106 protein-coding genes, 1 tRNA gene and 1 riboswitch (1 of these 108 running past the window's edge) are annotated in these 110,873 nt (G+C 72.9%); of the genes, 51 read left to right on the forward strand and 56 right to left on the reverse strand.

What is annotated here, in order from left to right; genetic code table 11:
* Nucleotide 1 precedes the first annotated feature (1 nt).
* On the reverse strand, nt 2–976 hold the full coding sequence (locus tag M5362_RS27180; RefSeq protein WP_260230420.1) for a DMT family transporter: 975 nt from the start codon (nt 974–976) through the stop codon (nt 2–4).
* A 142-nt stretch (nt 977–1,118) separates the two neighbouring features.
* On the opposite strand from M5362_RS27180, the gene M5362_RS27185 reads away from it, so the two are divergent.
* Complete coding sequence (locus M5362_RS27185) at nt 1,119–1,973, forward strand: LysR family transcriptional regulator (RefSeq protein WP_260230421.1); 855 nt, start codon at nt 1,119–1,121, stop codon at nt 1,971–1,973.
* On the opposite strand, the gene M5362_RS27190 is transcribed toward M5362_RS27185, so the two are convergent.
* Nucleotides 1,970–2,563: an MBL fold metallo-hydrolase gene (locus M5362_RS27190; RefSeq protein ID WP_260230422.1), complete on the reverse strand. Its 594-nt coding sequence runs from the start codon at nt 2,561–2,563 to the stop codon at nt 1,970–1,972. The two genes, M5362_RS27185 and M5362_RS27190, sit on opposite strands and share 4 nt — an antisense overlap.
* 115 nt (nt 2,564–2,678) lie before the next feature.
* Between M5362_RS27190 and M5362_RS27195 the strand changes: the two genes are divergently transcribed.
* Nucleotides 2,679–3,662: a GlxA family transcriptional regulator gene (locus tag M5362_RS27195; protein ID WP_260230423.1), complete on the forward strand. Its 984-nt coding sequence runs from the start codon at nt 2,679–2,681 to the stop codon at nt 3,660–3,662.
* A gap of 25 nt (nt 3,663–3,687) precedes the next feature.
* Here the strand turns inward: M5362_RS27195 and M5362_RS27200 are convergent, their stop codons facing one another.
* Genes M5362_RS27200 through M5362_RS27210 form a run of 3 tightly spaced genes read right to left on the reverse strand, consistent with a single transcriptional unit; the run spans nt 3,688 to nt 7,768 of the window.
* Nucleotides 3,688–4,275, reverse strand: coding sequence for a DUF2867 domain-containing protein (locus M5362_RS27200; RefSeq protein WP_260230424.1), 588 nt, complete (start codon nt 4,273–4,275; stop codon nt 3,688–3,690).
* Entirely contained in the window at nt 4,214–4,957 is a 744-nt protein-coding gene (locus M5362_RS27205; protein WP_260230425.1) for a TetR/AcrR family transcriptional regulator, read from the reverse strand. The genes M5362_RS27200 and M5362_RS27205 overlap by 62 nt, the downstream gene beginning before the upstream one ends.
* 9 nt (nt 4,958–4,966) lie before the next feature.
* Complete coding sequence (locus M5362_RS27210) at nt 4,967–7,768, reverse strand: FAD-binding and (Fe-S)-binding domain-containing protein (protein WP_260230427.1); 2,802 nt, start codon at nt 7,766–7,768, stop codon at nt 4,967–4,969.
* Nucleotides 7,769–7,817: 49 nt separating this feature from the next.
* On the opposite strand from M5362_RS27210, the gene serC reads away from it, so the two are divergent.
* Nucleotides 7,818–8,936 carry a phosphoserine transaminase gene (gene serC / locus M5362_RS27215; protein WP_260230429.1) on the forward strand — a complete coding sequence of 373 codons (1,119 nt, stop codon included), beginning with the start codon at nt 7,818–7,820 and terminating at the stop codon, nt 8,934–8,936.
* Nucleotides 8,937–8,994: 58 nt separating this feature from the next.
* On the opposite strand, the gene M5362_RS27220 is transcribed toward serC, so the two are convergent.
* Entirely contained in the window at nt 8,995–9,864 is an 870-nt protein-coding gene (locus M5362_RS27220) for an ABC transporter permease (RefSeq protein WP_374214534.1), read from the reverse strand.
* Complete coding sequence (locus M5362_RS27225; protein WP_260230430.1) at nt 9,861–10,868, reverse strand: ATP-binding cassette domain-containing protein; 1,008 nt, start codon at nt 10,866–10,868, stop codon at nt 9,861–9,863. Before M5362_RS27225 ends, M5362_RS27220 begins: the two co-directional genes overlap by 4 nt.
* 87 nt (nt 10,869–10,955) lie before the next feature.
* Between M5362_RS27225 and M5362_RS27230 the strand changes: the two genes are divergently transcribed.
* Nucleotides 10,956–11,702, forward strand: a complete 747-nt coding sequence (locus M5362_RS27230) for a TetR/AcrR family transcriptional regulator (protein WP_260230431.1) — start codon at nt 10,956–10,958, stop codon at nt 11,700–11,702.
* Here the strand turns inward: M5362_RS27230 and M5362_RS27235 are convergent.
* Nucleotides 11,668–12,657 (reverse strand): WD40 repeat domain-containing protein, encoded by a 990-nt coding sequence (locus M5362_RS27235; protein ID WP_260230432.1) that lies wholly within the window; start codon nt 12,655–12,657, stop codon nt 11,668–11,670. The genes M5362_RS27230 and M5362_RS27235 overlap by 35 nt on opposite strands.
* A gap of 128 nt (nt 12,658–12,785) precedes the next feature.
* Between M5362_RS27235 and M5362_RS27240 the strand changes: the two genes are divergently transcribed.
* From M5362_RS27240 to M5362_RS27250, 3 genes are all read left to right on the forward strand, one after another.
* Entirely contained in the window at nt 12,786–13,250 is a 465-nt protein-coding gene (locus tag M5362_RS27240; RefSeq protein WP_260230433.1) for a pyridoxamine 5'-phosphate oxidase family protein, read from the forward strand.
* Between the two features lie 63 nt (nt 13,251–13,313).
* Nucleotides 13,314–14,009: a GDSL-type esterase/lipase family protein gene (locus M5362_RS27245; protein ID WP_260230434.1), complete on the forward strand. Its 696-nt coding sequence runs from the start codon at nt 13,314–13,316 to the stop codon at nt 14,007–14,009.
* 127 nt (nt 14,010–14,136) lie between these two features.
* Nucleotides 14,137–14,655, forward strand: a complete 519-nt coding sequence (locus M5362_RS27250) for a hypothetical protein (RefSeq protein ID WP_260230435.1) — start codon at nt 14,137–14,139, stop codon at nt 14,653–14,655.
* Between the two features lie 10 nt (nt 14,656–14,665).
* Here the strand turns inward: M5362_RS27250 and M5362_RS27255 are convergent, their stop codons facing one another.
* A complete protein-coding gene (locus tag M5362_RS27255; RefSeq protein ID WP_260230436.1) occupies nt 14,666–15,172 on the reverse strand; it encodes a carboxymuconolactone decarboxylase family protein in 507 nt (168 codons plus the stop codon).
* On the opposite strand from M5362_RS27255, the gene M5362_RS27260 reads away from it, so the two are divergent.
* A complete protein-coding gene (locus tag M5362_RS27260; protein WP_260230437.1) occupies nt 15,171–15,704 on the forward strand; it encodes a MarR family winged helix-turn-helix transcriptional regulator in 534 nt (177 codons plus the stop codon). The genes M5362_RS27255 and M5362_RS27260 overlap by 2 nt on opposite strands.
* A gap of 155 nt (nt 15,705–15,859) precedes the next feature.
* Complete coding sequence (locus tag M5362_RS27265) at nt 15,860–16,852, forward strand: aldo/keto reductase (protein WP_260230438.1); 993 nt, start codon at nt 15,860–15,862, stop codon at nt 16,850–16,852.
* Nucleotides 16,853–16,985: 133 nt separating this feature from the next.
* On the opposite strand, the gene thpR is transcribed toward M5362_RS27265, so the two are convergent.
* Nucleotides 16,986–17,555, reverse strand: coding sequence for an RNA 2',3'-cyclic phosphodiesterase (gene thpR, locus M5362_RS27270; RefSeq protein WP_260230439.1), 570 nt, complete (start codon nt 17,553–17,555; stop codon nt 16,986–16,988).
* 33 nt (nt 17,556–17,588) lie between these two features.
* Between thpR and M5362_RS27275 the strand changes: the two genes are divergently transcribed.
* Complete coding sequence (locus tag M5362_RS27275; RefSeq protein WP_260230440.1) at nt 17,589–18,095, forward strand: GNAT family N-acetyltransferase; 507 nt, start codon at nt 17,589–17,591, stop codon at nt 18,093–18,095.
* Nucleotides 18,096–18,203: 108 nt separating this feature from the next.
* Here M5362_RS27275 and M5362_RS27280 read toward each other — a convergent pair whose 3' ends face one another.
* Both M5362_RS27280 and M5362_RS27285 read right to left on the reverse strand, forming a co-directional pair.
* Nucleotides 18,204–19,550: an MFS transporter gene (locus M5362_RS27280; protein ID WP_260230442.1), complete on the reverse strand. Its 1,347-nt coding sequence runs from the start codon at nt 19,548–19,550 to the stop codon at nt 18,204–18,206.
* An 83-nt stretch (nt 19,551–19,633) separates the two neighbouring features.
* Complete coding sequence (locus M5362_RS27285; RefSeq protein WP_260230443.1) at nt 19,634–20,077, reverse strand: MarR family winged helix-turn-helix transcriptional regulator; 444 nt, start codon at nt 20,075–20,077, stop codon at nt 19,634–19,636.
* 132 nt (nt 20,078–20,209) lie between these two features.
* Here M5362_RS27285 and M5362_RS27290 point away from each other — a divergent pair, with 132 nt between their 5' ends.
* Nucleotides 20,210–20,446 (forward strand): BrnA antitoxin family protein, encoded by a 237-nt coding sequence (locus M5362_RS27290; RefSeq protein WP_260230444.1) that lies wholly within the window; start codon nt 20,210–20,212, stop codon nt 20,444–20,446.
* Here the strand turns inward: M5362_RS27290 and M5362_RS27295 are convergent.
* Nucleotides 20,439–21,887 (reverse strand): NCS2 family permease, encoded by a 1,449-nt coding sequence (locus tag M5362_RS27295; RefSeq protein WP_374214535.1) that lies wholly within the window; start codon nt 21,885–21,887, stop codon nt 20,439–20,441. The genes M5362_RS27290 and M5362_RS27295 overlap by 8 nt on opposite strands.
* A 156-nt stretch (nt 21,888–22,043) precedes the next feature.
* Between M5362_RS27295 and M5362_RS27300 the strand changes: the two genes are divergently transcribed.
* From M5362_RS27300 to M5362_RS27310, 3 genes are all read left to right on the forward strand, one after another.
* Entirely contained in the window at nt 22,044–22,322 is a 279-nt protein-coding gene (locus M5362_RS27300) for a DUF2530 domain-containing protein (protein ID WP_260230445.1), read from the forward strand.
* 192 nt (nt 22,323–22,514) lie between these two features.
* Nucleotides 22,515–24,923, forward strand: a complete 2,409-nt coding sequence (locus tag M5362_RS27305) for a cation-translocating P-type ATPase (protein ID WP_260230447.1) — start codon at nt 22,515–22,517, stop codon at nt 24,921–24,923.
* A gap of 68 nt (nt 24,924–24,991) precedes the next feature.
* Nucleotides 24,992–27,541 carry a hypothetical protein gene (locus M5362_RS27310; protein ID WP_260230448.1) on the forward strand — a complete coding sequence of 850 codons (2,550 nt, stop codon included), beginning with the start codon at nt 24,992–24,994 and terminating at the stop codon, nt 27,539–27,541.
* Between the two features lie 74 nt (nt 27,542–27,615).
* Here M5362_RS27310 and M5362_RS27315 read toward each other — a convergent pair whose 3' ends face one another.
* The 3 genes from M5362_RS27315 to M5362_RS27325 all read right to left on the reverse strand — a co-directional run bounded on the left by M5362_RS27315 (nt 27,616) and on the right by M5362_RS27325 (nt 33,358).
* Nucleotides 27,616–28,953, reverse strand: a complete 1,338-nt coding sequence (locus tag M5362_RS27315) for a glycosyltransferase 87 family protein (protein WP_374214536.1) — start codon at nt 28,951–28,953, stop codon at nt 27,616–27,618.
* 124 nt (nt 28,954–29,077) lie between these two features.
* Nucleotides 29,078–32,233, reverse strand: a complete 3,156-nt coding sequence (locus M5362_RS27320; RefSeq protein WP_260230449.1) for a sacsin N-terminal ATP-binding-like domain-containing protein — start codon at nt 32,231–32,233, stop codon at nt 29,078–29,080.
* Nucleotides 32,234–32,437: 204 nt separating this feature from the next.
* Nucleotides 32,438–33,358, reverse strand: coding sequence for a DUF3027 domain-containing protein (locus M5362_RS27325; RefSeq protein ID WP_260230450.1), 921 nt, complete (start codon nt 33,356–33,358; stop codon nt 32,438–32,440).
* 326 nt (nt 33,359–33,684) lie between these two features.
* Here M5362_RS27325 and M5362_RS27330 point away from each other — a divergent pair, with 326 nt between their 5' ends.
* From M5362_RS27330 to M5362_RS27345, 4 genes are all read left to right on the forward strand, one after another.
* Nucleotides 33,685–35,049 carry an MFS transporter gene (locus M5362_RS27330; protein ID WP_260230451.1) on the forward strand — a complete coding sequence of 455 codons (1,365 nt, stop codon included), beginning with the start codon at nt 33,685–33,687 and terminating at the stop codon, nt 35,047–35,049.
* A 164-nt stretch (nt 35,050–35,213) separates the two neighbouring features.
* On the forward strand, nt 35,214–35,693 hold the full coding sequence (locus M5362_RS27335; RefSeq protein WP_260230452.1) for a DUF2771 domain-containing protein: 480 nt from the start codon (nt 35,214–35,216) through the stop codon (nt 35,691–35,693).
* Between the two features lie 7 nt (nt 35,694–35,700).
* A complete protein-coding gene (locus tag M5362_RS27340) occupies nt 35,701–36,426 on the forward strand; it encodes a futalosine hydrolase (protein WP_260230453.1) in 726 nt (241 codons plus the stop codon).
* Nucleotides 36,423–37,274, forward strand: a complete 852-nt coding sequence (locus tag M5362_RS27345; protein WP_260230454.1) for a 1,4-dihydroxy-6-naphthoate synthase — start codon at nt 36,423–36,425, stop codon at nt 37,272–37,274. The genes M5362_RS27340 and M5362_RS27345 overlap by 4 nt, the downstream gene beginning before the upstream one ends.
* Nucleotides 37,275–37,344: 70 nt before the next feature.
* Here the strand turns inward: M5362_RS27345 and M5362_RS33230 are convergent, their stop codons facing one another.
* A complete protein-coding gene (locus M5362_RS33230; protein WP_308354918.1) occupies nt 37,345–37,728 on the reverse strand; it encodes a cold-shock protein in 384 nt (127 codons plus the stop codon).
* A gap of 152 nt (nt 37,729–37,880) precedes the next feature.
* Between M5362_RS33230 and M5362_RS27355 the strand changes: the two genes are divergently transcribed.
* Entirely contained in the window at nt 37,881–38,150 is a 270-nt protein-coding gene (locus tag M5362_RS27355) for a hypothetical protein (RefSeq protein WP_260230455.1), read from the forward strand.
* Here the strand turns inward: M5362_RS27355 and M5362_RS27360 are convergent.
* Entirely contained in the window at nt 38,138–38,776 is a 639-nt protein-coding gene (locus M5362_RS27360) for an HAD family hydrolase (RefSeq protein ID WP_260230456.1), read from the reverse strand. The genes M5362_RS27355 and M5362_RS27360 overlap by 13 nt on opposite strands.
* Before the next feature lie 173 nt (nt 38,777–38,949).
* The gene (locus M5362_RS27365) at nt 38,950–40,041 is read right to left on the reverse strand and encodes a hypothetical protein (RefSeq protein ID WP_260230457.1); all 1,092 of its coding nucleotides are present in this window, start codon (nt 40,039–40,041) and stop codon (nt 38,950–38,952) included.
* A gap of 62 nt (nt 40,042–40,103) precedes the next feature.
* Between M5362_RS27365 and M5362_RS27370 the strand changes: the two genes are divergently transcribed.
* Together M5362_RS27370 and M5362_RS27375 are read left to right on the forward strand one after the other, a co-directional pair.
* Complete coding sequence (locus M5362_RS27370) at nt 40,104–42,881, forward strand: helicase C-terminal domain-containing protein (protein WP_260230458.1); 2,778 nt, start codon at nt 40,104–40,106, stop codon at nt 42,879–42,881.
* 65 nt (nt 42,882–42,946) lie between these two features.
* Nucleotides 42,947–44,605 carry a DNA repair helicase XPB gene (locus M5362_RS27375; protein ID WP_260230459.1) on the forward strand — a complete coding sequence of 553 codons (1,659 nt, stop codon included), beginning with the start codon at nt 42,947–42,949 and terminating at the stop codon, nt 44,603–44,605.
* A gap of 144 nt (nt 44,606–44,749) precedes the next feature.
* Here the strand turns inward: M5362_RS27375 and M5362_RS27380 are convergent, their stop codons facing one another.
* Both M5362_RS27380 and M5362_RS27385 read right to left on the reverse strand, forming a co-directional pair.
* The gene (locus M5362_RS27380; protein WP_260230460.1) at nt 44,750–45,064 is read right to left on the reverse strand and encodes a hypothetical protein; all 315 of its coding nucleotides are present in this window, start codon (nt 45,062–45,064) and stop codon (nt 44,750–44,752) included.
* A 47-nt stretch (nt 45,065–45,111) separates the two neighbouring features.
* The gene (locus M5362_RS27385) at nt 45,112–45,291 is read right to left on the reverse strand and encodes a hypothetical protein (RefSeq protein ID WP_260230461.1); all 180 of its coding nucleotides are present in this window, start codon (nt 45,289–45,291) and stop codon (nt 45,112–45,114) included.
* Between the two features lie 295 nt (nt 45,292–45,586).
* Between M5362_RS27385 and M5362_RS27390 the strand changes: the two genes are divergently transcribed.
* Nucleotides 45,587–47,614 (forward strand): ATP-binding domain-containing protein, encoded by a 2,028-nt coding sequence (locus M5362_RS27390; protein ID WP_260230462.1) that lies wholly within the window; start codon nt 45,587–45,589, stop codon nt 47,612–47,614.
* Nucleotides 47,615–47,630: 16 nt separating this feature from the next.
* Here M5362_RS27390 and M5362_RS27395 read toward each other — a convergent pair whose 3' ends face one another.
* The gene (locus tag M5362_RS27395; RefSeq protein ID WP_260230463.1) at nt 47,631–48,323 is read right to left on the reverse strand and encodes a triacylglycerol lipase; all 693 of its coding nucleotides are present in this window, start codon (nt 48,321–48,323) and stop codon (nt 47,631–47,633) included.
* 114 nt (nt 48,324–48,437) lie between these two features.
* On the reverse strand, nt 48,438–49,307 hold the full coding sequence (locus M5362_RS27400) for an aminoglycoside phosphotransferase family protein (protein WP_260230464.1): 870 nt from the start codon (nt 49,305–49,307) through the stop codon (nt 48,438–48,440).
* An 83-nt stretch (nt 49,308–49,390) separates the two neighbouring features.
* Between M5362_RS27400 and M5362_RS27405 the strand changes: the two genes are divergently transcribed.
* Nucleotides 49,391–50,128, forward strand: a complete 738-nt coding sequence (locus tag M5362_RS27405; protein ID WP_260230465.1) for an SDR family oxidoreductase — start codon at nt 49,391–49,393, stop codon at nt 50,126–50,128.
* Between the two features lie 86 nt (nt 50,129–50,214).
* Here M5362_RS27405 and M5362_RS27410 read toward each other — a convergent pair whose 3' ends face one another.
* Both M5362_RS27410 and M5362_RS27415 read right to left on the reverse strand, forming a co-directional pair.
* Nucleotides 50,215–50,904: a copper homeostasis protein CutC gene (locus tag M5362_RS27410; protein WP_260230466.1), complete on the reverse strand. Its 690-nt coding sequence runs from the start codon at nt 50,902–50,904 to the stop codon at nt 50,215–50,217.
* A 51-nt stretch (nt 50,905–50,955) separates the two neighbouring features.
* Nucleotides 50,956–51,915, reverse strand: a complete 960-nt coding sequence (locus tag M5362_RS27415) for a hypothetical protein (RefSeq protein WP_260230467.1) — start codon at nt 51,913–51,915, stop codon at nt 50,956–50,958.
* A gap of 179 nt (nt 51,916–52,094) precedes the next feature.
* On the opposite strand from M5362_RS27415, the gene M5362_RS27420 reads away from it, so the two are divergent.
* The 3 genes from M5362_RS27420 (at nt 52,095) to M5362_RS27430 (ending at nt 55,225) form a co-directional block, all read left to right on the forward strand.
* The gene (locus M5362_RS27420; RefSeq protein WP_260230468.1) at nt 52,095–52,382 is read left to right on the forward strand and encodes a heavy-metal-associated domain-containing protein; all 288 of its coding nucleotides are present in this window, start codon (nt 52,095–52,097) and stop codon (nt 52,380–52,382) included.
* A 148-nt stretch (nt 52,383–52,530) separates the two neighbouring features.
* Entirely contained in the window at nt 52,531–54,801 is a 2,271-nt protein-coding gene (locus tag M5362_RS27425; protein WP_260230469.1) for a cation-translocating P-type ATPase, read from the forward strand.
* Nucleotides 54,802–54,919: 118 nt separating this feature from the next.
* Nucleotides 54,920–55,225 (forward strand): hypothetical protein, encoded by a 306-nt coding sequence (locus tag M5362_RS27430; RefSeq protein WP_260230470.1) that lies wholly within the window; start codon nt 54,920–54,922, stop codon nt 55,223–55,225.
* Nucleotides 55,226–55,282: 57 nt separating this feature from the next.
* Here the strand turns inward: M5362_RS27430 and M5362_RS27435 are convergent, their stop codons facing one another.
* From M5362_RS27435 to M5362_RS27450, 4 genes are all read right to left on the reverse strand, one after another.
* Nucleotides 55,283–55,822: a GNAT family N-acetyltransferase gene (locus M5362_RS27435; RefSeq protein ID WP_260230471.1), complete on the reverse strand. Its 540-nt coding sequence runs from the start codon at nt 55,820–55,822 to the stop codon at nt 55,283–55,285.
* Nucleotides 55,823–55,869: 47 nt separating this feature from the next.
* Nucleotides 55,870–56,514 (reverse strand): LysE family transporter, encoded by a 645-nt coding sequence (locus M5362_RS27440; RefSeq protein WP_260230472.1) that lies wholly within the window; start codon nt 56,512–56,514, stop codon nt 55,870–55,872.
* A complete protein-coding gene (locus M5362_RS27445) occupies nt 56,511–56,846 on the reverse strand; it encodes a DUF2087 domain-containing protein (RefSeq protein WP_260230474.1) in 336 nt (111 codons plus the stop codon). Before M5362_RS27445 ends, M5362_RS27440 begins: the two co-directional genes overlap by 4 nt.
* A gap of 125 nt (nt 56,847–56,971) precedes the next feature.
* A complete protein-coding gene (locus M5362_RS27450) occupies nt 56,972–57,247 on the reverse strand; it encodes a hypothetical protein (RefSeq protein ID WP_260230475.1) in 276 nt (91 codons plus the stop codon).
* Nucleotides 57,248–57,393: 146 nt separating this feature from the next.
* Between M5362_RS27450 and M5362_RS27455 the strand changes: the two genes are divergently transcribed.
* Both M5362_RS27455 and M5362_RS27460 read left to right on the forward strand, forming a co-directional pair.
* Entirely contained in the window at nt 57,394–58,053 is a 660-nt protein-coding gene (locus M5362_RS27455) for a hypothetical protein (protein ID WP_260230476.1), read from the forward strand.
* 163 nt (nt 58,054–58,216) lie between these two features.
* The gene (locus M5362_RS27460) at nt 58,217–59,434 is read left to right on the forward strand and encodes a Cmx/CmrA family chloramphenicol efflux MFS transporter (RefSeq protein WP_260230615.1); all 1,218 of its coding nucleotides are present in this window, start codon (nt 58,217–58,219) and stop codon (nt 59,432–59,434) included.
* A 109-nt stretch (nt 59,435–59,543) separates the two neighbouring features.
* Here the strand turns inward: M5362_RS27460 and M5362_RS27465 are convergent, their stop codons facing one another.
* Both M5362_RS27465 and M5362_RS27470 read right to left on the reverse strand, forming a co-directional pair.
* Nucleotides 59,544–59,813 (reverse strand): DUF4031 domain-containing protein, encoded by a 270-nt coding sequence (locus M5362_RS27465; protein WP_260230477.1) that lies wholly within the window; start codon nt 59,811–59,813, stop codon nt 59,544–59,546.
* A complete protein-coding gene (locus M5362_RS27470) occupies nt 59,810–60,166 on the reverse strand; it encodes a hypothetical protein (RefSeq protein WP_260230478.1) in 357 nt (118 codons plus the stop codon). The genes M5362_RS27465 and M5362_RS27470 overlap by 4 nt, the downstream gene beginning before the upstream one ends.
* 121 nt (nt 60,167–60,287) lie before the next feature.
* Between M5362_RS27470 and M5362_RS27475 the strand changes: the two genes are divergently transcribed.
* From M5362_RS27475 to M5362_RS27485, 3 genes are read left to right on the forward strand one after another with little or no spacing between them, the layout of a single operon-like run.
* Entirely contained in the window at nt 60,288–61,226 is a 939-nt protein-coding gene (locus M5362_RS27475; RefSeq protein ID WP_260230479.1) for a MurR/RpiR family transcriptional regulator, read from the forward strand.
* A gap of 28 nt (nt 61,227–61,254) precedes the next feature.
* The gene (gene murQ, locus M5362_RS27480; protein ID WP_260230480.1) at nt 61,255–62,190 is read left to right on the forward strand and encodes an N-acetylmuramic acid 6-phosphate etherase; all 936 of its coding nucleotides are present in this window, start codon (nt 61,255–61,257) and stop codon (nt 62,188–62,190) included.
* A gap of 38 nt (nt 62,191–62,228) precedes the next feature.
* On the forward strand, nt 62,229–63,731 hold the full coding sequence (locus M5362_RS27485; RefSeq protein WP_260230481.1) for a PTS transporter subunit EIIC: 1,503 nt from the start codon (nt 62,229–62,231) through the stop codon (nt 63,729–63,731).
* A gap of 61 nt (nt 63,732–63,792) precedes the next feature.
* Here the strand turns inward: M5362_RS27485 and M5362_RS27490 are convergent, their stop codons facing one another.
* The 4 genes from M5362_RS27490 to M5362_RS27505 form a co-directional block, all read right to left on the reverse strand.
* Nucleotides 63,793–64,995 (reverse strand): hypothetical protein, encoded by a 1,203-nt coding sequence (locus tag M5362_RS27490; RefSeq protein ID WP_260230482.1) that lies wholly within the window; start codon nt 64,993–64,995, stop codon nt 63,793–63,795.
* Between the two features lie 47 nt (nt 64,996–65,042).
* Nucleotides 65,043–66,581, reverse strand: coding sequence for an alpha/beta hydrolase (locus tag M5362_RS27495; protein WP_260230484.1), 1,539 nt, complete (start codon nt 66,579–66,581; stop codon nt 65,043–65,045).
* A gap of 92 nt (nt 66,582–66,673) precedes the next feature.
* The gene (locus M5362_RS27500; RefSeq protein ID WP_260230485.1) at nt 66,674–67,768 is read right to left on the reverse strand and encodes a calcium-binding protein; all 1,095 of its coding nucleotides are present in this window, start codon (nt 67,766–67,768) and stop codon (nt 66,674–66,676) included.
* Nucleotides 67,769–68,058: 290 nt separating this feature from the next.
* Nucleotides 68,059–68,664, reverse strand: a complete 606-nt coding sequence (locus M5362_RS27505; RefSeq protein WP_260230486.1) for an isochorismatase family protein — start codon at nt 68,662–68,664, stop codon at nt 68,059–68,061.
* A 105-nt stretch (nt 68,665–68,769) separates the two neighbouring features.
* Here M5362_RS27505 and M5362_RS27510 point away from each other — a divergent pair, with 105 nt between their 5' ends.
* Nucleotides 68,770–69,804 (forward strand): GlxA family transcriptional regulator, encoded by a 1,035-nt coding sequence (locus M5362_RS27510; RefSeq protein WP_260230487.1) that lies wholly within the window; start codon nt 68,770–68,772, stop codon nt 69,802–69,804.
* Here M5362_RS27510 and M5362_RS27515 read toward each other — a convergent pair.
* Complete coding sequence (locus M5362_RS27515; protein ID WP_260230488.1) at nt 69,779–70,267, reverse strand: DUF2000 domain-containing protein; 489 nt, start codon at nt 70,265–70,267, stop codon at nt 69,779–69,781. The genes M5362_RS27510 and M5362_RS27515 overlap by 26 nt on opposite strands.
* A 49-nt stretch (nt 70,268–70,316) precedes the next feature.
* Between M5362_RS27515 and M5362_RS27520 the strand changes: the two genes are divergently transcribed.
* The gene (locus M5362_RS27520; protein ID WP_260230489.1) at nt 70,317–71,153 is read left to right on the forward strand and encodes an AraC family transcriptional regulator; all 837 of its coding nucleotides are present in this window, start codon (nt 70,317–70,319) and stop codon (nt 71,151–71,153) included.
* Nucleotides 71,154–71,232: 79 nt separating this feature from the next.
* Here M5362_RS27520 and M5362_RS27525 read toward each other — a convergent pair whose 3' ends face one another.
* From M5362_RS27525 to thrC, 6 genes are all read right to left on the reverse strand, one after another.
* A complete protein-coding gene (locus M5362_RS27525; RefSeq protein WP_260230490.1) occupies nt 71,233–71,796 on the reverse strand; it encodes a GNAT family N-acetyltransferase in 564 nt (187 codons plus the stop codon).
* The gene (locus tag M5362_RS27530) at nt 71,793–72,260 is read right to left on the reverse strand and encodes an SRPBCC family protein (RefSeq protein WP_260230491.1); all 468 of its coding nucleotides are present in this window, start codon (nt 72,258–72,260) and stop codon (nt 71,793–71,795) included. The genes M5362_RS27525 and M5362_RS27530 overlap by 4 nt, the downstream gene beginning before the upstream one ends.
* A 150-nt stretch (nt 72,261–72,410) precedes the next feature.
* Complete coding sequence (gene groL, locus M5362_RS27535; RefSeq protein WP_260230492.1) at nt 72,411–74,039, reverse strand: chaperonin GroEL; 1,629 nt, start codon at nt 74,037–74,039, stop codon at nt 72,411–72,413.
* 379 nt (nt 74,040–74,418) lie between these two features.
* A complete protein-coding gene (locus M5362_RS27540) occupies nt 74,419–74,622 on the reverse strand; it encodes a cold-shock protein (protein ID WP_005315736.1) in 204 nt (67 codons plus the stop codon).
* Nucleotides 74,623–75,039: 417 nt separating this feature from the next.
* Nucleotides 75,040–75,318 carry a MoaD/ThiS family protein gene (locus tag M5362_RS27545; RefSeq protein WP_260230493.1) on the reverse strand — a complete coding sequence of 93 codons (279 nt, stop codon included), beginning with the start codon at nt 75,316–75,318 and terminating at the stop codon, nt 75,040–75,042.
* A 28-nt stretch (nt 75,319–75,346) separates the two neighbouring features.
* Nucleotides 75,347–76,657, reverse strand: a complete 1,311-nt coding sequence (gene thrC / locus M5362_RS27550) for a threonine synthase (protein WP_260230616.1) — start codon at nt 76,655–76,657, stop codon at nt 75,347–75,349.
* Nucleotides 76,651–76,804: riboswitch (SAM riboswitch) on the reverse strand. It overlaps the preceding gene by 7 nt.
* A 133-nt stretch (nt 76,805–76,937) precedes the next feature.
* Here thrC and M5362_RS27555 point away from each other — a divergent pair.
* The 3 genes from M5362_RS27555 (at nt 76,938) to M5362_RS27565 (ending at nt 81,132) form a co-directional block, all read left to right on the forward strand.
* Nucleotides 76,938–77,879, forward strand: coding sequence for a glucosyl-3-phosphoglycerate synthase (locus tag M5362_RS27555; RefSeq protein WP_260230494.1), 942 nt, complete (start codon nt 76,938–76,940; stop codon nt 77,877–77,879).
* 38 nt (nt 77,880–77,917) lie between these two features.
* On the forward strand, nt 77,918–79,615 hold the full coding sequence (locus M5362_RS27560; protein ID WP_260230495.1) for a DUF11 domain-containing protein: 1,698 nt from the start codon (nt 77,918–77,920) through the stop codon (nt 79,613–79,615).
* Between the two features lie 65 nt (nt 79,616–79,680).
* The gene (locus tag M5362_RS27565; protein WP_260230496.1) at nt 79,681–81,132 is read left to right on the forward strand and encodes a trehalose-6-phosphate synthase; all 1,452 of its coding nucleotides are present in this window, start codon (nt 79,681–79,683) and stop codon (nt 81,130–81,132) included.
* A gap of 63 nt (nt 81,133–81,195) precedes the next feature.
* Here M5362_RS27565 and otsB read toward each other — a convergent pair whose 3' ends face one another.
* The 3 genes from otsB to M5362_RS27580 all read right to left on the reverse strand — a co-directional run bounded on the left by otsB (nt 81,196) and on the right by M5362_RS27580 (nt 83,699).
* On the reverse strand, nt 81,196–82,041 hold the full coding sequence (gene otsB / locus M5362_RS27570; protein WP_260230497.1) for a trehalose-phosphatase: 846 nt from the start codon (nt 82,039–82,041) through the stop codon (nt 81,196–81,198).
* Nucleotides 82,042–82,118: 77 nt separating this feature from the next.
* Nucleotides 82,119–82,415, reverse strand: a complete 297-nt coding sequence (locus M5362_RS27575) for a DUF3263 domain-containing protein (protein WP_260230498.1) — start codon at nt 82,413–82,415, stop codon at nt 82,119–82,121.
* A gap of 12 nt (nt 82,416–82,427) precedes the next feature.
* Nucleotides 82,428–83,699, reverse strand: a complete 1,272-nt coding sequence (locus M5362_RS27580) for an extracellular solute-binding protein (RefSeq protein WP_260230499.1) — start codon at nt 83,697–83,699, stop codon at nt 82,428–82,430.
* A gap of 219 nt (nt 83,700–83,918) precedes the next feature.
* Here M5362_RS27580 and M5362_RS27585 point away from each other — a divergent pair, with 219 nt between their 5' ends.
* The 3 genes from M5362_RS27585 to M5362_RS27595 all read left to right on the forward strand — a co-directional run bounded on the left by M5362_RS27585 (nt 83,919) and on the right by M5362_RS27595 (nt 87,052).
* Nucleotides 83,919–84,857, forward strand: coding sequence for an ROK family protein (locus tag M5362_RS27585; protein ID WP_260230500.1), 939 nt, complete (start codon nt 83,919–83,921; stop codon nt 84,855–84,857).
* The gene (nagA, locus tag M5362_RS27590) at nt 84,857–86,002 is read left to right on the forward strand and encodes an N-acetylglucosamine-6-phosphate deacetylase (protein WP_260230501.1); all 1,146 of its coding nucleotides are present in this window, start codon (nt 84,857–84,859) and stop codon (nt 86,000–86,002) included. The genes M5362_RS27585 and nagA overlap by 1 nt, the downstream gene beginning before the upstream one ends.
* 123 nt (nt 86,003–86,125) lie before the next feature.
* On the forward strand, nt 86,126–87,052 hold the full coding sequence (locus M5362_RS27595; protein ID WP_260230502.1) for a 1-phosphofructokinase family hexose kinase: 927 nt from the start codon (nt 86,126–86,128) through the stop codon (nt 87,050–87,052).
* A gap of 93 nt (nt 87,053–87,145) precedes the next feature.
* On the opposite strand, the gene M5362_RS27600 is transcribed toward M5362_RS27595, so the two are convergent.
* Both M5362_RS27600 and cdgB read right to left on the reverse strand, forming a co-directional pair.
* Nucleotides 87,146–88,114 (reverse strand): CBM35 domain-containing protein, encoded by a 969-nt coding sequence (locus M5362_RS27600; protein ID WP_260230503.1) that lies wholly within the window; start codon nt 88,112–88,114, stop codon nt 87,146–87,148.
* A gap of 106 nt (nt 88,115–88,220) precedes the next feature.
* A complete protein-coding gene (cdgB, locus tag M5362_RS27605; RefSeq protein ID WP_260230504.1) occupies nt 88,221–89,876 on the reverse strand; it encodes a diguanylate cyclase CdgB in 1,656 nt (551 codons plus the stop codon).
* A gap of 338 nt (nt 89,877–90,214) precedes the next feature.
* Between cdgB and M5362_RS27610 the strand changes: the two genes are divergently transcribed.
* The gene (locus M5362_RS27610; protein ID WP_260230505.1) at nt 90,215–90,778 is read left to right on the forward strand and encodes a flavin reductase family protein; all 564 of its coding nucleotides are present in this window, start codon (nt 90,215–90,217) and stop codon (nt 90,776–90,778) included.
* A 55-nt stretch (nt 90,779–90,833) separates the two neighbouring features.
* Here the strand turns inward: M5362_RS27610 and arfB are convergent, their stop codons facing one another.
* A complete protein-coding gene (gene arfB, locus M5362_RS27615; protein ID WP_260230506.1) occupies nt 90,834–91,271 on the reverse strand; it encodes an alternative ribosome rescue aminoacyl-tRNA hydrolase ArfB in 438 nt (145 codons plus the stop codon).
* Between the two features lie 127 nt (nt 91,272–91,398).
* On the opposite strand from arfB, the gene M5362_RS27620 reads away from it, so the two are divergent.
* A complete protein-coding gene (locus M5362_RS27620; RefSeq protein ID WP_260230507.1) occupies nt 91,399–91,974 on the forward strand; it encodes a TerD family protein in 576 nt (191 codons plus the stop codon).
* 125 nt (nt 91,975–92,099) lie between these two features.
* Here M5362_RS27620 and M5362_RS27625 read toward each other — a convergent pair whose 3' ends face one another.
* A complete protein-coding gene (locus M5362_RS27625) occupies nt 92,100–93,527 on the reverse strand; it encodes a M1 family metallopeptidase (protein ID WP_260230508.1) in 1,428 nt (475 codons plus the stop codon).
* Nucleotides 93,528–93,672: 145 nt separating this feature from the next.
* Nucleotides 93,673–94,215, reverse strand: coding sequence for a heme-binding protein (locus M5362_RS27630; RefSeq protein ID WP_260230509.1), 543 nt, complete (start codon nt 94,213–94,215; stop codon nt 93,673–93,675).
* Nucleotides 94,216–94,593: 378 nt separating this feature from the next.
* Here M5362_RS27630 and M5362_RS27635 point away from each other — a divergent pair, with 378 nt between their 5' ends.
* The 4 genes from M5362_RS27635 to M5362_RS27650 all read left to right on the forward strand — a co-directional run bounded on the left by M5362_RS27635 (nt 94,594) and on the right by M5362_RS27650 (nt 98,267).
* The gene (locus M5362_RS27635) at nt 94,594–95,724 is read left to right on the forward strand and encodes a sensor histidine kinase (RefSeq protein ID WP_260230617.1); all 1,131 of its coding nucleotides are present in this window, start codon (nt 94,594–94,596) and stop codon (nt 95,722–95,724) included.
* Nucleotides 95,721–96,347: a response regulator transcription factor gene (locus M5362_RS27640; RefSeq protein WP_260230510.1), complete on the forward strand. Its 627-nt coding sequence runs from the start codon at nt 95,721–95,723 to the stop codon at nt 96,345–96,347. Before M5362_RS27635 ends, M5362_RS27640 begins: the two co-directional genes overlap by 4 nt.
* Before the next feature lie 69 nt (nt 96,348–96,416).
* Complete coding sequence (locus tag M5362_RS27645) at nt 96,417–97,628, forward strand: FAD-dependent monooxygenase (protein WP_260230618.1); 1,212 nt, start codon at nt 96,417–96,419, stop codon at nt 97,626–97,628.
* Nucleotides 97,629–97,766: 138 nt separating this feature from the next.
* Nucleotides 97,767–98,267, forward strand: a complete 501-nt coding sequence (locus M5362_RS27650) for a hypothetical protein (protein ID WP_260230511.1) — start codon at nt 97,767–97,769, stop codon at nt 98,265–98,267.
* Between the two features lie 47 nt (nt 98,268–98,314).
* On the opposite strand, the gene M5362_RS27655 is transcribed toward M5362_RS27650, so the two are convergent.
* Nucleotides 98,315–99,016, reverse strand: a complete 702-nt coding sequence (locus M5362_RS27655) for a pentapeptide repeat-containing protein (RefSeq protein ID WP_260230512.1) — start codon at nt 99,014–99,016, stop codon at nt 98,315–98,317.
* A gap of 97 nt (nt 99,017–99,113) precedes the next feature.
* Between M5362_RS27655 and M5362_RS27660 the strand changes: the two genes are divergently transcribed.
* Nucleotides 99,114–100,301, forward strand: coding sequence for an NAD(P)-binding protein (locus M5362_RS27660; RefSeq protein ID WP_260230513.1), 1,188 nt, complete (start codon nt 99,114–99,116; stop codon nt 100,299–100,301).
* A 59-nt stretch (nt 100,302–100,360) separates the two neighbouring features.
* The gene (locus tag M5362_RS27665) at nt 100,361–101,359 is read left to right on the forward strand and encodes a zinc-binding dehydrogenase (RefSeq protein ID WP_260230514.1); all 999 of its coding nucleotides are present in this window, start codon (nt 100,361–100,363) and stop codon (nt 101,357–101,359) included.
* A gap of 19 nt (nt 101,360–101,378) precedes the next feature.
* On the opposite strand, the gene M5362_RS27670 is transcribed toward M5362_RS27665, so the two are convergent.
* Together M5362_RS27670 and M5362_RS27675 are read right to left on the reverse strand one after the other, a co-directional pair.
* On the reverse strand, nt 101,379–101,888 hold the full coding sequence (locus tag M5362_RS27670) for a GNAT family N-acetyltransferase (RefSeq protein WP_260230515.1): 510 nt from the start codon (nt 101,886–101,888) through the stop codon (nt 101,379–101,381).
* A gap of 19 nt (nt 101,889–101,907) precedes the next feature.
* The gene (locus tag M5362_RS27675) at nt 101,908–102,807 is read right to left on the reverse strand and encodes an aminoglycoside phosphotransferase family protein (protein WP_260230516.1); all 900 of its coding nucleotides are present in this window, start codon (nt 102,805–102,807) and stop codon (nt 101,908–101,910) included.
* A gap of 177 nt (nt 102,808–102,984) precedes the next feature.
* Here M5362_RS27675 and M5362_RS27680 point away from each other — a divergent pair, with 177 nt between their 5' ends.
* A complete protein-coding gene (locus M5362_RS27680; RefSeq protein WP_260230517.1) occupies nt 102,985–104,385 on the forward strand; it encodes an FAD-binding oxidoreductase in 1,401 nt (466 codons plus the stop codon).
* Nucleotides 104,386–104,459: 74 nt separating this feature from the next.
* Here M5362_RS27680 and M5362_RS27685 read toward each other — a convergent pair whose 3' ends face one another.
* Together M5362_RS27685 and M5362_RS27690 are read right to left on the reverse strand one after the other, a co-directional pair.
* The gene (locus M5362_RS27685) at nt 104,460–106,547 is read right to left on the reverse strand and encodes a restriction endonuclease (protein ID WP_260230518.1); all 2,088 of its coding nucleotides are present in this window, start codon (nt 106,545–106,547) and stop codon (nt 104,460–104,462) included.
* A gap of 91 nt (nt 106,548–106,638) precedes the next feature.
* Nucleotides 106,639–106,716: transfer RNA gene (locus tag M5362_RS27690), tRNA-Thr, on the reverse strand.
* Nucleotides 106,717–106,923: 207 nt separating this feature from the next.
* Here M5362_RS27690 and M5362_RS27695 point away from each other — a divergent pair.
* From M5362_RS27695 to M5362_RS27705, 3 genes are all read left to right on the forward strand, one after another.
* Entirely contained in the window at nt 106,924–108,021 is a 1,098-nt protein-coding gene (locus M5362_RS27695; RefSeq protein ID WP_260230519.1) for an ABC transporter ATP-binding protein, read from the forward strand.
* 203 nt (nt 108,022–108,224) lie between these two features.
* Complete coding sequence (locus M5362_RS27700; RefSeq protein ID WP_260230520.1) at nt 108,225–108,638, forward strand: hypothetical protein; 414 nt, start codon at nt 108,225–108,227, stop codon at nt 108,636–108,638.
* 72 nt (nt 108,639–108,710) lie between these two features.
* Nucleotides 108,711–109,427, forward strand: coding sequence for a nucleotidyltransferase family protein (locus M5362_RS27705; RefSeq protein ID WP_260230521.1), 717 nt, complete (start codon nt 108,711–108,713; stop codon nt 109,425–109,427).
* Between the two features lie 124 nt (nt 109,428–109,551).
* Here M5362_RS27705 and M5362_RS27710 read toward each other — a convergent pair whose 3' ends face one another.
* A protein-coding gene (locus tag M5362_RS27710) for a DoxX family protein (RefSeq protein WP_260230522.1) crosses the window boundary here: on the reverse strand, nt 109,552–110,873 show its 3' portion. Its footprint extends 259 nt past the window's final position; only the last 1,322 of its 1,581 coding nucleotides appear in the window; its start codon lies off the right edge, out of view; it ends in the stop codon at nt 109,552–109,554.

Genomic DNA, 110,873 nt, shown 5'->3' on the forward strand with positions numbered 1-110,873 from the left:
CCTAGACCTGCGGTGGCAGGGCGGCGGCGCGCTTCATCTGGGTGCGGACCGCGCCCATGCTCGCCGCGATGACCAGGGCGATCGCGAGCGCGTCCGTCAGGGCCAGCGCCTGGCTCAGGACGAGGAAGCCGGCGCCCGCCGCGATGGCCGGTTCCAGGCTCATCAGGATCGCGAAGGTGGGGGCGGGGAGGCGGCGCAGGGCGATGAGTTCGAGGGTGTACGGGAGGACGGAGGACATCAGCGCGACGGCGAGACCGAGGCCGATCGTCGACGGGACGAGGAGCTTGTCGCCCGCCTCGACGACGCCGAACGGCAGGCTGAGCAGCGCGCCGAACGCCATCGCGAGCGCCAGCCCGTCCGCCTGCGGGAAGCGCCGGCCGGTCCGGGCGCTGAAGACGATGTACGTCGCCCACATCGCGCCCGCCCCGAGCGCGAAGGCCGCACCGACCGGGTCCAGGCGGTCGAAGCCCCCGCCGCTGAGCAGGACGACGCCGCCGAGGGCGAGCCCGGCCCACAGCAGGTTCATCAGCCGGCGCGAGGCGATCACGGAGAGGACGAGCGGGCCGAGGACCTCCAGGGTCACGGCGGCGCCGAGCGGGATCCGGTCCGCGGCCTGGTAGAAGAGGATGTTCATACCCGCCATGGCGGTACCGAAGGCGACGACGGTGCCCCAGTCGGCGCGGCCGTAGCCGCGGACCTTGGGGCGGCAGACGATCAGCAGGACGGCGGCGGCCAGCACGAGCCGCAGCGTGACGACGCCGAGCGCGCCGGCGCGGGGCATGAGCAGCACGGCGACGGCGGACCCGAACTGCACGGACAGACCGCCGGCGACGACGAGCGCGACGGGCCCGAGGCGGGCGGCGCGCGCGGCGCGGGCCGTGACCGCGGCGCCCGCCGGGCTCGCGGCGGTCCGCGTGGCGTCCGGGCTCGCGGCGGGCGACGCTCCGGCGGCGATGTCCTTGACCGGGCTGTCCACGGACTCACTCCCCTGCATGGTTCATCAGATTGGACTTTGAAGTCCAGAATAGTGGACTCGTCAAGTGGGTTCCAACCTTCACGCTACGAGCCACCGCGCGGCGCGTGAAATGCCGATTGGGCTGCGGTTATGCTCCGAACGCATGAGCATCGAGCTGCGTCATCTCCGCTGCTTCCTCGCCATCGCGGAGGAGGGCAACGTAACCAGGGCCGCAGCCCGGCTCCACCTCACCCAGCCCGCGGTCTCCCGCACGCTCGCCGCCCTGGAGAAACACCTCGGGGTCCGGCTCGTCGACCGCTCCACGCACCACCTCGCGCTCACCGCCGAGGGCCGGGCCTTCCACGACCGGGCGGCGGCGGCCGTCGCCGCCTTCGACACGGCCCTGGACCCGGCCCGGCTGCGCCACCGGCCGCTGCGGCTGGGCCACGCGTGGTCGGCGTTCGGCCCGTACACCACCCCGCTGCTACGGCGCTGGCAGCGGGAGCACCCCGAGACCCCGCTGGAACTCCTCCGTATCGACGACCGCACGGCGGGCCTGGTCCGGGGCGAGGTGGACGCGGCGTTGCTGCGGGGGCCGGTGGACGCGCCGGGGCTGGCGACGGAGGAACTGGCGACGGAGAGCCGGGTGGCCGCCGTGGCGACGGACAGCGCGCTCGCGTCCCGTACGTCCCTGACGCTGGCGGACCTCGCGGGCGAGACGGTCGTCCTCAACACGGTCTCCGGCACGACGACCCCCGCCCTCTGGCCCGCGCGGCACCGCCCGGCCGCCACCCTGACGGTCGGCAACACGGACGACTGGCTCACGGCGATCGCGGCGGGCCGCGGTGTCGGCGTCTCATCGGCGTCGACGGCCGCGATGCACCCCCACCCGGGCGTCACCTACCGCCCCCTCCCGGACGCCCCACCGGTCCACGTCCTCCTCGCCTGGCGCGACGCAACCCCCCACCCGGCGACCCACCTACTGGTGACCCTGGCGAAGGAGATCACCCGAACCTAGAGCACCGCCTCGTCACCGGCCGGGAACGGGCCCCCGTGGCCCGGGACGATCACGTCGGACGACTTCAGGACCCGCAGGCGCGAGGTGCGGAGCTGGTCGCGGTCGGGGGCCACCGGGTCCTCCGCCGGGCCGTCCGGGCGCCACCAGAGATCGCCCACGAAGGCGACGACGCCCTCGGCGGTGCCCGCGAGGAGCGTGATGTCCTCGGGGCTGTGGCCCGGCGTGCGGATCAGGCGCAGGGAGGGGGTCAGTTCATGGCCCTCGGCGTCCCGGTCGGTCCACTGGTCGTTCAGGTACTCGGCCTTGTGGTCGTGGACGCGCGCCCTGCCGAACAGGCCGACGTTCATCGTGTTGTCGGGGTGGTGGTGGCTGAGCACGACGTCCGTGATGTCGTCCGGCCCCAGGCCCAGTCCGGCCAGCGGGCCGAGGATCCGGTCGCGGCTCGCCACCATTCCGGGGTCGACGATCACATGGCGGTCGCCGTCGGTCACGTACGAGACGGTGGCGGCGACGCCCGGCCCCGTGGAGAGGGTGTAACCGGTGGTCAGAACGGTGTAGGTGGCGCTGTTTCCGCGCGGCTGGTCTGTCATGCCCCCAGCTTCGCCGGACGCGAGCGCGCCGACGAGTGGCCGTACTGCCACCCATCGCGGGTTTTCTGCCAGACCCCTTCGCGCGCCGAACGCCGCGCGTGCCACACTCCCCCGCATGCCGCCGTTCCTGAACGTCGCCGCCTACACCCCGCCCCGCGTCGGCATGCTCGCCGTCGGCCTCGTCTCCGAGGTCTTCGCCGCCCCGCCCGCGGGGCTCCCGCGCTTCGACTTCGCGCTCTGCGCCGACCGGCCGGGGCAGGTCCCCACCGACCTCGGCGTGCCGCTCGCCGTCGACCACGGGCTCGACCGGCTCGCCTCCGCCGATCTCGTACTCACCCTCCCCTGGGCCGACTTCCGCACCCCGCCGCCCGCCCCCGTGCTCGACGCGCTCCGCGCCGCCCACGCGCGCGGCGCGCTCGTCGGGTCGCACTGCGTCGGCGCGTTCGCGCTCGCCGCGGCCGGGCTGCTCGACGGACTGCGGGCCACCACCCACTGGCGGTTCGCCGACCTGCTCGCGCAGCGCCATCCGACCGTCACCGTCGAACGGGACGCCCTGTACGTCGACGAGGGCCGGATCCTCACGGGCGCGGGCGCCGCCGCCGGATTCGACCTCTGTCTGCACCTGATGCGCCGCGAGTACGGGGCCGCGGCGGCGAACGCGGTCGCCCGTGACCTCGTCCTGCCGCCGCACCGCGACGGCGGACAGGCGCAGTACGTCACCGCCCCCGTCCCCGAGGACTGCGAGGACGAACGGCTGGGCGGCGTCCTCGCCTGGGCCCGCGAGAACCTCCACGAACCGCTGCCCGTGGCCGAACTGGCCCGCCGCGCCCTGATGAGCCGCCGCTCCTTCGCGCGCCGGTTCACCGCGGCGACCGGGACCACCCCGCACGCCTGGGTCCTCGGCCAGCGGCTCGGCCGGGCGGAGGAACTCCTGGAGACGACCGACCTCCCGGTCGAGGAGATCGCCCGCCTCGTCGGCTACGGCAGCGCGGCGGTCCTGCGCGAACAGTTCGTCCGCCGCCGCGGCGTACCGCCCCGCACCTACCGCCGTACGTTCACCAGGACGGAAGCGGTCGACGTACAGGCCCAGCGGGCCTAGGGCGCGCCCGCCACCCCTCGCCCCGTCACCCCCACGCCCCCGTCGCGCGCCACTCGCGGCCTATGTCGCGCATCAGCGGCGGGTACACGATCAGGTGCCGGAACGGAGCGATCGCCGCCATGTAGGCCTTGCCGAACAGGCCGTTGGGCTTCACCAGCACGGCCATCTGACCCCGGTGGCCGCCCGAGCCGTCGGGGACCCAGCTCAGGTGCAGCACCCCGTGCATGGTCCGGTTGGCCATCTCCGCCGCCCACTCGTCGTCCCTCAGGTAGACGGACGTGAAGGGCAGCAGCTCGAACTCCGGTCCCGCCGGTCCGTCGCGGAGATCCTCCGGCAGCCGGTCGCGCAGGGTCGGCACCCGGGAGCCGAGGCCCTCATCCTTGTCGTCCCAGCCGAACAGCCTGCCGAGCTTCCAGCGGATCGCGAAGAGCCGGCGGGCGACCCAGGAGGAGTTGTCGCCGGTGTCGCCCCCGGCGAAGTTCCGCACCAGGCGCGGGAAGTCGTCGGGGCCGCCGGGCGTCGGCAGCGCCCAGACGTCGTAGAGCCGGAAGTCAGGCGTCAGCTCGTGGATCCGCCACGGGCGGGACGTGTGCGCGGACTTGGGAAGTTCCATGGCGTGCCTCCTGCGGTTCGTTCCGTGGCTCGTGCCGTACAGAGGAGTGCGTGGTCCGGGGGTCGAGCCCGAGGGCCCCCGAGACGGCGGCGACGACGAGTGACGCGTCGTCGGGCACGCGGCCCGCCAGGGCGATCGAGGTGCCTTCGAGCGCGCCGACGTAGGCGAGCGCGACGTCCCCGGCCGGCGGGCCGGCGGGGATGGCTCCCGCCGCGCGCCCGGCCTCGACACGGCCGGTGCAGAGGTCGACGAGGGCGCGGTAGCCCGCCTCCACCTGGTGTCCGATCGGATGGTCCTGGCCGGAGAACTCCAGGCGCAGCGCCACCGCCACCCGTGCGATGTCCCGCCGGCAGAAGGCGGTGTGGGCGCGGGCGAGCGTGAGCAGTGCCGCGAGCGGATCCGGCTCCCGCTCGACGTGGTGCCCGACCTCCCGGTCCCAGGCCTCGAAGACCCACTCGGAGACCGCCAGGGCCAGGTCCTGCTTGTCCTTGAACTGGTGGTAGAGCGCGCCGCGCGTGTAGCCGGCGTCCCTCGCCACCTGCTCCAGCACGAGGTTGCTGTAGCCGTGCCGGGACAGCCCCCGGGCCGCCGACTCCAGGAGCGCGGCCCGCGTGCGCTCCCGCCGCTCGGCCTGCGTGGACCGGCGGGGACCCGGTGAGCCGGAGTGCTCACGTACATTCATGTATGTATGTTACTGCGGCCGGATCGCCTCCGCCAGGACCTCCGCGATGTGACGGGCCCGGCGGCCCGCCAGGTCGTCGAGCTGGGTACGGCAGGAGAAGCCGTCCGCCAGGAGCACCGCGTTGTCGTCCGCCGCTCGGACCGCCGGCAGCAGCTGGTCCTCGGCGCAGGCCACCGAGACCTCGTAATGGCCCGGCTCGAAGCCGAAGTTGCCCGCCAGGCCGCAGCAGCCCCCACTCAACTCACCCTCCAGACCCATACGCTCGCGGAGCCTGCGGTCCGGCCCGTCCCCCAGGACTGCGTGCTGGTGGCAGTGGGTCTGACCGGCCACCGGGTGGTCGAGGCGCGGCGGCTCCCACTCCGGCGCGAACTCCTCCAGGGCCTCGGCGAAGGTCCGCACGGAGGAGGCCAGCGTCCGCGCACGCGGGTCGTCCGGGAGCAGCTCCGGGAGGTCGGTCCGCAGGGTCGCCGCGCAGGAGGGTTCGAGGACGACCACGGGATGACCGAGCCTGGGCTCCATCACGTCGAGCGTGCGGCCCATCGTCCGCCGCGCCCGGTCCAGCTGCCCCGTCGACACGTACGTCAGCCCGCAGCACACCCGGCCCGGCGGCAGCCCCACCCGTACCCCCGCCTCCTCCAGGACGCGCACGGCCGACCGGCCGACCTGCGGTGCCAGGTGATTGGTGAAGGTGTCCGGCCACAGCCACACGTCGGAGACCGTCTCCAGACGCGTACCGAACCAGGAGACGAAGGTCCGCGACGCCACCCTCGGCAGCTCCCGCTCCGGCGCGACGCCCGCCAGCCGGGAGGGAAACATCCGGGCCAGGTTCAGCGCCGGGCCGAAGAGCCGCAGCCACTCCGGCAGCCGGCCCATCGTGACGTGCGACCACGGCCGCCGCCGGCCCGCGTAGTGCCGGTCCAGGAAGTGCGCCTTGTAGGCGGCCATGTCCACGCCCACGGGGCAGTCGCTCCGGCACCCCTTGCACGACAGACACAGGTCGAGCGCCTCCGCGACCTCCTCCGAGCGCCAGCCGTCCGTGATCACCTCGCCGAGCGCCATCTCGTGCAGCAGCCGCGCCCGGCCCCGCGTCGAGTGCATCTCCTCCCCCGTCGCACGGTACGAAGGGCACATCACCTCCGGCCCCGACGTCGGCCCCGCCACCCGGCACTTGGCGACCCCGACGCAGCGCGCCACCTCCCGTGCCATCACCGGCAGTGCCGTGAAGCGCAGGCCCTCGTCCAGCGGCAGCGGCCGCACCAGCATCCCCGGGTTCAGCCCGCCGTCCGGGTCCCAGACGTCCTTGACCCGGCCGAACAGCGAGACCAGTTCGGAGCCGTACATCTTCGGCAGCAGCTCCGCCCGCGCCTGCCCGTCGCCGTGCTCCCCCGACAGCGAGCCCCCATGTGCGACCACCAGCTCCGCCACGGCCTCCGAGAACTCCCGGAACCGGCCGACCCCCGCCGCCGAGTAGAGGTCGAAGTCGATACGGACGTGGATGCAGCCGTCACCGAAGTGGCCGTACGGGGTGCCGCGAAGCCCGTGCTCGGCGAGCAGTGCGCGGAACTCCCGCAGATACGCCCCGAGCCGGGCGGGCGGCACCGCACAGTCCTCCCACCCGGGCCACGCCTCGACGCCACCGCCTCCCGGGCCTCCGCTCCCCTCCGGGCCTCCCCCGGGCCCCGAGCCCCCGGGCCCCGCAGGCGAGGCGCCGCCCGGCATCCGGGTCGCCGTGCCCGCCGCGTCCTCCCGGATCCGCCACAGCGCCCGCTGCCCGGCCGGGTCCGTGACCAGCGAGGAATCCAGCGCGTCCGCCGCCCGGATCAGCTCCCGCGCCGCGTCCTCCCCGTCCACCTCCACGAACAGCCAGGCCCCGCCGCGCGGCAGCCCGGAAGCGCCGCGCACCAGATCGGCCGCCATGCCCTCCACCGTCAGCGGTCGGTACGGCAGGAGCCCCGCCGCCGCGTCGGCCGCCGCGCTCTCGTCCGCGTACCCGAGGACCGCAAGGACGGGCGCGGCGGGCAGCGGAACCAGCCGTACGGTCGCCTCCGTCACCACCCCCAGCGTCCCCTCGCTCCCGCAGAGCAGCCGGGCCACGTCCCCACCCCGCTCCGGCAGCAGCGCGTCGAGCGCGTAGCCGGAGATCCGGCGCGGCAGCCCCTCCGGGTATCCCGTCCGCAGCAGCGCCAGGTTCCCGTCCACCAGCTCCCGCAGCCCCGCCGGCGCCCCCTGCCAGTCCCGCCCGAGGCGCAGCCCCTCGCCTCCGTACGTACGGACGTCGAGCGAGAGCACGTTGTCGGCGGTCGTGCCCCAGGCCACCGAGTGGGCGCCGCACGCGTTGTTGCCGATCATCCCGCCGAGGGTGCAGCGGCTGTGCGTGGACGGATCGGGGCCGAAGGTCAGCCCGTACGGGCGTACCGCGTCGCGGAGCCGGTCCAGGACAAGCCCGGGCTGGACGACGGCCGTCCGCGCCCGCTGGTCGACGGACACGACCGACCGCATGTGGCGTGTGAGGTCGAGCACGACGCCCGTGCCGGTCGCCTGGCCCGCGATCGACGTGCCGCCGCCGCGGGCGACGACCGGTACCCCGCGCTCCCGGCAGGCCGAGAGCACCGCCGCCACGTCGGCGGCGTCCCTGGGTGCGACCACACCCACCGGCACCCGGCGGTAGTTGGACGCGTCCATCGTCATCAGGGCCCTCGCCGTGGTGCCGAAGTCGACGTCTCCTGCCACGGCCGCGCGCAGCGCCGCCTCCAGCTCCGACCGTTCGTGGTGTTTTCGCACGAGGTCAGGATGTCTCACCTCTCGTCTCATCCGGCGGACATCGTCGGCCGTGTGCGGCCCGACCCGATACGCTCCGCCCGTGGCTGAGATCCAGATTCCCGCTGACATCAAGCCCGCCGACGGCCGTTTCGGCGCGGGCCCCTCCAAGGTGCGTACGGAGGCGCTGGACGCCCTGGCCGCCACCGGCACCTCCCTCCTCGGCACGTCCCACCGCCAGGCTCCGGTCAAGAACCTGGTCGGCGAGGTACGTGCCGGCGTGCGTGACCTCTTCTCGCTGCCCGAGGGTTACGAGGTGATCCTGGGCAACGGCGGCTCCACCGCCTTCTGGGACATCGCGACCCACGGGCTGATCGAGTCGAAGTCGCAGCACCTCACCTTCGGCGAGTTCTCCTCCAAGTTCGCGAAGGCCGCGAAACTGGCCCCCTGGCTGGCCGAGCCGACCGTGATCTCCTCCGACCCGGGCACCCACCCGGAGCCGCGGGCCGAGGCGGGCGTCGACGTGTACGCGTACACGCACAACGAGACCTCCACCGGTGTCGCGGCCCCGGTGAAGCGGGTCGCGGGTGCCGACGAGGGCGCGCTCGTCCTGGTCGACGCGACCTCCGGCGCGGGCGGCCTCCCGGTCGACATCACCGAGTCGGACGTCTACTACTTCGCCCCGCAGAAGTCCTTCGCCGCCGACGGCGGCCTGTGGCTGGCCGCCTTCTCGCCGGCCGCCCTGGAGCGCGCGGCCCGCATCCACGCGTCCGGCCGTCACATCCCGGAGTTCTTCTCCCTGCCGACCGCGATCGACAACTCGCTGAAGAACCAGACGTACAACACCCCGGCGCTGTCGACCCTCTTCCTGCTCAACGAGCAGCTGAAGTGGATCAACGGCCAGGGCGGTCTGGACTGGGCCGTGGCCCGGACGAAGGAGTCCTCGCAGGCGCTGTACGGCTGGGCCGAGGAGTCCAAGTACGCGTCGCCGTTCGTCACCGACGCGGCGAAGCGCTCGCAGGTCATCGGCACGATCGACTTCTCCGAGGACGTCGACGCGGCGGCGGTCGCCAAGGTGCTGCGCGCCAACGGCATCGTGGACACCGAGCCGTACCGCAAGCTGGGCCGCAACCAGCTGCGGATCGCGATGTTCCCGGCGGTCGACCCGGCGGACGTGCGGGCCCTGACGGCCTGCATCGACTACGTGATCGAGAAGCTGTAACCCCTGGGTGTACGGAGGGCCCGGCATCGGACATGGTCGATGCCGGGCCCTCGTGCGTTCAGCGGCTGAGGCGCTGGAAGCGGCGCACCGCCAGCGGGAGGAAGACGGCCGTGATGGCGAGGGGCCAGACGAAGGCCATGAGGACGGCGTTCTGCTCCACCCAGCCGCCGCCGCCGGCCCCGGGGTTGCCGAAGAGGGCGCGGGTCGCGGTGACGGTCGAGGAGATCGGGTTCCAGGCGGCGACCGGCGCCAGCCACGAGGGCATCAGGGCCGGGGCCACGTAGACGCTGGAGACCATCGTGAGCGGGAAGATCACCGCGTACAGCGCGCCCGCGGCCTCGGCGTTGGGCAGGACGAGCCCGGCCCACACGCCCACCCAGATCAGGGCGAAGCGCAGGAGCAGCAGCAGCCCGAAGGCGAGCGCCGTCGCCGCGAAGCCGCCGTCGGAGGTCCAGCCGATCGCGAGCGCCGTCGTGGCGAGGATGGCGAGTTCGGCGCAGGCGACGAGGAGGTCGGCGACGCCCCGGCCGGTGGTGACGGCGGAGGGGGCCATCGGCATGGACCGGAAGCGGTCGACGACACCCTTGCCCACGTCGGTGACGACGGTGGTGGCGGTGTTCATGAAGCCGAAGGCCATGGTCGTGGCGAACATGCCGGGCATCAGGAACTCGCGGTAGTCGCCGTCGCCCGGGACGCGCATGGCGCTGCCGAAGACGAATCCGTAGAGCAGGACGGAGACGATGGGGAAGCCGAGCACCCAGAGGATCGCGGCGGGCTGACGGCGGTAGTTGAGCAGGGTGCGCCGGACGACGTTCCCGCAGTCCACGACGGCCCAGTAGGCGCGTCCATGACGGGTGTCGAGGGTCAGGTCGACGGGGGCGGCCGTGGGAGGCGTGCGGTGCGTGGGGGTGCGGGCGGTGGTGGTCACGCGGCTGCTCCGTCCGTGCGGTTCCGGTTGTCGTCCGTGTCCGTGCCGTGGCCGGTGAGGGTGAGGAACACGTCGTCGAGGCTGGGGCGGCGCAGGCCGATGTCCTCCACGGCGATCCGTTCGTCCTGAAGGCTCCTGGCGACCTCGGTCAGGGCGGTGACCCGGTCGGTGACGGGGGCGTGGACGCGCCGTTCGCCGGTGTCGACGACCGGAGGGCCGGCGGAGCGGCGGGCGACGATCGCGCGGACGGCGGCGAGGTCGGCGGCCTCGGCGGTGACGACCTCGATCCGGTCGCCGCCCACGCGGTTCTTGAGGCCGTCGGGGGTGTCGTCGGCGATGGCCCGGCCGCGGTCCATGACGGTGATCCGGGAGGCGAGCCGGTCGGCCTCGTCGAGGTACTGCGTGGTGAGCAGGACCGTCGTGCCGCCCTCGACCAGGGTCCGGACGGCGCCCCAGACCTCGCCCCGGCCGCGCGGGTCGAGGCCGGTGGTCGGCTCGTCGAGGAAGAGGACGCGCGGGGCGAGGATCATCGAGGCGGCCAGGTCGAGGCGGCGGCGCATGCCCCCGCTGTACTTCCCGGCTCCCTTGTCGGCGGCCGCGGTGAGGTCGAAGCGGTCGAGGAGTTCGGCGGCCCGGGCGCGTGCGCGGCGGGCGCCGAGGTGGAAGAGGCGGCCGAAGAGCTCCAGGTTCTGCCGGCCGGTGAGGCCCTCGTCGACGGCGGCGTACTGGCCGGCCAGGCCGATCCGGGCGCGGGCGGCGCGGGGGTCGCGGGCCACGTCGAGCCCGGCGACCTCGGCCCGGCCGCCGTCGTGCCGCAGGAGCGTCGCGAGGACGCGTACGGCGGTGGTCTTGCCGGCGCCGTTGGGTCCGAGGAGTCCGTGGACGGTGCCGGGGGCGACGGCGAGGTCGAAGCCGTCGAGGGCGTGGGTGGTGCCGTTCCTCCTGTCGCCGTACCGCTTGCGCAGCCCTTCGGCGCGTACCGCGTGCTCGTGCGGGGTCGGCATGGTCAGCCCTCCGTTCGGCGTCCTCCAGCAAACTGAGTACACCGTACCCCATTACGCGTACGCCGTACTCAGTTTTAAGGTGAGGCCATGACGACGAGCAGCCTCGAACTCCTGTGGGGCAGGGGCGAGCGCCCCAGCCGCGGCCCCAAGCCGGGCCTCACCCTCGACCGGATCGTCACGGCGGCGGTCGGGGTCGCCGACGCGGAGGGGCTGGACGCGGTGTCGATGCGGCGCGTCTCGGCCGAACTCGGCGTCGGGACGATGTCGCTGTACCGGTACGTCCCCGGCAAGACCGAGCTGCTCGACCTGATGATCGACCGTGTCCAGGGCGAGTCCCTCGAAGGCGAACCGGAGCCGCCCACCCACTGGCGGGACACCGTCGAGAAGCTGGCCCGCGGCCATCTCGACCTCTTCCGGGCACACCCCTGGCTGCTCCGGGTCAACCAGGCCCGCTCGGTCCTCGGCCCCGGCGCGCTGCGCGGCCTCGAACTCTGCCTGACCGGACTGAAGGGCCCGCACGGGATGGGTCTGAGCGACCACGAGACGATCGGGGTGATCATCGCCGTGCAGAGCTATGTGACCGGTATCGCCCGCATGGAGATCGACACCGTCGAGGCGGTGAAGGACACCGGGGTGAGCGACGAGGACTTCTGGGCGGGGCAGAGCCCGTACCTGGAGCGGGCGATGGCCTCGGGCGACTACCCCCGCATGGCGGAGCTGGCCGACGACACCTTCTCCAAGGAGTTCGACCACTTCGCCTTCGGGCTCGAACGCCTCCTCGACGGTTTCGAGGTGCTCGTCAGCCGCGCCGCAGGAGGCGCTTCCCGCCGATGACCAGGGCGGTCGCGACGCCGAGGACGATCACGCCGACGGTGAAGTTGCCGCGCTCCTCGGCGGCGGTGGGCGCGTCGGGGTCGCCCTTGCCCGGGTTCTTGGGCGACGCGCCGGAGGAATCCTCCGAGGGTCCCTCCGCCCGGGGCGGTTCCACGCGGAGGACCTTGCTCTTCGCGCCCTCCGAGCCGATCATCAGCGCCGAGCCGTCCTTCGTGTACGTCACGGACTCCGACTGCCCCTGGAAGGGCACGCCCACGTCTGTGCCCTCGTCGGCGAGGCGGCCGTCCTTCCAGACGTACTCCTTCGCGCTGAAGTAGCCGCGCAGCATGAGCCGCCCGCCGTCCGGCGAGAAGGCGCCATCGGTCACCCACGGCACGTCGCCGACGCGCCGGAAGACGTTCGTGCCCGCGGACGAGAGCCGCTCGGGGCCCGCGTACAGCCCGCCGGTCTCCTGGTTCTTGCTGGCGATGTAGACCCGGCCGGTCTTCGGGTGGACCATCAGGGCCTCGGCGTTGCGCGGCCCGTCGGCGTACTTCACGTCGTACTGCTTCGCCGTCACCGCCTGGTCCCCGAGCCGCTTCGGCTCGGGGAAGCGGTAGATCCAGACGTGGTCCCAGGTGCCGTCGCGGTTGTCGCCGATGTCGCCGACGTAGATGTCACCGTCCGGGCCGACGGAGATCGCCTCCATGTCGCGGGGCGTGCCGACGCCCTTCATGGTGAGCGTCGCGACGGTCTCGCCGGTACGGGAGTCGACGCCGTAGATCAGCGGGGCGTCCTGGTCGTTGTGCGTCCAGTAGACGCCGGGGTGGGCGCGGCTGGCGGCGAGACCGCTGGACTCGGTGATCCGGGGGTCGGTGATCGTGAAGTCCTGGTCCGCGTCGGCGGCAGCGGCGGGGGCGGCCGCCGCGGCCAGGACCAGCGCGGAGGCGCCGAGGAGACCCAGGAGTGATCGCATGCTCTCCAGCCTGCCACGGCTCCGCAGGATCCGACCGCCGGGCCAGCGGCACAGGCGGCCGGCGGAGACCCGCCGACGCTGCCCCCGAACCGTGGAATGTCCTGCGCCGTACCGGAGTTGGGCAGGACATGACCGAAGGACCCGCACCCCGTCCCCTGTCCGACGACGCGCTCTCCGACCTGCTCGGCACGCAGCGGTTCGGCACGCTGGCCACCAACAAGCGCAGCGGCCACCCCCACCTCACGACGATGCTCTACAGCTGGGACCCCCGGGCACGCACCGTGCGGTTCTCCACCACCGCCGACCGGGTCAAGCTCAAGCACCTCCGCCGCGACCCCCGCGCGGCGGTGCACGTCCAGGGCGGTGACGTCTGGTCGTTCGCCGTGGCCGAGGGCGAGGCCGAGGTCTCCGAAGCCACGACCACACCGGGCGACGAGGTCGGCCGGGAACTGCTGTCGATGATCCCGGAACCGTCCCGGCCCCGGGGCCCGGAGGAGGACGCGTTCCTGGAACAGCAGGTGGCGGAGGGCCGCGTCGTCATCCGCCTGAAGGTGAACCGGCTCTACGGGACGGCGCTCGACATCGAGGGCTGAGACGCCCGGCGGGTGGCCGGGATCACGTCGCAGCGGCCGGGCGGGCTCCGCGATGATATGACCATGCGTTTCATGTTCGTCGGCGACAGCTGCACCATCGGACAGGCCGGCGACCACACCTGGCGCTACCGGATGTGGCAGCACCTCGAAGCCGTGCTGCCCGGACGGTACGAGATCGTCGGCCCGCGCACCGGGCTGTACGACTCCGCCGCCGACGCGCCCCTCTCGCACGCCTACGCCGATCCGGCCTTCCCCGCGTCCGCCCGCCGTCATCTGGCGGGCTGGGGCGAGGGGTGGCTGCACATGGCGCCGCTCATCGGCGAGACGGTGACCGCGACCGGGGCGGACGTCCTGCTGGTCTCCCTCGGCCTGATCGACCTCGGTTTCTACACCAACAGCGACCAGACGACGGAGAACGTGCGCGCCTTCGTCGACGCCGCTCGCGTGGCGAACCCGCACGTCAGGTCCGTCGTCATGCCGGTCATACCGAACATCCGCGCCACGTACGACGCGCCCTTCGCGGCCGAGTGCGCGCGCTTCAACGAGCTCCTCGCCAAGACCGTCGCCGACCTGGACACGGCCGCGTCGCCACTGCTGCTCGCGACGGTGCCGGAGACGTACGAGCTCGGCACGGACACCTACGACGGCACCCACCCGGGCCCGTCCGGCGAGCACAAGCTGGCGGCCTCCTTCGCCTCGGCGATGCACCAGGCGTGGGGGCTCGGCTCCCCGTACTCCGGTGGTGTCGCGGCCCGCTGACAGACCGCCAGGAGCGCTGACAGACCCACCGACAGGCTGTCAGGGAACGGTCCGCGTGGCGTCAACGCGGGTCGGCATCGTCTTCCCCATCAGGAACGACGACACCGATCACAGGAGTTGAACCCCGATGAACGCCGACCTCGCCGCCGCCATGCAGCTGCTCGTCGCCCTTGCCTTCGTCAGCATCCCGCTCGTCCGCCACCGCTTCGGACCGGCCGCCACGACGGCCGCGGAGGCCGAGCTCTCCCGCCAGGGCATACGGCCCGGCGTCCTCGCCGAGAACGGCCTGCGGTTCGACGCGAGCGGCCACGAGACGTGGGCCCCGGTCTCCGTCGCCGCGATCATGACCGGCGTCGCCGCGCTCAACCTCGCGGGGAACGACTGGGGCCGGCCGCTGACCTGGATCTTCCAGTCGCTGGTCGTCATCGGCAACGCCCTGATCCTCCACAGCAACCTGACCGCCGTCTCGTCCGTCCGGACCGCCTTCCGGCGCAAGGGCGACCCGGAGCTGGCCCGCGTCGACGTCCCCGCCTTCCTCGACGCCGCGGAGAACGCCTTCCCCGGCTGGGTCCGGGCCCAGCAGAACATCCGGCACGTCCTCGTCTTCGGCGGCTCCGCCCTGGCGCTCGTCGCGGTCTCCCTCTGACCCGTCGGGCTCACGCCGAGCGGGTCAGCCGGTTCGCCAGCGTCGACAGCGTGTACGCGCCGATACCGAGCACCACCTCCAGCGCGTTGCGGCGGGTGTGCCCGGCTCCGAGAAAGCGCTCCAGCTCCTCGTCGCTCACGGCTCCGGAGGCGGCGAGGACCTGGTGCGTGAACCGCCGCACGGCTTCCAGGCGTACGGGATCCTCCGCCGGGCCAAGCCCGGCCAGCTTCGCCTCGTGGATACCGATGCACAGGTGGCACTGGTTCCGTTCGGCAACGGTCAGGACGACGGTCTCGCGCGAGTGCGGGTCGAGGGTCGTGGCCTCGAACATCGCGCTCAGCCTCAGGAAGCCCTCCAGCGCGTGCGGGGACTCCGCCATGCGGGCCACAGCCTGCGGGAGGTGGCCCCAGGCGGCGGCCACGCTCTCCATGGAGCGGCGAGAGGCGGCGGGCGCGGTCTCTACGGTGTGGTCGGTGAACAAGGCGACTCCCGGGAAGACGAGTAGGATCGACAACATGGTTGACCATGTGGATGCGAGAAACGTAAACCAGGTTGTCGATAGCGGCAAGGGGGAATCCGTCCCCGGGTTCGAGCTGCCCCTGCTCCTCTTCGCCGGCTTCCGCACCCTCATCGACCGGCTCCACGACCGGCTCGCCCACGAGGGCCACCCCGACCTCCGCCCCGCCCACGGCTTCGCCCTGCAGGCCATCGCCGCGGGAGGCCCCCGCGGGGCCACCGCGAGCGACATCGGCCGCCACCTCGGCGTCTCCAAGCAGGCCGCCGGCAAGACCGTCGACCGCCTCCTCGCCGTGGGCTACGCCGAGCGCGCCGACGACCCCGCCGACGCCCGCCGCAAGCTCGTCCGCCTCACACTCCGCGGCCTCGACGCCCTCACCCGCTCGGCCGCGATCTTCGACGAACTGCGCACGGAGTGGTCCGCGACCCTCGGCCCCGAACGCGTACGGGACATGGAGACCGCGCTCCGCCGGGTCGTCCCGCCGGAGACCACGTTCCGCCTCGACGCCACGAGCTGGCTCGGCGGCGCGTGAACACCCGGCGGCCCGGGCACACCCTGCGGCCGGGGCACGCCCTACGGCCGGGCGCGGCACGCCCGCCCAACCCGCCACGACGGCGCGTGCACCCAACGGCCGCGCGGCGGAGCCCCCTTGCCTGAAGCGCGCTCGAAGGCGTTGGCTTGGGGACCATGAAGTACACGCAGCTCGGACGCACGGGACTCAAGGTCAGCCGACTCGTCCTCGGCACGATGAACTTCGGCCCGCAGACCGACGAGGCCGACAGCCACGCGATCATGGACGCCGCGCTGGACGCGGGCATCAACTACGTCGACACCGCCAACGTCTACGGCTGGGGCGAGAACAAGGGCCGCACCGAGGAGATCGTCGGCAGCTGGTTCGCCCGCGGCGGCGGCCGCCGGGACCGGACGGTCCTCGCCACCAAGGTGTACGGGAACATGTCCGCCGACGGCGGGCCCGTCTGGCCCAACCACGACAAGCTCTCGGCGCTGAACATCCGCCGGGCCGTCGAGGCCTCCCTCAAGCGGCTCGGCACCGACTACATCGACATCTACCAGTTCCACCACATCGACCGCCTGACCCCCTTCGAGGAGATCTGGCAGGCGATCGACGTCCTGATCCAGCAGGGCAAGATCCTCTACGCGGGATCCTCCAACTTCCCCGGCTACAAGATCGCCCAGGCCAACGAGACCGCGGCCCGCCGCGGCGGCGTCGGACTCGTCAGCGAGCAGTGCCTCTACAACCTCTTCGAGCGCCGCGCCGAGATGGAGGTCATCCCGGCGGCCCAGGAGTACGGCCTCGGAGTCATCCCCTGGTCCCCGCTGCACGGCGGCCTGCTCGGCGGCGTGATCAAGAAGCAGGTCGAGGGCGGCCGGCGCGCGAGCGGCCGGGCGGCGGACAGCCTCGCCGACACGTCCGTACGCGCCAGGATCCAGGCGTACGAGGACCTGCTCGACAAGCACGGCGTCGAACCCGGCGAGGCGGCACTGGCGTGGCTGCTCACCCGCCCGGGCGTCACCGGCCCGATCGTCGGGCCGCGCACGGCGGAGCAGCTGGAGAGCGCGCTGCGCGCGGTCGAGCTGGAGCTCTCGGAGGAGCTGCTGGCCGGGCTCGACGAGGTCTTCCCCGGCCCCGGGCCGTCGCCGGAGGCCTTCGCCTGGTGAGCCGTGTCGGGTGCTCGGGCGGTCGCCCGGGCGGCTACTGGCCGAGCACCGACGACACCGCGACGATCGCGAACATCAGTACGAGCACGCCGGCCATGATCCGGTTTCGGGTCTTCGGGTCCACCCCTTGAGGTTAACCCGCGCCTCCCAGGGGCCATGCGCCGACCGTCTCGTACCGGGGCTGCTCGCCCGGCACACCGCCGGCCGGGAGGTTGCTGCGGACGAGCGCCAGCTCCGGGACCTGCCAGCGGGTGCCCTCGAAGGAGGCGAGCGCCTCGACGAAGGGGCCCAGGTCGAGGTCGGTGCGGGAGCGGGCGATCGTGAGGTGGGCCTGGTAGCGGCGGTGCTCGTCCATCGGGATGCCCGCCCGGCGGGCGGCGGCGTCGGCGCGCTCGGCGAGCAGGCGCATGTCGTCGAGGTCCCCGGCCGCCCCCGTCCACAGCACCGCCCGGCCGAAGTGCCCGCCGCCGTGCAGGCGCAGGCCGAACGGCGGGGTGCGGTGGGCGGCGCGGGCGAGCCGCTCGCGGAGGTCGGGGAGCAGCTCGTCGTCGACCTCGCCCATGAAGGCGAGCGTGAAGTGCCAGCCGGGCCGGGAGGTCCAGCGCAGCCGCTCGGCGCCGGGCACGTGGCCCAGGCGGTCGACGACGCGGGCGAGTTCGGTCAGCTGCTCCCGGGGCGGCAGTACGGCAGCGAAAAGCCTCATGCGCAGAGTCTGGCAGTGGCTAGCCTGTGCCGGATGGAGATCACGATCAGGAAGGGCGGGGCGGACGACGTTCCCGCCATAGTCGCGATGCTCGACAGCGCCGTGGTCTGGCTGAACGCCAAGGGGATCACCGACCAGTGGGGCACCGAGCCGTGGTCGGCGCGCGCGAAGGCGGTGAGCCGGGTCGAGGAGATCGTGGCCGAGGGCACCCCGTGGATCGCGGAGATCGACGGCGTACCGGCCGGGACGGTGACCCTGACCCCGCACCCGGCGCCGTACGTCGCACCGGCCGGCGAGCCGGAGGTGTACGTCCACATCCTGGCGACCGACGGCCGCTTCCACGGCCGGGGCGTGGGCGCGGCGCTGCTCGCGCACGCGGTGGAGGAGACCCGTCGCCAGGGCCTGTCGCTCCTGCGGGTGGACTGCTTCGCGGGCGGCGAGGGGCGCCTGGTGGAGTACTACGAGCGCCAGGGCTTCACGAGGACGGAGCCCTTCACGGTGGGCGACTGGCCGGGCCAGGTGCTGGAAGTGCGGGTCTGAGCCCGCTCCCGGGGCACGGCTCCGGGACGCGGGCGGGCGACTCACGGCCCGGGGCGCCGATCGGGGGCGCGGGCGGCGGTTCATGGTCCGCCGCCGCCCGCTCCAGGGCTACGCGGCTGTCGCCAGCCGCTCCCGCTCGACGAACCTCACCCGCGGATGCCCGTGGTGCCAGCCGAAGGCCATCTTCAGGCCGCCGACCCGCGCCAGGATCAGGCCGATCGTGCCGGCCGCCACGAGCGAGACCAGGCCGCCCGTCGCGAAGCCGACCCGCGGTCCGTACGTGTCCGTGATCCAGCCGAGCAGCGGGGCGCCGATCGGCGTACCGCCCGCGAAGACCATCATGTAGAGGCTCATGACCCGGCCCCGCATGGCCGGGTCGGTCGCGAGCTGGACGGCCGAGTTGGCGGTGATGTTGACCGTGAGGCCGACCATGCCGATCGGGACGAGCAGCAGCGCGAAGAGCCAGAACGACGGTGAGAGCGCCGCCGCGATCTCCAGCACGCCGAAGACCACCGCCGCGACCACCAGCATCCGCAGCCGCGTGGAGCCGCGCCGCGCCGCGAGGAGCGCGCCGGCGAGCGAGCCGGCCGCCATGAGGGTGTTCAGGAAGCCGTACGTCCCCGCGCCCACGTGGAAGATGTCGGAGGAGAAGGCGGTGAGCCAGATCGGGAAGTTGAAGCCGAAGGTGCCGACGAAGCCCACGAGGACGATCGGCCAGATCAGCTCCGGTCGCCCGGCGACGTACCGCAGCCCCTCGCGCAGCTGGCCCTTGCCGCGCGGTGCGCGCTCCACCTTGTGGAACTCGGCGGGGCGCATCATCAGCAGTCCGGCGAGCGGGGCGAGGAAGAACAGGCCGTTGAGCAGGAACGCCCAGCCGCTGCCGATCGTGGCGATGAGCAGACCGGCGACGGCGGGGCCGACGAGCCGGGCGGACTGGAAGTTCGCGGAGTTCAGGGAGACGGCGTTGCGCAGCTGCTCGGGGCCGACCATCTCGGAGACGAAGGACTGCCGGGTCGGGTTGTCGACGACGGTGACCATGCCGAGCAGGAAGGCGACCAGGTAGACGTGCCAGACCTGGATGTGGCCGGAGAGCGTCAGGGCGGCGAGCGCGAGTCCGCAGAGGCCGAGGGCTGCCTGGCTGATCAGGAGGAGCTGTCGCTTCGGACAGCGGTCGGCTATGACACCGCCGTAGAGGCCGAAGAGCAGCATCGGGAGGAACTGGAGCGCCGTGGTGACGCCGACCGCGGCGGCGGATCCGGTGAGGCTCAGGACCAGCCAGTCCTGGGTGATACGGGCCATCCAGGTGCCGGTGTTGGAGACGATGGCACCGGTGAAGAACAGCCGGTAGTTCCGGATCCTGAGGGAGGAGAACGTTCCGCCGTTCTTCTTGCCCCCGGGGGTGTGGGTGTCGGGTTTGTGGACGGGTGCGGAGTCTGCTCCGGGTCCCGTACTCAAAGTGCGTCGCCTCCTCGGCGTAGGGGTGGAGGGGGTGTCTTGTGGATCACGCCGCGAGCCCGGCGTGATCCACAAGACACCCCCTACAGGTGGGCGAGCTTCTCCAGGACGGGGGCGGCCGCGCGCAGCTTGGCCCAGTCGTCCTCGTCCAGACCTTCGGCGAGGGAGGCCAGCCAGGCGTTCCGCTTGCGGCGGGACTCCTCGAGCATGGCCTCGGCCCGCTCGGTCTGGCTGACGACCTTCTGCCTGCGGTCGTCGGGGTGAGGCTCCAGCCGGACCAGTCCCTTGGCTTCGAGCAGCGCGACGATGCGGGTCATCGACGGCGGCTGGACGTGCTCCTTGCGGGCCAGCTCACCGGGGGTGGCCGAGCCGCAGAGCGCCAGAGTGCCGAGGACCGACATCTCGGTCGGGCTCAGCGACTCGTCGACGCGCTGGTGCTTGAGGCGTCGGCTCAGTCGCATGACGGCGGAGCGGAGCGCGTTCACGGCGGCGGCGTCGTCGGCGGTGCCGTGGGACAGGTCAGGCATGTTCGTTAGCATAACTCATTAGCCGCGCTAAATACCACTCGGAATGCCCATGCTCGAATCTGTCACCCAAACGAGTGAGATGCATCCGGAAAGTGACGCACCGGGACCGTCCGTGCCGCGACCCTGACTGCCATGGGATCGACCGTGCTCAGCCTGCGCATCGACGGTGAGCTGCTCGACCGTCTCAAGGGACACGCCGCCAAACGCGGAATGAGCGTCCAGGACTATGTGGTCCGGACGCTCATCCGCGATGACTTCGACGAACGCTTCAAGAGCGCCGTCGACGAGACAGAGAAGTTCTACGGGCCGGAGAAGCCGGCGGACACCACCGGCGCCCCCGCGGCTCCCACCGCCACCACCGCTACGTGAGACCGAGCGCCGGCATCGCGTAGTAGAAGACGAAGACCGCCGACACGACGTACATCGCCGCCGGGACCTCCCGGCCCCGGCCGGCCGCGAGCCGCAGCACGCTGAAGGCGATGAAGCCGATGCCGATGCCGTTCGTGATCGAGTACGTGAACGGCATCATCACCATCGCCAGGAACGCCGGCACCGCGATGGTGAAGTCGCTCCAGTCGATCTCCTTGACGGAACCGGCCAGGATCAGGAAGCCGACCGCGAGCAGCGCGGGCGTCGCCGCCTGGGACGGGACCATCGTGGCGAGCGGCGTGAGGAACAGCGCCACCGAGAACAGACCGCCGGTGACCACCGAGGCGAGGCCCGTACGGGCTCCCTCGCCGACGCCCGCCGTGGACTCCACGAAGCAGGTGGTGGCCGAGGACGAGGTCGCGCCGCCGGAGGCGACGGCCAGGCCGTCCACCAGCAGGACCTTGTTGATGCCCGGGAAGTTGCCGTCCTTGTCCATCAGCTTCGCCTCGTCGCCGACGCCGAGGATCGTGCCCATCGCGTCGAAGAAGCAGGACAGCAGCACGGTGAAGACGAAGAGGACGCCGGTCAGCATCCCGACCTTCTCGAACCCGCCGAACAGGCTCACCTCGCCGACCAGCCCGAAGTCGGGCGAGGCCACCGGGTTGCCCGGCCAGGTCGGGGTCGTCAGACCCCAGGACGGGACGGTGGCGACCGCGTTGATCACCATCGCCACGACCGTCATCACGACGATGGAGATGAGGATGGCGCCCGGCACCTTGCGGATGATCAGCGCGAGGGTGAGCAGCGTGCCGAGGACGAAGACCAGGACCGGCCAGCCGGTGAGGTGGCCGTCGCCGCCGAGCTGGAGCGGGACGGTGGTGTGCGCGGCGTCGGGGATCCGGGAGACGAAGCCCGAGTCGACGAGGCCGATGAGCATGATGAAGAGACCGATGCCGATCGCGATGCCCTTGCGCAGCCCGACCGGGACCGCGTTCATCACGCGCTCGCGCAGTCCGGTCGCGACGAGCAGCATCACGACGAGGCCGGCGAGGACGACCATGCCCATGGCGTCGGGCCAGGACATCCTGGGCGCGAGCTGGAGGGCGACGACCGTGTTGACGCCGAGGCCGGCCGCGAGGGCGATCGGGACGTTGCCGATGACACCCATGAGGAGCGTCGAGAAGGCGGCGGTGACCACGGTCGCGGTGACCAGCTGGCCGCCGTCGAGCTGGTGCCCGTACATGTCCTTGGCGCTGCCGAGGATGATCGGGTTCAGCACGATGATGTAGGCCATCGCGAAGAAGGTGGCGAAACCGCCGCGGACCTCCCGGGCGACGGTGGAGCCGCGCTCGGAGATCTTGAAGAAGCGGTCGAGGCCGGACGTCGGAGTGCCGCCCTCCGGAGCCGGGGGCATGGCCTTGGCGGTGGCCGTGGTGCTCATGGGGGTTCCTCGTGGGGTGGTTTTGGCGGTTCATACGAAGGAAACCCGCCATAGGCAAACCGTTTCAGTATGAACACATGAACGAGGGGGCGTCCATCTCCGCGCGTAGACACACCGGGGACCAGGGCGGACGGGCCGGCCGCCTAGACTGACCGCATGGCGAAGTGGACCCCCAGGCACGAGGCACCCGAGCCCCTTGAGGGGCCCGTCGTCGCCACCATCACCGGCGGCACGATCCTCTGGTTCGTCCTCTTCCTCGTCCAGGTCCCCTTCTACAGCTGGTTCGCCGACCGGGACCTCACCTGGTGGGTGTGGACGTGCCTGGCGGGCGCCGGTCTCGGCCTGATCGGCATCTGGTACGTACGGAAGCGCGACGCGGCGATCAAGCGGGACGCCGCGAACAAGGCGGCCGAGGGCGCCCCCCACAGCTCCTGACGGGCGCTCCCGACGCCTCGCGGCCCCGCGCCCCGCGGCTCCTCGCCGGCGCTCCCGACGGCTCGCGGCCCCGCGCCCCGTAGTCCCTTCGGACATCCCCGTCGTACCGCGGGACGATTTCGCTCCTACCGCGGTCTGATGTTCGTCCTTCTCGGCGGGTGAACGGCCGCTTCCGGTCGTACCGTCGGAAACATGACTCAGCGGGCGAAGATCGACACGGACGGCAGTGAGAACGCGGCGGACCAGCCTCCCGTCGTCCACCGTGTCGGCGGACTGACCTCCGCGGAGGTCGCCGAACGCGTCGCCCGCGGCGAGGTCAACGACGTACCCGTCCGCAGCTCCCGCTCCACCGTCGACATCGTCCGCGGCAACGTGTTCACCCGCTTCAACGCCATCATCGGCGTGCTCTGGGTGATCATGCTCTTCGTCGCGCCGATCCAGGACAGCCTCTTCGGCTTCGTGATCATCGCCAACACGGGCATCGGCATCATCCAGGAGCTGCGCGCCAAGAAGACCCTCGACGGGCTCGCCGTCATCGGCGAGGCCAGACCCACCGTCCGCCGCGACGGGGCCGCCGGCGAGGTCTCCACCTCCGGGATCGTCCTCGGAGACCTGATCGAACTCGGCCCCGGCGACAAGGTCGTCGTCGACGGCGAGGTCGCGGAGGCCGACAGCCTGGAGATCGACGAGTCGCTGCTCACCGGCGAGGCCGACCCCGTCGTCAAGAAGCCCGGCGACCGGATGATGTCGGGCTCGTTCGTGGTCGCGGGCGGCGGCGCGTTCACCGCCACCAAGGTCGGGCGCGAGGCGTACGCCGCCCAGCTCGCCGAGGAGGCCTCCCGCTTCACCCTCGTCCACTCCGAACTGCGCTCCGGCATCTCCACGATCCTCAAGTACGTGACGTGGATGATGGTCCCGACCGCGATCGGGCTCATCATCAGCCAGCTCGTCGTCAAGGACACCGACTTCAAGGACTCCATCGCCCGGACCGTCGGCGGCATCGTCCCGATGATCCCCGAGGGACTCGTCCTCCTCACCTCCGTCGCCTTCGCGATCGGGGTGATCCGCCTCGGCCGCAAGCAGTGCCTCGTGCAGGAGCTGCCGGCCATCGAGGGCCTGGCGCGGGTCGACGTCGTCTGCCTCGACAAGACGGGCACGCTGACCGAGGGCGGCATGGACGTCACGAAACTGCACCCGCTGAACGGCAGCGACGAGACGTACGTACGGAAGGTTCTCGGCGCCCTCGGCGAGTCCGACCCACGCCCCAACGCCTCCCTCCAGGCCATCATCGACGCCTACCCCGACTCCGAGGACTGGCGCTGCACCGAGTCGCTGCCCTTCTCCTCCGCCCGCAAGTACAGCGGCGCCGCCTTCAGCGAGGGCGACGGGGACGCGTCCTCCTGGCTGCTCGGCGCGCCCGACGTGCTCCTGAAGGCCGACGACCCCACCCTCGCCGAGATCGACCACCTCAACGAGCAGGGCCTGCGCGTCCTGCTCCTCGCCCGCACCACCCGCGAACTCGACTCCCCCCAGGTCGCCGACGACGCCCACCCCGCCGCCCTCGTCGTCCTCGAACAGCGGCTGCGGCCCGACGCCGCCGACACCCTCGCCTACTTCGCCGACCAGAACGTCGCCGCCAAGGTCATCTCCGGCGACAACGCGGTGTCCGTCGGCGCGGTGGCGGGCAAGCTGGGCCTGCCCGGCGCCGAGAACACCGTCGACGCCCGCCGCCTGCCGACCGACCGTGCCGCGATGGCCGACGAACTCGACCGGAACGCCGTCTTCGGGCGGGTCACCCCGCAGCAGAAGCGGGACATGGTCGGCGCGCTCCAGTCCCACGGCCACACGGTCGCGATGACCGGCGACGGCGTCAACGACGTCCTGGCGCTCAAGGACGCCGACATCGGCGTCTCCATGGGCTCGGGCTCCGAGGCCACCCGGGCGGTCGCCCAGATCGTCCTGCTGAACAACTCCTTCGCGACGCTGCCGTCGGTGGTCGCGGAGGGCCGCCGGGTCATCGGCAACATCACCCGGGTGGCGACCCTCTTCCTGACGAAGACGGTCTACTCCGTCCTCCTCGCGATCCTGGTGGTCTGCAGCCAGGTCGAGTACCCGTTCCTGCCCCGGCACCTGACCCTGTTGTCGACGCTCACGATCGGCGTCCCGGCCTTCTTCCTGGCGCTGGCACCCAACAAGGAGCGCGCGAAGCCGCACTTCGTGAAACGCGTGATGCGGTACGCGATCCCCGGCGGCGTCGTCGCGGCGGCGGCCACCTTCGCGACGTACCTCGTCGCCCGCTCGTACTACAGCGGCCCGGGCGCCCTGGACGCGGAGACGAGCGCCGCCACGCTGACCCTCTTCCTGGTCTCCATGTGGGTCCTGGCGATCGTCGCCCGTCCCTACACGTGGTGGCGCATCGCCCTGGTCGCGACCATGGGCGGCGCGTTCCTCCTCGTCCTCGTCGTGCCGTGGCTCCAGGACTTCTTCGCCCTGAAGCTGGTCGGCGTGACGATGCCCTGGACGGCGGTCGCGATCGCGGCGGCCGGGGCGGGGCTCCTGGAGCTGGCGTGGCGGTGGGTGGACCGGCGTTTTCCCGCCTGATCACCGGGATTACTCTGTGCCCACAGCGATCGCTGTGACATCTGAGACGTGGGGGGATCCGCGTACACATGCACGTGACGAACAGCCGCAGAATCCTGCGAAGAACGGTCATGGGCGCCCTGGCGGGCGTCCTCGCCGCCACCGGTACGACGCTCCTGCCGAGCCAGGTCTCGGCGGCCGAGCAGGCGGCGAACGGGGGCGGCCCCGCGCGTGCCACGAAGGGCACGGCCAGGGACGCGGGGGTGAAGCTGTCCACCGGTGAGCGGCTGGAACGCATCCCCGGCACGAAGGGCTTCCGGGTGGCGGGCGCCGACGGGCAGCCGGCGAACGGGACGTACGCCTTCGCGCAGGCCGACGGCGAACTGACGGTCCGGCCGATCGGCGAGAAGCGGCCCCTGCCGGCCACGACCGTACGGACGGACGAAGCCGGTTCGGGGATGACGCCCTACGGGGCGACGGCGAACCGGCGGGTGAACTTCTCCGTCGCCGAGGACCGCGGGCGGGGCGGCATCATCAACCTGTGGAACACCTCCACGTGGACGTGGTACCCCGTCAACAGCGACCAGTACGTGGCCAAGGGCACGGCGGACGTCCCCGCGGGCACGTACTTCGCCACCATCCAGTACGACTACTACGCCGAGACGCGGCCGTCGTACCTCCTCACGAAGTCGTTCACGGTCGGCAGCACCACGGCCGACGTGGTCTTCGACGAGACGGCCGCCAAGCCGATGGGCATCGTCGCCGACGACACGAGCGCGCGGCGGGCGGGCGCGGCCGTCTGGCTGACCACGCCCAACGGGAACACGGTCGGTCAGGTCGGCGGCGGCGCAGACAGGATCTTCGTCACCCCGTTCACCATGAGCGGCGTCACCGTCCAGCTCCACGACGTGCTGACGAAGTACGGTTCCAGCCAGCTGAGGCCCAGCCCGTACCGCTACGACCTGGTCCACCAGTTCAAGAACACCGTGCCGGCGAACCCCGTCGTGACGGTGAAGACCGCCGGTCTCGCGAAGACCGTGACGACCTTCCGCTCCCAGGCCGGGCGGCAGACCGGGCGGCTGGACACCTGGCGCAAGCCGGCCGACACCGAGCCGTTCGTCGCCGCGCAGGCCGCCTCCACCGTGACCGCGCCCGGCACCCTCACGGAGTACGTCACCCCGAACGTGACGTTCGGCCGCTGGTACCTCGACGGCGACAACCACGTGGACCTCCGTGACCGGAGCCTGCCGGCCGGCACCTCCGCCGGCGAGACGATCGGTCAGGGCCCGCTCCAGCCCGGCACCGGGGGCCTGTCCGACCGGACCAGTACACGGATCGGCCTGTACGAGCCCTACTCCTACAGCGACGCGCACGGCAACCGGGGCGCCGACTACGGTGCGCTCCAGAAGTACCGGCTGACGTCCCGGGGAGCGACCCTGGTCGACAGCGCGTACGAGGACGGCTTCAAGACGTACGGCGCCACCGTTCCGCAGGCCGCCGCCCCGTACGAGTTCACCCACACCACCATCCGGCGCGGCCCGAACGCGCGCCTGTCGACCAGGCTCGTCCGCGAGTGGACGTTCACCTCCAGCGGCTACTCGTCCGTGCCCCGGCAGGACAACTTCCTGCCCCTGCTCGACGTGAGCTTCGACGTGCCCGGGCTCGACAGCCGCAACACGGCCCCGGCCGGTACGGTCCGGGTCGCCACCACGGTCACCTCCCGCTCGGAGACGGCGACGGAGTCCCTGACGGGGCTCGAGTACTCCACCGATGACGGGGCGACCTGGCGGCCCGCCTCCGCCGAGGGCGACATCACCGTCGGCGCGGACGACCGCTTCCTCTCCCTGCGCGCCACCGGCACGGACGACTCCGGTGCCACGGTCCGGACGACCCTGATCCGCGCCTTCGGCGGCCCCGGGTCGGTCAGCCTCCCCGACGAGTCGGCGGGTGACGTCAAGATCAGCGGCGTGACGGTCAACGGCAACAACCCGATCGTCGTCGACGGGGCGTTGGGGCAGTACCCGGTCTCCTCCCAGGCCTCGTTCAACGCCTCCTCGCCCGCCGGGATCGCCCGGGGCGGAATGACGCTGTACAAGGGGTCGTACGAGCGCCCCGACGCCGTGATCCCGCTCCTGTGGACGGCGTGCACCCCGGCGAACGGCACGACCGCCTCCTGCACGGGAGACGTGAGCATCGCCCCGCGCGACCTCGCCGACAACGCCCTCGCCGGTGAGTGGAAGGTCGCCGTCTGGGCCGAGTCGCAGGACGGCACGAGCTACGCCGACCGGCACACCGCCCGTACCGTGCGGATCGTGCGCACGACCCGACTGACCACCGACGCCACCCCGGAGCCGGTCACCAAGGGCGCCACGCTCACCGTCACCGGCCGCTTCACGGGCTCCGACTGGCTGACCGGCGGTCAGCTCGGCCTTCCCGGTCGGCGGGTGAACCTGGAGTTCCGCAGGGCCGGCACCGCCGACCATGTCCTCGTCGGCTCAGCCGTGACGGACTCCACCGGCAAGGCGGCGGTCACGCTCAAGGCGACCTACGACGGCGAGTACCGCTGGAACGCGGGCCCCAGCCTGATCCTGACGACGACCAAGCCGGCCCTGGCGCCGGACACGATCGACGTGCGCTGACGCGCTTGCGACCGGATGCCCCGGCCGCGGGACCTCCCGCGGCCGGGGCATCCGGCTGTCCGGCCCGCGCCTCCCTATCCGGGGGCCCGGGCCGTCGCCGTCCACAGGCGGTGGCAGGAGAGCAGGGTCGCCGTGAGCAGCAGGCCGTTGCGGAGGACCATCAGCGTGTTGCCGAGCGCCGAGCCCTGCATGACCTCCAGGTAGTGGGTCGGGTAGGCCAGCGCCGTCACGGCGGTCGCGGCGAGCAGGATCCAGGCCACGGGACGCTGGGTGGTGAGGCGTGAGGTGAGGCAGACCGCCGCGAGACCCAGCAGCCAGACCATGTACTGCGGGCTGATCACCCGGCTGGTGACGGTGAACAGCAGGACCGCGGTGAGCGCGGCGTCGAAGGGCGTCGCCTCGGTCCACCGCGAGGCCCGGCCCCGCCAGAGCATCAGCCAGCCGAAGGCGGCGGCCGTCAGCATCAGCGACAGCTGCGCCACGGTCGCCACGTGCGCGCCGCCGAACTCCAGGGCGCCGTAGCGGGATTCGACCCAGATCGGCATCCCCGACGCCCGCATCAGCGACAGCACGGTGCCGCCCAGCGACTCGATCTGGACGCCCCGGGCGCCCTGTTGCTGGAGGAAGTCGAAGCTGTGCCGGAAGCCGACGGCGAGGACGGTGAGCAGCGCCCCGGCGGCCACGGCGGCGGACCGCCACGCCTGCCGGGTGGTCCGCCCGCGCTCCGTCCCGATCAGGGTGAGCAGCGGCCACACCTTGATCAGGGCGCCGGCCGCGGCGAGCGCCCCGCCGAGGCGCGGGCTGCGGCGGCCGGCGAGCAGAGCGAGGACGGCGAGGGCGGTCACCTGGATGTCGAACCGGCCGTGCGGCAGGTTCAGGAGCAGGGGCAGCCCGGCGGTCCACAGCCAGGCCCCGGCGAGCCTGCGGCCGCGGCGGGCCAGCGCGACCGCGACCACGGCGTCGGCGGCGAGCGTGAGGACGAGGAACGCCGTGAAGTAGCCGAGGAAGGGCAGCAGCGAAGGGAACAGGAACAGCGGTCCGGCGCCCGGCGGGTACTGCCAGGTGACGTCGCCGACCGGGAAGGAGCCGTCGGCCAGCTGCTGGGACCACCGGGGGTAGAGGAACGCGACCTCGGCGGAGACGTTGCTGACGCCGATGTCGTCCTGGACGAGGAGGTACACCATGCCGATCCGGGTCAGGACCCAGACGGCCGCGACCGCCGCCCGCACCCTCCCGGCGGACCAGGCGCCGGTGTGCCGGGCCACCCGGCCGAGGGCGCGCGCCGCCGCACCACGGCCCCTGCCGGTCGAGTCCTCCGGCGCACGAGGGGTCCCGGTCGGCTCGGAGCCGGTCGGGTCCGGGGCCTTTTCGGGGGAGGCGCCGCCCAGAAGGCCGGCCTTCTGCTGCGTCATGGACCGGGAACCTAGGCCGACCCGGCCGCCATCTCCACGGACGCACCGCCCGACCCCGCCCACGTCCCCCGTCGGGCGTCCGCCCACAGGGCCAGGTGGCCCCGTGGGCGGGCGCCCGGGGCGACTAGTCGAACCACCTGTCCCGGGCCAGTTCCGACGTGCGGGAGGGGTCCTCCAGGAGGGCCGCCACCTCGAAGCGGCGGGGCCACTGGCCCGCCGCCCAGGCGAGGCCGGCTGCCACGCCCTCCAGGGTGGCGGCGTGGATCGTGCCGTCGGGGGTCTGGCGCCAGTCCAGCTCGACGCCCGCCGCACGGAGTTCCTCGTGCTCGACGTACGAGTCCGGGGTCGCCGGGCCGAGGAGGGCGTGGACCGAGGGCGGGACGTCGTGCTCCTCGCCCACCGTCGTGACCTCCGCCTCGACGGACTCGCTCAGCCGCCGCACCTGGAACAGCTCCGCCAGGTCCGCCGCCCGCGCCGGGGCCACCGGCAGCAGCGGGAGGCCGCCCGCGAGCGGGAGGAGGTCGGGGGCGTCGGCGACCAGGGCCTCGGAGGCGTCGACCACCACGAGTTCGCCGTCCACGACCGCGCGCAGGTCGTCGGGGAGGGTGACCTGCTCGGGGTCCAGGTCGGCCAGCGCCGTGTACAGGGCGTGCAGTTGGGCGCCGGTCACCTCCCGCTCGGGGTCGGCCAGCCGGCCGAGCAGTTCGGCCGCGCCGCCCGGCTCGTCGAGGAGCGCGGAGACCGAGGTCCGCACCCCAAGGGCCCGCAGGACCTGCTCGTCCTCGAAGCCGGTCGCGTCGGCGGAGTCGTACACCCCGATGAGCAGCGGGTCCGTGCCGGCGGCCCGGAGTCCCGCGGGGCGGCGGCCGTCGAGGACGGGGTGGTCGCGCAGCCACCAGGCGGTGTACGACCGTACGGTCTCGGTCGTGCCGTCCGGCATCAGGACCCGTACGGGCTGGGTGAGCGCGTCCCGCAGCGGCGGCCGTGCGAGCAGGGCCAGCGCCTGCGGCCAGGCGTCGTCGTCGACCAGGTCCAGGTCCCGTACGGCGACGATCTCGGTCGCCACCGGCGGCACCGGCGCGTCCGGGAGGCGGTCGAGGACGTCCTCGCACCAGACGTCGACGGCGTCGAGCAGGCCGGCGTCGTCCGGCTCGGCGAAGTCCCCGTCCCGGGGCTCCATCTCGTCCGGGTCGAGAACGAGATCGGTGGCCCGGACGAGGGCGAACGTGGCGAGCACGCCGCAGGCGGCGAGGGGCTGCTCGCCCCAGCGGTCGGCCAGCTCGGGGTCGCAGAGGGCGAGTTCGTCCTCGCGCATCACGGCGGCGAAGGCGCTGCCGGGCAGGACGAGTTCACCGGCGGGCGCGAGCTCCCCGTCCTCGTCCGGGAGGGCCAGGGCGCCGAGCCACGGCTCGTCGCCGGGCTGAAGCTCGGCGTCCCGGACGAGCGCGAGGACCGTCTCGGCGAGCTCGTCCGCGTCCAGGGCGTCGGCGTCCTCGTCCCAGATCTCCCCCGCGTCGAGGGAGCCGGCGACCGCCGCCCTGACCTGGGGGGTCGTCAGGACGGCGCGGGGCGTGGCCGGGAGGGCGCCCAGCTTCTCCAGGAGGGGGTGGGCGGCGTCCGGGTGGGCGACCTTGAGGCCGAGACGGGTCAGTTCGGCGGGGGTGCGGTCCTGGGGCAGCAGCACGTGCCGGGGGCCGATGGTGGTGCGGACCCTGGCGTCCTCGGGGGCGTCGGCCGCGGCGGCCAGCGGGACCGGGAGGCCCGTCAGCCGGTCCGGGTCCACGCCCGCGAGGGAGTCGTACAGCCGCCACCACCACGACGGCGAGCGGTCCACCCCGGCGAGCCGGTCGATCGCCTCGGTCAGCGGGACGCGCCCGACGCCGAGCGTCCGCAGCTCCACGCGCCGTTCGAGTCCGGCGGGCAGCAGGGTCGGGAAGACCTCCGCCAGGACGGCGACGGTCTCGCGGCCCGCGCCCTCCACGACCTCGGCCTCCACCGGCCGCAGCGCGGGCACCTCCTCCGACGGCACCTCCGGCGCCAGGAACGCGACGCGCGGCAGCCGCTGGAGGATCGCCGCGCGCAGCGCCCCGTCGAGGGCGCCCTTGCCGAGCGGCCCGGGCACGAGGTCGATCGAGGCGACGGTCACCGGCTGCCAGTCGGTGAGGAGTTCGGCGTACGCGTCGGCCGCGCGCTCGACCACGAAGTCGGTGAGCGGCCCGGGCGCGGGGTGGCGGCGGGCGGTGTCCAGCGGGAGGGAGGCGATCAGCAGGGCGGGCAGGCCGAGCGGTTCGTCGGTGGGGGTCGGGGCGTGGACGACGGGGGCGGTACGGGGGTACTGCGGGGCGCCCTGGCCGTCCACGGGCACGGCCCAGGTCACCGACCAGAACGGGCGCAGCCGCTCCTCGACCGGGCGGTCCTTGAGGAGGGCGGCGTCGAGGGGGCCGCCGTGGGTGACGGTGCGCCAGCGGCGGGTCTCGCCGGTGGCGGAGTCGTCGATGTGGACGTACGCCTCGTGCTCGGCGCGGGTGAGGACCCGTACGCCCTCCGTCGTCTCGACGACGATCTCGGCGAGGCCGGGGAGGGTGAGCAGCAGGGCGTCGTCGACGGCGTCGAGGAGCCGCTCGGCGAGGTTGACGGCGGCGGAGTCCCGGAGCGGGAGGACGACGACGGTGTCGTAGCCGTCGGGGGCGGTGCCCTCGGCGGGCAGCGGGAGGCGCAGGAGCGGCACGTGGCCGTCGCGGCGGCGCAGTTCGTCCCCGAGGCCGGGGCTGTGCCGGGCGGCGTCGGCGGCGAGCTCGCGGGCCTCGGCGAGGGACCAGCGGACGCCGCCGTGGCGGCCGAGGACGGCGGGCTCGTCGGAGACGGCGAGGACGGCGGCGAAGCCGACGCCGAAGCGGCCGACGGCTCCGCGGTCGTGCTCCCGCTTGGCGGAGGCGCGGAGGGTGGAGAGCGACTCGACGCCGGTCGCGTCGAGCGGGGCGCCGGTGTTGGCGGCGGCGAGGAGGGCGGGCGCGTCGGGTCCGGCGGGGTGCAGCGTCAGCCGCAGCCTTCCCGTCACCCCGGCGCGGTGGGCGGCGTCGGCCGCGTTCTGGGCGAGTTCGACGACGAGCCGGTCGCGGTAGCCGCCGAGGGCGAGGTCTTCCTCGGCGTTGGCGTCCTCCCGGAACCGGGCGGGCCCGGCGCCCCAGGCATCGAGTACGCCTCTCCGCAGCCGGGCGGTGCCGAAGGGGTCGGCTCCGTCGGTCGACGTCCTGACGCTGACGCTCACGTCTGACTCCACTCTGCGGGGCGGGATTGTGCCGGGGCCCGAAGGTACCGTGCCCCGCCCCTCCCCCTCAGCCACCGGGCCCGTCACCCGAGGTCCCGGGTACCCCCGGCAGGCGCGGGCAACCGCGCCGCCGGGGTGATGGCTACGAGTGGGCCCAGGTCTTCCGCCGGGGCGACGGCTCCTACGAGTGACCCAGGTCTTCCGCCGGGGCTACGGCTACGAGTGGCCCAGGTCTTCCGACGTGCCGTCCGGTTCGGTCGTCGAGCCCGAGTCCTTCGCCGGCCTCAGCGGGAACGCGTCCGCGCCCATCGAGTCGAGTACGGGCGGCGCGGGCCGCGGAGGCTTCGGCATGACCGCCGCCTCGGAGTGCCCGCCGCAGCCGTACGCGAGCGAGACGACCCGCCCGTCCGCCGGCGAGAACTCGTTCGCACAGACGCCGAAGGCCTGCTTCAGCGAGCCGGCCAGCGGCATCAGGAAGGCGCAGGACTCGCACGAGGCGGGCGCCGCCTGCGCCATCGGGGTCTTCGCCCCGAAGGCCTCGTCCCAGCGGTCCGCCGCCACGTGGAGGCCGTACCGCGACAGCACCCGCGCACGCCGCATGCCGAGTTCCTCGGCGGCCGAGGCGATCGCGCCCCGGGACGGCGTACGGGAGACGATCTCCGCGTCCTCGGCGTCGAGGTGGTCCGCCATCTCCTCCGAGACCGCGGAGTTCGGCGGCGGCGCGTCCTCGCCGGTGTACCCCGGTTCGAGCCTCAGGTCGTCCTGCTCCGTCGGCAGCAGGTCCCCAGGGCCCATGTCGCCCGGCCGCAGCCGCTCGCTCCACGGCACCCACTCGGGGGCCAGGAGCGCGTCGGAGCCGGGCAGCAGGACGGTTTCGTCGAGGGTGACGTTCTTCGCCCGGGAGGCGCGGGTGACCGTCACGGCCCAGCGCCAGCCGCGGTAGCCGGGCTCCTTGCTCTCGAAGAAGTGCGTGACGACCCGGTCACCGTCGGCGACGGCCTCCACATGCGCCCCGACGATGCCGGGGGCGGCGGCCTCCTCGGCGGCCGTCCGCGCCAGGTCTACCGCCTCGGCGCACAGGCGGTCGGGGGTACGCGGGGTACGCGGGGTACGGCTTCGCGTCGTCGCAGCACTCACAGGTCTCGCTTCTCTCCTACGCCGTCTCACGGGTGCGCCGGCCGAGGAGCGGGAGCGAAAGCCCCGGGCGGCGGGCGGAGCGGACCAGAGGGCCGCATCGACGTCCGCGCCCGACCTGTCTCGCGTCTCTCGGGCACACCTATCGTCATCCATTCTGCGGGATGCCGAAGAGGCGCGCGGCCGAGATCTTCCGCCGGTGGCGCGCTACGCACGCTACCCCCTCCGCCGCCCGCCGCCCACCTGCCCGCCCCAAGTGGCCCGGATCGTGGACCCGCGACCCGCCGTGCCACGGTTCACAAGTCAGGGGCGTGGGGCACTATGACGGAGTGGCAGCCGCACGGTCGTCCGCACGATCCCACGATCATGCCGGGCCGCTCAGCCGAGCGGGCCGGGCGGTCGGGCGCGCCCTGCACTGGCCGGTGACGGGCACGGCCAAGGGCATCCGCAGGGCGACGCACGCGCACGGCGCGGGCGAGTCGGGCCTGGGGAAGCTGATCGAGCTGCACGCCGTGAACGGGGCCGGCGACGTCATGATCACGGTCGCGCTCGCGTCCACGGTCTTCTTCTCCGTACCGACGGACGAGGCACGCGGCCGGGTCGCCCTGTACCTGGCGATCACCATGCTCCCGTTCACCCTGCTGGCCCCCGTGATCGGCCCGCTTCTGGACCGCCTCCCGCACGGGCGGCGGGCGGCGATGGCCGGGGCGATGCTCACCCGCGCGGTCCTCGCGATCACCATGTCGGGCGCGGTCGCGACCGGAGGCCTGGAGCTCTATCCGGCGGCGCTCGGCGTGCTCGTGGCCTCGAAGGCGTACGGAGTGGTGCGCAGCGCGGTCGTGCCACGGCTGCTGCCGCACGGCTTCTCCCTGGTCAAGGCGAACTCCCGGGTCACTCTCGCGGGCCTCCTCGCGACCGGGATCGCGGCGCCGATCGGTGCGGGACTCCAGCAGGTCGGGCCGCAGTACCCGCTGTACGGGGCGTGTGCGCTGTTCCTGCTGGGCGCGTACTGGGCGTTCCGGATGCCGCACAAGGTCGACTCGGCGAAGGGCGAGCGGCGGGTGCACCTGCTCACCCACGGCGAGAAGAAACCGAGCCTGCGGACGGTGGGGCCCTCGGTGCTGCACGGGCTCCAGGCGAACGCGGCGCAGCGGATGCTCTCCGGGTTCCTGATCTTCTTCCTGGCGTTCCTGCTGCGCGAGCATCCGCTCTCGGGGCAGAGCGCGGCGGTGTCGCTGGCGATGGTGGCGGTGGCGGCGGGGGTGGGCAACGCGTGCGGGACGGGTATCGGCTCGCTCCTCAAGGACCGTGGCCACGCGCCGGAGGTGATCATCGCCACGATGATCACGACGGTGTGCGGGGTGGCGATCCTCGCGGCGGCGTTCTTCGGCGGGGTGATGGTGGCCGTGCTGGGTGCGGTGGCGGGCCTGACCCAGGCGCTGTCGAAGCTCTCGCTCGACGCGCTGATCCAGCGGGACGTGCCGGAGGTCGTGCGCACGTCGGCGTTCGCCCGTTCGGAGACGCTGCTGCAGATGGCGTGGGTGGTGGGCGGCGCGATCGGCATCTCGCTGCCGCTGAGCGGCCCGGTGGGCATGTCGGTGGCGGCCGGGTTCCTGGGCCTGGGCGCCCTCCTCGCGGTCCGGGGCCTCCTCGTGGCCGCCCGCAAGCCGCTGCCGTCGACTCACCCGGAGTGACGCCCGGAGTGACACCCCGGGTACCCACGGCTGCCAGGCGAGCCGTCACCCCCGCCGGCACGGACGGCCTCCCGGGCCGCCGCCGCGCCGCCACACCGGGGGGAAAACGCGGCGCGCCGCACCCCCGCGTGGCGGAGTTCGACACGCCCGATAGCCTTCGGGCCATGACCGTTGCGTTCTTCACCGGCTCGCGCCGCCGGGCCGCCGTCGCCCTCGGGGCCGTCTCCGCCGGGCTCCTCGTACTCTCCGCCTGCGACAAGCCGACTCCGCTCGCGACCCTGACGGTCGGGACCGACTCGGTGCACTCCGAGGCCGCCTGCTACAACGACGGCGACGCCATCAAGGAGTCGCAGATCCAGGAGTGCCTCAACAAGAAGGCCGAGAAGACCATCAAGGTCTCCGCGGACGACAAGATCCGCTTCGGCGTCGACCCGTCGATCGCCGAGAACGGCTGGACCATCTTCCTCGGTGGCCAGAACGCCGAGCCGGAGCCGTACAAGAAGACGTACCGGACCATCCCGGCGAGCGCCTTCTTCTCCTCCCAGACCGGCGAGGCGACCGACCAGTCCCAGGTCACCATCGTCGAGAACGACGGCAAGAAGCTGACCGGCATCTGGCACTTCGAGCTGAAGAAGGACTCCTGATCCTCCGGTGGTCCTCCGGATCCTGATCGTGACGGCCGTGACGGCGGAGGCGGACTCCGTCGCCCGCGGCCTTCGCCTCGACGGACCGGGCCCGGGCGGCGTCCCCCTCCCGGGCGGCTACCTGCTGCGCCGCCACGCGGACGCCGTGGACGTCCTCGTCGGCGGTGTCGGGCCCGCCGCGGTCGCCGCGGCGACCGCCACCGCGCTCGCCCGGGCGGCCGTCCCGTACGACCTCGTGGTCTCCGCCGGGATCGCCGGCGGGTTCCAGCCCGCCGCGCCCCTCGGCTCCGTCGTCGTCTCCGACACGATCGTCGCCGCCGACCTCGGGGCGCAGACCCCCGACGGCCACCTCTCCGTCGAGGAGCTCGGCTTCGGGCGCTCCACGCACCCCGTGGGCCCCGCGCTGACCCGGCGGGTCTCCGACGCCCTCACGCACGGCGGGCAGCCCCACACCGTCGGCCCCGTGCTCACCGTCTCCACCGCCACCGGCACCGCCGGGCGCGCCGCCGAGCTGGCGGTACGTCACCCGGGCGCCGTCGCCGAGGCGATGGAGGGGTTCGGCGTGGCCGAGGCCGCCGCCGCCCACGGCGTGCCCGTGATCGAGATCCGCGCCGTCTCCAACGCCGTCGGGCCCCGCGACCGCGCCGCCTGGCGCATCGGCGAGGCCCTGGACGCGCTGCGGCACACGTTCCAGCTGCTCAGCACCACCGTCTTCGTGGAGCCCGCCCCATGACGCCCAAGCTCAAGATCGCCTACTCGCCCTGCCCGAACGACACCTTCGTCTTCGACGCCTGGGCCCACGGCCGCGTCCCGGGTGCCCCGCGCCTCGACGTGACGTTCGCCGACATCGACCTCACCAACGGCTGGGCCGAGAGCGGGGACTCCGCGTACGACGTCCTCAAGGTCTCGTACGCCGTGCTGCCCTGGATCCTCGACGAGTACGCCCTGCTGCCCTGCGGCGGCGCGCTGGGGCGCGGCTGCGGACCCCTGGTGCTGACGCGGGAACCGGGCGTGGACCTGGCAGGGAAGACGGTCGCGGTGCCGAGCGAGCGCTCGACCGCGTACCTCCTCTTCCGCCTCTGGGCGGCGGACCTCGTCCCGGGAGGCGTGGGGAACGTCGTCGTCATGCCGTTCCACGAGATCATGCCCGCGGTGCGCGACGGGAAGGTCGACGCGGGGCTCGTCATCCACGAGGCCCGGTTCACCTACCAGAACTACGGTCTGCACGCCCTCGCCGACATGGGCGCCCATTGGGAGGACACCACCGGCCTCCCGATCCCGCTCGGCGCGATCGTCGCCCGCCGCTCGCTCGGCCCGGACGCGCTGCTGCGGCTCGCCGAAGCGGCCCGTGCGTCGGTACGGATGGCCTGGGACGACCCGTCCGCGTCCCGCCCTTACGTACGCGAACACGCGCAGGAGATGGACCCCAAGGTGGCCGATCAGCACATCGGTCTCTACGTCAACGAGTTCACGGCCGACCTCGGGGAGGCCGGCTACGCGGCCGTGCGCGGGCTGCTCACGCGCGCGGCGGCCGAGGGGCTGGTGCCGCCCCTCGGCCCCGACGCGCTGGCGTTCCCGTGACCCCGGCGGCCCTGCCGGGTCCGGAGGGGTCCTACGGGCCCTCAGGGGCTCGTACGGGCCCCGGCGTGGCTCAGACGTCGAGCTGGTCGGCGACCGCCCTCAGCAGGCCCGCGATCTTGGCGCCCTGCGCCTTGTCGGGGTAGCGGCCCCGCTCCAGCATCGGGGTGATGTTCTCCAGGAGCGTCGTCAGGTCCTGCACGATGGACGCCAGTTCGTCGGGCTTACGGCGCTGTGCCGCGGCGACGGACGGGGTCGGGTCGAGGACCGTCACGGAGAGCGCCTGGTCGCCGCGCTGTCCGGCGACCACCCCGAACTCCACACGCTGCCCCGGCTTGAGGGCGTCGACTCCGGCAGGGAGCACCGACGAGTGGACGAAGACGTCGCCGCCGTCGTCACGGGAGAGAAAGCCGAAGCCCTTCTCGCTGTTGAACCATTTGACCTTGCCGGTAGGCACGTCTGTCCTCGTCCTCGTACTCGATGGAATGCGCCGGGAATCCGGCTCTGGAGACCAGTCAGCGGTCCCCGAGGCACCAAGGCTAATGGGCTTCGGGCCGGTGACAAGACGTCGCCGGTTTGTTCCTCCGGCCTGGGAACTACCCTGGCTGAATGCGTAGTGAAACCCCTTCGGCCCCCTCGGACGACAGCGCTCCGGGTGACGGTCTCGTCCGTGCCGGTGCGATTGTCTTCATCATCGGAGCGGTGGCCACACTGGTCACGGTCGCGCCGCTGTTCCTCGGCACCGATCCGTTCCCGCCGATCGCGTACGCGGTGTGCATGCTGATGGGCGTCGGATTCCTGGTCGCGGGCGCCGGCGTGCTGCGTTCGATCGGGGCGCAGCGCCGGCAGGCGAGGGCGGCCGGGGCTCAGGGCCGGTAGGCCTGGTAGCCCTCCAACCAGGTACGGAAGCCGGTCAGGTCCGGCAGGACGACGTCCGCGCCCGCCGCGCGCAGTTCGGCCTCGTCGCACGGGCCTGTCGCCACGGCCACCGACAGGGCGCCCGCCGTCGCCGCGCCGCGCACGTCACCGGTGTGATCGCCGACGTACACGCCCGCGCCGTACTCGCGCAGCGCCTCCGCCTTGTCCTCGGCCCACAGCCCGCCGATGACGGCGTCGGGGTCGATGCCGAGGTGGGAGAGGTGCAGCTTGGCGTGCGGCTCGTTCTTCGCGGTGACGACGATCGCCCGGCCGCCCGCCTCGCGAACGGCTTGAATCGCATCCCTGGCGCCGGGGAGCGCGAGCGACGGCTCGATCGCGTACGTCGGGTAGAGGGCGCGGTACTGGACGACCCGCTCGGCTATCTCGGCCTCCGGGAACCACTGCGCCAGCTCGTGCTCCAGCGGCGGGCCGAGCCGCGAGACCGCCAGGTCGGCGTCGATCAGGACGCCGACCTGGGCGGAGAAGGCCTCGTACGTGGCCTTGATGCCCGGGCGGGAGTCGATCAGCGTCATGTCGAGATCGAAGCCGACGGTCAGCGGGAGTCGCGGAAGAGTCATGGGGGACATTGTGCCCGGGCGTTCGCATCGGGCCCTGGCCCCGACGGACTCCCCCGGCCCGGGTGGGGCGGTCGCCCCGCGGGGGCGGCACCGGGGGGGCGTTCCCGGTGGAGCCGTCGTCCCGCGGCTCCGGCCCCACGGTGGGGCGGTCGTCCCGCGGGGCGGCACCGGGGGCCGAGCGGTCAGTCGCTGTGGCGGCGGGCGCGCCACAGGAGGAAGAGGGCAGAGGCGATCGCCGCGCCCTTCAGCGTCCACGGCCACGTCTCCGACACCGCCGCCCCCATCCCTTCTCCGCCGACCGCCACCGGCTCGCCCCAGCGGCCCTCCACCCGGCCCCAGAGCCAGACCGCGCCCGCCGTGGCCGCGAGGAGCGGGAGTACGACGACCGCCCCCTGCGCCTCCGCCCGGGAGAGGCGGCGCGAGGCGTAGGCGAGGAGCCAGCCAAGGGCCAGGGCCACGAGGGAGCCGAAGACGGCGCCGCCGAGCAGGAGGAGCGCGGCGAGCACGAGGCCCAGTCCGCCCGGACGGAAACGACGCGAGGAGGCCACCGTCCCGGCCGCGCGCCGCCGGCTCAGGACGCGCCGCCACGCCGGACGCCGGACGGACCCGGACTCCTCGCCGGCGTCCTCCCCGTCCTCCGCCTCCCCTTCCGTCTCCTCCGGCGGCGGCTTCAGCAGCTCGGGGATCTCCACCCCGCCCCTGAACCCCGGCACCAGGTCGTCCCCCGGCCGGGGCGCCTCCTCCTCTTCCAGCCGCCACCAGTCCGGATCCGTGTCGGCCGACCCGACCTCGTCCGTCCCCGCCAGGTGCGGGGGCGTCGGTCCCGGTGCCGGTGCCGCGCGGGGAGCGGGCACGGCGGACCGCCCGCCCTTCCGGAACAGGCCCCGCCGCCCCGACGCCTCCGGCCCGTCCGACACCGCCTCGCGCGCCACTCCCGACGTGTCCGGCCCGGCCGCCGCTCCCCACGTCTTCGGCCCGTCCGCCACGCCCGGCGCCTTCGGCCCGTCCGGTCCCTGCGCGCCCTCCCGAGCCCTCGCGACCGGCGTGGTCCCCGTCGCCCGGTCCACCACCTCGTCCGGCGTTCCCAGCTCGTCGAGGAGGGAGCGCACCGCCGTCGGACTCTCCTCGCCGTACGTGGCGCGCCTGCGGTCGATCTCGCCCCGGAGCGACGACACGAGCCGCATCCGCGTGGCCGACGGCAGCTGCCGCTGCTGCGCCAGATCGCCCACCCGGCTCAGATAGTCGAAGACCAACTGGTCGCTCTCGATCCCCACAGTCCCCTCCACGGCCGGTACGCCCCGACGTTAGCGCCCGCGCAGGGGCTAACGTGGGGCGGATGGGGATCGGTGAGCTCGATCGGGAGGCGCACGTGCCCGGAGGAACTGACGCCGCCGCCGCGCCGCGCACGCTCGCGGAGGCGCTGCGCGCGCGGGGCGACGGAGGGCTCGCCGCGCTGCTGCGCGCGCGCCCCGACCTGCTCTCCCCCGTACCGAACGACCTGACCCAGCTCGCCACCCGGGCCGGCACCCGCGGCTCCGTCGTCCGCGCGCTGGAACGGCTCGACCGGTTCACGCTGCAGACCGCCGAGGCGCTGGCGGTGGCCCCGGATCCCGCTCCGTATCCCGTGCTCCTCGGGCTGCTCACGGGCGACGACGGCGACCCGGACATCGAGGCGGCGCTGCCCCGCGCCGTGGAGGTGCTGCGCGACCAGGCCCTGGTCTGGGGCGAGGACGACCGGCTGCGGCTCGTACGGACCGCGCGGGAGCTGCTGTCCCCCTCCCCGCAGCACCCGTCACCGACCGGTCTCGGGCCGGCCGTCTCCGAGGCGACGGCGGGGATGTCGCCCGGCCGGATCCAGGAGATCATCGCGACCGCCGGGCTGCCCGCGACGCACGACCCGGTCTCGGCGGTGGCGGCGCTGACGGAGCTCTTCACCGACCGGGACCGGATGGGCTCGCTGCTCGACACGGCGCCGTCGGAGGCGCTGGCCGTGCTCGACCGGCTGGTCTGGGGGCCGCCGTACGGGGAGATCACGGCGAACCCGGCGCCACCCGTCCAGTGGCTGCGCGACCGCGGCCTGCTGCTGCCCGCCTCGCCGCGCACGGTCGTCCTGCCCCGCGAGGCGGCGCTGCACCTGCGCGGCGGCCGGGCGCACCGCTCCCCCGAGCCGCACGCGCCCGTCCTGGCCGTGCTGCGCGAATACCGTCCCCAGGTTGTGGACAACGCGGCGGCCGGGCAGGCGCACACGGCGCTCTCGACGGTCGAGGAGCTGCTGAAGAGCTGGGACACGGGCGGCCCCGCCGTCCTGCGCGCGGGCGGGATGTCCGTACGGGACCTCAAGCGGACCGCCACCGCGCTGGACGTCTCGGAGCAGGTCGCGGCGTTCTGGCTCGAGCTCTGTTACGGGGCGGGTCTCCTCGCCTCGGACGGCGAGGCGGACGAGCGGTACGCGCCGACGCCCGCGTACGACGACTGGCTCGATCTGCCGCCCGCCGAGCGCTGGGCCCGGCTGGTCACCAGCTGGCTGGTGGGGACGCGGACCTCGGGACTGGTCGGCGGCCAGGACGCGAAGGGCCGCGCGCTCTCCGCGCTGGGCCCGGACCTCGACCGGGGCGCGGCACCGGAGGTACGGCGCAGGATCCTCACCCTCCAGGCGACGCTGCCGCCCGGGGCGGCGGCCGACCCGGAGGCGCTGCTGGCCAGGCTCCGCTGGGAGAGACCGCTGCGGGGCGCGACGGCGGGCGGCGCGGGCGCGCCGGACTCCGGCACCGGCACGGCCCCGGGCGGCCGGGGCCCGAGCGGGGCCGCGGGTGGGGCGTACGGCTCCGGCACGACGTACGGCACGGGCACGGGACACGGCACAGGCGGGACGTACGGCGCTGGTTCGGCGCACGGCTCTGGTGCGGCGCACGGCACAGGTGCGGCGCACGGCACAGGTGCGGGCGCGGCGTACGGTTCCGGTGGTGGCGGTGGCGGCGGTCTCGGCATGGGCCACGGTCCCACCGACCTCCGCTCCCGGATCGCCCTGTGGACCCTCTCCGAGGCCGAGCTCCTCGGGATCACCGGGCGCGGCGCCCTCGCCTCCCCCGCACGGGCGCTGCTGAACCTGCCCCTCGCCGAGGCGGCCGCCGAGCCGGTGGCCGAGCACGGCGTCGAGCTGTCCGTCGCCGCCTCCCGGGCCGCGACCCTGCTCGCCCCGCTGCTCCCCGAGGCCGTCGACCACGTGCTCCTCCAGGCCGACCTCACCGCCGTCGCGCCGGGACCGCTCCGGCGCCCGCTCGCCGACATGCTCTCCGTGCTGGCCGACGTGGAGTCGAAGGGCGGGGCGACCGTCTACCGCTTCACGCCCGGCTCGGTGCGCCGCGCGCTCGACGCCGGACGCACCGCGTCCGACCTGCACGACTTCCTGAAGGCCCACTCCCGTACGCCGGTCCCGCAACCCCTCTCGTACCTCATCGACGACGTGTCACGCAGGCACGGCCATCTCCGGATCGGCGCCGCCTCCGCGTACGTACGCTGCGACGACGACGCGCTCCTCGGCGAGATCCTGGCCGACAAGCGGTCCGCGTCACTGCGGCTGCGCCGTCTCGCACCGACCGTGCTCGCCGCCCAGACCGACCCGGCCGCGCTGCTCGACGGGCTCCGGTCGATGGGCTACGCCCCGGCCGCCGAGTCTGCGGCGGGCGACGTCCTGATCACCCGCGCCGACGCCTACCGCACCGGCGCCCGCACCGCGCCCGCGCCCGTCCCCGACGGCCCGCCCGCCCCGGACACGACCCTGCTCGGCGCGGCGGTCCGCGCGATCCGGGCCGGGGACCAGGCCGCGACGGCCGTCCGCAAGGAACGCCCCGAGGCCCCGGCACGCGCCGGCGGCGAGCTGCCCCGCACCTCGCCCGCCGAGACCCTGGCCACGGTCCAGGCCGCCGCGATGACCGGCTCCGCCGTCTGGATCGGCTACGTGAACGCGGAGGGCGCCGCCAGCCAGCGGGTCATCGCACCGGTGCGCGTGGAGGGCGGCTTCGTGACGGGCTACGACCACACGGCGGACGAGGTCCGCACGTACCCGCTGCACCGCATCACGGGTGTCGCGGAGCTCGCGGACGACCAGGCCTGACAGCCCCCTTCGCACGGCGGGTCAGGCACACTGGATGTTTGGCCCGTGCGAAGGGATGTACGTACGTGAACGGACCACTCATCGTCCAGAGCGACAAGACGCTGCTCCTGGAGGTCGACCACGAGCTGGCCGACGCCTGCCGGCGCGCCATCGCGCCCTTCGCCGAGCTGGAGCGCGCGCCCGAGCACATCCACACGTACCGGGTGACGCCGCTCGGCCTGTGGAACGCCCGCGCGGCCGGACACGACGCCGAGCAGGTCGTCGACGCGCTCGTCGAGTTCTCCCGCTACCCCGTGCCGCACGCGCTCCTCGTGGACGTCGCCGAGACCATGGCCCGCTACGGCCGGCTCACGCTCTCCAAGCACCCGACCCACGGGCTCGTCCTGACCAGCACCGACCGGCCGGTCCTGGAGGAGATCCTCCGCTCGAAGAAGGTGCAGCCGCTGGTCGGCGCCCGGATCGACCCGGACACCGTCGCCGTGCACCCCTCCGAGCGCGGGCAGATCAAGCAGACGCTCCTGAAGCTGGGCTGGCCGGCCGAGGACCTCGCCGGTTACGTCGACGGCGAGGCGCACACGATCGATCTCGCCGAGGACGGCTGGGCCCTGCGCCCGTACCAGAAGCAGGCCGTCGAGGGCTTCTGGCACGGCGGCTCCGGTGTCGTCGTGCTGCCCTGCGGTGCCGGAAAGACGCTGGTCGGCGCGGGGGCGATGGCCCAGGCGAAGGCCACGACGCTGATCCTCGTCACCAACACGGTCTCGGCCCGGCAGTGGAAGCACGAGCTGGTGAAGCGGACCTCGCTCACCGAGGACGAGATCGGCGAGTACTCCGGTACGAAGAAGGAGATCCGGCCGGTCACGATCGCGACGTACCAGGTGCTCACGACGAAGCGGAAGGGGATCTATCCCCACCTGGAGCTCTTCGACTCCCGCGACTGGGGCCTGATCGTCTACGACGAGGTGCACCTGCTGCCCGCGCCGGTCTTCAAGTTCACCGCCGACCTCCAGGCCCGGCGCCGGCTCGGTCTCACGGCGACGCTGGTCCGTGAGGACGGGCGGGAGTCGGACGTCTTCTCGCTGATCGGGCCGAAGCGTTTCGACGCGCCGTGGAAGGAGATCGAGGCGCAGGGGTACATCGCGCCGGCCGACTGCGTCGAGGTCCGGGTCAACCTGACGGAGTCGGAGCGGCTCGCGTACGCGACCGCCGAGACGGAGGAGAAGTACCGCTTCTGCGCCACGACGGCGACGAAGCGGAAGGTGACCGAGGCGCTGGTGCGGAAGTTCGCCGGGCAGCAGATCCTCGTCATCGGCCAGTACATCGACCAGCTGGACGAGCTCGGCGAGCATCTGGACGCGCCGGTCATCAAGGGCGAGACGCCGAACGCGCAGCGCGAGAAGCTCTTCGAGGCGTTCCGTCAGGGCGAGATCAGCGTGCTCGTCGTCTCGAAGGTGGCGAACTTCTCCATCGACCTGCCGGAGGCGACGGTCGCGATCCAGGTGTCGGGCACGTTCGGCTCGCGCCAGGAGGAGGCTCAGCGCCTGGGCCGGGTGCTGCGGCCGAAGGCCGACGGGCACCAGGCGCACTTCTACTCGGTCGTCGCGCGGGACACGATCGACCAGGACTTCGCGGCGCACCGACAGCGGTTCCTGGCGGAGCAGGGGTACGCGTACCGGATCGTGGACGCGGACGAGCTGATGGCGGGCGAGGGCGAACAGGCCGGCTAGCCACGAGCCGGCTGGCACCGGCCGACTGACGCGGGGCGGCTGACGCGGGGCTCCGGGTCCGGTCTGCGGGAACGTCGGCCGGGGCCGGTCGGCCGGCGTCGGCGGGGAGCAGGCCGGCTTGCGTCGGCCGGGCGCCGGGTTCCGTCAGTCCATCAGCGCGAGCACCGGGGCGATCACCGCCAGCCCGTACTGGAGGGCGACCGACCACTTGCGCGCGTCGTGGGCCAGGGCCGAGCGAGGCGGTACGGCGGCGACGAGGCCGGCCAGCGTGCCGAGGCCCAGCGCCCAGAAGGCCGCGCCGGCCGCGACGCCGGCCTTGCCGTCGTCGCCGATGGCGTCCTCCAGGACGGCGGCCCCGGTGAGGACGAGCGAGAGGAAGAGCACCAGGAAGCCGCCGAGCGCGAGCAGGCGCAGCGCGGAGGCGGATTCGGTGGTCGCGGGTGCCGTGGTCGTGTCCATACCCCCATCACATCAGCGGCGGACGGGCCGGGCATGGGCGCTCGTACTCAGTCCGGGCCTCCCACGTACCTGGGTCGTGGGTTCCTGACCCCTGCCTCCTCGGCGTACCGGCCGAGCACCACGACGTCCACGGCGGCGGTTCCGTAGGCGCGTATCGCGCGGAGCGCGAGGGCGAGGCGGCGGGAGCGGGGGATCGTGCGGTCCGGGGTGAAGGTCGCTGTGGTCATGCCTCCATCATGGAATCCGGACATACCGAACACATCACGCTGGGGGTGGAACTCTCGTCCCCCTCAGGGGGGACCCCTCCCCCTACGGGCCGTCCGCCCACGAAAACCGTTCGCCCCTCCCGCACCCCCGAAGCTACAATCTCCGACTTCCCCGCCTCCCCCCGTGGGAGCGCCCGCCCGTCTCCCACCGCCACCCTCAACCGATGCCCTTCGGGCAGCCCCACTCGTTGTCGCCGGGTCGGAAACCGGCGGCCGCCCTGTCGTGTCCCGCACCCCCCGGCCCGGAGGCTTCCGCATGTCCACGTCCGCCGATCCGCTCGCGCGCGAACGCGCCCATCTCGCCGACTCACGCGCCGCGCTACGGGCGATGCGCGAGGACGTCGAGGCGCTCGACATCAAGGACGTCACCGCCAACTGGGTCAACTCCGTCGTCCTCGGCCGCCAGATCGAGGAGCGCATCAAGGCCCTCGCCGACCTCTCCCACACGCCGCTCTTCTTCGGCCGCCTCGACTACCTGCACACCACCCAGGAGGGCCAGCGGTTCTACATCGGCCGGCGGCACGTCCACGACGCCGGCGGCGACCCCATGGTGATCGACTGGCGCGCGCCGGTCTCCCAGCCGTTCTACCGGGCGTCGAAGAAGGACCCGCAGGACGTCGGGCTGCGGCGCCGGTTCGGCTACACGGGCGGCGAACTCACCGCGTACGAGGACGAGCACCTCTCCGACCCCGCCGAGCAGGAACGGACGAGCCGGCTGCTCCAGGCCGAGATCGAGCGTCCGCGCGTCGGTCCGATGCGTGACATCGTCGCCACCATCCAGCCCGAGCAGGACGAGATCGTCCGTTCCGGCCTCGCCGGCTCCGTCTGCGTCCAGGGCGGCCCGGGCACCGGAAAGACGGCCGTGGGCCTGCACCGGGTCGCCTACCTGCTCTACGCGCACCGGGAGCGGCTCGCCCGCACCGGCACCCTCGTCATCGGGCCGAACCGGTCCTTCCTCCACTACATCGAGCAGGTCCTCCCCGCCCTCGGCGAGCTGGAGGTCCAGCAGGCCACCGTCGACGACCTCGTCGGACACGTCGAGGTGCGCGGCACGGACGAGGCGGCGACGGCTGTCGTCAAGGGCGACGCGAGGATGGCGGAGGTGCTGCGGCGGGCGCTCCGCTCCCATGTCACGCTGCCGACGGAGCCACTGATGGTCGTGCGCGGCTCGCGCCGCTGGCGCGTCCCCGCGTACGAACTGGAGGCGATGGTCCGCGAGTTGCTGGACCGCGACATCCGTTACGGCGCCGCCCGTGACGCGCTCCCGCAGCGCATCGCGCACGCCGTCCTGGTGCGCATGGAGCAGGCGGGCGAGGCCCCCGACGACCGGGTGCAGGACGCGGTGGCCCGCAACACGGCGGTGAAGGCGGCCGTGAAGGAGCTGTGGCCGCCGGTCGACCCGGCGAAGCTGGTGCTGCGGCTGCTGGGCGACGCCGAGTTCCTCGCCGAGCACGCGGCCGGTGTCCTGACCGAGGACGAGCAGAAGCTGCTGCTGTGGACGAAGCCCGCCCGGTCGGTGAAGTCGGCGAAGTGGTCGGCGGCGGACGCCGTCCTGATCGACGAGGCGAAGGACCTGGTGGAGCGTACCCACTCGCTCGGCCACGTCGTCCTCGACGAGGCGCAGGACCTGTCCCCGATGCAGTACCGCGCCGTCGGCCGCCGCTGCACGACCGGTTCGGCGACGATCCTGGGCGACCTGGCCCAGGGCACCACGCCGTGGGCGACCCGGAGCTGGGCGCAGGCGCTGACGCACCTGGGCAAGCCGCAGGCCGTCGTGGAGGAGCTGACCGCCGGTTTCCGCGTGCCGCGGGAGGTCATCGCGTACGCCTCCCGGCTGCTGCCGCACATGTCCCCGGGTCTGGCGGCCGTCGAGTCGGTCCGTGAGAACCCGGGCTCGCTGGCGATCCGCCACCGCGAGCCCGCGGAGCTGGACGCGGGGGTGGTGGAGGCCTGCGTGGAGGCCCTGGAGCACGAGGGCTCGATCGGTCTGATCGCCGCCGACGCCCGGATCGCACCGCTCGCCGAGGCGCTGGCCGCCGCGGGTCACGCCTACCTCCGGCCCGGCGAGGAGACGACGGCCGAGTCCCGGCTGACCCTCGTCCCGGCCTCGCTCGCCAAGGGCCTGGAGTACGACTACGTGGTCCTGGACGACCCGGCCGCCGTCGTGGACGGCGAGCCGGACGAGCGGACGGGCCTGCGGCGGCTGTACGTGGCGCTGACGCGTGCGGTGTCGGGACTGACGGTCGTCCACTCCTCGCCGCTGCCGAAGCAGTTGGACGCGTAGTTCGGGGCGCGGGGGTTCAGGACCTCAGGAACGCCCTGACCCCCTGGGACACACCGTCGTCGCCGAGCAGGGCGTTGTGGTCGAGGCAGCCGGCGGCGTTGTTGGCCGCCCCGGTCAGGGGCACGCTGTTGTCGGGGTTGACGACCTCGTCGCAGTTCGACCACCACGTGGCGTAGCGCACGTCGCCGGGGGTCTCGTCGCCCTCGGCGAGCCTCTTCTGGACGTAGGAGCCCGGGGTCATGTCGCGGCAGGCCTGGTCCCACAGCGCGCAGGCCCAGGCGGTGCTCGTGCCGTGGTTGGGGCCGGCGAGCGAGACCCAGTGGCCGACGGACGACCGTCCGGCGCCGTCGAACTTCACGTACCAGCGGGTGACGAGGCTGCCGAAGGAGTGGGAGACGAGGTCCACCCGGCTCGCGCCGGTCCGCCGCTTGACGTCCTCGACGTACGCGGCGAGTTCACCGGCGATGACCTCGTTCACGGACCGGTGGGTGTCGTAACCGAAGGAGAACAGCTCGGCGTCGGTGTACCCGTCGGCCCTGAGGTCCTCGCGCAGGCCGCCCCAGACGCCGGGGCCCGCGTTGTACCCGTGGACGAGGACGACGGGGGTGCGGGCGGCCGCGGCCTCCCGGGCCTGGGCGCCCGCGGCCGGGAGGAGCAGCGAGGCGACGACGGCGAACAGCGCGACGATCCTGACGTGAATCCCCAACACGCTTCCCCCTAACAGGTGTTACGCACGAGTAGTCAGGGGCATGGTGGGGCCTGGGGGCCGCGATGAACAGCCCCGTGCGCGAACCTCACGTGCGCGACCACATGTGCGCGAACCTCACCCGCCGGAGGCGAACTCGGGAAGCGCCTCGGTCCACGAGCGGTGGGCCACGGCGGCGAGGACAGGGTTGACGCCCCGGTAGTAGTGCTCCGTCACCAGGCCCCAGCCCAGGGCCCAGCCGCGGCCGCGGGCCCAGGTCGCGTCGTCGACCCGGGCGGCCTCGCGGAACAGCGGACGGGTCTCCGCGGTGAGGAGCGTCCAGGCGGCCATCATGTCGCAGGCCGGGTCGCCGGTGCCGACGGCGCCGAAGTCGATGACGGCGCTGAGCCGGCCGTCCCGGGTCAGCAGGTTTCCGGGCAGCAGGTCGCCGTGGATCCAGACCGGGTCGCCCTCCCACTGCGGCAGGCGCAGCACCGACTCCCACGCCTCGGCCGCGGCGGCGCCGTCGACCGTACCGTCGGCGCCGAGGTCGCGGACGGCGGTGCCGATGTGGTCGCCCGTCCACTCGGTGACGTGGCCGCCCCGGAAGGACCGCGGGCCGCCGGTGGCGTCCACGCTCCGCAGGGCGACGCCGAAGCGGCCCAACTCCACGGCGGCGTGGGCGAGATCGGCGACCGGCTCGTCGAAGGCGTTGGCGCCGTCGAGCCAGCCGTACACCGACCAGGGCAGGTCGAAGCCCTCTCCCGGGACGCCCTTGCCCAGCGGCACGGGCACCGGCAGCGGGAGGTGCGGGGCGAGGTGCGGCAGCCAGCGCTGCTCCTTGGCCACGCCCCCGGCGGTGCCGGCGGTCCTGGGCAGCCGGACCGCCATGGCGTCGCCGAGGCGGTACATGTCGTTGTCCGTGCCGGCCGACGGCACGCGCGTGACGGGCAGCTCCGCCCACTGCGGGAACTGGGCGGCGATGAGCCTGCGCACGAGGTCGACCATGCCCGGAAGGCTAGTCGGCGCGCCGCTCGCCGGGCGATCGAATTACGGTGGGTGCGGCGCGACCGCGAGAAGGGTGGAACACGATGTCCCGAACGACCGTCGTCACCGGCGGAAGCCGTGGGATCGGCGCGGCGACCTGCGTACGACTGGCCGCCGAGGGTCACGACCTGGTGCTCGGCTACGTCCGCGACGCCGCCGCCGCCGAGGAGACGGCGGCCGCGGTCCGGGCGGCGGGGGCCCGGTGCGTCGTGGTCCGGGCGGACACGTCGGTCGAGGCGGACGTGGAGCGGCTGTTCGACACGGCCGAGGCCGAACTGGGGCCGGTGACGGGCCTGGTGAACAACGCGGGCGTGACGGGCCCGCTGGGACGCCTGGCGGACGCCACGACGGAGAACCTGCGCCGGGTGGTGGAGGTCAACCTCCTGGGCTACCTGCTGTGTTGCCGCCGTGCCGCGCGGGACATGGCGGGGCGCGGGGGCGGGGCGATCGTGAACATCTCCTCCGCCGCCGCGACGCTCGGCAGCCCCGGCGAGTACGTGCACTACGCGGCGACGAAGGCGGCGACCGACGCGCTGACCCTGGGCCTCTCCAAGGAGCTGGGTCCGGACGGCATCCGGGTCAACGCGGTGGCTCCGGGCGTCGTGGAGACCGACATGCACGCGGCGATGGGCGACCCGGACCGCCCGGCGAAGGCGGCCCTCACCACCCCCCTGGGCCGCCCGGGCCGCCCCGACGAGATCGCGGCGGCGGTGGCGTGGCTGCTGTCCGAGGACGCGTCGTACGCGACGGGCACGATCCTGAGGGTCGCGGGCGGCCGCTGACCCAGGCTTCCGCTGGTCGGCCCCCGGACGAAGTCCAGGGGCGCCGGCGAGGCGGAGACCCACCACGCGGGGTAGGCGGAAGGCGGTTACGCGTCCAGCGCCTCGCGCCAGACACGGACCGCGTCCGGGGAGACCGGGGCCTTCCAGCCGTTCGGGCGGGCCGCGCCGCCGATGTGGAAGGCGTCGAGGCCCGCCGCCCTGAGCCGCGGCAGGTGGTCCAGGCGCAGGCCGCCGCCGACCAGGATCCGGGGCTCGTAGCCCGGCTCGCCCGAACGCGCCGTCTCGGCCTCCAGGACGGCGAGGCCGTCGTCGACGCCGGTCGCCGCGCCCGCCGTGAGGTACGTGTCGAGGCCCGGCAGGTCCGCGAGCTGCTTGCGCAGCGCGTCGCGGTCACCCGCCCGGTCGATCGCCCGGTGGAAGGTCCAGCGGCAGCCGTCCAGGACGGCGATCAGCCGCTCCACCGCCACCAGGTCCGGGTCGCCGTCCGCCGTCAGGAAGCCGAACACGAACTCCTCCGCGCCCGCCTCCCGCAGCTCCGTCGCCCGCGCCACCAGCCGGTCGATGTCGCCCGCCGCGAAGCCGTCCGTCAGCCTGAGCATCACGCGCAGCGGGATGTCCACGGCGGCCCGGATCGCGGCGAAGCAGGTCCGCGACGGGGTGAGCCCGTCGGCCGCTATGTCGGTGACCAGCTCTAGGCGGTCCGCCCCACCGGCCTGGGCGGCGACCGCGTCCTCCTCGTCGAGGGCGATCACCTCAAGGACTGCACGGTTGCTCATCGAGCCCATTCCTCCACGAAAGACGACTACAGGTCTAGTCCATTGACCACCCTAGCCGTGCTCGTGGCCTCCCGCATCGTGCGTGGCGGTGCCGGTGGGCGCCGGGGCGGTCGCGTGTCCGGCTCCCGCGTGCACCGTGAACGCCGCCGTCCGCACCTTCCCCTCGTGCCGGAAGTCGAGGAACAGCCGGTACGTCCCCGCGCTCGGCGCCGTCGCCGTGAAGGAGACCTCCGGGCCGGGGCCGCCCTCGTTCGGGTGGACGTGCAGGTAGGCCAGGTCTCCGTCGCGCAGGGCGACGAGATGGCCGTACGCGCCGAGGTACGGCTCCAGGTCGGCGACCGGCTTTCCGCCCTTGCTGACGGTGAGCTTCAACTCGCCCGCCCTGCCGGGAGCCAGGCCGCCGCCCAGCCCGACCTCGTAGCCGTCGACGGTCGCGGTCGTCGCGGCGGCCGGCAGCGGCCGGGGCGCGTACGCGCCGGGCACGGACAGGTCCCCGCCCAGCGTGACGCCCTTGGCGTTCTTCCCCGCGGGCCTGAAGTCGGCGAAGGCCTTGTAGCCGCCCGCGTCCGGCAGGTCGACCGGCGTCGACCAGGTCCCGTCGGCCGCGCGCACGGGGTGCAGGTGGCGGTAGACCGTGAGGTCCCGCGAGGCCACGATGAAGTGCAGCTCCTTGCCGTGCTCGGTGGCGTACGAGGTGAGGTTCTCTCCCTTCGCGTCCTTGACCGAGAACTTCAGCACGCTCTTTCCCTGGGCCGGCTTCGGCGTCTCCATCGCCAGCGTGTAGCCGCCCGCGGAGACCTGGAGGCCGCCGGCGGCGGGCGTGTTCACGGCGCTCTCCTCGTGTCCGGCGCGCCCGTCGCCGCCGTCCGGCTCAACGGCGGCCGCGTGCTCCGCGTGCGCGGCCTCGACCGGCTCCCCCACGGGCCCGACGCCCTGGCCGACCCCGTACGCGGTGCCGAAGGTCGCGGCGAGCGCGGCGGCGAAGGCGGTGATCTTCACTCCGGTGTTCATGGCAGCTCTCCCGTACGTGAGTAACCGTTCGATGCTCTTCAACCGTTCGATGCCTTTCACGATACCCCTGGGGGGTATCAAGTCAAGCCGAGGAGGGGCTTGCGGGGCATACCTCATGAGGGTATACATGGAGAGAGAGGGATACCCCCCTAGGGTATCCCCGAGCGAGGAGAGAAGACATGGGTTCCTGCTGTACTCCCGGCGGCAGCTGCTCGACCGAGGCCGGTGGGGCGACCACCGTCGCCGTCGCGGACAGCACCACCACGGTCTACGCGGTCTCGGGCATGACCTGCGGACACTGCAGGACCGCGATCACCGACGCCGTCTCCGCGCTCGACGGAGTCGTCTCCGTGGACGTCGACGTCACCGGCGGCCTGGTGACCGTGGTCTCCGGCGGCGCGCCCGACGACGCAGTGGTCTCCGCCGCCGTCGACGACGCCGGCTACCGGCTCACCGGCCGCGCCTGACCGTCATCACCGACCGCGCCTGACCGTCCGGCCCGAGCCCCACCCCGGCCGCCGGGGCCCGTCCGGCCCGAGCCCCCGCCCCCGGCCGCCGGGGCCCGTCCGTCCATGGGCCCCGGCCCCCGAGTCCCGCGATACCGAGGAGCAGGAAGTGACAACGAGCATTCCGGGCGCCGCCCAGGTCGAACTCGCCATCGGCGGCATGACCTGCGCCTCGTGCGCGGCCCGCATCGAGAAGAAGCTCAACCGGATGGACGGGGTCGAGGCCACCGTCAACTACGCCACCGAGAAGGCGAAGGTCACCTTCGACGCCGACGCCGACATCTCCGTCGCCGACCTGATCGCCACCGTCGAGGCCACCGGCTACACCGCCGAGGAGCCCGCTCCCCCGAAGACGGGGTCCGGCGGCGAGGGCGGACCCACCGACGAGGAGTCGGCCGACGAAGAGCTCCGGCCCCTCAGGCAGCGGCTGATCACCGCCGTCGCCCTCGCCGTCCCCGTCGTCGCGATGGCCATGGTCCCGGCGCTCCAGATCGAGTACTGGCAGTGGCTCAGCCTCACCCTCGCCGCGCCGGTCGTCGTCTACGCCGCCTGGCCCTTCCACAAGGCCGCCTGGACCAACGCCCGGCACGGCACGGCCACCATGGACACCCTGATCTCGGTCGGCACGATCGCCGCGTTCCTGTGGTCCCTGTGGGCGCTGTTCTTCGGCACCGCCGGTACGCCGGGCATGACCCACCCCTTCGAGTTCACGATCGCCCGCACCGACGGCGCCGGGAACATCTACCTGGAGGCCGCGGCCGGCGTCACCGCCTTCATCCTCGCCGGGCGTTACTTCGAGGCCCGCTCCAAGCGCAAGGCGGGCGCCGCCCTCAAGGCGCTCATGCAGCTCGGCGCCAAGGAGGTCACCGTCCTGCGCGGAGGCCGCGAGGAGACCGTGCCGACGGCCGAACTCCAGGTCGGGGACCGCTTCCTGGTCCGCCCCGGCGAGAAGATCGCCACCGACGGCACCGTCGTCGAGGGCTCCTCCGCCGTCGACGCCTCCATGCTCACGGGCGAGTCCGTGCCGGTCGAGGTCTCCGTCGGCGACTCCGTCACCGGCGCCACCCTGAACGCCGGCGGCCGGCTCGTCGTCGAGGCCACCCGTGTCGGCGCCGACACCCAACTGGCCCGGATGGCCAAGCTGGTCGAGGACGCCCAGAACGGCAAGGCCGCCGCCCAGCGCCTCGCCGACAGGATCTCGGCCGTCTTCGTGCCGATCGTCATCGCCCTCGCGCTGGGCACCCTCGGCTTCTGGCTGGGCACCGGATCCGGGCTGACGGCCGCGTTCACCGCCGCCGTCGCCGTACTGATCATCGCCTGCCCCTGCGCCCTCGGCCTGGCCACCCCGACCGCGCTCATGGTCGGCACCGGCCGCGGCGCACAGCTCGGCATCCTCATCAAGGGGCCCGAGGTCCTGGAGACCACCCGCAAGGTCGACACGATCGTCCTCGACAAGACCGGCACCGTCACCACCGGCCGGATGACCCTCATCAAGGTCCACACCGCCGCCGGCGTCGACGAGACCGACGTCCTGCGCCTCGCGGGCGCCCTGGAGCACTCCTCCGAGCACCCGATCGCCCAGGCCGTCGCGACCGGCGCCGCCGCCAGGGTCGGTACGCTCCCCACCCCCGAGGACTTCGCCAACGTTCCCGGGCTCGGCGTCCAGGGCGTCGTCGAGGGCCACGCGGTCCTCGTCGGCCGGGAGAAGCTGCTCGACGACTGGGCGATGGCCCTGCCCGAGGAGCTCAAGTCCGCGAAGGACACGGCGGAGAAGGCCGGCAGGACCGCCATCGCGGTCGCCTGGGACGGGGAGGCCCGCGCGGTCCTGGAGGTCGCCGACGCCGTCAAGGAGACCAGCCCCGAGGCCGTCCGGCGGCTGCGTGCCCTCGGCCTGACCCCGATCCTGCTGACCGGTGACAACAAGGCCGTGGCCGAGGCCGTCGCCGCCGAGGTCGGCATCGACGAGGTCATCGCCGAGGTCATGCCGCAGGACAAGGTCGACGTCGTCAAGCGGCTCCAGGCTGAGGGCCGTTCGGTCGCCATGGTCGGCGACGGCGTGAACGACGCCGCCGCGCTCGCCCAGGCCGACCTGGGCCTGGCGATGGGCACCGGCACGGACGCCGCCATCGAGGCCGGCGACCTGACGCTCGTACGGGGAGACCTGCGGGCGGCCTCCGACGCGATCCGGCTCTCGCGCAGGACGCTCGGCACCATCCGCTCGAACCTCTTCTGGGCCTTCGCCTACAACGTGGCCGCCCTGCCGCTCGCGGCGGCCGGACTGCTCAACCCGATGATCGCGGGCGCGGCGATGGCCTTCTCCTCGGTCTTCGTGGTCGGCAACAGCCTGCGCCTGCGCGGCTTCCAGGCCGCCGACCACTGAGCCACCGCCGACATTCCTGCGGAGAGCCGAGGAACGCGAGCCGGTCGTGCGCGTCGACCGACCGGCTCGCGTTCCCGGCTTCACGACGCCTCGGCGCCTCGGCGCCTACGATCGGCGTATGTCCAGTCTCTCCCTCTGCTCACGGGACTCCGTGCTGTCGATCGGGTCCGTGGGATCGGTGCTCTCCGTCGGATCCGTCGGGTCCGTGCTGTCCATCGGGTCGATCGGTTCCGCCGGCTCCGTGGCATCCGTCGGATCGTGGCTGAGCGCCGGCTCGCTGCTCTCCGCCCAGTCGCTGTGGTCCGTCATGTCCTGGCGCTCCCACAAGGGCGTCATGGCCGCCGGGGCACTCACCGCGGCCGCCGCTGTCACGATCCTCGCCGGCGCGGCCCTGTCGGCAGGGCGAGGCCGCGGGCGGAGGTAGGGCCGCGGGGAGCTGGGGCCGCGCGGGGTCGGGGCCGCGGGCGGGGTTGCTCGCGGGTCAGGCGTGCCGGACGTGCAGGTGCCCGTCGCGCGGGTAGGCGGGCGGCGCGGCGGGCAGCGTCCTGGCGTACCCGTAGCCGCCCTTCTCCGCCACCCTGCACGAGCCGAGGTTGTCGACCTGGTGCAGGAGCTCGAGGCGCCTCAGTCCGCCCGCCCCGAACGTGGCGAACGCCCAGCCGGTGACCGCCTCCAGCGCGCGCGACGCCACGCCCCGGCCGCGCGCGTGCGCCGCCGTCCAGTAGCCGACCTCGGCCGCCTGGGCTCCCGGGGCCACGTCCTTGAGGGCCACATGGCCGACGAGCCGCCCGTCCTCCAGGACCGCGAAGGCGAGCCTGGTGCCGGTCTCCCAGCCCCGCTGCTGCACCTCGACGTACCGGGCGCCGCCGGCGGCGTCGTCCACCGGCGTACTCGTCCACCGGCGCAGGTCGGCGTCTCCGGCCGCCTCGACCAGCGCGGCGATGTCGTCCATGTGCCAGGGACGCAGCAGGAGAGCGGGAGCGGCCGGCGTGGCGGCCGCCCGGAGGGTGACGGGATCCATGCGCCGATCGTACGGAGCGGCCCGCCGGCCGGACCCGACGGTCCGCCTCAGTGGCCGCCGAGCCCCGGGCTCACGAGGTGGACGGCCAGTCCCGCGATGAGTGCGCTCGACACGAGCGCCGTCGCGAGCCGCCCGCCGGGGCCCGTCAGCCCCCGGCCGAGGAGAGCGCCCCCGGAGGCCAGGAAGAGCTGCCAGCTGGCGGAGGCGACGAGGGCGGCCAGGACGAAGACCGTACGGTCCAGGGGTGATGACGGACCGGAGGGGCCCGTCGCCAGGATCAGGGCCACGAAGTAGATCACGGTCATCGGGTTCAGGATCGTGATGCCCAGGAACGTGAGGAAGGCACGCGGCGGGGTGAGCGGACTGTCACGCTCGTCCCGGCTCGCGAGGTCCCGCGCGCGGTAGGCCCGTACGGCCGTCCACGCCGAGCGGGCGGCGAGGCCCACGAGGACCACCGCCGAGACCCAGCGCAGCGGGACCATGACCGGGGCGAGGAGCGGTACGAGCGCCGAGCCGCCCAGGACCGCGATCAGGGCGTACACCCCGTCCGCCGCGGCGATGCCGAGCGCCGCGGCCGCTCCCGTACGCCAGTTCGTGCGCGCCGTGACCGCCACGAGGTAGGCGCCGACCGCGCCGACCGGGATCGCGATGCCGTAGCCGGCGACCAGGCCGGCCACCAACGCGGCGGTCACGCGACAGACGGGATCGCGCCTCCGGGGGAGCCGGGCTGCTGCTGTCGGCGGTAGCTGGCGCCGTCCTTCGTACGGGAGAGCTCGCCGCCCGTCACGAGGTAGCGGCGCAGGGCCGGGAAGTCCTCGTGGACGGAGAGCAGCGCCTCGTTGACCTCGCGCTCGGTGTAGGAGCGGGCCGGCTCGAAGAGCGTCTCGGCCAGGTGGGCGAGGAGCTGCGCGCGGCGCGGAGCCCTGCGCGGGATCGCCTTCAGGCGGCCTTCGGCGGAGAACAGGTCCGCCACGGAGGCCATGGAGGCCGGGGCAGCCGGGGAGGCCTCGGGGTGGGAAGTCATGCGCCGAAGCGTGCCGCGCGGCGCCCCGGCCCGGCAACGGAATTTCGCCGTACCCCGCGCCGTGCGCCCGGGCGCGCGTTCCCAGGCCCCGGGAACGCGACGCCGCCGCGACGCCGGCGCCCCCGCTAGGCCGTGATCCTGGTCGCCGGTCCGTAGAACGTCGGCTGGAACTCCCGCTCGCCGAAATCCGCGAAGATCGGCGCCGCCTGCTGCACGAAGGCCTCGAAGTCCTCCGCCGACTCCCACAGGTCCACCACGAACCAGCCGCCCTCCGCAGGCGCTCCCGCGTGCGAGATGAAGCCCTCCGGCGGCCACCACGTCGTGGCGGAGAGCTTCTTGTTGACCGACTCGTACTGCTCCTTCGTGACGCCCGGCAGTTCGACGGTGACGATGACGGCCATGGTGGTACCCGCTCTCTGCTGCTGTAGGGGTGATGCGCCACTCCACAGTCGAGCAGCGCGCCGCGCGCACCGCACCGCGGCGAGGTCCGTCCGGCTCAACGGACGGATCCACCCGTTCCAGAACCCCGGGGCGGCAGAATGCCTCCATGACCGAATCCGCGGACCCCGCCCTGATCCAGCGCTGGAACGCCACCCTGCGCGCCGCCCGCACCGGCCACGCGGGCCCGGACCCCGCCCCGTACGGGCGGAACCTGCTCGAACGCTGGGCCGAGCCGCAGCGCAGGTACCACACGGTCGACCACCTGCGGGCGGTCCTCGACCGCATCGACGAACTCGCCGACATGGGCGGCGAGGGCGGCGAGCTGGAGCTGATCCGGCTGGCCGCGTGGTTCCACGACGCGGTCTACCGCCCGGACCGCTCGGAGAACGAGGAACGCTCGGCGAACCTGGCCGAGAAGGCGCTGACGGAGGCGGGCCTCACACCCCACGAGGTGGCGGAGGTGGCCCGCCTGGTGCGCCTCACGGTCACGCACGACCCGGCGGAGGGCGACGTCAACGGCGAGATCCTCTGCGACGCGGACCTGGCGATCCTGGCGACGGACGAGCATACGTACGGGGGGTATGTGCGCGCGGTCCGCGAGGAGTACGCCTTCGTCCCGGACGAGGCCTTCCGCCAGGGCCGGGCGGCGGTCCTGCGCCAGCTCCTCTCCCTGCCCCGGCTCTTCCGCACGCCGTACGGGGCGGCGGCGTGGGAGTCACGGGCACGGCGGAACCTGGAGGGGGAGCTGGCGGGGCTGGGGGCCTGAGGCTCCGGGCCCCTCCCACTCCGGGCCCCTCCCCACCCCCCGTCCGCATCGCGAGACACCCGCCACAGAGGGAATGTCAGGCACAAACCCCAGGTTGACGCATGTCATGCCGTCAACCTCCGCCGAGCGCACCGCACCCGAAACCGCCTCCTCCAGCACCCGCATGCCGCTGGCCGTCTACATCCTCGGCCTCTCCGTCTTCGCGCTCGGCACGAGCGAATTCATGCTGTCCGGCCTCCTGCCACCCATCGCCGACGACATGAACGTCTCCATCCCCCGCGCCGGCCTCCTGATCTCGGCCTTCGCGATAGGCATGGTCGTCGGCGCCCCGCTGCTGGCCGTCGCGACCCTGAAGCTCCCCCGCAAGACGACGCTCGTCACGCTGATCACCCTCTTCGGCCTCGGCCAGGTGGCCGGCGCGCTCGCGCCCAACTACGCCGTGCTCTTCGCGTCACGCGTCGTGAGCGCGCTCGCCTGCGCGGGCTTCTGGGCGGTCGGCGCGGCCGTCGCCATCGCGATGGTCCCGGTCGGCTCGCGCGCCCGCGCGATGGCGGTCATGATCGGCGGCCTCTCGATCGCCAACGTCCTCGGTGTCCCCGCGGGCGCCTTCCTGGGCGAGCACCTCGGCTGGCGCTCCGCGTTCTGGGCGGTCGGCGTGGCCTCGGCCATCGCGCTCGTGGGCGTGGTGACGCGCATCCCGCACATCCCGGTCCCCGCGACCAAGCCCCGCCTCAAGCGGGAGCTGGTGATCTACCGCGACCGGCAGGTCCTGCTCGCGATCGTGATCACCGCGCTCGCGGCGGGCGGCGTCTTCTGCGCGTTCTCGTACCTCGCCCCGGTCATCACGGACGTGGCCGGGATCGACGCCCGCTGGGTCTCCGCGATCCTGGGCCTCTTCGGCATCGGCGCGCTGATCGGTACGACGATCGGCGGCCGGGTCGCCGACGCCCACCTCTTCGGGGTCCTGCTCAGCGGCGTCACGGCCTCGACGGTCTTCCTGGCCGCCCTGGCCCTCTTCGCCTCCAGCCCGGTCGCCGTGATCGTCCTCTCCTTCCTCCTCGGCGTCTCGGCCTTCTACACGGCGCCCGCGCTCAACGCCCGCATGTTCAACGTCGCCGGCGCCGCCCCGACCCTGGCGGGCGCCACGACGACCGCGGCCTTCAACCTGGGCAACACGGCGGGCCCCTGGTTCGGCGGCACGGTCATCGACGCGGACCTCGGCTTCGCCTCGACGGCCTGGGCGGGCGCGGCGATGACGGCGGTGGCCCTGGGGACGGTCGCGCTGGCGCTGCGGCTGAGCCGCCGCCCGTCGAGCAGCCACGTCGTCGCGTCGTCCCCCGCCCGCCAGGACGACCTCGTCGCCTGCCGCACGGCCGACTGACCGGCAGGACCTGATACGCGAGGGCCCCCACCCGGTGGTGGGGGCCCTCGTCGTATCCGGCCCGGCAGACTCACGGCGTCGGCCGGGTCACGGCCGCTCGCCCGCCGGGTCACGGTGCCGGTCGTCCCTTCGGGCGGCGCAGGCCCGCTTCCGTGATGCGGCGGACCAGTTCCTTCGAGCCGACCTCGACCGCGCCCGCCGCCACCGCGTCCGCGTAGCGGTCCGACGGGATGTCGTAGTGGTCGCGCTCGAAAGCGCGGGGCGGGGCGCCGATCCTGGCGGCGAAGGCGTGGAGCTCCTCGTGCGAGACGTCGCTGACCAGGTGCGACCACATGCGGCCGTGGCCGGGCCAGGTCGGTGGGTCGATGTAGAGGGTCACCGCAGGCCGCCCACCGGGGCGACCACGACTCCCGCCTTGCCGCAGACCCAGTGCGGGTCCGGACCGAGTTCCGGTTCGACGTCCAGCGCGTGCGGGTCGCCCGAGGCGCAGACCGGGCACAGGGGCCAGCGGCCGTACTGTTCGAGCAGCGCGTCCTGGACGTCCTGGGCGACGAGTCCGGCGACGTACGTCACACCCTCGGGCCACTGCTCGACCCACCAGCGCCGATGGGTCACCGCGTCCTCCACCATCGACACGACCTCGGCCGCGGCGACGTCCCGCGCCGCCAGATCGGCGAGGACCAGGGCACGAGCGGCGTGCAGCGCCTGCTCCAGCGGGTCGATGTCGTCCATGCACACATTGTCACCCGACAAGCCGCGGAGGCGAAGGTCCCTCCGCATCCGGGACCGGTCCGGGACGTTGCGGGACCCATGGGGTCTTGACGCTCCCGATGCTCGAAAATATCTTTCAGGTGTGACCGATGACGTGAAGGAAAGTTTCAGCGGCCAGGTGCCCGCGCCCGGGGCCCCGTCCTCGCCGCCGCCGGCCGCCCTCGCGGCCAAGGTGCGCACCCTCGCTCCTTCCATGACCCGCTCCATGCAGCGGGTCGCCGAGGCCGTCGCCGGGGACCCGGCCGGCTGCGCCGCCCTCACCGTCACCGGCCTCGCCGAGCTCACCGGCACCAGCGAGGCGACCGTCGTCCGCACCGCCCGCCTCCTCGGCTACCCCGGCTACCGCGACCTCCGCCTCGCCCTCGCCGGCCTCGCCGCCCAGCAGCAGTCCGGCCGCGCGCCCGCCGTCACCGCCGACATCGCCGTCGACGACCCGATCGCCGACGTCGTCGCCAAGCTCGCCTACGACGAGCAGCAGACCCTCGCCGACACCGCCGCCGGCCTGGACACCGTCCAGCTCGGCGCCGCCGTCGCCGCCCTCGCCGCCGCCCGCCGCATCGACATCTACGGCATCGGCGCCTCCGGCCTCGTCGCCCAGGACCTCGGCCAGAAGCTCCTCCGCATCGGCCTGATCGCGCACGCGCACAGCGACCCGCACCTCGCCGTCACCAACGCCGTACAGCTCCGCTCCGGCGACGTCGCGATCGCCATCACCCACTCCGGCTCGACCGGCGACGTCATAGAACCCCTCCGTGTCGCCTTCGACCACGGCGCCACCACCGTCGCGATCACCGGCCGCCCGGACGGGCCCGTCTCGCAGTACGCCGACCACATCCTCACCACCTCCACCGCCCGCGAGAGCGAACTGCGTCCCGCGGCCATGTCGTCCCGCACCAGCCAACTCCTGGTCGTGGACTGTCTGTTCACCTGCGTCACCCAACGTACGTACGAGACGGCGGCCCCTGCCCTCGCGGCCTCGTACGAAGCCCTGGCCCACCGCCACTCGCCCCGCACCCGGTAGAGCCGGGAAACCCTCGAAAGAGCCGCACGTGTCTTCTGCTACGTACTCCGAACTGCGCGCCCAGCTGGCCACCCTCGCCACCGAGGCGTTCCGTCCCGAGCTCGCGGAGATCGACCAGCTCCCGACGCTCGACATCGCCCGCACGATGAACGCTGAGGACCAGACCGTCCCGGCCGCCGTCGCCGAGCAGCTGCCGCTCATCGCGGCCGCGATCGACGCCACCGCCGCCCGCATGGCACGCGGAGGCCGGCTGATCTACGCGGGCGCGGGCACCGCCGGCCGGCTCGGCGTCCTCGACGCCAGCGAGTGCCCGCCCACCTTCAACACCGACCCCTCCGAGGTCGTCGGCCTGATCGCGGGCGGTCCGACGGCGATGGTGAAGGCGGTCGAGGGCGCGGAGGACTCGGCGGAACTCGCCGCCGCCGACCTCGACGCGCTGCACCTCACCCCGGACGACACGGTGGTCGGGATCTCCGCCTCGGGCCGTACTCCGTACGCCATCGGCGCCGTCGAACACGCGCGCGCCGAAGGCGCGTTGACGATCGGCCTGTCCTGCAACGCGGACAGCGCGCTCGCGGCCGCCGCCGAGCACGGCATCGAGGTCGTCACGGGCCCCGAGCTCCTCACCGGCTCCACGCGGCTGAAGGCGGGCACGGCGCAGAAGCTCGTGCTCAACATGATCTCGACGATCACGATGATCCGGCTCGGCAAGACGTACGGAAACCTGATGGTCGACGTCCGCGCCTCCAACGAGAAGCTCCAGGCGCGCTCGCGGCGGATCGTCGCCCTCGCCACCGGCGCGCCGGACGAGGAGATCGAGACCGCCCTCGCCGCCGCGGACGGCGAGGTGAAGACCGCGATCCTGATGATCCTCGCCGACATCGATGCCAAGGCCGCCGACCAGCGCCTGACGGACTCGGCGGGCCACCTGCGTGCCGCCCTGCACGCCGAGACCACCCCCTGAACCTCCCCCGTCCCCGCACAGCAAGGCACCACCGCACCATGAGCACAGACGACAAGAACCGCGCCATCGCCGCCGCGATCCTCCCCCTCGTCGGCGGCGCAGAGAACATCGACTCGGTCGCCCACTGCATGACCCGGCTCCGGCTGGCTCTGCGGGACCGCTCACTCGTCCAGGACGAGGCCCTGAAGGCCCTGCCGGCCGTCATGGGCGTGGTGGAGGACGACACGTACCAGATCGTGCTCGGCCCCGGTACGGTCGCCCGCGTGACGCCGGAGTTCGAGGCCCTGGTGGCCGCCGCCCCCCGGCCCTCCGCGGACGGTCTCGCCGCCCAGGGAGCCGCGATCAGGGCGGCGCGGAAGGCGAAGAACCAGACCCCCTTCAAGCTCTTCCTGCGCAGGATCGCGAACATCTTCGTCCCGCTGATCCCCGCCCTCATCGGCTGCGGCATCATCGCCGGCCTCAACGGCCTGCTGATCAACCTGGGTTGGCTGCCGGGCGTGACCCCCGCCCTCGCGGCGATGGCGAGCGGATTCATGGCGCTGATCGCGGTCTTCGTCGGCTTCAACACGGCGAAGGAGTTCGGCGGTACGCCCATCCTGGGCGGCGCGGTCGCGGCGATCATCGTCTTCCCCGGCGTCGCGAAGATCGACGCGTTCGGGCAGACGCTGTCGCCCGGACAGGGCGGTGTGCTCGGCGCGCTGGGCGCGGCGGTGCTCGCGGTGTACGTCGAGAAGTGGTGCCGCCGCTGGGTGCCGGAGGCCCTCGACGTGCTGGTCACCCCGACCCTCACGGTCCTGGTCTCCGGGCTGGTCACGATCTTCGGCCTGATGTTCGTCGCCGGTGAGATCTCCACCGCGATCGGCGACTTCGCCAACTGGCTCCTCGCGCACGCCGGCGCGGGCGCGGGCCTCGTCCTCGGCGGCCTGTTCCTGCCGCTGGTGATGCTCGGTCTGCACCAGGCCCTCATCCCGATCCACACCACGCTGATCGAGCAGCAGGGCTTCACGGTCCTGCTCCCGATCCTGGCGATGGCGGGCGCGGGCCAGGTCGGCGCGGCGGTCGCCGTCTACTTCAAGCTCCCCCGCAACGGCTCCATCCGCCGCACGATCAAGTCCGCCCTCCCGGCCGGCTTCCTCGGCGTGGGCGAGCCCCTGATCTACGGCGTCTCGCTCCCGCTGGGCCGCCCGTTCGTCACGGCCTGCGTCGGCGGCGCGTTCGGCGGCGGTTTCGTCGGCCTCTTCAACATGCTGGGCGACAAGGTCGGCTCCACGGCCATCGGCCCCTCGGGCTGGGCGCTCTTCCCCCTGCTCGACGGCAACAAGGGCCTCGGCGAGACGATCGCGATCTACGCGGGCGGGCTGCTCGTCGGCTACGCGGTGGGCTTCGTGGCGACGTACTTCTGGGGCTTCAGCGACCGGCTCCTGGAGGAGTTCGACGTGGAGACGGACCCGGTGGGCGCCACGGTGACGGCTCCGGCGGCGACCCCGGTCGCCGCGGGCGGCCCCGCGACCCCGCAGACCCCGGAGCCCGTGAAGGTCTGACCCCGCGTGGGAGGGGCGGGTCGTGCCGGCATCGGTGCGACCCGCCCCTCGCGCGTACCCCCTACGCCTGCTCGACCACGATCCCCGACTGTTCGAGCAGCCGTACGACGCTCTCGAAGTACGTGAGTTCGCCCGCCGCGTCGGCGCTCACCGACGCCAGCGCCTCCCGGGCGATGTGCGCGTCGTGCCAGACCAGGGTGACCGGGCCCGGGAGCCGGTTGCCGCCGCAGGGGCAGCCGCGCAGCGCGCCCCAGCACCGGGCGAAGTGGGCGCCGGGGCCGCCGATGGCCTCGCCGACCGCGCACTGGACGCCCGGGATGTCGGTGGCGAACCGGCCGTCCAGGTGGCAGGTGTCGCCCACCCGGTCCTCGCCGCCGACCGGCCTGGTGAAACCGAGCCACTGCGCCCTGCCCCTCGTGTCGAGCCCGGCCCATGCGTTGGGCGTGCTCGGGGCGCCCTCGTGCCAGGCGTCCCAGACCGGACGGGCGGCGTGCGGCAGCGGCTTCGAGAGGCCGCCGTCGATGGCGATGTCCACGAGGGCGCCCCCGAGCACGGACGGGCGGGCTTCACGGACGTGCACGAAGAAGTGCTCCATCACCCGGACCACCCGGCCCGCGCGGTCGAGCACGAACAGCTCCACCGGGTCCCCCGCCCACCGCCGGGTGGTCAGCCGCCGCAGCATGAGCTCCTCGGGTTGGCAGCCGACGAGGGTGAGCGCCGGCCGCGCGACCGGGCGCTCGGGCTTGTAGAGACCCTCCACCCGCCGGCACTCGCCGAGCCATCCGCCACCCCACCCGTTGTAGATCCTCACGCGGCCCGACCGCGGCTCGGTGCGGGAGTCCGGCCGGTCGGCGACCGCCGTCTCGATCAGGACGTCCACGCGCGAGGCGTCGTCCGCGTTCGGCCGGCTGTCGAGCACCACGACGTCGGCCAGCTCCCAGTCGTGCGTCGGCCTCTCGGTCGTCTCGTCGTCGATGTGCAGGGACAGGTCACCCAGCCGGTCGCGTTCCCGCGCGGCCCCGTCGACGGCCTTGCGCAGCCTGCCCTCGGGCACGCACCCGGTCAGCGTCAGCCGCTCGCGGGGCGGCTCCTCGTCCGCGAACAGACCCCGGATGCCGGCGCACCGCGCCCACACCGTCTGTTCCCCGTCCCACTCCTCGGCGACCAGGAGGAACCGCAGCGGATGCGGCCGTTCCCAGGCCCACGTCCGGTCCTCGTACCGCTGCCCGTACCGCGCTTCGTACAGCTCCCCGCCCTCACTCATGCGCCCGATCCTAAGAACCTCGTGGCCGCGCCCCGGTCGGACGGGTGTCACCCCGCTCGGTTCGCGCAGTACGTGTCGCGGGCCGGGCGCTCCCCCGTGCGCAGGAACTCCGTCACCGCGCGGTCGCCGCACGCGTTGCCGTTGCCCAGGTACATGCCGTGCCCGCCCTGGTCGACCGTGACCAGCCTGGCCCGGTCGCCGAGGGCGGCGCGCATCCGCAGACCGGCGGCGTACGGGGTGGACGGGTCGCGCAGGCTCTGGACCATCAGGATGTTCGACGGTCCCCGGTCGGTGATCCGGGTGGGCCTCTCGGCCGGCGCCTTCCAGAAGGAGCAGGGCGTGATGTTCGCCGGGAACCCGGCCGTCAGCGGGTGGCGGGCCCGCTCGGCCGCGACGGCCCGCCGGTGGGCGGGGACGGAGGCCGGCCACCGCACGTCGTTGCAGATGACACCGACCATGATCGCCGCGTCCTCCTGGGGCAGGGCGCTCGCCAGCTCCGGCGGAAGCGCGGGCGTGCGGTCGGGGTGCCGGGCGTCCACCACGAGGCGGGCGAACCCGGCGAAGGCCGTGTCGCTGTAGAGCGCGTTCTGCAGCGCCTGCCGGAGCAGGTTGCCGGTCAGCGGGACCCCGGGGGTGGTGGTCTCCACCGGTGCGCGGTCCAGCCGCTCCGCCAGCGCGATCACCAGCGGGCGGACGTCCTCGGCCCGCTCCGCGAGCCGCAGCCCCTGCTCCGCCCGGTCCGGGTGCGCCGCCCACGTCGCGAAGTCGGGGAAACGGTCCTGCGCGCCCTGGCCCAGGTACGCGAGCCAGCCCCGGGCCACCCGCTCCGGGTCCGGGTCGCTGCTGCTGTCCAGGACCCAGCGGTCGGTACGGTGCGGGAACTTCTGGGCGTAGACGGCGCCGACGTACGTGCCGTACGAGACGCCCCAGGCCGAGAGCCTTTCCTCGCCCAGCGCCCGCCGGAACCGGTCGAGGTCCCGGGCCTGGTTCGCCGTCGTCATGCTCGCCAGCTCCTCGCCGCCGTTGCGGGCGCACGCCTCGGCGGTACGCCGGGACCGGGCGACGTTCTCCGCGATGCCGCCTTCGGCGTCCGGCCAGGACCGCAGGTTCACGATCCGCCGGTCGTCCTCGTCCAGCCGGCAATTCGCCCGCACGCTGCCGCCCACGCCCCGCGGGTCCATCGCGACCAGGTCGTACGCACCGCCCAGCTCCCGCCGCAGCGCCTCTCCCTTCAGCGTCAGCCGCTGCACCCCGGAGCTCCCGGGGCCGCCCGGAATCACCGCCAGCGCGCCGCGCCGCTCGCCGGGCCGCTCGCTGCGGAGCCGGGACACGGCGATCCCGACCTGGCGGCCACCGGGGTCGCCGTAGTCCAGGGGTACCGAGAGGGTGGCGCACTCCTGCCCGGGCAGCGGCCTCGGCTTCAGCCTCGGGTCGTCGGCGCAGTCCGTCCACGCGAGTGTGGCGGGCGGGGACGCGGGCGCGGAGGCCGCGGCGGGGGCGGGAGCGGTGAGACCGGCCACGACGGCGGCGGCGGAGAGGGTGGTCAGCAGGGCGTTGCGGGCGGCGTGGGGAGCGTAAGTCGTCATGCGGTAAGCCTTGTTGACGTGCCGTCACGCTTCCATCCGGCGACCGGGACGGTTCGGGGTGGGGCTGGCCCCCGCCCGGAGGGGGTGGCCCGTCAGGGGGCGCTCGTGATCGACTCGCAGCCGCCGGCCGCGACGTCCGTTCCGGCCTCGCCGTCACAGACGTCGGGGGATCCGGCGCCTCCGACGAGGACGTCGTCGCTCGGACCGGCCTTGATCCGGTCGGCGCCGCCGCCACCGAGGAGCTGGTCGTCGCCGCCCGCGGTGCCGACGGTGTTCTCGATGAAGAAGTCGGCGTTGTCGCCGAGCAGCCGGTCGTCGCCGCCCCGCCCCTGGATGACGTCGTCGCCCGCGCTGGTGGGCGCCGTGGTGCTCACGGAGCTGTCACCCAGGAGGACTTCGTCGGCGCTGCCGCCGAGGAGCAGGTCGTCGCCGGCACCGGAGGCCGTACCCTCCGCGGCGTTGTGGTCCCCGAGGGCGAAGAACCCGCCGTCGGCGCCCAGGTCCAGGACGTCGTCCCCGCCGCTGCCCGACGCGTTCCGCTGCGCGTTGCTGTCACCGATGAGGATGTCGGTCCCGGAGCCGCCGCGCAGCACGTCGTCACCGGCTCCGGCGGCGTCGGTCACGGTCGCGACGGAGTCCCCGGCCATGTCGTCGACGCCGGAGCCGCCGTCGAGGAGGTCGTCGCCCCCGCCGGAGGCGCTCGCGCCTCGGCTGTCGCCGGCCACGACGTCGTCGCCCGGACCGGCGAGGACCTGGTCGTCGCCGCCGCCGGTGGCCGTCCCGGCGAGCGCGAAGCTGTCACCGCCGAGCCGGTCGTCACCCGCGCCGCCCAGGACCCGGTCGTCGCCTCCGCCCACCGCGTCGCCGGTGAGGGCGATCACGTCACCGCGCGCGTTGTCGTCGCCCTCACCGGCGTCGACGTGGTCGTCGCCGAGGCCGCCCTGGACGACGTCGTTCCCGCCCAGGGCGCAGATCAGATCGTCGCCGCCCTTGCCGTCGATCGTGTCCGCGCCGCCGGAGCCTACGATCACGTCGTCATCGGCCGTCCCCTCGACCGTCCCCGCCCCCGTGATCGTCGCGGGCGCGCCGAAACACGTGGGCTGGGCAGCGGCCGCCGCCCCGGCCGGAAGACCGAGAGCGAGCAGCGCGGCCGCGGCCAGCAGGCCGGAAACGCGGTGGGGAACCATACGGACCTCCAGAAGCCGAACCGTCACACGACGACACCGATCCGGACGCTACGTCGCCACCCCCCGGTCGGCGACCCGTGGCCGCATTCGGGTGCGGGCCGATCGGCACAGCGGCGCGCACCCGAGGGGGTACGACTCCGTTGGAGGTCAGCGCTTCTGACGGCGAGAAGGACCGGGGAGCGGACGGCCGAAGCGTCCCGGGGTCCCACGCGGCTCGGGCCCCGACACGGCTCGGCCCGACGCGTCCCGGGGCCCCGACCCGTCCGAGACCTGCCGGAGGTGACGGCCCGTCAGTTCAGGTCCGCTCCGGAGGCGACCACCACGCCGTAGAGGTCGGCGATCGTCGCGAGGGCGCTCCGGTGGAGCTGTTCGGCGGACACGTCGGCGACCACCGTGCGCAGCGGCCGGGTCGCGCAGGCATCGGCGACGACCGTCGGCCGGTTTCCCCGCAGGAACGCGCCCTCCGCCGTGAACGTCACGCACATGTGCGTCATGAACCCGGCGACCACCACGTCCTTGTGCCCGGCGGCGTCCACGTGTGCGCCCAGGTCCGTGTCGACGAAGGCGTTCGGGGCCTTCTTGACGACGACCGGCTCGCCCTCGACCGGGGCGACGCTCGGGTGGATCGCGCCGATCTCCGCACGGATGTCGTACGGCGTCCCCTCGCCGCCGTCGTTGACGACATGGACCACCTTCGCCCCCGCCTCCCGGGCCCTGGCGAGCAGGGCGGCGGCGGAGTCGAGCGCGGCCCGCCAGCCGTCCAGCTCCATCACGCCGCGGGTGTAGGTGTTCTGGTAGTCGACGAGGATCAGCGTCGCGTCGGAGAGCGAGGCCGGCGTCTCGTCGAAGCCGTTGAGTTCGCGCAGAGTCGTACGCGTCGTGCGGGTCGTACCCATGGAAGAAATACCCCCTGGCTCGGGCTGTTTCGCTACATCTGAAACGCTATGGCCGACCCAGACGCGTCAGCAATGTCGCCCAACTTGCAGATACGGACATCGCGAATGAGCCCGGTGGAACGACTGATCGTCATCGTCCTCTTCGAGGGCGTCGACCTGCTCGACGTCACCGGCCCGCCGGAGGTCTTCTCGCTCCTGCGCCGCGAGACGGACGACGCCTCGGGCTACCGCGTCGTCCTCGCCGCCGAGACCACGGACCCGGTCACCACCTCCGCGGGCGTACGGATCCTCCCCGACATCACCTTCGACGAGGCGCTCGACCCGGCGGCCACGCGCGCCATCGACACGCTCCTGGTCCCCGGCTCGGTGGAGGTCGACGAGCAGCGGCGCGTCCACGCCCTCGCCGAGCCGGCCGTCGTCGACCGGGTGAAGGCGCTGGCCGGGCGGGCGCGCCGGGTCACCTCCGTCTGCGTGGGCGCGCACATCCTCGCCGCCGCCGGCCTGCTCGACGGCAGGCGCGCCACCACCCACTGGTCGACCGCCCGGCAGCTCGCCACCGAGCATCCGCTGGTCGAGGTCGACGCCGACCCGATCTTCATCCGCGAGGGAGACGTGTGGACCGGCGCGGGGATCAGCGCCTGCCTCGACCTGTCGCTCGCCCTCGTTGCCGAGGACTTCGGCGAGACCGTCGCCCTGCGCGTGGCACGGCAGCTCGTCATGTACCTGAAGCGCCCCAGCGGGCAGAGCCAGTTCAGCGTCCCCCTCGAACCGCTCTCCACGACCCGCCGCATCGAGGACCTCCGCCACCACATCACCCGCCACCTCGCCGAGCCGCTCACCGTCGACGACCTCGCCGCGTACGCGCACGTCAGCAGCCGCCAGCTCACCCGGATCTTCAAGGAGGAGCTCGGCGTGACCCCGGGCGTCTACATCGAGTCGGCGCGCGTCGAGCGTGCGCGCGCCGCACTCGAATCGACCGACGCCACCCTCGAACGGATCGCCTCCTCCTGTGGTTTCGGCACGATCGACACCCTGATCCGGGCGTTCCGCCGCCGCCTCGACACCACCCCGACGGAGTACCGGCACCGCTTCCGTACGGGCCCTGGGGCGGACCCTAGGGGTGCATCCGCGCGCCCTTGAGCACCTTGTCGACGGCGTTGCGCGGCCCGTACACGGCGAGCCCCACGACATCCAGCCGGTCGCCCGGCACCGCGCGGACCGCCGCGCGGTTGTCCCGGTCGTTGCCGGTGGCGAAGAGGTCGGAGGTGAAGACGGAACGGGGCAGCGAGCGGGACAGGGCGCGGCCGTGCGCGGCGGTGAGCGTCTCCTTCGTCCCCTCGAAGACGAGGACGGGCTGCCGGAACATCGGCAGGTACGGCGTGCCGTCGGCGTCGGCGTACGGCTCGCCGATCACCTCGGGCAGCTCCGAGCCGACGCCGCTGACCAGGAACGCGGTCACGTTCAGCCGCTGCCAGGTCTCCAGGTCCTCGCGCAGCAGGACGGCGATCTTCGTGTCGAACCGTACGGGCACGGACTCGGGGGCAGTGTTCGTGCTCTCAGGGGTCGTGGTCTGGGGCGTCGGGCTCTCGGGCGTCGTGTTCATGATCCGAGACTGCCGCCTGCCCCGCCCCTCCTTCTTGTACGTTCTTGGCATGGTGGCAGCGCACGAGGTCTCCGCGTGGCGCCCGGGGATCCCGGGTGTCGTGGAGGTCTTCCACGCCCGTTTCACCGAGCACGCCTACCCGATGCACGTCCACGACGTCTGGACCCTGCTGATCGTCGACGACGGCGCGGTCCGCTACGACCTGAACCGGCGCGAGCACGGCACCCCGCACGACACGGTGACGCTGCTCCCGCCGCACGTCCCGCACAACGGCTCACCCGCCACCGAGCACGGCTTCCGCAAACGGGTGCTCTATCTGGACCTCACCCAGCTGGACGAGAGCCTCATCGGCGCCGCGGTGGACGGCCCCGACATCGTCGACCCGCTGCTGCGCGGACGGCTCGGGCAGCTGCACGCGGCGCTGGCGCACCGGAGCGACGAGCTCGAGGCCGAGAGCCGCCTCGCCCTGATCGCCGAACGCCTCCGCGCCCATCTGCGCCCCCGCCTCTCACCCACCGGCGCCACCGCCGCCGACCGACGGCCGCCGAAGGCCGCACACGGCGTGGCCCACGACCTGCGGGACCTCCTCGACGAGCGGCTGGTCGACGGCGTGACCCTGGCCGAGGCCGCGAAGCTGGTGCACGCCCACCCCACCCACCTGGTACGCGCGTTCACCTCCGCCTTCGGCATCGCCCCGCACCAGTACGTGACGTCCCGCCGCATCAGCCGGGCCCGCGGCCTCCTCCTCGCCGGCCGCAAGCCCGCGGAGGTGGCGTCGGAGACGGGCTTCCACGACCAGTCGCACCTGACCCGCCACTTCCGGCGCCACGTGGGCACGACACCGGGGCGCTACGGCCCCGGGCGTCCGAGCGCCCGCCTCCCGTGAGACCGCCCCGGGTCAGCGCGCGCGGCTCAGGATCCCCCGGCGTCCTCCGGGTCGGGGACCCGCACCCGCCGCTCGGGGCTCAGAGCGCCCCGGCGTCCTCCGGGTCGGGGACCCGCACCCGCGCGTACATCACCATGTCCCGCCGCTCCCCGCCCACTTCCTGCCAGGACCGCAGCAGGCCCTCCCGTACGAACCCGGCCCGTTCCGCCGTCCTCGCCGAGGCCTCGTTCCAGGGTTCGACGAGCAACTGGAGCCGGGGGATGCCCAGTTCACCCATGGCCCACTCGCTCAACGCCGTCAGCGCCGCCCCGGCCGCACCCTCGCCGCGGCAGGACGGGGCGACCCAGTAGCCGACGGTCGCGCGGCCCTCCGGGAGGTCGCGGAGCCAGAGGCCGATCATGCCCGCCGGGCGGTCGTCGCGCCGGCGGACGATGACGAAGGAGTAGCCGGCGCCCGACTCCGAGCGGCTCCACTGGCGGCGTACGAACCCCTCGCCCTCCGCCTCCGAGTACACCGGCGGGACCGTGGTGGTCAGCGGGATGTAGGGATCCGTCGACGCCTCCTCGACGAGCGGCAGATCCGCCCGCTTCCACGTGCGCAGGTCGTACGCCCCGGCCGACAGCCGCGGCACGTCCAGGCTCACATCGTCCCCAGGTAGGCCGCCAGACGGTCGTACTCCTCCCTGACACCCGCCTCCATCCCCGTCGCCAGCGCCTGGTCGCGGATCTCCGCGGACGGCCAGAGCGACGTACTCGTGAGCGCCGTCCCGCCGTCGGGGGTGTCGTCGAAGGTGAGGGTGACATGGACCGGGGGGCCCGGCATCAGCTCGAAGACCTCGGTGTAGACGAGGCGCTCGTTCGGGAGGATCTCCTCGTACGTGCCGGAGAAGACGATCTCCCGGCCGTCGGGCGCCTTCTGGCCCCAGCGCCACGCACCGCCGACCCTGAGGTCGATGTCGGAGACCACCGTGGGCAGGGCGGCCACGCCGTACCACTGGCGCACGTGCTCGGGCTTGGTCCACGCCTCCCAGACGCGGGCGGGCGGGGCGTCGAAGGTCCGGGTGATGACCAGCTCGCGTTCGGTCGGTGTCGTCAGCAGCGTGATCATGGATCGCTCCCGCCTTCCGAAGGGGCGCGCCTTACGAGAGGGGGCGGCAGACCCCCACCCCACCAGCATCACCCCGAACGCCCGAGGGCGGCACCCCCAACAGGGAGTGCCGCCCTCGGTCGCGTACTGCGAGAACTACCGAGCCGTGGCTCAGAAGTCCATGTCACCGCCCGGCATGCCGCCCGGAGCGGCCGCGGAGGCCTTCTCCGGCTTGTCGGCGATGACGGCCTCGGTGGTCAGGAACAGCGCGGCGATGGAGGCCGCGTTCTGCAGGGCGGAACGCGTCACCTTCGCCGGGTCGATGATGCCCTCGGCGATGAGGTCCACGTACTCGTTGGTCGCGGCGTTCAGGCCGTGGCCGACGGGCAGGTTGCGGACCTTCTCCGCCACGACGCCGCCCTCGAGGCCGGCGTTGACGGCGATCTGCTTCAGCGGGGCCTCGAGCGCCAGCTTGACGATGTTGGCACCGGTGGCCTCGTCGCCCGTGAGGTCGGCCTCGAGCTTCTCGAAGACGCTGGAGGCCTGGAGCAGGGCCACGCCACCACCGGCGACGATGCCCTCCTCGACGGCCGCCTTCGCGTTGCGCACGGCGTCCTCGATGCGGTGCTTGCGCTCCTTGAGCTCGACCTCGGTCGCGGCACCGGCCTTGATGACCGCAACACCGCCGGCGAGCTTCGCCAGGCGCTCCTGCAGCTTCTCGCGGTCGTAGTCGCTGTCCGAGTTCTCGATCTCGGCGCGGATCTGGTTGACGCGACCGGCGACCTGCTCGCTGTCACCGGCACCGTCGACGATCGTGGTCTCGTCCTTGGTGATGACGACCTTGCGGGCGCGGCCCAGCAGGTCCAGGCCGGCGTTCTCGAGCTTGAGACCGACCTCCTCGGAGATGACCGTGCCGCCCGTGAGGATGGCGATGTCGTTCAGCATGGCCTTGCGGCGGTCGCCGAAGCCCGGAGCCTTGACCGCGACGGACTTGAAGGTGCCGCGGATCTTGTTGACGACCAGGGTCGACAGGGCCTCGCCCTCGACGTCCTCGGCGATGATCAGCAGCGGCTTGCCCGACTGCATGACCTTCTCCAGGAGCGGGAGCAGGTCCTTCACGGAGGAGATCTTGGAGTTGACGATCAGGATGTACGGGTCGTCCAGGGACGCCTCCATACGCTCCATGTCGGTGGCGAAGTACGCCGAGATGTAGCCCTTGTCGAAGCGCATACCCTCGGTGAGCTCCAGCTCCAGACCGAAGGTCTGGGACTCCTCGACGGTGATGACGCCTTCCTTGCCGACCTTGTCCATCGCCTCGGCGATGAGCTCGCCGATCTGGGTGTCGGCGGCGGAGATGGAGGCCGTGGAAGCGATCTGCTCCTTGGTCTCGACATCCTTCGCCTGCTCGAGCAGGGCGCCGGAGACGGCCTCGACGGCCTTCTCGATGCCGCGCTTGAGGGCCATCGGGTTGGCGCCGGCCGCCACGTTGCGCAGGCCCTCGCGGACGAGCGCCTGGGCGAGGACGGTCGCGGTGGTCGTACCGTCACCGGCGACGTCGTCCGTCTTCTTGGCGACTTCCTTGACCAGCTCGGCGCCGATCTTCTCGTACGGGTCCTCGAGCTCGATCTCCTTGGCGATGGACACACCATCGTTGGTGATCGTGGGGGCGCCCCACTTCTTCTCGAGGACGACGTTCCGGCCCTTGGGGCCAAGGGTGACCTTGACGGCGTCGGCGAGCTGGTTCATCCCGCGCTCGAGACCGCGCCGTGCCTCCTCGTCGAACGCGATGATCTTGGCCATGTGAAGTGGTCCTCCCGGACATGGGGTGGATAACGCTCCAGGACCGCGCCGACGCCCGCGACGGACGGCCTGCGCGCCCTGTGGTTCCTTGCCCCACCTGGCCGCGGACCTCGTCTGCCCGATCCTCGTAAGCACTCTCACCTTCAGAGTGCTAACGCCAATGATTAGCACTCTGCCTAGGAGAGTGCAAGGCCGTCCCGCAGGGACGTCGATGAGGGGTGGCGGTCGGGTGACGGGCGGGGGCAAGCGCCTCTCGGCGATCGGGAAGCCCTGTCGCGTAGCTCCCGCGCACGCACGAGGGGTCCGCATCCCGGTCAGGATGCGGACCCCTCGGCGTGAGAACGCGTGAGTGCGTACGTGGTGGCCGATCGCGCCGTGCTCAGACGGCGAGCTTGACCATGTCCGCCTGCGGACCCTTCTGGCCCTGCGAGATCTCGAACTCGACCCGCTGACCCTCTTCGAGGGTGCGGTAACCGTCCATCTGGATCGCGCTGTAGTGGACGAATACATCCGCACCACCGTCGACCGCGATGAAGCCGTAGCCCTTCTCCGCGTTGAACCACTTGACGGTGCCCTGAGCCATGCCTAACTCCCCTATTACTGGCCCTTGCGCGGGACCCGCACTTCGCGGAACCCGGGTCAGACCCTGCGCCGGAACGCGTCGACCGCGGCTGAATGTATCTGCCCAACTGCCCTCTGCAACAGGTCAATCGAGCGAGAATTCTGGGCACGGCGTAAAGGAGAATTCCGGAGAATTTACTGAATTCCGGGGCAAGTCGGGCCCGGCAAAGCGTGCAGAAGGTACACAACGCGCGCGCACTTTGGCTACTTCTTGTCGCGTGCGGGCGCATTCTCATATGCGCCTGGCACGAGCAGCGGGGGAAAGCCGGGGAGACTTCCCCAACTCTACCGCGCTCAACCATGCTGAATTGCCCCCTCCGCTTCTCTCGCGGAGGGGGCAATTCGGTTACGCCGGGTAACGCGGGGGCTCGGAGACGGCTCAGCAGCCGCCGGCGACCGCCGGGATGATCGAGACGCCCGCGCCTTCCGGCGTCGCGGTCTCCAGGCCCTGCTCGAAGCGGACGTCGTCGTCGTTCACGTAGACGTTGACGAAGCGGCGCAGCTTGCCCTGGTCGTCCAGGACGCGGGCCGCGATGCCCGTGTGGTTCTTCTCCAGGTCGGCGATGACCTCGGAGAGGGTCGCGCCCTCGGCGGCGACCTCGGCCTGGCCGCCGGTGTAGGTGCGGAGGATGGTGGGGATGCGGACCTTGACGCTCATGGGGTGCTGCCTTCCGTGACGAGAGGGGTCAGTGGGCCAGGCCGGCTTCGCGGAACGCGTCCAGGCTCGGGCGGATCGTGGCGGTCGCCTGCGAGGTCTCGGCGACCGCGTCGAGGGTCTTGAGGCCGTCACCGGTGTTGAGCACGACGGTGGTCAGGCTCGGGTCGATGAGACCCGCCTCGATCAACTTCCTCGTCACGCCGACGGTCACGCCGCCCGCGGTCTCGGCGAAGATGCCCTCGGTCCGGGCCAGCAGCTTGATGGCGTCGACGACCTGCTCGTCGTTCACGTCCTCCACCGCGCCGCCGGTACGGCGCGCGATGTCGAGGACGTACGGACCGTCGGCCGGGTTGCCGATGGCGAGCGACTTGGCGATGGTGTCGGGCTTCTGGGGCCGTACGACGTCGTGACCGGCCTTGAAGGCCGCCGACACCGGCGAGCAGCCCTCGGCCTGCGCGCCGAAGATCTTGTACGGCTTGTCCTCGACCAGGCCCAGCTTGATGAGCTCCTGCAGACCCTTGTCGATCTTGGTGAGCTGCGAGCCGGAGGCGATCGGGATCACGAGCTGGTCGGGCAGCTGCCAGCCGAGCTGCTCGCAGATCTCGTACGCGAGCGTCTTGGAGCCCTCGCCGTAGTACGGGCGGAGGTTGACGTTGACGAAGCCCCAGCCCTCGCCCAGCGGGTCGCCGATGAGCTCGGAGCAGAAGCGGTTGACGTCGTCGTAGTTGCCCTCGATGCCGACGAGCTCACCGCCGTAGACGGCGGCCATGACGACCTTGCCCTGCTCCAGGTCGTGCGGGATGAACACGCACGAGCGGAAGCCGGCGCGGGCGGCCGCGGCGCCGACGGCTCCGGCCAGGTTGCCGGTGGAGGAGCAGGACAGGGTGGTGAAGCCGAAGGCGCGGGCGGCCTCCAGGGCCTGGGCGACGACGCGGTCCTTGAAGGAGTGCGTCGGGTTGCCGGAGTCGTCCTTGACGAAGAGCCTGCCGGGCTCGACGCCCAGCTCGCGGGCGAGGTTGTCGGCCTGGACGAGCTTGGTCCAGCCGGGGTTCAGGTTCGGCTTCTCGGCGACGTCGGCCGGGACGGGCAGCAGCGGGGCGTAGCGCCAGATGTTGGCGGGGCCGGCCTCGATCTGCTTGCGCAGCGCCTCGGGGTCGCCGGTGGGGAGGTCGTACGCGACTTCGAGCGGGCCGAAACACAGCTCACAGGCGAAGATCGGGCCGAGCGGGAAGACTTCACCGCATTCCCGGCAGGAAAGGCCGGAAGCGGGACCGAGATCGACGGTCTGGGTGGCGGAAACAGTCTGTACAGCCATGGAGGCGAGGCCCTTTCTCCTCATCTTTCCCATGACGAACGTCGTCATGAGACGGATTTGGCACCTTCCCTAGCCGGGAGCCTCGCTGGCGCGTGGTGTTCGCGTACGAGACCGACTGGAGGGTTGCCGGGGCTTCAACGGGCCGTTTCCCTCTGCCCCTCTGGATGAGCGGTATTCGATTGTGTGAAGCGGTTGTATGACGCGGTCGGTACCCCGACATGCATCGGGGATCCGCGTTGTTCAAGACTGTAACCGAAGGCCCGGAGGGTTGAACCTGCCGTCCGAACCGCGAGATGGAGATCACGTGCTGGAGGAAGTGGAGCGCTGGCTGGCCCGGCGGTCCTGGTCCGTGACGGACCGATCGCTCGACCGCGTCCTGGCGGCGAAGCACGGGACGACGGTCAGCGTCGTCCTGCCCGCGCTCGACGAGGAGGCGACGGTCGGCGACATCGTCTCCGTGATCCGCCGGGAGCTGATGACCGAGTCGGTCCCGCTCGTGGACGAGCTGGTGGTGATCGACTCCGGCTCCACCGACCGCACGGCGGAGGTCGCGGCGAAGGCCGGAGCGCGGGTCGTGGCGCGGGACGCCATCCTTCCCCGGATACCCGCGGTGCCCGGCAAGGGCGAGGTGCTGTGGCGGTCACTGATGGTCACGCGCGGTGACATCGTCGGCTTCGTCGACGCGGACCTGCGGGAGTTCTCCGCGGACTTCGTCACCGGGATAGTGGGCCCGCTGCTCACCGACCCGGACGTCGACTTCGTGAAGGCGATGTACGACCGGCCGCTGGGAGACGCCCCAGGTGGGGGCGGCCGCGTGACGGAGCTGGTGGCGCGCCCGCTGCTCAATCTGCACTGGCCGCAGCTGGCCGGCTTCGTCCAGCCGCTCGGCGGCGAGTACGCGGCGCGCCGCTCGCTCCTTGAGCGCCTGCCCTTCCCCGTCGGTTACGGAGTGGAGCTGGGCCTGCTGGTGGACGCGCTGCACACCGTCGGTCTGGACGCCCTCGCGCAGGTCGATGTCGGGGTCCGCAAGCACCGGCACCAGGACGGCCTCGCACTCGGCCGGATGGCGGCGGCGATCTACCGGACGGCGCAGCTGCGGCTCTCTCGCGGGCACATGGTGCGGCCCCGGCTGACGCAGTTCGAGCGGGACGACGCCGGATTCACCCCGCGGACGTACGCCGTGGACACCGAGGAACGGCCGCCCATGATCGACATCACGGAGTACACGCACCGCCGCGTGGCGTAACGCCGAATGATGATGTTTTTTGCCTACATTTCCGTTTCATGCCGTTCAAAAATCGTATGACCATCTCGGTGGCGGTGCTCGGTCTCGCCGCCGGTGCGCTCGGTTCGCTCGCCGTCGCGGCGGCCGGCCCGGCCGCCGCGGACGTGGTGGAGCCCTTCGGCAAGCGCTACGACGCCTCGCTGTACGGCGACTTCACGACCATCGGCAGCACGGTCACCCCCACGGCGGGCGGGTACGGCGCCGGCACCGGGAACGTCGTGATCCCGGTCGGCGCCCGGGTCGCGTACGCCCGGCTCTTCTGGGGCGGCAACGACGGCACGCTCAGGGAGTCGAGCGGGGCGCGGTCGAAACGGTGCGGCGCCTCCGGCGGTGACGTGACGACCTCACCGGGCGACCCCGCGACGACCGGACCGAGCCTCAGGGTCGGGACGGGCGCGAAGACGCCGGTCTCGATCGACAGCATGGTGACCGACCCGGTCGACACCGGCGGAGCGCACTACTACACGGGCGAATCCGACGTCACGGCCGCGTTCGCGGGCGTGACCGGCACGGACGCGCGGGTCGCGGTCGGCGGCATCTGGGCCGCGCGCGGCAAGGACTGCGTGGCCGGCTGGTCCCTGACGGTGGTCCACGAGTTCCCCGGGCCCGAGCCGGCCTTCGCCCCGGACCGGCGCGCCGTCCACGTCTACGGCGGGCACGTCCTCCAGCGGTCCGGCTCCCCGGCGACGACGGTCTCCGTCGACGGATTCCACCGCACGGCGGGCAGGGCGAGGGCGAGCGTGGCGGCGTACGGCGGCGACCGGAACACACCGGACGGCACCTTCCTCGTGGACGGCAGGAACGTCACCGCGGCCCACCCCGCCGGCAGCGCGGACGCCTCCTTCGTCACCGCCTTCGACATCCCCGAGGACGCCCTTCCGGTGGGCTCCCGGTCGACGGAGCTGACGTTCACGACGACGGACACCACGTACGTGCCCTCCGCACTCGCCTTCTCCGTACCGGTGCCGGACCTGGAGATCACCAAGACGGCGAGCCCGGAGCGGGTGAAGCCGGGCGACACCCTCACGTACACGATCACCGCGAAGAACGCCGGCCGGCTGGACCGCCCGAACGCCACGTTCGGCGACGACCTGACGGGGAACCTGGACGACGCCGTCTACAACGGCGACGCGAAGGCGACGGTCGGCACGGTGACGTACGACGGGCGCGGGATCGCCTACACCGGTGACATTCCGGCCGGCGGGACGGCGACGATCACCTACTCGGTGACGGTCGACGACCCGGTGCGGGGGGACGGCAGACTGTCCGGCGGTGTCGAGGTCACCTCGCCGGGCTCGAACTGCGGTTCCGGCAGCGAGGACCCGGCCTGCGCGGTGACTCCGGTCGTCACCCTGCCCAAGCCCACCCCGACACCGACCCCGACCCCGACCCGGAGTCCGACCCCTACAGCCACGCCGACGCCGACCCCGAGCCCCACACCGACGCCGACACCGACGCCGACGCCGGGCGAGACGGAGCCGGTGGACGCCACACCGTCCCCGGCCGACGCGAAGGCCGCGCCGCCCCCCGCCCCCACCACCCACCAGCCCCGTCCGGCCCTGCCCGGACCCGGCGGATCGATGGCGGAAACCGGAGCCGGCGGGGAGCGCCTGTGGCTGCTCGGCGGCCTCGCGCTGGCGCTGGCGGCGACCGGCGTCGTGGCGAAGGCGGCCATCCGCGGACGCCGCGAGCACTGAGGCGTGGATTCGCCAGACTTGTATACGTACGTTTGAGCGTTTACGTGACGGGCTAGGTTCGCCACATGGCTTCTGTGCTCGTGGCGTCCAACCGGGGTCCGGTCTCGTACGCCCTCGCCGCCGACGGCACGCTCAGTGCCCGGCGCGGCGGGGGCGGTCTCGTCTCCGGGCTGAGCGCGGTGTCCTCCCAGGACAGCGTGTGGGTCTGCGCGGCGCTCGGTGACGGCGACCGCGAGGCGGTCCGCCGCGAGGTGTCCGAGCCCGGCGTGCGGATGCTGGACATCGACCCGGAGGTGTACGCCGACGCGTACAACGGGATCGCGAACTCGGTGCTGTGGTTCCTGCACCACCACCTGTGGAACGTGCCCCGCGAGCCGGTCTTCGACGCGGAGTTCCGTCGGCAGTGGGAGTCGTACCGGACGTACAACCGCGCCTTCGCCGAGGAGCTGGCGGCCGGGGCGGACGAGGGCGCGGCGGTGCTGGTGCAGGACTACCACCTGGCGCTGGTGCCGGGCATGCTGCGCGAGCTCCGCCCGGACCTGCGGATCGGCCACTTCACCCACACGCCGTGGGCCTCGCCCGGGTACCTGCGGATGCTGCCCGAGGACGTCCGCGAGGAGCTTCTGTGGGGGATGCTCGGCGCGGACGAGCTGGGTTTCCACACCTGGGGATGGGCGACGTCGTTCGTCGCCGGCGCGCACCTCGACGGCGCGGGCGGGACGGCCGACGGGTCCATGGCGAGCGGCGACCCCTGGCACGGGGTGCGCCACCACCGGGCGGGCGGCGCGCCCCGGCGCACCCGCGTCGAGGTGTACCCCCTGGGCGTGGACGGGGACGACCTCCGTTCGCTCGCCCACACACCCGAGGTCGACGACCGCCTCGCCGCCCTGCGGGCCGAGGTCGGCGACCGGAGGACGATCGTGCGGGTGGACCGCACGGAGCTGTCGAAGAACGTGGTGCGCGGCCTGCTCGCCTACCGGGAGCTGCTCCAGGAGCGGCCCGAGTGGCGCGGCCGGGTCGTCCACCTGGCCTCGGCGTACCCCTCCCGCCAGGACCTGGAGGTCTACCGCGCCTACACGGCGGCGGTCGCCGAGCTGGCGGAGGAGATCAACACGGAGTTCGGCACCGACGACTGGCAGCCGGTGCTGCTGTCGGTGAAGGACGACTTCCCGCGCTCGCTCGCCGCGTACCGGATGGCGGACGTGGCCCTGATCAACCCGGTGCGGGACGGGATGAACCTGGTGGCCAAGGAGATCCCGGTCGTCTCGGAGGCCGGGTGCGCGCTGGTGCTCTCGACGGGGGCCGGGGCGTACGACGAACTGCGCGAGGACGCGCTGACGGTCAGCCCGTACGACGTGACGGAGACCGCGCGCGCCCTGCACCGCGCCCTGTCGATGCCCGCGGCGGAGCGCGCGGACCGCTCGAAGCGCCTCGCCGCGGCGGCGACGGCGCTGCCGCCGCAGCGGTGGTTCCTGAACCAGCTGGAGGCGCTGCGCGGCGACGGAGCGAGCTCTTAGCCACGCTGGAGGCGCTGCGCCGCGACGGGGCGAGCTCCTAGCCGCGCCCCGTCGCCGGGGGCCTCAGGCCGGAGCCCGGACCGCGTCCGCCAGGGCCGTCAGGAACCGCACCACCCCCTGCGGGCCCGCCACCGACAGATCGGCGCGGTCCGTGAGTTCCGCGACCTCCGTCGAGCCGCTGCAGACCAGCAGGCCCGGGACGCCGTCCGAGCGGAGCTTCTCCACGGCGGCGAAGGCCGGCAGGTCGCCCAGGTCGTCGCCCGCGTACAGGACGGACCCGGCGCCCACCTCCCGTACGTAGTCGGCGAGCGCCACCCCCTTGTCCATGCCCGGGGGCCGCAGTTCGAGGACCATGCGGCCCGGTTCGAGGACCAGGCCGTGGCGGGCGGCGAGGTCGGCGAGCGGGGCCCTGAGGGCCTCGAAGGCCGCCTGCGGGTCGGTGGAGCGGCGGGTGTGGACGGCGACCGCGCGGCCCTTCTCCTCGATCCAGGTGCCCGGCCAGGCGCCGACGCCGTCCAGGAAGCCGGGGAGCTCGGCGCGGACGGAGGCGACGCCGGGGTGGACGGCGGAGGCCTGGACGGTGCCGGTGACCGCGTCCCAGCGCTCCGCGCCGTAGTGGCCGAGGACGACGAGGTGTTCCAGGCCGGGGACGCCGGCGAAGCCGCCGTACCGCACCGCCACGCCCGCCGGGCGGCCCGTCACCACCGCGACCGAGGCGATGCGCGGGGCGAGGGCGGACAGGGCGGGAACGGCGCCGGGGTGGGCCCGGGCCTGTTCGGGGTCGGGGACGATCTCGGCGAGCGTCCCGTCGAAGTCGAGGGCGACGACGGCCTTCTCCGGCCGCGCGAGAAGCGCGGCCAGGCCGTCGCGGCCTGCGGATGTGGTCGGGTGCGGAAGGCTGCTGACCATACGACGACCCTACCGACGCGGCCTCGGCGGCGCTGCTCCTTCGCGGAGTGCTCCCGCGCGGCCCCGCTCCCGCCGCCTCAGCGGCGCTGTTCCTTCTCCGCGCGTACGCGCCGCAGCCGGTTGACGGTCACCGGGTCGTGCTCCAGGGCGCGCGGATCGTCGAGAAGGGCGTTGAGGAGCTGGTAGTAGCGGGTCGCGGACAGGCCGAGCTGCTCGCGGACCGCCCGTTCCTTGGCGCCGGGGCCGGGCCAGGAGCGGCGTTCGAGAGCGAGCACCGCCCGCTCCCGCTCCCCGAGCTCGGCCCGCGCGCCGGGCGCGGTGTCGACAGGTCCGAGCCCGGAGTCGCCGGGGCCGGGGTCGCTCGTGTCGGTCATACGAACAACCTATTACTCCGCGCTCTCGGCCGCCGTCGCCTCACGCGCGATCTGCCCCAGGACGTCCGACGGCTTGGCACCCGGCGTGACGGCCTTGCCGATGTTCTGCTTGATGTTGTCGCTGACCTGGGCCCAGGACGTCTTGCCGACCGGGGGGAGCTGCGAGTTCGGCAGCTCGGTGAGGAACTCGCGCAGGCTCTCGTGCTCCTCGTCGCTCTCCATCCGGGAGAACGCGCTGACGGTCACCGGCAGCAGGTCGTTGGCGCCCGCGAACTTCAGCACGTTCTCGTCGCTGTAGACGAAGTCGAGGAACTCCCCGATCTCCTTGCGGTGGCCGTTCTGCTTGAAGCCCATGATCCAGTCGGCGACACCCATGGACGCCTTGGCCTTGCCGTCCATACCCGGCAGCGCGACCTTGCCGACCTTGACGCCCTTCTTCTCGGCCTCCTGCATGAGCGAGGGGTGGCCGTTGAGCATGCCCACCTCGCCGCGCGAGAAGGCGGCGAAGGCGTCCTTGCGGTTGAGCTTGCCCGGGGCGACGGGGCCGGTGAGCTTCTTCTGGACCAGGTTCTCCTTCAACCAGTCGAAGGTCGCGACGTTCTGGTCGGAGTCGATCCGGTAGCGGTCGGTGCCGTCGGTGTAGCCGTCGCCACCGCTGAGCAACCACATCATCGTCTCGGCCTGCGCCTCCTCCGGGCCGAGCGGCAGCGCGAAGGGGTACGGGACGTCGTCGGCCTTCAGCTTCTGCGCCGCGGCGGCCAGCTCGTCCCAGCTCGTCGGGGGCTTGGTGATGCCCGCCTCGTCGAAGAGCTTCTCGTTGAAGAAGAGCAGCCGGGTGGAGGCGACGAAGGGCAGGCCGTACTGGATGCGCTTGTGCTCGCCCGCGGAGGCGAGGGGGGCGAGGAAGTTGGCCTGGACGGGGATGGAGAGCAGCTCGTCGGCGGAGTAGAGCTCGCCGGCGGCCGCGTAGTCGGCGTAGGCGCCGATCTGGGCGATGTCGGGGGCCTGGTCGGCCTTGACCATCTCGGCGACCTTGCGGTCGACGTCGTTCCAGGACTCGACCTGGACCTCGACCTGGACGCCGGGGTGCTCGGCCTCGTAGGCGGCGGTGAGCTCGTCCCAGTACTTCCTGGTGGTGTCGCCGCCGGTCAGGTCGTAGTCGGCGGCGACGAGCCGCAGGGTCACGTCGCCGGCCTCGGCGCCGGTGAGGCCGCAGCCGGAGAGCCCGGCGGTCAGGCCCAGCGCGGCGAACGTCGCGGTCAGTCCAAGAAATCGCCGCTGCACAGCGTCGCCCCACCCTCTTGCTCGTCGTTGAGCTGTGATTTTCACAGAAGAGGAAGCATAAGGTCTACACCACTTGGGTAGATCTCCGGTCTCGGGTGAAGACCTCGTGAAGCAGCGCGCCGGGCAGGGCGGGCGTCCGCGGCCCGGATTTGTATCCGTGCGCAACAATATCGGCCAGTGGACTAGACCTTTCGGGCTCGCACGCGCGAGACTGTTCCCGTGAGACACGTCATCGCCCTCGATGTGGGCGGCACCGGCATGAAGGCCGCCCTCGTCGGGGCGGACGGCACCCTGCTCCACGAGGCACGGCGCGCCACCGGCCGCGAACGCGGCCCCGAGGCCGTCGTCGAGACGATCCTCGACTTCGCCGCCGAGCTGCGGGCCTACGGACTGGAGCGGTACGGCGAGCCCGCCGCGGCCGCGGGAGTCGCCGTCCCCGGCATCGTCGACGCCGAGAACGGCATCGCCGTCTACGCCGCCAACCTCGGCTGGCGCGACGTCCCGATGCGCGCCCTGCTCAGCGAGCGCCTCGACGGCGCCCCGGTCGCCCTCGGCCACGACGTCCGCACCGGCGGCCTCGCCGAGGGCCGGATCGGCGCGGGCAACGGCGCCGACCGCTTCCTCTTCGTACCGCTGGGCACCGGGATCGCCGGCGCCATCGGCATCGGCGGCGCCATCGAGGCCGGCGCCCACGGCTACGCGGGCGAGATCGGCCACATCGTCGTCCGCCCCGGCGGCACCGAGTGCGGCTGCGGCCAGCGCGGCTGCCTGGAGCGGTACGCCTCCGCCTCCGCCGTCTCCCAGGCCTGGGCCGCCGTCTCCGGCGACCCGGACGCCGACGCCGCCGACTGCGCCAAGGCCGTCGAGTCCGGCGACGCCAGGGCCGTCCAGGTCTGGCAGGAGGCCGTCGACGCCCTCGCGGACGGCCTGGTCACCGCGCTCACCCTGCTGGACCCCCGCACGCTCATCATCGGTGGCGGTCTCGCCGAGGCCGGGGAAACCTTGTTCACACCACTGCGAGCCGCGGTGGAGGAACGCGTCACGTTCCAGAAGCTGCCCGCCGTCGTCCCCGCGGCCCTCGGGGACACCGCCGGATGCCTGGGCGCGGGCCTCCTCGCCTGGGACCTTCTCTCCCTCGACTCGGAGGTATCCGCCTGATGGCCGTTTCCACAGTTCTCGCCGGAGCCCGTGTGGTGCTGCCGACCGGCATCGTCGAGAACGGACGGGTGATCGTCGACGGCGGTCGCATCGCGGGCGCCGCGCCCGCCGACGCGCCCTCGCTCGACCTCACCGGCCACTGGGTCGTCCCCGGCTTCGTCGACATGCACAACCACGGCGGCGGCGGGGCCTCGTTCACCTCCGGCACCGTCGAGGAGATCCTCACGGGCGTCCACACCCACCGGCTGCACGGCACCACCACCGTCGTCGCCTCCTTCGTGACCGGCGAGATGGACTTCCTGAGCACCCGCGCCGGGCTGCTCTCCGAACTCGCCGAGCAGGGCGAGATCGCCGGCATCCACTTCGAGGGCCCGTTCATCGCCCCCTGCCGCAAGGGCGCGCACGACGAGACGCTGCTGCGCGACCCCGACCCGGCCGACGTCCGCAAGCTGATCGACGCCGCCCGCGGCCAGGCCAGGATGGTCACCCTCGCCACCGAACTGCCCGGCGGCATCGACTCCGTACGCCTGCTCGCCGAACACGGCGTGGTCGCCGCGATCGGCCACACCGACGCGACGTACGAGCAGACCGTCGAGGCCATCGACGCGGGCGCCACCGTCGCCACCCACCTCTACAACGCGATGCCCGCCCTCGGCCACCGCGCCCCCGGCCCGATCGCCGCGCTCCTGGAGGACGAGCGGATCACGGTCGAGCTGATCAACGACGGCACCCATCTGCACCCGGCCGCACTGGAGCTGGCGTTCCATCACGCGGGGCCGCGTCGGGTCGCGTTCATCACGGACGCGATGGACGCGGCGGGCTTCGGCGACGGGCTCTACGCGCTCGGCCCGCTGGCCGTCGAGGTGAAGGAGGGCGTCGCACGGCTCGTCGAGGGCGGCTCCATCGCGGGCTCGACCCTCACCCTGGACCGCGCGTTCAAGCGGGCCGCGACCGTCGACGGGCTCCCCGTCGAGGCCGTCGTGCAGGCCATCTCCGCCAACCCGGCGCGGGTCCTCGGCATCGACGACCGGGTCGGCTCGCTCGAACCCGGCAAGGACGCCGACCTCGTCGTGCTCGACGCCGCCTTCGACGTCAAGGGCGTGATGCGCAAGGGAACCTGGGTGGTCGAGCCGCAGTCGGCCTGATGTCGGCCGGACGGCGCAAGGCGGTTGGCCCGGGGACTGGGCCAACCGCCTTCCGTTTGGCATGATCGTGGCGCGTTCTACGGCTGTTCCAGGAACTTTCGACGGGCTACGGGGGTACGGCAGGTGATTCTCACGGTCACCCTCAACACGGCGCTGGACCTCACCTATCGCGTCCCCGCCCTCACCCCGCACGCCTCCCACCGCGTCACCCAGGTCATCGAACGCCCCGGCGGCAAGGGCCTCAACGTCGCCCGCGTCCTCGCGGCCCTCGGCCACGAGACGGTCGTGACGGGCTTCGCGGGCGGCTCCACCGGCGAGATCCTGCGCGGCCATCTGGCGGAGAGCGCCGTCCGCGACGAACTGGTCCCGGTCGCGGGAGCCACCCGCCGGACCGTCGCGATCGTCGACAGCACGACCGGCGACACCACCCAGCTCAACGAGCCGGGCCCGGCCGTCACCCCCGGCGAGTGGTCCACCCTCACCGCCCGCTACACCGGGCTGCTCGCCGACGCCGAGGCGGTCGCCCTGTGCGGCAGCCTGCCGCCCGGCATCCACGTCGGCGCGTACGCGGAGCTGATCCGGCTCGCCCGCTCCGCCGGCGTCCCCGTCCTCCTCGACACCAGTGGCGAACCCCTGCGGCGCGGCATCGCGGCCCGCCCCGACATGGTCAAGCCGAACGCCGACGAGCTCGCCCAGCTCACCGGCTCCCGCGAACCGCACCGCGCCACCCGCGACGCCCGCCGTCGCGGCGCGCACGCGGTGGTCTCCTCCCTGGGCCCCGACGGCATGCTCGCCGCGACCCCGGACGGCCTGTGGCAGGCGTCCCCGCCGGCCGCGGTGAAGGGCAACCCGACCGGCGCGGGCGACTCGGCCGTCGCCGGCCTCCTCGCGGGCCTGGTCGAGAAGCTCCCGTGGCCGGACCGGCTGACCCGCGCGGTCGCCCTGTCGGCGGCGACGGTGCTGTCACCGGTGGCGGGCGAGTTCGACCGGGCCGCGTACGAGGAACTGCTGCCACGGGTGACGGTGACGGAACTGACCGCCGCCGCGTGAGAGCCGTACCGGAGCGCCGTACGCGAGAGGCCCCGCGGAACCGGTGGGTTCCGCGGGGCCTCTCGCCCGAGCGTACGGCTCGGAGCGTGGGTCTCAGAGGTTGCTGATCTTCACCCAGTCGAAGATCACGTCGCACTGGTTTCCTGCCTCGCAGGAGAGCTTGATCTCGTTCTCGCCCTTCTGGAGCGAGACCTGGGACCAGGTGGTCTGCCAGTTCTTCTCCAGGTTCGGGTCCGAGGATCCGATGAAGTTCTTCAGGTTCATCGGGTTCGTGTTCGCCTTGCCGTTGACGGTCACGGTGGCGTTGGCGTCCTTGGCCGGGACCGCGTACCGCACTTCCATCTTGTACGTGCCGGCCTCGGGCACCTCGGTCTTCCAGGTCGCGGACGCCCCGACGGTGGTGAACCCGGTGACGTACGTGCCGCCCACGCCCTTCGCGCCCTTGATGTCCTTGGCGAGGTACGCGCTGCCGCCGAGCTTGAGCGTGGCCGCGTCCTGCTGCGGCAGCTCCGCCGGGGTCTTCTCGGCGCTGGGCTCGGGGCTCGGGCTCTGGGAGACCTCGGAGGAGCCACCGGTCGGCTTGCCGCCGGCGCTGTCGCCGTCGGTCTTCTCGCCGTCCTTGTTGGTCAGGATGGCGGCCGTGATTCCGATCACGACGACCGCGACGACCGCGATCGCGCCGATCAGCAGACCGCGGGTGTTGGGGCCCCGGCCGCCGCCACCGCCGCGCTGGTGCGGGATCGGCGACTGCCTGGTCTGCGCGCCGCCCGGGTAGGTCTCGGGCGCGGCGTACTGCGGGTGCGGCTGGCCGTACGCGGGCTGGTGCGGGACCTGCCCGGGCGGCGGACCGTACTGCTGCTGGCCGCCGTACTGGCGCTCGCCGACCGTTCTGACCTGGTTGTACGAGGTCCGGGGGACGCCCGGCTGCGCGGCCGGTCCGGGGTAGCCGTAGCCACCGGCCTGACCCGGCGGCTGGGCACCCGCCGCCTGTCCATCCGCATACAGGTAGCCGAACGGATCGTCGTTCTCGGGCGTGTTCGCGCCGTCGTTACCGGCAGCCATCCGGTCACTCCTATCCATGCTCGCCAGCCGTCGCCGACCGGCCGAGCCTACCCCGAACGAGGAAGCCGACGATCCGGTCCTTGACAGACGAGCCTGCCGCGGACCCCTATCCGGCGCGGCGGTGGACCTTGGCGCGGGACCGCTTCTCGATGTACATCCGCTGGTCGGCGGAGTTCAGGACCTCTTCGACGGTCATGCCGCACTCGGCCCAGCCGATGCCGAAACTCGCACCGACCCTGACCGCCCGTCCGTCGACCCGGATCGGCGGAATGATCGCGTTGCGGAGCCGCACGGCGAGGTCCGCCGCGTCGGCCGCGCCGAGGCCGTCGGCGAGGACGACGAACTCGTCACCGCCGAGGCGGGCGACGGTGTCCCCGTCGCGTACGCCCGTGGTGAGCCGCCGGGCGACCTCGATGAGGACGGCGTCGCCGGTGTGGTGCCCGAAGCGGTCGTTGATCGACTTGAAGCCGTCGAGGTCGCAGAAGAGGACGGCGAGCCCCTTCGTCCCGTCGTCGATGTCGCCGCCGGCGGGCGCGACGCTGTGGACGTGGTGGTCGTACGGGCCTCCGGCGCCGGGCCCCGCGTCGAAGCCGAAGCCGTGCTCGTGGCCGTACGGGGCGTCGAACTCGGGCTCCGGGGCGGCGTGCGGACGCTCACAGAGCCGGGCACTCAGCCGGGAGCGCAGCTCGGCGCTGTTGGGCAGGCCGGTGAGGGCGTCGTGCGAGGCGCGGTGGGCGAGCTGGAGCTCGTGGCGCTTGCGCTCCTCGATGTCCTCGACGTGGGTGAGGAGGAAGCGGGGGCCGTCGGCGGTGTCGGCGACGACGGAGTTCCGCAGGGAGACCCAGACGTAGGTGCCGTCGCGGCGGCCGAGCCGCAGCTCGGCACGCCCGCCCTCGGCGGAGGTGCGCAGCAGCGTCCCTATGTCCTCGGGGTGGACGAGGTCCGCGAAGGAGTAGCGGCGCATGACGGAGGCGGGCCGGCCGAGGAGGCGGCACAGGGCGTCGTTGGTGCGGAGCAACCGGCCGTGCTGGTCGCCGCCCATCTCGGCGATGGCCATGCCGGAGGGGGCGTACTCGAAGGCCTGGCGGAACGACTCTTCACTGGCGCGCAGGGCCTGCTGCTCGCGCTCCAGACGGACGAGGGCGCGCTGCATGTTTGCTCGCAGCCGGGCGTTGCTGATCGCAATCGCCGACTGGGACGCGTACATCTGCAGGGCTTCCTGGCCCCAGGGCCCGGGGTGCCGGCCGTTGCGGGGCCGGTCGACGGAGATGACGCCGAGGAGTTCGCGGCCGGAGCCCGGGGCTCCCCCGGGATGGGTGGAGCGGCCGCCGGGGGAGTACATGGGGGCGTAGAGGCGGTCGTGGGGATGCCACTCGTCCTCGAAACGCGGGGCGGGGCCTTCGGTGTGCCACTGCGGGACGTCGTCCTCGATGAGGACCCAGCCCTCGGTGTGCGGGATGAACCGCAGGTCACCCCAGGCGACGCCCATGGAGAGGCGGCGTTCCCAGGAGGCGCGGGGGCCGACGCGGCCGGTGATCAGCGCTTCGGCGGCGGTGCTTCCGGCGAAGGCGGCGACGACGAGGTCTCCGTCGGGGCGTACGAGATTGACGCAGGCCAGCTCATAGTTGAGACCGGCGACGATGCCGTCGGCGACGGTCTGCAGGGTGTCCGCCAGACTGCGGGCTGTGTTGAGGTCGGCCACGACCTGATGCAGCTGCCGCAGGGTCGCAAGACGGACGTACGGCTCCGACTCGGTCTCCATCGCTCGCTCTCCCCGAGACCTCGACAGCAACTCCAGGGTTCTCATCGGCACTCGTGCTGCACTGTCCCCGCCACTGAATCACAGCGAGCTGTGCACCCGGTACACAGGGTCAACAAATACTGCGCTCTGTGACTCAAGTCACAACACGGGATGAAGCATGGCAGGGCGCTCCAGAAAACGCCCCCCGCCTTCTTGAACGCAAAGTGAACGCTGTGCGTTCAGCCGGGGCGGGATCTGTCACAACTCGGGGACGGAGGGGGTCCTAGGACCGTCGAGGGGGCCGGTCTGGTCCCCGGGGCCGATGTGACGCGCGGCGGTGCGGGGCTAGCGTGCGGAACGTGCTGACGACGACCCCCGCCCCGCCCCCCACCTCGGATCTGGCGATCCCTCATGCTGAGGGGGTGAGCAACGACGAGTTCCGGGCGGCGATGTCCCGCCTCGCGGCGGGCGTGGTCCTGGTGACGGCCCACGATCCGGACGACGGCCCGCGCGGTGAGGACGTCGGCATGACGGCGACCGCCTTCATGTCCGTCTCCCTGGACCCGCCCCTGGTCCTGGTCAGCCTGCGCAACGGCTCCCGCATGGACGACCTGCTGGCGGAGGTCCCGGTCTGGGCGGTCTCGGTGCTCGCCGAGAACCAGCGCCACGTCGCGGGCCGCTTCGCGATGAAGGGCCGCGTGAGCGACCGGCTCCTCTTCGCGGACATCCCGTGCACCCGGGGCGAGGAGAGCGGGGCGCTGCTGGTGGACGGCGCGCTGGCGACCCTCGAATGCCGTACGGAGAACCGCGTGGTGGCGGGCGATCACACGCTGGTCGTGGCCCGCGTGCTGACGGCGTCCGTCCCGACCTCGGACACCACGCCTCTGACGTACTTCCGCGGCAAGTACCGCCGCATGACCTGAGCCGCGGGAGGCCGAGGGGCCCGCCGCGCCGGACTGAGGCCGCACGGGGGGCGGGTCAGCCCCAGTCCCGACCCTGGCGGCCGCGCTTCGTCTCCGAGCGCTGCTTCTTCACCCGCAGCCGGCGCTCGTTGATCCCCCGGGGGATCTTCGTCGCCCGGCGGGGCTTCGGCGGCGGAGCCGTCGCCTCCGCGAGCAGCGCGGTCAGCCGCACCGCCGCCGTCTCGCGGTTGCGCCACTGCGAGCGGTGCTCCGACGCGCGGACCGTCACCACCCCGCCGACCAGCCGCGAGGCCAGCCGTTCCAGGGCGCGGGCCTTCCAGACCTCGGGCAGCGCCTCCGTCGAGGCCAGGTCGAAGCGGAGTTCCACCTGCGAGTCACTGGTGTTGACGTGCTGCCCGCCAGGCCCCGACGACCGCGAGAAACGCCACATGAGCTCGGCCTCGGGCAGCGAGACGGAGCCGCGGATCAGATAGGGACCGGACATGTCATCCATGTTCCCCGTACGGGCTCCCGCACGTCATCCTGTTTTCGCACCGGTTTCCCACCGTGGAACCGGCAGGGCACCGTCCGCGTTATCCCGTGTGACGACATCACGAAGGTCACGAAGAAAGGCACATCCCATGGCTGTAAGCCTGTCCAAGGGCGGCAATGTCTCCCTGACCAAGGAGGCTCCGGGCCTGACCGCCGTCACCGTGGGCCTCGGCTGGGACGTCCGCACGACCACCGGCACCGACTTCGACCTGGACGCGTCCGCCATCGGCGTCGACGCCGTCGGCAAGGTCGCCTCCGACGCGCACTTCGTCTTCTTCAACAACAAGTCGACGCCGGACCAGACCATCGTCCACACCGGTGACAACCGCACCGGCGAGGGCGGCGGCGACGACGAGCAGATCAACGTCAACCTCGCCGCGCTGCCCCCGAACGTGGACAAGATCGTCTTCCCGGTCTCCATCTACGACGCGGTCAACCGCTCGCAGAACTTCGGCCAGGTGCGGAACGCGTACATCCGCATCCTCAACCAGGCCGGCGGCTCCGAGATCGCCCGCTACGACCTCTCCGAGGACGCCGCCGTCGAGACCGCGATGGTCTTCGGCGAGCTGTACCGCAACGGCGCGGAGTGGAAGTTCCGCGCGGTCGGCCAGGGTTACGCCTCCGGCCTTGAGGGCATCGCCCGCGACTTCGGCGTCAACCTCTGACGTACGGATCGGCAGGAGAGCCCCGGCTCACCAGGACGGCCCCGGCGCGACGACCGCGCCGGGGCCTCCCGCTGCCCTGGTGATCGCCGAACCCCCGGCCCTCGCCACGGCCGTACCGGCCCGCGTCAGTTCGGGCGGGCCGGCTTCCCGTTCCCGTACAGCCACACGTCCCAGACCTCGTCGAGGTCCCTCCCCGCCACGTCCTCCACGTACGCGGTGAAGTCCGCGGTGGAGGCGTTGCCGTGACGGTGCGCCGCCGGCCAGCCCGCCAGGATCTTCGCGAAGGTCTCGTCGCCGACCGCCTGCCGGATCTTGTGCACCACCATCGCGCCCCGCTGGTACACGGGCGGGTCGAAGAGGTTCTCCGCCGCCGGCGGCTCGGCGGGCGGGAAGGCCCAGTTGGCGTCGACGGCGAACGCCGCCTCGAAGCTGCGCTGCGCCGGGGTGTCCCCGAACTCCTCGGCGTACAGCCACTCCGCGTAGACCGCGAAGCCCTCGCTGAGCCAGATGTCCTTCCAGGTCTCGGGCGTCACCGAGTTGCCGAACCACTGGTGCGCCAGCTCGTGGGCGAGGATCTCCGGCGTGAACGCGTCCTGCGGGAAGACCGGCCGGGTCTGGGTCTCCAGCGCGTAGCCCGCGTCCCCGGTCCGCTCGACGACCGCGCCGGCGGCGGAGAAGGGGTAGGGGCCGAATTTCTCCTCCTGCCAGGCGACGATCTCGGGGATACGGGCCAGCAGCGGCGCGCTCTTCGCGGCGACGGTCGGGTCCGCGGCGGTGAGGACGGGCAGCCCGGACGGGGTCGCCGAGGCCTTCGTCACGTACCGGCCCACGCCCAGGGTCGCGAGATAGCTCGCCATCGGCTCGGCGACGTGCCAGACGGACGTGGTCCGGCCGTTCGCCGACCGCTCCGAGGCCCGCACACCGTTGGTGATCGCCTGCGTCCCGGCGGGGACGGTGAGCGTGATGTCGTACGTCGCCTTGTCGGAGGGGTGGTGGTTGCCGGGGAACCAGGCCATGGAGCCGGTCGGCTGGCCGAGCGCGAGCGCGCCGTCCGCGGTCCTGAGCCAGCCCTCCTGCGAGCCGTCCGGGTCGGTGATCGTCGCCGGCACTCCGGCGTACGTGACCTTCGTACGGAAGACGTCGCCCTTGTCGATGTCGTCGCGGGGCCGGATCGTCAGCTCGTTCCCGGCCCGGTTGGCGGCGGCCGGGACGTCGTCGACGGAGGCCGAGGCGACGGTCAGACCGGCGAGGTCGAGGTTGAAGGCGCTGAGGTTCTGCGTGGCCCGGGCCGTGATCATGGCGGTGGCGTCGAGCCGGCCGCCCTTCGGCTCGTAGCGCAGGTCGAGCGCGTAGTGGGTGACGTCGTAGCCGCCGTTGCCGAGCCTGGGGAAGTAGGGGTCGCGCAGCCCGGCCGCGCCGGGGGTGCCGCTCACACCGCCGATGTCTACGCCCGCGGCCCCGCCGCCGCCGTCGGCACCACTGGCGGTGCAGCCACCGAGGGCCAGCAGCGCGGCGACCGCTGCTGCCAGGGCGGCTCGGCTCCGTACGTCCACGAATCGATCTTAGGCAGCGGAACGGGACCGTGCCGCCCGGAGGGAGCCGGAACCGTCCGCCCGGCGGGAGACAGGACGGTGCCGCCCGGCGGGGGTCCGGGCGGCACCGAGGCCGTGCGAGGCCGCTCGCACGGCCGCTCAGGGGTTACTTCGCGAGCGACGCGACGCCCACCTGCGCGAACTTCTCGTCGAGGTCGCCGCTCGGGGCGCCGGCGACACCGATACCGGCGATCGGCGCGCCCTTGACCGTCACCGGGGCGCCGCCGGCGAGGAACAGGGTGCCGGGGATGTCCTTCAGGTTCGGGGCCTGGGCGAGGCGCTTGGCCAGCTCCGAGGTCGGGGCGTTCCAGGACACGGCGGTGTACGCCTTGCGCTCGGCCGACTCGTAGGACTGCGGGCCGGCGCCGTCGCCGCGCAGGGTCACGATGGTGTTGCCGTTGCGGTCCACGACGGCGACCGTGATGCGCTGGTTCTCGTCCTCCGCGGCCTCCAGGGTGGCCTTCGCGGCCTTGGTGGCGGCCTCGATCGTCAGGTGCGTGGTCTGCTGGAGGTTCTTGTTCGACGCGTCGGCCTGGGCGGCGACGGCGGGCGCGGCGGCCGGGGCGGAGGCGTTCGCGGAGACGGCGCCGAACGTACCGGCGGCGGCGATGGCGACGGTGGCGGCACCGAAGAGGATCTTCTTCTTCATGGAGGGCTCCTTGAGGCTGTGGCGGTGGTCGAGGCGGGTCGTTCGTTCGCTCTGCCATCGATCCTCCGGCCGGATCCGGGCCCGTACGGTCCACGGACCGGATGCCGCCGTCGCGCATGATGGACGACGGGGGTGTCAGCCGATCGGTTGATGCCCCTCTGGTCCTCCTGGGCCAGTATGGATACGTATCCCCAGGTCAGAGGAGTTCCAGTGACGGCGCAGGACCCGGACGCGGACCCGGAGGCGCGCGGACTCGGGCGGTCGGCACCGGACGCGGACCCGGACGCCCGCGGACTCGGGCGGTCGGCACCGGACCCCGACCCGGAGGCCCGCGGGCTCGCGCGGCCGGACCCGGACGCCCGGTGGCTCGCGCGGGTCATGCACGTCGCCTTCTTCCTGCTCCTCGGCGCGTCCCTGGCCCGCTTCCTCCTGCGGCACCCCTGGGAGGACCGCAGCCCCTGGATCGTCGCCCTCTCCGGCGCGCTCGCCGCCCTCTACCTTCTCGGCCCCGTGCTCGGCACCCGCGCCACCCCGCGCAGGATCGCCTGGCTGACCACGGTCGTCGCCGTCTGGATGCTCCTGGTCGTCCTCGCGCCGAGCTTCGCCTGGTGCGCGGTGCCGCTCTTCTACACCGGCATGCGCACCCTGCCGCCCCGGGCCGCCCTCGTCCTCGTCGCCGTCCTCACCGCCTTCGTGGTCACCGCGCAGGTCCAGCTCTCGGACGACGGCTTCGATCCCAATCTCGTCGTCGCCCCGCCGGCCGTCGCCGCGATCGCCACCGCCGTCTTCGTCCACGCACAGCGGCAGACGGACCGGCAGCGGGCGCTGATCGACGACCTGATCCGCACCCGGCGCGAACTGGCCGCGATCGAGCGCCGCGAGGGCACCCTCGCCGAACGCCAGCGGCTGTCGATGGAGATCCACGACACCCTCGCGCAGGGCCTGTCCAGCCAGCAGATGCTGCTTCAGGCGGCCGACCTCACCTGGAACAGCGACCCGTCGACCGCCCGCCGCCATGTCCGTACCGCCGAGTCCATCGCCGAGCGCAACCTCGCCGAGGCCCGCCGCTTCGTCCACGACCTCGCCCCGGCCGACCTCGCCGAGGGCGGCGGCCTGGAGGAGGCGCTGCGCACGGTGGCGGGCCGCGAGTCGGCCGCGTTCCGTGTCGACGGGGCACCGGTCCCGCTGCCCGAACGCGCGCAGTCCGCGCTGCTGCGCATCGCCCAGGGCGCCCTCGCCAACGTCCGCGAGCACGCCGGCGCCACCTCCGCCGCCCTCACCCTGACCTACCTCGACGACCAGGTCGTCCTCGACATCGCCGACGACGGCCGCGGCTTCGACCCCTCCGCGGCGGGCGGCGGCGAGGGCGTACGGGGCCACGGCCTGCCCGCGATGCGGGCGCGCGTGCGCCAGCTCGGCGGCACGCTGACGGTGGAGTCCACCCCCGGCGAGGGCACGGTGCTCTCAGCCGCGATCCCCCTGTCCACGACCCTGGAGGCCCGTCCATGACGGTACGGATCCTGCTCTGCGACGACCACGCCGTCGTCCGCGCCGGACTGCTCGCCCTGCTGGGCAGCGCCGACGACATCGAGGTCGTCGGCGAGGCGGGCAGCGGCGAGGAGGCGGTCGCGATGGCCGCCAAACTCCGTCCCGACGTCGTCCTGATGGACCTCCAGCTCGGCCCCGGCATCGACGGCGTCGAGGCGACCCGCCGGATCGCCGGGGCGCGCTCCGGCGTCCACGTCCTGGTCCTCACGACGTACGACACGGACGCGGACATCACCCGCGCCATCGAGGCGGGCGCGACCGGCTACCTGCTGAAGGCGGAGCGCCCCGAGGAGCTGTTCGCCGCGATCCACTCCGCCGCCCAGGGCCGCACGACCCTGTCGGCGCCGGTCGCCAGCCGCGTCATGGACCGGATGCGCGGCGCCGCCGGACCCACCCTCACCGACCGCGAGCGGGACATCCTCGGCCAGCTCGCGCACGGCCTCGGCAACCGCGAGATCGCGCGCGCGCTCTTCATCAGCGAGGCGACCGTGAAGACCCACCTCGGCCGGATCTACGCCAAGCTCGGCGTGGACACCCGTGCGGGCGCCGTCGCCGTGGCGAAGGAACAGCGCCTGCTCCCCTGACGCTGCTACTCTGCGTTGCCATTCTATCGCAGAGTGTCAGTCTCGTCTCGTCTCGTTGTGGGAGCGCATGTGAAGATCGCCTGCGTCGGCGGTGGGCCCGCCGGCCTGTACTTCTCGATCCTGATGAAGCGGCAGGACCCCTCCCACGAGATCACCGTCTACGAACGGAACGCGGCCGGCTCCACGTACGGCTGGGGCGTCACCTACTGGGCCGGGCTCCTGGACAAGCTGCGGGAGGGCGACCCGGAGTCGGCGCGCGCCATCGACGAGGCCTCCGTCCGCTGGACCGACGGCGTCGCCATCGTCCGCGACGAGCGGACCGTCCACCGCGGTGACGAGGGCTTCGGCATCGGCCGCCGCCGGATGCTCACCCTCCTCGCCGAACGTGCCGAAGCGCTGGGCGTACGCGTCGAGTTCGAGCACGGCATCCCCGGCCCCGACGCCCCGGAACTGGCGGACGCCGACCTGGTCGTCGCGGCCGACGGGGTCAACAGCGCCCTGCGCGAGGCGTACCCGGGCCACTTCGGCACCGAGGTCGCCACCGGCCGCAACCCGTACATCTGGCTCGGCACGACGAAGGTCTTCGACTCCTTCAGCTTCGCCTTCAAGGAGACCGACCACGGCTGGATCTGGTGCTACGCCTACGGGTTCAGCGGCGAGCAGTCCACCTGCGTCGTGGAGTGCGCCCCCGAGACGTGGACGGGCCTCGGACTCGACTCGATGGGCGAGGCCGACAGCCTGAACCTGCTGGAGAAGCTGTTCCACGACCTCCTCGACGGGCACCCGCTGATCGGCCGCGGCCAGGACGACGACGCGGCGCAGTGGCTGAACTTCCGCACCCTGACCAGCCGCGTCTGGCACCGCGGCCGTCTGGTCCTGCTCGGCGACGCCGCGCACACCACCCACTACTCGATCGGCGCCGGCACGACACTGGCCCTGGAGGACGCGCTCGCCCTCGCGGACGCCCTGCGCGCGGGCGGTGACCTGGACGCGGCGCTCGCCCGCTACGGCAGGCGGCGGCGCGCCGAGCTCCTGTCGGCCCAGAGCGCGGCCCGCTACAGCGCCCGGTGGTACGAGAACCTGCCCCGCTACATGAGGCTCCCCCCGGTCCAGATGTTCGCGCTCCTCGGCCAGCGCCACTCGCCCCTGCTGCCGCACGTCCCCCCGCAGCTCTACTACCGCATCGACCGCGCGGCCGACGGCCTGGAACCCCTGCGCCGCCTGAAGCGCTGGCTGGGCCCGAGAGTCGCCCGCACCCTGCACGCCAGATCACGCACCTGAGGCGGGCCGGCTGCCGCCCGCCGGGGCGCGGCTGCGGTCGGGCGTGGCGGCTGCGGCGGGCCCGGCCTGAGGGTCCGCGGGCCCCGGCCCGTAGGCGTGGTGCGTGACGGGGCTCGTACGCGTGGGAGCATCGTCACCGTGCTCGACATCGGCTACTCCCTCTCCCGTCGCTTCCCCGACCCCCCGCAGACCGACTACCGCCGCGCGGAGGTCCACGCGCTGCGCCACGACCTGTTCTGCGGGGACGTGTACCTCGCCGACCCCAAGGCCGACCGCGAGGTGTCCACAGCCTGGGGATGGGTGCCGGTGCTCGACTTCGCGTGGGCGCTGTGCGACATCGTCGAGCAGCTGGACCGCGACCCGCGGGGCAGCCGGTCCGCACAGCGCCAGTACGCCGAACTCGACTTCACCGAGTCCTCGGACCGCATGCTCTTCGAGCGGCGATTCGGCTGGGTGGACGTCGAGGCCGACTGGATGCCGGGCGACGAGCCGCCGCTCACCTTCGGCCACCGCGAACTGCGTCGCGAGGCCCGCGACTTCCTGCACGACCTGATCGCCGACCTCACCGACATGCACGAGGGCCTCGGCGACAACCCGGTGATCTGGGACCTCCAGGCCCGCTTCCCCCGGCTCCCGTGACGCCCCCGCGGACAGCAACCCGGCTCCCATGACCTGACCCCCCTCCGTCAGTCCTCCACCCGCACCCCCAGCTGGGCGGCGAACACCGGCGCCAGGTCCAGCAGCTGCGCCGTACTGATCACCGCACCCGACAGCGCCTCCACCCCCCGCGCGATCTCCAGACGCTCCACCGTCCGCAGGTCCACGTCCTTCATCCGGGCCCCGCTGAAGTCCGCCCCCTTCAGCACGCACCCCCGGAACTCCACCCGTTCGAGCACCGCGCCGCCGAAGTCGGGCTCGTCCAGCACGCACCCGTCGAAGACGACGTCCTTCAGCTTCGCCGTCCGCAGGTTCAGGTAGTCGATCTTCCCTCCCCGCACCAGCACCCGCTCGAGCACGGACCCGTGCAGCTGCGTCCCGCCGAGCCGCGCGTCCACGATCTCCACGTCCCGCAGCGACGCGTCCGCCAGCTCCGTGCCGACCCCCCGCACCCCGCTCAGCACGGAGTCCAGGAGCCGCGCTCTGGTCAGCCGTGTCCCGTCCACCGCGCAGTCCCGCACCGCGCACTCCAGGAACCGCGCCCCCGGCCCGCTCTGCCCGGAGAGGTCGAGCCCCTCGAACGCGAGGCCGTCGTAGTCCCCGTCCGGCTCCAGCTCCCCTTCGTACGCCTCCAGGGGCGGCAGCCGCACCTCCGCCCGCCGCGCGCCCGCGATCTTCTTCCCGCCGACCGTCCTGCCCGTCGCCCTACCTGTCGCCCTGTCCGTCGCCATGACCCCATGGTGACCTGCGCCACTGACAACGCCCCGATGTCACATCCGGGGCCCTCCCGCCCGTCCCCTCGTAAACAGCGACACGAGGGAGCGCGAGATGCACCGGAACGGCACCACCCCCCGGACCCACATCACCGTCGTCGGCGGCGGATTCGCCGGGCTCACCGCGGCGATCACCGCCGCCGAGGCCGGGGCCACGGTCACCCTCCACGAGGCCCACCACACCCTCGGCGGGCGCGCCCGCACCGCCGAGGGGCCGTACCGCACCAACGAAGGACCGCACGCGATCTACCGCAAGGGCCCGCACTGGACCTGGCTCGCCCAGCGCGGCCTCCTCGGCCCGCTCGCACCGCTCCCGCTCCGCGAAGCCGCCCGCTTCCGCTTCCACCACGCCGGGAGCCTGCGCCGCACCCCGCCGCTGGGCTTCCTGCGCCACACGCTCCGCACCTCCGCGCAGGCCCCCGTCGACACCGACTTCCTCACCTGGGCCACCCGGGTCGCCGGCCCCGAGGCGGCCCGGCAGGCCGCCGCGTACAGCGGGGTCGCCCTCTTCCACCACGACCCGGGCGCGCTCTCGGCCCGTTTCGTCCAGGAGCGGCTGCACCGGGCGGCCGCGCTGCCGCCCGAGGCCCGGTACATCCGGGGCGGCTGGGGGCGGCTCGTCGACCGGATGGCCGCGCGCGCCCGGGAGACCGGCGTACGGATCGAGACGTCGTCCCGGATCGACGCACTGCCGGTCGCCGACGGCCCGGTCGTCGTCGCGACCTCCCTCGCGGCGGCCGCCCGGCTGCTCAACGACCCGACATGGGGCGGGGAGAGCGGCCGAACGGTCCTCTTCGACCTGGCGCTGCGCACCCGCGCAGGCGACCCGTTCGTCGTCTCGGACCTGGACGCGCCCGGCTGGATCGAACGCTTCACGGCGCAGGACCCCTCCCTCGCCCCGGCCGGCGAGCAGCTGCTCCAGGCCCAGTTCCCCATCGGCCCGCACCAGACCAAGGCCGACGGCGTCGCCCATGGCGAGCGCCTGCTCGACCTGGGGTTCCCGGGCTGGCGCGAGCGCACCGTCCGGCGCCGCGAGGCCGTCTGCGACGGACGTACGGGCGCGCTCGACCTGCCGGGTACGACCTGGCGCGACCGGCCGGCGATCGACCGGGGCGACGGCGTGTACCTGGTGGGCGACCAGGTCGCGGCGCCGGGCGTGCTGTCGGAGGTGTCGTTCACGAGCGCGGTGGAGGCGGTGTCGCTGGCCCTGCGCACGAAAAGGCTTGACCTCAAGCTTGCTTGAGGTCGGAGTCTGTACGCATCACCGCGCAAGCGACCGACATCACGACCCGGGGAGCCCCCATGCACGCGATCCGCCTCCACGCCTTCGGCCCGGCCGAGAACCTCACGTACGAGGAGGTCGAGAACCCGGCCCCCGGCCCCGGCCAGGTCCGTATCGCGGTCGCCGCGGCCGGCGTCCACCTCCTGGACACCGCCCTGCGCATGGGGCAGACCGGCCCCTTCCCGGCCCCCGCCGAACTGCCCACCATCCCCGGCCGCGAGGTCGCGGGAACGGTCGACGCACTCGGCGAGGGCACGGACCCCTCCTGGCTCGGCAGGCGCGTCGTCGCCCACCTGGGCATGGCCCCCGGCGGCTACGCGGAACAGGCCGTCGTGGACGCCGCGAAGCTGCACGCCCTGGCGGACCACCTCGGCGAGGCGGAGGCCGTCGCGATGATCGGCACGGGCCGCACCACACTCGGCATCCTCCAGTTCACCGAACTCGGCCCCGACTCGATCGCGATCGTCCCGGCCGCGGCGGGAGGCATCGGCACCCTCCTCGTCCAGTACGCCAAGAACGCCGGCGCGACCGTCATCGGCCTCGCCGGCGGCCCCGAGAAGACCGCCCTCGTCAAGGAGAACGGGGCCGACCTGGCCGTCGACTACAAGCTCCCCGACTGGCCGGACCAGGTCCGCGCCTTCCTCGGCACCAGGACCGCCACGGTCGTCTTCGACTCGGTCGGCGGCGACACCGGCCTCGCCGCGGTCGACCTCCTGGGCAAGGGCGGGCAGCACATCGTCTTCGGCTGGTCCGGCGCGGGCCTCCACGACGGCGAACCCCTCACCTTCACCGAGGAGGAGCTCGCCGCCCGATCCATCACCTCGGAGTCCGTCCTCGGCCCCACCATGATCCAGAAGGCGGGCGGCGACATCCGCAACCTCGAACTCGCCTCCCTCGCCGCCGCCACCGACGGCACCCTCCGCCCGGCGGTCCACCGCTTCCCCCTCGCCCAGGCGGCCACCGCCCACCAGGCCCTGGAGACCCGCGGCACCATCGGCAAGGTGGTCCTGATCCCGTAAACCCCAGGAGCGACCGCCGTCAGCGGGCCACCGACCCCGCCGACGGCGCCCCTCCCCCGCCCGTCCCCAGGTCGTGGAGATCCCCGTCCGTCAGCCGGTACACCGTCCACTCGTCCTGCGGCCGCGCCCCCAGGGACTCGTAGAAGTCGATCGACGGCGTGTTCCAGTTCAGGACCGCCCACTCCAGCCGCTCGTACCCGCGCTCCACACAGATCCGCGCCAGCTCCGCCAGCAGCGCCTTCCCGTGGCCGCCGCCCCGGCTCGACGGGCGGACGTACAGGTCCTCCAGGTAGATGCCGTGGACACCCCGCCAGGTCGAGAAGTTCAGGAACCACAGCGCGAAACCCACCGGCTCGCCCTCGGGGGACTCCGCGATGTGGGCGAAGGCCGCCGGACGCGCTCCGAACAGCGCCTCGCGGAGCTGCTCAGGAGTCGCGCGGGCCTCGTGCGGGACCTTCTCGTACTCCGCGAGCTCGCGGATCATCGTATGGATCACAGAGACATCGGCAGGTGTGGCGGTACGAATCATGGAACCAGCCTGCACGACGTCAACGGCCCCGGGCCAGCAGGGTCCGCGCGATCGACACCTGATCCGGATCGAGCGCCGGCTCCCCGTCCTCCACGTCCCACAACCCGTTCTGCAACACCCGGCCCAGCGTCCACGCCGACGCCCGCTCCCGGTCGAGACCCAGCCGCTCCGTCAACAGATCGAACCGCCACCACGTCCCGGCCGCCGGATCCTCCTCCCACAGATCCGTCAGCGCCGGCAGCAACTCGAACCCCGGATCCCCCGCCAACGGCTTCGGATCGATCGCCAGCCACGGCTCACGCTCCGCCGCCAGCACGTTGTCGTAGTGCAGATCCCAGTGCAACAGCCGGTCCCCCGGCTCCCCCATCACCTCCCGCACCGCCGCCGCGCACTCCCGCAGCAGCGCCGCGTCCTCCGCCCCCAGCCGCGCCGCCGCCTCCGGGGTCTGCGCCACCATCCGCGCCGCGATGTCCCCCAGCCGCCGCAACCCCTCCGGCGCCTCCACCGCCACCAGCCGGGCCAGCACGTCCCCGAGGATCCGCACCGCCTCCCGCGCATCCCCCAGCGTCGACAGATGCCGGCCCTCGTCCAGCCGCTCCAGGAGCATCGTGCCGGTCCCGGGATCCTCCGCCAGCAGCCGCACGGCCCCGTCACCGTCCCAGGCCCGAAGCGCCACCGGCTCGCCCGCACTCTCCTCGTCGAGCAACTGCATCTTCAACGCCGCGCGCACACCGTCCGCGCCCCGCGTCACCGGCAGCACGAGCGACGCCACCCCGTACATCGAAGGCCCCGTCACCCGCAGCCCCCACCGCTCCAGGAACTCCTCCGCCCGCCCCGGCAACGCCGCGACGAACGCCCGCCCCGCCGCACCGTTGTACTTCGCCTGCGACGCCACCAGTTCGGCCGGGATCTCGATCACACACCGACGCTATCCGCCCACCTCACACGGCACACCCGAGAAAACAGCCACCCCGAATCCCCCGGCACGGCCACGCCGCCCCGAACACCCTGCCTCGAACACCCCGGCCCGGCCACGCCGTCGAAAGACCCGGATCCGAAGGCCGGAGGCCCGCACCCATCCAGTAGCCTCCCGCCCATGGTCAGCAGGAGCAGCACGGTCAACGGCGGCATCTCGTTCTGGTACGCCCAAGAAGGCACCCCCGCCCCCCGCGAGCCCCTGCCCGGGGACGCCACCGCCGACGTCTGCATCGTCGGCGGCGGATACACCGGACTGTGGACGGCGTACTACCTCAAGAAGGCCGTCCCCTTCCTCAACATCACCGTCCTCGAAGCCAAGTTCTGCGGCTACGGAGCCTCAGGCCGCAACGGCGGCTGGCTCTACAACGGCATCGCCGGCCGCGACCGCTACGCCAAGCTCCACGGCCACGACGCCGCCGTCCGCCTCCAGCACGCCATGAACGACACCGTCACCGAGGTCATCGACGTCTGCGCCGCCGAGAACATCGACGCCGACATCCACCGCGGCGGCGTCCTCGAAGTCGCGCACTCCCCCGCCCAACTCGCCCGCCTCAAAGCCTTCCACGCCGTCGAGATCGCCTTCGGCGAGAAGGAACGCGAGCTCTACGGCGCCCGCGAGACCGCCGACCGCATCCGCATCGCCGGCGCCGTCGGCTCCTCCTGGACCCCGCACGGGGCCCGACTCCACCCCGTGAAACTCGTCAAGGCACTGGCCGACACCGTCGAAGCCCTCGGCGTCACCATCCACGAATCGACCCCGGTCACCCAGATCGAACCCAAGCACGCCATCACCCCCTACGGCACCGTCCGCGCCCCGTACGTCCTGCGCTGCACCGAAGGCTTCACCGCCACCCTCACCGGTCAGCGCCGCACCTGGCTGCCCATGAACTCCTCCATGATCGCCACCGAGCCCCTCACCGACGCCCAGTGGGACACCATCGGCTGGAACGGCCGCGAAACCCTCGGCGACATGGCCCACGCCTACATGTACGCCCAGCGCACCGCCGACGGCCGCATCGCCCTCGGCGGCCGAGGCGTCCCCTACCGCTACGGCTCCAGGACCGACAACGACGGCCGCACCCAGCCCCAGACCATCGAAGCCCTGCGCGAGATCCTCATCCGCTTCTTCCCCTCCCTCGCCGGCCTCGGCATCGACCACGCCTGGTCCGGCGTCCTCGGCGTCCCCCGCGACTGGTGCGCCACCGTCACCCTCGACCGCTCCACCGGCCTCGGCTGGGCAGGCGGCTACGTCGGCTCCGGCGTCGCCACCGCCAACCTCGCGGCCCGCACCCTGCGCGACCTCATCCAGCAGGACTCCGGCCAGTCCGGACCCACCGACCTCACCGCCCTCCCCTGGGTCAACCACAAGGTCCGCAAGTGGGAGCCGGAACCCCTGCGCTGGCTCGGCGTCCAGACGATGTACGCGGCCTACCGCAACGCCGACCGCCAGGAACTCACCACCCACACCGCGCGGACCTCCCGCATCGCGACGATCGCCGACCGCCTCTCCGGCCGCTGACCGCCCCGCACACCAGGCCACACCGAAGGCCCCGGACCGTCACCAGGTCCGGGGCCCTCACGGTCTCCGGACCCCTACTCCACCTCGATGCCGAAGTCGCCCACCAGCTCCGCCAACCCACCGGCGTAGCCCCGGCCCCCCAGGACGAAGTCCCAGTCGCCACCGGACCGGCGCCGGAACGAGCCCAGCACCAGGGCGGTCTCCCCCGCCCGGCCGTCCGACACGTCCAGCCGGTCCACCTCGGCCCCCGAGCCGTCCCGCAGACGGATCCCCGCGTCGACGAACCCCGCGAGATCCGCGTCCGGGTTCACCTCCGGATCGACCGCCGCGACCAGCACCAACCGGTCGGCCCGCGGCGGCAGAGCCTCGAACGCGACCTGGACGGCGGCCTTGTCCCCCCACACCGCGGGCACCATCCGCACCGCGCCCTCCGGCGTCGAGACGTTGTTGAAGAAGACGAAGTGCTCCTCCCCCAGCACCCTGCCGCCCTCGCACACCAACGCGCAGACGTCGAGAGCCACCGACCCGGACCAGACCATCCCCAGCACGTTGGCGTCCCCGTCGGCCCCGGGCGGAGCCGGCGTCTCGGCCACCACCGTCGGGGCCTCCGGCACCCCCGTCCCCAGCCGGCCCCGCAAGCCGTGCTGATGCAACAGGTCCACCAGCTCCGCACCCGAGATCAGCGTCAGCGGCTTGCCGTTGGCGAAGGTGTACGACCCCGGCCCGAACCCGGACGTCGTCACCAGCACCCCCTTGTTGGCCCCGGCCCCCTGCACCGTGCCGTACAGATCCCGCACCGCGCTCGGCGGGACGGTGTTCCGGTACCGCTTCGCCTGCACGATGATCGAACCGCCACGGATCGGATCCAGCGCCTCCACGTCCACACCCCCGTCGTTCGACCGCCGCGTCGTCACCGCCTGCAGCCCCCGCGCCCGGAACAGCTCTGCCACCAGCCCCTCGAAGGCGATCGGATCCATCGCCAGCAGATCGGGCTCCTCGCCCTCGCCGTGCAGCACCACGGCCGAGCCCACCTGCTCCGGCACCGACAGAGGCACCACCGCCGCCCGCTCGTCGGGCTTCGCGGACAACCGCCCCGACAACGCCCCCGTCAGACAGTCCACCGCACTGACCAGCTCCAGATTCAGCCCGTCGAAGACCGGCCGCTCCACCACCACCGAAGCCAGACAGAGCCGCGCGGCCAGCCCCGTCGCCGGATCCACACCGTCCACGAACCCGTTCAGCGCCACGCTCCGCAGGACACCGAACCGGTCGGCGGCGAAAAGCTCCCGCACCGCGAGCAGCACGCTCTGCGCCACCACGTCCCGGTACAGCGCCCGCCGCTGTGTCACCGGCCGCGGGACCTCCTTCTCCTGGTCCGTACTGGGCAGGTACTTGACCCCCTTGGCCTCCGGCACCACCTCGTACCCCGGCAGATCCCAGTCCAGGACCAGGCCCCGGGCCCCGCGGTCGTACGCGGCCGACACCTGCCGCGGGAACCCCTCCGACCACGCCGTCGACGCGTACAGCACGGCCGAGAAGAACTCGACCACCGTCTCCGGGTCGCCGGCCCGCAGCGAGTCCACCATCCCGGCGATCCCGCTGTTGTGCGCGCGGATCTCCGCCAGCCGCCCCGCCGCCCACTCGTCGTACTGCGCCCGGTACGCGGCCAACTGCCGCTGCCGCCGGGTCTCCGCCTCCTGCGCCGCGTACCAGTCCCGCTCGAACCTCGCCCGGGCCTCCTGCTCCGCCTGCGCCCGCCCCGACGCCGTCCAGGCGCTCTGCGGCTGGTAGTGCCGCTGGTCCGGCACCGCCACCGGCTGCCCGAGCGGACCCGGCGCGAACGGCTCGATCTCCTCCTGGCGTCTCATCGACTCCACCCCGAACGCCGGAACCCCGCACCCCCGCGCCAGCAGCCCCGACAACAGCGCGACCCGCTCGTCCAGCTCCCGCGTCCGCCGCAACGCGTCCGCGTCACGGTGCTGCCGGTACGCGGCCCGCTGCTCCCGCTGCATCCGCGCCACGTCCCGCTCGTGCGACCGCTGCGCCCGCTCCGCGTCCCGCTGCTGCCGCAGCACCGCCTGCAGCTGCCCCTCCCGCTCCCGCTGTGCCAACCGCTGCGCTTCGGCCCACGCACCGATCAGCCCACTGGAACGCCGACTCATCCGCCGCACCCCTCCCCAGAACACCCCAGCCGGATATGCCCCCGTAACGCACAAGTGTCCCGGACCTGAGTGGTCCGGGACACGGGTTTGGTGGAGCCCCCTGTCGGATTCGAACCGACGACCTACGCATTACAAGTGCGGCGCTCTGGCCGGGCTGAGCTAAGGGGGCATCGCCTGCGGCGCGCTCACGCGCGAGGCTCCCCCACTCTACACAGCGCCACGAACCACCCGGGGAAAAATCTCTCCCCCTCCGACTGCTGACAGATCGGACACCGCCAAGGTAGCGTCACGGGAAGTTCACTCCGGTGGACTAGACCCATCCTTCCTTTACAACGGATCGTCCGGCACGTTCCTGCCGGTGAAGGGACACATCACCATGGCTTCTGTCACTTTCGACAAGGCGACCCGGCTCTACCCGGGTTCCGACAAGCCCGCCGTCGACCAGCTCGAGATCGAGATCGAGGACGGCGAGTTCCTCGTCCTCGTCGGGCCCTCCGGCTGCGGCAAGTCCACCTCGCTGCGCATGCTCGCCGGCCTGGAGGACGTCAACGGCGGTTCCATCCGCATCGGTGACCGCGACGTCACGCACCTGCCGCCGAAGGACCGGGACATCGCCATGGTGTTCCAGAACTACGCGCTGTACCCGCACATGACCGTCGCCGACAACATGGGCTTCGCGCTCAAGATCGCCGGCGTCAACAAGAGCGAGATCCGCGCCAAGGTCGAAGAGGCCGCGAAGATCCTCGACCTCACCCCGTACCTGGACCGGAAGCCGAAGGCGCTCTCCGGTGGTCAGCGGCAGCGTGTGGCGATGGGCCGCGCGATCGTGCGTGAGCCGCAGGTCTTCCTCATGGACGAGCCGCTGTCGAACCTCGACGCCAAGCTCCGTGTCTCCACCCGTACGCAGATCGCCTCGCTCCAGCGCCGCCTCGGCATCACGACGGTGTACGTCACGCACGACCAGGTCGAGGCCCTCACCATGGGCGACCGGGTCGCCGTCCTCAAGGACGGTCTGCTCCAGCAGGTCGACTCGCCGCGCAACATGTACGACCGCCCGGCCAACCTCTTCGTCGCCGGCTTCATCGGCTCCCCGGCCATGAACCTGATCGAGGTCCCGATCACCGACGGCGGCGTGAAGTTCGGCAACAGCATCGTCCCGGTCTCCCGCGACGCGCTCTCCGCCGCCACCGCCAAGGGCGACACGACCGTGACGGTCGGCATCCGCCCCGAGCACTTCGACGTCTCGGGCGCCACCAGCAAGGAGGGCCTGGCCGTCTCCGTGAACGTCGTCGAGGAGCTCGGCGCCGACGGTTACGTCTACGGCTCCGCCCGCGTCGGCAGCGAGGACAAGGACCTGGTCGTCCGCGTCGGCGGCCGCGCCGTGCCGGAGAAGGGCTCCACGCTGCACGTCGTGCCGCGCCCGGACGAGCTGCACGTCTTCTCCACCTCGACGGGCGAGCGCCTCTCCGGCTGACCCCTCGGCACCTCACAGGCACCGCCGAACGGCCCCGCATCTGTTGCAGATGCGGGGCCGTTCGCCTATGTCGACAAATACCCTGACAGAACAGCCAATTCGGACAGCCGCGTCAACACGGGATTCGAAAAGCCGCTTCGAACCATCCCCCGCGAGAGTGACTAAATGTCGCCATATCTTCACCGGCCGCTACGCTCGCCTGCGTGACGCACACTGCCCGCCGTATCGGCCGCTCTCTCGCCCTCGTCCTGCCCGTCGTCCTGGTGCTCTCCGGAACGCTCGCGGTGTCCGCCGTCCCGTGGACCGGCCAGGGCTCCGACGACCAGATGCTCACCGCATCCTCGGAGGACGTCTCCGTCCCCGCCAAGTCCCGTGCCCCGCAGGATATTCTGCGCGACCGGCTCCTCGCAGAGCTTCAGGAGAAGGACCCCGGGACGGCCCTGACGCACCTCCAGCGCGAGGTCGAGAACAGCCCGTCCCTCGCCAAGCACTGCATGTCCATCGCCCGTTCCCTCGGCAAGGCGGCCGTCCGCCACTACGGCCCCACGCGCGCCCAGTCCTACTCGCGCCCGGTCTGCGACACCTCGTTCGCGACCGGTGTCATGTACGCGAGCTGAGCCGCGAGCCACCCGCGATCGCGTTCGCGACGCTGAACGGCTGCCTCACGAGGTGCGCATATCGTTCGCGGTATGGATACCTCCCCGACGCAGGCCGTGGTCCTGGCGGGCGGCCAGGGCTCGCGCCTGCGCCCGTACACCGACGACCGCCCCAAGCCGATGGTCGAGATCCCGGGCACCGGGACCCCGATCATCGGCCATCAGCTGTCCTGGCTCGCCGCCGAGGGCGTGACGGACGCCGTCGTGTCCTGCGGCCATCTCGCCGAGGTGCTCCAGGAGTGGCTCGCCTCCGCCGATCTGCCTCTGCGCGTCAAGACGGTCGTCGAGCCCGAGCCGCTCGGCCGCGGCGGCGGCCTGAAGTACGCCGCCGCGCACCTTCCCGAGCCCGGACAGCCCTGGTACGCCACCAACGGCGACATCTGGACGCGCTTCTCCCTGCGTGAGATGGCCGCGTTCCACGCCGAGCGCGACGCCACCGCGACCCTCGCCCTCGCCCGCCCCCGGATCCCGTGGGGCGCCGTCGAGACGGACACCTTCGGGCACATCACCGACTTCATCGAGTCGCCGCCGTCGCCGTACCTCATCAACGCGGGCGTGTACGTCTTCTCCGCCGCGTTCACGGAACTGCTCCCGGACCGGGGCGACCATGAGCGCACCACGTTCCCCCGGCTGGCCAGGGAGCGCAGCCTCGCGGGCTTCCCGCTGCCCCAGGGGGCCTACTGGCGGGCGATCGACACGGCGAAGGACCTGACCGAGGCGGCGAAGGAGCTGGCCGCTCAGCGAGCCTGACAGCCCTTCGTACCGACACCGGTACGGGACCCCGGCATGCCGGAAGGCCGGCACCGCGGCACCGCACGCCGGAAGGGCGGCACCGCGTCCTCGCGGTGCCGCCCTTCTCGTACAGCCGGTGGCGTCAGCCCAGCAGGCCGCCGATCGGGTTCCGGTTGCCGCCGGTCGTCGAACCGCCGGTGGGCTCGCTCGTGCCGCCGGTGCCGCCACCGGTGCCACCGCCACCGCCGCCGCTCGTGCCGCCCGAGCTCGTCGGGCCGGAGCTGGTGGACGGCGGGGGCGCCGGGTTCGACCGGCTCGGCGTGCGGGTGCCGGTGCCCTGCGTGGCGGTCGGCCGGCTCTCCTGGGTGCGGGAGGCCTCGCGCGTGGTCTCGCTGGGCGAGGCCGTCTCGTCCTTCTCGTCCTCGCCGCTCGCGCCGGCGGTGGCCGACGGCTTGGGCCGGGTCGAGGCGGACTGGGACGGGGTGCGCTCACCGGGCTCCTGCGGGAGCGTACGGCCGGGCAGGTGGTTGATCGGGTCGTCGTTCGGACCGGGCACGGTGACCATCTCGGTGGAGCGCACGGCCCCGCCGAGCACCGAGCCGACGAGGAGCGTGAGGCCGACGACGACGGAGGCGACGAGCGCTCCGCGGCGCAGGACGCGGCGGCGCAGGTCCCACAGTTCGGAGCGGGGGCCGAGGGTGCGCCAGGCTTCGCCGGCGAGGCGGCCGTCGATGGAGTAGACGGGCGCGCCGGCGATGATCAGCGGGGACCAGGCGGCGAGGAAGATGATGTCGGCGGAGTCGTAGACGGGGACGGACTTCCAGCTGACGGTCAGCAGGAGTGCGGCCGAGAGCATGGCGCCGATGACGGCGGCGACCCGCTGCCAGAGGCCGAAGATGGTCAGGACGCCGACGACGACCTGGAGGAAGGCGACGGTGAGGCCGGCGCCGACCGGGTGCTGGAGGGCGAAGTCGCGGAGGGGTTCGGCGAGGGCCCAGGGGTTGAGCGACTGGAGCCACTTGACCATGGAGCCGCGCTCGCCGCCGTCGAAGTAGACGGGGTCGCAGAGCTTGCCCATGCCGGCGTAGATGGAGATGAAGCCGAGGAAGACGCGGAGCGGGAGGAGGACGACGCCGAGGTTCATCCGGCGCCCGGGGTAGTAGGCATGGCGGACGGGGTCGGCGCCGTGGCGGTGGGGGCGGCTGCGGTAGGCGTCGCCGTCCGGGTCCTCGTCGTGTCCGTCGGTGTACGCCGTCTCGCGTGACAGCTCGTACGGGCTGTCGTAGGGCTGGTCGAAGGCGCCTTCGGCGCGCCGCATCGGGGGGAGGAGCGGCGGGTCGGCGGTGAGGACGGGGGTGGGCATGGTGTCGTCGATGCGCGGGATGGCCTGGGTGGCGCCCGCGTCGTGGTGCGCGGGGGGTTCCAGGGTGGAGACGGAGGACTCGCGCACGGCCTGGAGCAGTC

This window comes from Streptomyces sp. Je 1-79 (assembly GCF_025195125.1).
GTDB lineage: Bacteria > Actinomycetota > Actinomycetes > Streptomycetales > Streptomycetaceae > Streptomyces.

What these genes read in the sequence shown, in the direction of transcription:
- M5362_RS27185 (WP_260230421.1), top strand. Translation starts at nt 1,119, where the DNA reads ATGAGCATCGAGCTGCGTCATCTCCGCTGCTTCCTCGCCATCGCGGAG.
- M5362_RS27190 (WP_260230422.1), bottom strand. Translation starts at nt 2,563, where the DNA reads ATGACAGACCAGCCGCGCGGAAACAGCGCCACCTACACCGTTCTGACC.
- M5362_RS27195 (WP_260230423.1), top strand. Translation starts at nt 2,679, where the DNA reads ATGCCGCCGTTCCTGAACGTCGCCGCCTACACCCCGCCCCGCGTCGGC.
- M5362_RS27200 (WP_260230424.1), bottom strand. Translation starts at nt 4,275, where the DNA reads ATGGAACTTCCCAAGTCCGCGCACACGTCCCGCCCGTGGCGGATCCAC.
- M5362_RS27205 (WP_260230425.1), bottom strand. Translation starts at nt 4,957, where the DNA reads ATGAATGTACGTGAGCACTCCGGCTCACCGGGTCCCCGCCGGTCCACG.
- M5362_RS27210 (WP_260230427.1), bottom strand. Translation starts at nt 7,768, where the DNA reads ATGAGACGAGAGGTGAGACATCCTGACCTCGTGCGAAAACACCACGAA.
- M5362_RS27225 (WP_260230430.1), bottom strand. Translation starts at nt 10,868, where the DNA reads ATGCCGACCCCGCACGAGCACGCGGTACGCGCCGAAGGGCTGCGCAAG.
- M5362_RS27230 (WP_260230431.1), top strand. Translation starts at nt 10,956, where the DNA reads ATGACGACGAGCAGCCTCGAACTCCTGTGGGGCAGGGGCGAGCGCCCC.
- M5362_RS27235 (WP_260230432.1), bottom strand. Translation starts at nt 12,657, where the DNA reads ATGCGATCACTCCTGGGTCTCCTCGGCGCCTCCGCGCTGGTCCTGGCC.
- M5362_RS27240 (WP_260230433.1), top strand. Translation starts at nt 12,786, where the DNA reads ATGACCGAAGGACCCGCACCCCGTCCCCTGTCCGACGACGCGCTCTCC.
- M5362_RS27245 (WP_260230434.1), top strand. Translation starts at nt 13,314, where the DNA reads ATGCGTTTCATGTTCGTCGGCGACAGCTGCACCATCGGACAGGCCGGC.
- M5362_RS27250 (WP_260230435.1), top strand. Translation starts at nt 14,137, where the DNA reads ATGAACGCCGACCTCGCCGCCGCCATGCAGCTGCTCGTCGCCCTTGCC.
- M5362_RS27260 (WP_260230437.1), top strand. Translation starts at nt 15,171, where the DNA reads ATGGTTGACCATGTGGATGCGAGAAACGTAAACCAGGTTGTCGATAGC.
- M5362_RS27255 (WP_260230436.1), bottom strand. Translation starts at nt 15,172, where the DNA reads ATGTTGTCGATCCTACTCGTCTTCCCGGGAGTCGCCTTGTTCACCGAC.
- M5362_RS27265 (WP_260230438.1), top strand. Translation starts at nt 15,860, where the DNA reads ATGAAGTACACGCAGCTCGGACGCACGGGACTCAAGGTCAGCCGACTC.
- thpR (WP_260230439.1), bottom strand. Translation starts at nt 17,555, where the DNA reads ATGAGGCTTTTCGCTGCCGTACTGCCGCCCCGGGAGCAGCTGACCGAA.
- M5362_RS27275 (WP_260230440.1), top strand. Translation starts at nt 17,589, where the DNA reads ATGGAGATCACGATCAGGAAGGGCGGGGCGGACGACGTTCCCGCCATA.
- M5362_RS27285 (WP_260230443.1), bottom strand. Translation starts at nt 20,077, where the DNA reads ATGCCTGACCTGTCCCACGGCACCGCCGACGACGCCGCCGCCGTGAAC.
- M5362_RS27290 (WP_260230444.1), top strand. Translation starts at nt 20,210, where the DNA reads ATGGGATCGACCGTGCTCAGCCTGCGCATCGACGGTGAGCTGCTCGAC.
- M5362_RS27295 (WP_374214535.1), bottom strand. Translation starts at nt 21,887, where the DNA reads ATGAGCACCACGGCCACCGCCAAGGCCATGCCCCCGGCTCCGGAGGGC.
- M5362_RS27300 (WP_260230445.1), top strand. Translation starts at nt 22,044, where the DNA reads ATGGCGAAGTGGACCCCCAGGCACGAGGCACCCGAGCCCCTTGAGGGG.
- M5362_RS27305 (WP_260230447.1), top strand. Translation starts at nt 22,515, where the DNA reads ATGACTCAGCGGGCGAAGATCGACACGGACGGCAGTGAGAACGCGGCG.
- M5362_RS27310 (WP_260230448.1), top strand. Translation starts at nt 24,992, where the DNA reads ATGCACGTGACGAACAGCCGCAGAATCCTGCGAAGAACGGTCATGGGC.
- M5362_RS27315 (WP_374214536.1), bottom strand. Translation starts at nt 28,953, where the DNA reads ATGACGCAGCAGAAGGCCGGCCTTCTGGGCGGCGCCTCCCCCGAAAAG.
- M5362_RS27335 (WP_260230452.1), top strand. Translation starts at nt 35,214, where the DNA reads ATGACCGTTGCGTTCTTCACCGGCTCGCGCCGCCGGGCCGCCGTCGCC.
- M5362_RS27345 (WP_260230454.1), top strand. Translation starts at nt 36,423, where the DNA reads ATGACGCCCAAGCTCAAGATCGCCTACTCGCCCTGCCCGAACGACACC.
- M5362_RS27355 (WP_260230455.1), top strand. Translation starts at nt 37,881, where the DNA reads ATGCGTAGTGAAACCCCTTCGGCCCCCTCGGACGACAGCGCTCCGGGT.
- M5362_RS27360 (WP_260230456.1), bottom strand. Translation starts at nt 38,776, where the DNA reads ATGTCCCCCATGACTCTTCCGCGACTCCCGCTGACCGTCGGCTTCGAT.
- M5362_RS27370 (WP_260230458.1), top strand. Translation starts at nt 40,104, where the DNA reads ATGGGGATCGGTGAGCTCGATCGGGAGGCGCACGTGCCCGGAGGAACT.
- M5362_RS27380 (WP_260230460.1), bottom strand. Translation starts at nt 45,064, where the DNA reads ATGGACACGACCACGGCACCCGCGACCACCGAATCCGCCTCCGCGCTG.
- M5362_RS27385 (WP_260230461.1), bottom strand. Translation starts at nt 45,291, where the DNA reads ATGACCACAGCGACCTTCACCCCGGACCGCACGATCCCCCGCTCCCGC.
- M5362_RS27390 (WP_260230462.1), top strand. Translation starts at nt 45,587, where the DNA reads ATGTCCACGTCCGCCGATCCGCTCGCGCGCGAACGCGCCCATCTCGCC.
- M5362_RS27400 (WP_260230464.1), bottom strand. Translation starts at nt 49,307, where the DNA reads ATGGTCGACCTCGTGCGCAGGCTCATCGCCGCCCAGTTCCCGCAGTGG.
- M5362_RS27405 (WP_260230465.1), top strand. Translation starts at nt 49,391, where the DNA reads ATGTCCCGAACGACCGTCGTCACCGGCGGAAGCCGTGGGATCGGCGCG.
- M5362_RS27410 (WP_260230466.1), bottom strand. Translation starts at nt 50,904, where the DNA reads ATGAGCAACCGTGCAGTCCTTGAGGTGATCGCCCTCGACGAGGAGGAC.
- M5362_RS27415 (WP_260230467.1), bottom strand. Translation starts at nt 51,915, where the DNA reads ATGAACACCGGAGTGAAGATCACCGCCTTCGCCGCCGCGCTCGCCGCG.
- M5362_RS27420 (WP_260230468.1), top strand. Translation starts at nt 52,095, where the DNA reads ATGGGTTCCTGCTGTACTCCCGGCGGCAGCTGCTCGACCGAGGCCGGT.
- M5362_RS27430 (WP_260230470.1), top strand. Translation starts at nt 54,920, where the DNA reads ATGTCCAGTCTCTCCCTCTGCTCACGGGACTCCGTGCTGTCGATCGGG.
- M5362_RS27435 (WP_260230471.1), bottom strand. Translation starts at nt 55,822, where the DNA reads ATGGATCCCGTCACCCTCCGGGCGGCCGCCACGCCGGCCGCTCCCGCT.
- M5362_RS27445 (WP_260230474.1), bottom strand. Translation starts at nt 56,846, where the DNA reads ATGACTTCCCACCCCGAGGCCTCCCCGGCTGCCCCGGCCTCCATGGCC.
- M5362_RS27450 (WP_260230475.1), bottom strand. Translation starts at nt 57,247, where the DNA reads ATGGCCGTCATCGTCACCGTCGAACTGCCGGGCGTCACGAAGGAGCAG.
- M5362_RS27455 (WP_260230476.1), top strand. Translation starts at nt 57,394, where the DNA reads ATGACCGAATCCGCGGACCCCGCCCTGATCCAGCGCTGGAACGCCACC.
- M5362_RS27460 (WP_260230615.1), top strand. Translation starts at nt 58,217, where the DNA reads ATGCCGCTGGCCGTCTACATCCTCGGCCTCTCCGTCTTCGCGCTCGGC.
- M5362_RS27470 (WP_260230478.1), bottom strand. Translation starts at nt 60,166, where the DNA reads ATGGACGACATCGACCCGCTGGAGCAGGCGCTGCACGCCGCTCGTGCC.
- M5362_RS27485 (WP_260230481.1), top strand. Translation starts at nt 62,229, where the DNA reads ATGAGCACAGACGACAAGAACCGCGCCATCGCCGCCGCGATCCTCCCC.
- M5362_RS27490 (WP_260230482.1), bottom strand. Translation starts at nt 64,995, where the DNA reads ATGAGTGAGGGCGGGGAGCTGTACGAAGCGCGGTACGGGCAGCGGTAC.
- M5362_RS27495 (WP_260230484.1), bottom strand. Translation starts at nt 66,581, where the DNA reads ATGACGACTTACGCTCCCCACGCCGCCCGCAACGCCCTGCTGACCACC.
- M5362_RS27500 (WP_260230485.1), bottom strand. Translation starts at nt 67,768, where the DNA reads ATGGTTCCCCACCGCGTTTCCGGCCTGCTGGCCGCGGCCGCGCTGCTC.
- M5362_RS27505 (WP_260230486.1), bottom strand. Translation starts at nt 68,664, where the DNA reads ATGGGTACGACCCGCACGACGCGTACGACTCTGCGCGAACTCAACGGC.
- M5362_RS27510 (WP_260230487.1), top strand. Translation starts at nt 68,770, where the DNA reads ATGAGCCCGGTGGAACGACTGATCGTCATCGTCCTCTTCGAGGGCGTC.
- M5362_RS27515 (WP_260230488.1), bottom strand. Translation starts at nt 70,267, where the DNA reads ATGAACACGACGCCCGAGAGCCCGACGCCCCAGACCACGACCCCTGAG.
- M5362_RS27520 (WP_260230489.1), top strand. Translation starts at nt 70,317, where the DNA reads ATGGTGGCAGCGCACGAGGTCTCCGCGTGGCGCCCGGGGATCCCGGGT.
- M5362_RS27530 (WP_260230491.1), bottom strand. Translation starts at nt 72,260, where the DNA reads ATGATCACGCTGCTGACGACACCGACCGAACGCGAGCTGGTCATCACC.
- groL (WP_260230492.1), bottom strand. Translation starts at nt 74,039, where the DNA reads ATGGCCAAGATCATCGCGTTCGACGAGGAGGCACGGCGCGGTCTCGAG.
- M5362_RS27540 (WP_005315736.1), bottom strand. Translation starts at nt 74,622, where the DNA reads ATGGCTCAGGGCACCGTCAAGTGGTTCAACGCGGAGAAGGGCTACGGC.
- M5362_RS27545 (WP_260230493.1), bottom strand. Translation starts at nt 75,318, where the DNA reads ATGAGCGTCAAGGTCCGCATCCCCACCATCCTCCGCACCTACACCGGC.
- thrC (WP_260230616.1), bottom strand. Translation starts at nt 76,657, where the DNA reads ATGAGGAGAAAGGGCCTCGCCTCCATGGCTGTACAGACTGTTTCCGCC.
- M5362_RS27560 (WP_260230495.1), top strand. Translation starts at nt 77,918, where the DNA reads ATGCCGTTCAAAAATCGTATGACCATCTCGGTGGCGGTGCTCGGTCTC.
- M5362_RS27565 (WP_260230496.1), top strand. Translation starts at nt 79,681, where the DNA reads ATGGCTTCTGTGCTCGTGGCGTCCAACCGGGGTCCGGTCTCGTACGCC.
- otsB (WP_260230497.1), bottom strand. Translation starts at nt 82,041, where the DNA reads ATGGTCAGCAGCCTTCCGCACCCGACCACATCCGCAGGCCGCGACGGC.
- M5362_RS27575 (WP_260230498.1), bottom strand. Translation starts at nt 82,415, where the DNA reads ATGACCGACACGAGCGACCCCGGCCCCGGCGACTCCGGGCTCGGACCT.
- nagA (WP_260230501.1), top strand. Translation starts at nt 84,857, where the DNA reads ATGGCCGTTTCCACAGTTCTCGCCGGAGCCCGTGTGGTGCTGCCGACC.
- M5362_RS27600 (WP_260230503.1), bottom strand. Translation starts at nt 88,114, where the DNA reads ATGGCTGCCGGTAACGACGGCGCGAACACGCCCGAGAACGACGATCCG.
- cdgB (WP_260230504.1), bottom strand. Translation starts at nt 89,876, where the DNA reads ATGGAGACCGAGTCGGAGCCGTACGTCCGTCTTGCGACCCTGCGGCAG.
- arfB (WP_260230506.1), bottom strand. Translation starts at nt 91,271, where the DNA reads ATGGATGACATGTCCGGTCCCTATCTGATCCGCGGCTCCGTCTCGCTG.
- M5362_RS27620 (WP_260230507.1), top strand. Translation starts at nt 91,399, where the DNA reads ATGGCTGTAAGCCTGTCCAAGGGCGGCAATGTCTCCCTGACCAAGGAG.
- M5362_RS27630 (WP_260230509.1), bottom strand. Translation starts at nt 94,215, where the DNA reads ATGAAGAAGAAGATCCTCTTCGGTGCCGCCACCGTCGCCATCGCCGCC.
- M5362_RS27635 (WP_260230617.1), top strand. Translation starts at nt 94,594, where the DNA reads ATGCACGTCGCCTTCTTCCTGCTCCTCGGCGCGTCCCTGGCCCGCTTC.
- M5362_RS27640 (WP_260230510.1), top strand. Translation starts at nt 95,721, where the DNA reads ATGACGGTACGGATCCTGCTCTGCGACGACCACGCCGTCGTCCGCGCC.
- M5362_RS27655 (WP_260230512.1), bottom strand. Translation starts at nt 99,016, where the DNA reads ATGGCGACGGACAGGGCGACAGGTAGGGCGACGGGCAGGACGGTCGGC.
- M5362_RS27660 (WP_260230513.1), top strand. Translation starts at nt 99,114, where the DNA reads ATGCACCGGAACGGCACCACCCCCCGGACCCACATCACCGTCGTCGGC.
- M5362_RS27665 (WP_260230514.1), top strand. Translation starts at nt 100,361, where the DNA reads ATGCACGCGATCCGCCTCCACGCCTTCGGCCCGGCCGAGAACCTCACG.
- M5362_RS27670 (WP_260230515.1), bottom strand. Translation starts at nt 101,888, where the DNA reads ATGATTCGTACCGCCACACCTGCCGATGTCTCTGTGATCCATACGATG.
- M5362_RS27680 (WP_260230517.1), top strand. Translation starts at nt 102,985, where the DNA reads ATGGTCAGCAGGAGCAGCACGGTCAACGGCGGCATCTCGTTCTGGTAC.
- M5362_RS27685 (WP_260230518.1), bottom strand. Translation starts at nt 106,547, where the DNA reads ATGAGTCGGCGTTCCAGTGGGCTGATCGGTGCGTGGGCCGAAGCGCAG.
- M5362_RS27695 (WP_260230519.1), top strand. Translation starts at nt 106,924, where the DNA reads ATGGCTTCTGTCACTTTCGACAAGGCGACCCGGCTCTACCCGGGTTCC.
- M5362_RS27705 (WP_260230521.1), top strand. Translation starts at nt 108,711, where the DNA reads ATGGATACCTCCCCGACGCAGGCCGTGGTCCTGGCGGGCGGCCAGGGC.